A 93,416-nucleotide genomic window follows, 5' to 3' on the forward strand; every position below is an offset into this window, starting at 1 on the left:
TTGGTGATTCAACGCCTGCCCGAAGCGCCCGAGGGCGTTGAGATCGCGTCGGTCGATGTGGTGATCCGTCTGCGGAAAAAATAACTCAGGCCAAAAACTCCATCAGAATCTGTTCCGCCTGCGCGATGTGTGGCTCTGTAGGGCCGGTGCCATGACGGGCCAGAACCACAGGTTCCGCAGCGATGTCATCCAGGATTCGACGACTGACCAGGGGCATTCCGTCATAGCTGAGGTCCGAGGGCGAGGTGGCATAGCTGATCGCAACCCCCTCGTGATGCGCGGCAAGACTGCGTTGGATTTCCAGCGTTGCCGCCCGGTGTGCCACTGAAGGTCGCAATCCGATCTGCCGAAACAGTCCAAGCACGTGCTGTGATGAGAGGCCTTCGTTTGACAGGATCAGCGGATGGGCGGCCAGCTCGCTCAGCGAAACAGACGGCGCGCGCACCAATGGGTGGTCCGGGGCCATGATGGCGTTTGGCCTGCTGGGGAAAAGGGTCTGCTGTTGAAATCCGGCATCCATGCTCAGGCCGTAAGTCAGCGCCAAATCTATGCGCCCGTCGATCAGGTCGGTAATCAGCCCTTCGAACCCGTCTACCTTGTACGAAACGGTCAAATCCGGCAGTGCCATGCGCAGTGGGCGCAGCGCCTTGGCCAGCAAAAACGGGGCCAAATCCACGAAACACCCCAATCGTAACTGTGCCCTGGTTGCACTGACTTGATCCGCTTTCTCAAGCCGGGCCGCATTGGTCAGCAAGTTTTCCGCGTCTTCGATAAATCTGCGTCCTTGCGGGGTCAGCGCCAGCGCGGCCCCGCGTTTTCGCGAAAATAGCGGATGGCCAAGATGCGATTCGACGCGCGTCAGAGCGGTGGACAGCGCCGGTTGTGACACGTTCAGCTGCTGCGCGGCGGCAGACAAGCTGCCGAAGCGGCCGATAGCACAGACATATTCGTATTGGCGAAGTGAAATATATAACATGAAATTAAACCTACCTTAGAAAGATATTATTTGAACAGAGGGGTCATCCATGTGCAGATCGTCGTACCACCGGCACGGAGACAGACATGACGCACCCCTTGGTTACTCACGAAATGATCGACACCTATCAACGGGACGGCGTGGTCCTGATCAAAGGGCTATTTGCCGATCACGTTGAGGCCCTGCGCGAAGGTGTGGCAGCGAATATGGCGGATCCCGGACCTTATGCATCCGAGAACAAGAAAAAAGGCCAGACGGGTCGGTTTTTCGACGATTATTGCAATTGGTCGCGCATTGAACAATTTCAGACGGTAATTCACGAATCCCCGGCGGCAGAAGTCGCGGCAGATTTGATGCAGTCGGATACAGTGCAGATGTTCCACGACCACGTTTTGGTCAAAGAGCCCGGAACCTCGATGGCGACGCCGTGGCATCAGGATGGGCCCTATTACTTTGTTGAAGGGCAGCAAACGATCAGCTTTTGGTCGCCGCTTGATCCGGTCACGCAAGCCACACTGCGCTGTGTGGCAGGCTCGCACCGGTGGGAGAAAGAGGTCTTGCCGACTCGCTGGGTGTCGGAAGATGGGTTCTTTCCCGACGAAGGCCAGTACATCCCGGCCCCGGACCCGGATGCCGAAGGGATGCGGGTTGTCGAGTTTGAGATGGATCCGGGCGACGCGGTTGCTTTCAACTATCGCACGCTTCACGGTGCGCGAGGAAATCAATCCGACAGCCGCCGCCGCGCGTTTTCACTGCGTCTGGTTGGTGACGATGCGCGATATGTCGAGCGGCCAGGCCGGACATCGCCGCCGTTTCCGGGGCATGACATGGTTCCGGGCCAGCGCTTGCGCGAGGATTGGTTTCCGATGTTGCTGCGGCGGTGATCAGACACCGGATAGGTCATTGAGGCGGGTCAGAACCACTGGCCCGTTTCGATCAGCCCCAACTCAAGCAACTGATTTGACGACCATTCGAACGGAATCGAATTGCGCCAGCGGAATGTCGGAATGTCGAAAGTAGATCCTGCGTTGGTTTTCAAGGCTTTGGCAGCCCGGAACGAGCACACCGCAGCCGTTAGGTTGTGGTGCCACGGGCAGGAATACGTGTTGTATTCTTCGTCGTTGAACGTGTGATCCGGTCGCAATGACAATCCTTGCTTGGATTTGAATAGGGCGATCCGATCAATTCGGCGGCTTTGAGCGGGAACGTGTTCTTCGAACCGCCATCGCAAACCACCAGACATATCCAGCTGGCGCTCCTTCGGGTGCTTTATCGAATCCAGCCGCGCCTGGGCGAAATACCCGGTGCGATCCATCATCGCGTGTTCAGGTGCGACGCCGTTCGGGAATTCGTTCAGATCCTCGGCATAAAGATCGACAACATGGCTCAGCACCGAGTCGCGGCGTTCTTCGGTGTGAAACGCCAGCATTTCACCGATTGTGCGCGTCTCGCAAAAGGGAAAAAAGAGGTACTCGGCGTTGAAGCAGTAATACATCCACAAACTTGGCGCCGCCTGAATGATCCTGTTGATCGTCTCAAACACGACGGTGCGCGGGACGCAGCTGAGAGAGACGCGGTGAACTCGGTCCTCAAGCTCGGGGTCCAGCGCAAATTCCTGCGGCATGAACACGATCAGGGACTTGAAGCCCAGATTCAGATGATGACGGATGGTGCTATCAGTTTCGACGTCATCTTCGACAAAAACCAACGCGAGGGGTCCCTTTGCCAAAGCGGCCTTGCTCGTTTGCAGGAAAGAGTCGAGAGATTCGTATTGCATTGCCTGTCCGCTGCCGCCTTGCTGGAGTTTCGGGTCAAAATCGGGTAATCGCGTCGCCATTGCAAGCGGCGTTCGTAGGGTATAGACGACGCCGATCCCGCGAATGCAAAGGCCGTTTTCATGTCAGAACCCAAAAAGCTGTACATCAAGACCTATGGTTGCCAGATGAACGTATACGACAGCGAGCGTATGGCGGAAACACTGGGCGGTCAGGGCTACGTGGAAACCAAAAGCCCCGATGATGCGGATATGATCCTGCTGAACACCTGCCATATTCGGGAAAAAGCTGCGGAAAAAATCTATTCCGAGCTTGGCCGGTTTAAAGGTTTGAAGACCGAAAAGCCCGACCTCAAGATCGGTGTTGCTGGATGTGTTGCACAGGCAGAAGGCGAAGAGATTATGCGCCGCCAGCCGATTGTTGACCTTGTTGTCGGTCCGCAAAGCTATCACCGCCTGCCCGAGATGGAGGCGAAGACGCGCACCGGTGCCAAGGCGCTGGACACTGATTTCCCCGAAGAAGACAAGTTCGAGAAACTCAAAAACCGTCCCAAGGCGAAACGCGGACCGACCGCATTTCTGACGGTGCAGGAAGGCTGCGACAAGTTCTGTGCCTTCTGCGTAGTGCCGTATACGCGGGGGGCCGAAGTCAGCCGTCCCGCCGATCGTATCCTGCGCGAGGCGAACGATCTGGTCGAACGCGGGGTGCGCGAAATCACTCTGCTGGGGCAGAACGTCAACGCCTATCACGGCGCTGGTCCGAATGGTGACATGACGCTGGCCGGTCTGATCTGGGAGCTGAACAAGGTCGACGGGCTGGAGCGGATCCGGTTCACCACCTCACACCCCAACGACATGGCCGACGACCTGATCGAGGCGCACGGGACGTGCGACAAGCTGATGCCTTATCTGCATCTGCCGGTTCAGTCGGGTTCGGATCGCATCCTCAAGCGAATGAACCGCAGCCACACCGCCGAGAGCTATCTGCGCCTGATCGAGCGCATTCGCGCCGCGCGCCCGGATATCGTGATGTCCGGCGACTTCATCGTCGGCTTCCCTGAAGAGACCGAAGAGGATTTTCAGGCCACCATGGATTTGGTGGAAGAGGTCAAATACGGATATGCGTATTCGTTCAAATATTCGACCCGCCCCGGAACACCGGCGGCTGAGCGGTCTCAGGTTGATCCCAAGGCTGCGGATGACCGTCTGCAGCGGCTTCAGGGGTTGATTACCCGTCACCAGCGCGAGATTCAGGACGCGATGGTTGGTCGGGACGTGAAAGTTCTGTTTGAAAAACCGGGTCGTCTGCCAGGTCAGATGGTCGGAAAATCCGAGTATCTTCATTCGGTTCACGTATCTGACGCTGATGTTGCGGTGGGCGAATTGCGCGATGTCCGGATCATGTCATCGGGCGCAAATTCACTGGCGGGTGCGTTGCGCTAACGCGTCCGTTATTTGGATTTTGGAAACCATACGGATTTGTTAATTCCAAATTTACCCTTGATTTATTACTCGGAATTATGTTCCGAGAAAAATCAGGTTGCTTAGGGGTCGAGTGTTTTGTGCCTTTGGGAAACCTCATCTCTTGCCGACGGGATGGGCAGGTCGGTGAATGGAAAGGGTACGAGTGAAGACTTTGAAACGTTTTTCTGGGCGGCTGTTGAGATCCGCCCTTACAACCGCGATCGCTGTTTCGGTGCTTCCCGGCGTGACCGCTGCAGGCAATCTGGATCAAGGTCTCTCTGACCCTCCTGTCGTCAACCCAAAACGGTTCGGCAGTGACGTCAGCGCCTTTTATCTGGGTGCTACGGGCGCGTACGCTTTCGGGGGCGACGATCGATTTGGACTGACTGGACCCGGCGGAACCTCGGAAGTAGGCGACCTGGACCTGAGCGGTTCGTTGGGTGGCGTGCGTGCCGGGTGGCGCGGCGTTTTGCCTGCGCGCGGCGGGCGCGACTATGTTTACGGGTTTGAGCTTGGGTACGAGTTCGGCTCGCTTAGCGATGACGCCTCCAACCAGATCAACGGCCAGACGGTCACGGGCGGGTCCGAAATATCGGACGTGTTCTCGATTCGGCTGCGCAATGGCCTGACCAATAAAAGCGGTACAGTGTTGTATTTTGTGTCGGCTGGATATGTGAATGGCGACATCAACACAACAAGCAGACAGGCCGTCCAGGGGGGCTCTCAATTCTTCGAAAGTGGCGGCCGACGCAGCGGCTTTACCGCCAGCATCGGGGTCGAACATAACCTGACCGAACACTGGTCGATCACGGGTGAGTTCGAATACGTTCAGTTCAGCGCTGAAAACGTGGATTTCGGCAATGGAACCTCAACCAGATCGACACCGAAGTATCGTGGTCTGAAGCTGGGTTTGAACTATCGGTTCTGACACGCCGACTAAAACAGCGGCGCCAACGGGTACCGCGCACGGGCCGGGCGCATTGGCGGTTTTGCCATTTGGGCGGAAAAAATGAAACTGTGGCTTGCGCCCACCGAGACTTCCTGTCTACGCTCAAGGTGAAACGCCAAGACAGGAGAGCGGATTGGCCATCGGTGCCCTAAACCCACCGCAAGATGAAATGCCTCAGCGCGAAGCGTTTGTTGAGTTTCCAGACAACCGATTGTTAATAGACCTGTGCGGGGAATATGACCGCAATCTGACAGATATTGAGCAAAAGCTATCTGTTCAAATTGTGCGCCGCGGGAATCAGCTGGCCGTTATGGGTGACGAAGACGCCCAGAAGCAGGCCATCGAGGTTCTGCAGGCGCTGTACACACGCCTGGAAGGCGGACGTGACGTCGAAGCGGCCGATGTGGACCGCGAGTTGCGGATGGGTGGCTCGGAGACGGGAACCGGCAGCCGCGACGGTGATCAGCTTGAGATGTTCAGAGGCGGCACGGTCGAAATCAAGACGCGCAAGAAACTGGTCGAGCCGCGCACGGATGCGCAAAAGGCTTATGTCCAGTCGCTGTTCCAGAACGAACTGGCCTTTGGAATTGGCCCTGCCGGTACAGGTAAGACCTATCTTGCCGTGGCCGCTGGCGTGTCGATGTTTATCGGAGGCCATGTAGATCGGATCATTCTCAGCCGCCCTGCAGTCGAAGCTGGCGAAAAGCTGGGCTATCTGCCCGGCGACATGAAGGACAAGGTCGATCCTTACATGCAGCCGCTGTACGACGCATTGAATGACTTTCTTCCCGGAAAGCAGTTGGCCAAGCTGATCGAAGAAAAGCGAATCGAAATTGCGCCGCTGGCCTTCATGCGGGGGCGTACGCTGGCGAATGCGTTTGTTGTGCTGGACGAAGCTCAGAACGCCACGACCATGCAGATGAAAATGTTCCTGACGCGTCTGGGTGAAGGTAGCCGAATGGTGATCACTGGTGACCGCTCGCAGGTTGACCTGCCGCGCGGTGTTCAGTCAGGGTTGGCCGATGCCGAGCGTTTGTTGAATACGATACCAAACATCAGCTTCAATTACTTCACGTCCAAGGATGTTGTGCGCCACCCGCTTGTGGCCGCCATTATCGAAGCGTATGAGGCCGACTCGGGCCGCGAGAAAGCATAGTCGTTCCGGTTGCGGCCACAGGGCTTTGGACACGGTGAGATGAACCTGGAAGTGACGATCGAAGATGCGCGCTGGCAACAGCTTGAACCGTTGGCCGCGCGCGCGATAAAGGCAGTTTTGGACTTTTGCGATCTGGACGCCGAGCTGTGCGAAGTCAGCCTGCTGGCCTGCGATGATGCGCGAATTGCTGATCTGAACGCGGAATTTAGGGAAAAGCCCACTCCGACCAATGTGCTGAGTTGGCCAGCTGAAGATCTGGCCGCTGATGAAGCTGGGCAGAGACCTGCCCGACCCGCGCCAGACTTTACGGGCGAAATCGCGCTGGGCGACATTGCGATCTCTTTCGATACTTGCGCCCGCGAAGCAGCCGACGCCAACAAAACTATGGACGATCACGTCACGCATCTGATCATTCACGGAGTGTTGCACTTGCTGGGCTATGACCACATCCGTGACCCCGACGCCACTTTGATGGAAGAGGTCGAGGTCGAGATACTTGGCAAAATGGGTATAGATGACCCATATAGTATGTAATAGTGGCCGCATTGGCCGATCATTTGGAACAGGATTATGGGCGATACAGACGGCAGTTCTATGGCGGCGCAGAGCGCGCAACCGAAGGACAGCGGTGAAAATGCCAGCAAAAATGCTGGCTTCTTTTCTCGAATAGTGGACGCGTTCTCGCCGCAGAGCGACGAAGAGGTCAGCGCGACCAATGGACATGAGGTCGACATGGTTCAGCCTCGCGGCATGATCAATCTGCGGCGAATGCGGGTCGAAGATGTGGCTATTCCGACGGCGGAAATCGTGTCTGTGCCCTCGACAATCAGCAAGGATGAGCTGGCCCAGGTTTTCCGCGACAGCGGCCTGTCCCGGATCCCCGTCTACGAGGGAACGCTTGATACGCCTTTGGGGTTTGTGCACCTCAAGGATTTTGCGCTTACGCACGGATTTAATGGCACGGGTTCAGAGTTTGATCTGGTCTCGATGCTGCGCACTTTGCTGTTTGTGCCGCCGTCGATGCCTATTGGCGTGTTGTTGACGAAGATGCAGACCGAACGCCGCCATATGGCGCTGGTGATTGACGAATACGGCGGTGTTGATGGTCTGGTATCGATCGAGGATCTGATCGAACAGGTGGTCGGTGAGATTGCGGATGAGCACGATGCCGACGAAGGCCAGCTTTGGATACAGGAAAAGCCCGGCTACTATGTCGTGCAAGCCCGCGTCCCCTTGGAGGAATTTGAGGCCGAGATAGGGCGTTCTCTGACAAGTCACGAGGACGTGGACGAGGAAGAAATCGACACCTTGGGCGGATTGGTCTTCATGCTGTCTGGTCGCGTCCCAGCACGGGGCGAGGTCGTGTTGCATCCCGAAGGTCCCGAGTTCGAGGTGATTGACGCCGACCCGCGCCGGATCAAACGTCTGCGTGTCATGTTGCCGGATCGCGTTGAATGAACCCTGCACAGGGCTGGCCGTTTTGGTTGCGGTTAATATCCGCAGCTCTGCTGGGCGCGATCGCGGCGTTTGGGCTTGCTCCGTTCGGCATTTGGCCGGCAACAATGATCGCATTGGTCCTGCTGTCGCCTCTGTTTCTAACGACTGAGACGCGGGTGAAGGCGGCGTGGTTGGGCTGGGCCTTTGCGACCGGATATTTCGCGCATGCACTCAGTTGGATTGTCGAGCCGTTCCTTGTTGATGTCCAGCGTCACGGATGGATGGCGCCTTTTGCCCTGACATTCATGGCAGGCGGCCTCGCTCTGTTTTGGGGGCTTGCCTTTTGGCTGGTGCGGCGTCCCGACAGCGATGGCGTATCACAGGCCGTGTTTCTGGCGATTTCAATCTCACTGCTGGAATTTGCCCGAGGGTATGTCCTGACGGGGTTTCCCTGGGCGGGGCTGGCGCAGGTCTGGGTGAATACACAGGTCGCGCAGCTATTGTCTCTGTTCGGGCCATATGGGCTGGGCGCGGTGACTTTGCTGGCGACTTTGCCGCTCGGGGCCGCGCTGTCGCGGCGCGATGGCTATGTGGTTCCGTCAGTCCTGACCGTTGGAACCGCGTGTTTCGCATTGATTTATGCCATGTCGCGCCCGGTTGTTACGGACACTGACAATGTTGTCCGCCTCATTCAACCAAATGCACCCCAGCATCAGAAATGGGATCCGGATTACGCCCCGCTGTTTTTTGCCCGACAACTAGAGTTTACGGCGGCGGCCCCGCGACCGGATTTGATTGTCTGGCCGGAAACCTCGGTTCCTGCATGGCTGGGCAGTGCGCAGCCTTATCTGACCGCAATCGCCGATGCCGCGCAGGGGACGCCCGTATTTCTGGGTATTCAGAGAGGGGACGGCCCGCGCATTTACAATTCGATGATCTATCTGGATGAAGATGGCCGGCAGCAGGGGCTTTATGACAAGCATCATCTGGCGCCCTTTGGCGAATATGTCCCATTTGGTGACATCTTGGCTCAGTTCGGAATTTACGGAATGGCTGCCACCACCGGTAATGGCTTTAGCGCCGGACCGGGGGCTTCGCTGATGGACGCTGGCAAGCTGGGGAAAGCCTTGCCGCTTATTTGCTATGAGGCGGTTTTCACTCAGGACGTCTTGTCTGCACCGGGTCGTGCCGATTTTCTGCTGCAGATCACCAATGACGCTTGGTTCGGTACGCGCTCGGGACCTTACCAGCACCTGGCTCAGGCGCAAATGCGCGCCATCGAGCAAGGGTTGCCAATGATGCGGTCGGCAAATACCGGAGTGTCGGCGATGATTGACCCGCTGGGTCGGGTTACAGAAGCTTTGCCGTTGGGGCAGGCCGGTTTTGTCGATGCGACATTGCCCAACGGGCTGGCTCCGACAGTGTACGCCCGGCTGGGTGATGCACCGGTCTTCGTCGCGCTGTTGGCGCTCTATGCGCTGCTTTCACGCAACGCGAGAAGACAACAACGGTAATTTCGGATTGACGCTGTGTTTCATGGTGCGTATCCCCTTGCATGCTCATCACAACGGCTTCCTGGCGTGATGGGAAAACCTTAATGGAGCACTTTCATGTCCCGACAGAACTACACATTTACTTCGGAGTCCGTTTCCGAAGGGCATCCGGATAAGGTTTGTGACCGGATTTCTGATGCCGTGCTTGACGCATTTCTGAATGAAGAACCCGAAGCGCGCGTGGCGTGCGAAACCTTTGCTACGACTGACCGGGTCGTCATCGGTGGCGAAGTAGGTCTGTCTGATCAGGAAAAGCTGCACGACTACATGGGCCGCATCGACGAGATTGCGCGCGCCTGCATCAAAGACATCGGATACGAGCAGGACAAGTTCCACCACGAAACCGTCGAGGTAACGAACCTGCTGCACGAACAGTCCGCACATATCGCCCAAGGTGTTGATGCCGCCGCAGACAAGGACGAAGGTGCCGGTGACCAGGGCATCATGTTCGGTTATGCGACCACGGAAACGCCTGCGCTGATGCCGGCACCAATCCAGTATTCTCACGCGATCCTGCGCCGTCTTGCCGAAGTGCGCAAGAATGGCAGCGAGCCCGCGCTGGGTCCTGACGCAAAATCTCAATTGTCGGTCGTTTACCGTGACGGAAAGCCAGTCGGTGTCAGCTCGATCGTGTTGTCGACACAACACCTGGACGAAGCGTTGAGCTCGGCCGACATCCGCGCGATTGTCGAACCTTACATTCGTGAATCTCTGCCCGAAGGGTGGCTGAGCGACGAAACCGAGTGGCACGTGAACCCCACTGGCAAATTCGTGATCGGTGGCCCGGATGGTGACGCAGGTCTGACCGGGCGCAAGATCATCGTAGACACTTATGGTGGCGCAGCCCCGCACGGCGGCGGCGCGTTCTCGGGTAAGGACCCGACCAAGGTGGACCGTTCGGCCGCGTATGCCGCGCGTTACCTAGCCAAGAATGTTGTGGCCGCCGGAATGGCAGAACGCTGCACGATCCAGCTAAGCTATGCGATTGGTGTGTCCAAGCCGCTGTCTATCTATGCCGACACTCACGGCACTGGTGAAATCCCGGACGCAGAAATCGAAAAGGCTGTTGGTCAGGTCATGGATCTAACCCCGCGCGGTATCCGGCAGCACCTGCAGATGAACAAGCCTATCTATCAGCGCACGGCGGCTTACGGCCACTTTGGCCGCGAACCCGAGGCGGATGGCGGTTTTAGCTGGGAACGGACCGATCTGGCCGATGCGCTGAAAGCCACGGTCTGATCCGAATTATCAAAGCGCGCCGACAACGGCGCGCTTTTTTTGTTGGCCGGTGATTACTACGCCCCTCTTGAACCAACCTCGGCGTCGCAGTATGGCCACCGCCATGAGCACCGAGACTCCACAACGCCCGCGCAGAAACTTCTATGGCCGCTTCAAAGGGAAAACCCTGAAGCCCAGCCAAAAGACCTATCTGAACGAAGACCTTGATGCACTGTCACCGGGTGCGGTGGATTGGGAAACCAATCCCGAACGCCATCCGCTGGATCTGAACGCTCTGTTCGATGGCAGGGACGTCTGGCTTGAGGTCGGCTTTGGTGGGGGTGAGCATCTTGTGCACCAGGCTGCCAGCAACCCCGATATCGGCATTATTGGGGCCGAACCGTATATTAACGGCGTCGCGATGCTGTTGGGTAAGATTCGTCAAGCCGGGGTTGAAAATCTGGCGGTGCATCCGGGCGATGTGCGCGATCTGTTCGATGTTCTGCCCGAGGCCAGCATCTCTCGCGCCTTCCTACTGTATCCCGACCCATGGCCCAAGACACGGCACCACCGTCGCCGTTTCGTGACGCAGGAACATCTGGAGCCTTTGGCCCGTGCCCTGAAGCCGGGGTCTATTTTTCGCGTTGCTACGGACATTCCCGACTATGTGCGCCAGACATTGGAAGAGGTGCCGCGCGCCGGGTTCGAATGGCTGGCCGAGCGTCCTGCTGACTGGCGCGAGCCCTGGGATGACTGGATTTCCACCCGCTATGAACAGAAGGCCCTGCGTGAAGGCCGTACGCCACACTACCTGACCTTCCGCCGCAAAGACTGATTGCGGCTGGACCAACCGGCCCCAATTCGCTAATCCGCCTTGAACTGATAGCGAAAACAGGAGCCCCCATGTCCGGACACGGCACGCCCATCCCGATGACCTCGCATCCCTGCGGCCCGCTGACCGGAACCGCAGAGGTGCCCGGTGACAAATCTATTTCGCACCGGTCGCTGATCCTGGGTGCGATGGCCGTGGGCGAGACCCGGATCTCGGGTCTGTTGGAAGGTGAAGATGTTCTGGACACCGCCAAGGCCATGCGCGCCTTCGGGGCTGAGGTCACTGACCATGGCGGCGGCGAATGGACTGTGCATGGTGTAGGTGTCGGTGGCTTTGCCGAACCCGATCAGGTGATTGATTGCGGCAACTCGGGCACCGGTGTTCGCTTGATTATGGGCGCGATGGCGACCTGTCCGATTTCGGCGACTTTTACGGGCGACGCTAGCCTGAATAAACGCCCGATGGCGCGGGTCACAGATCCGCTGGCGCTGTTTGGAACGCAATCGGTGGGCCGTTCAGGGGGGCGCTTGCCGATGACTATCGTTGGCGCGGCTGACTCCACGCCGGTGCGCTACGAGGTACCCGTGCCTTCCGCCCAGGTAAAATCTGCGGTGCTGCTGGCTGGCCTCAATGCCCCCGGCAAAACTGTGGTGATCGAGAAAGAGGCCACACGGGACCATTCCGAGCGGATGCTGGCGGGCTTTGGTGCGGAAATCACCGTTGAGGACACCGATGAGGGCCGGGTTATCACTCTGACTGGTCGCCCCGAGTTGAAACCGCAGGTCATCGCCGTGCCACGCGACCCGTCCAGCGCGGCCTTTCCGGTCTGCGCGGCGCTGCTCACGCCTGGGTCGGACGTTTTGGTGCCGGGCATCGGCCTGAACCCCACCCGTGCGGGGTTGTTCACTACGCTGCGCGAGATGGGTGCAGACCTGACCTATGAGAATGAGCGCGAAGAGGGCGGCGAACCTGTCGCCGATCTGCGCGCAAAGTACTCGCCGGATATGAAGGGGATCGATGTTCCACCGGAACGCGCGGCCTCGATGATTGATGAATACCCGGTTTTGTCCGTGATTGCGGCAAATGCCACCGGTGTCACGATGATGGGCGGCGTAAAAGAACTGCGCGTAAAGGAAAGCGACCGGATCGACGCAATGGCCCAGGGCCTGCGCGCCAATGGTGTAACTGTCGAAGAAGGTGATGAATGGTGGTCGGTTGAAGGGCTGGGCATCGGCAACGTCCCCGGTGGCGGCACCTGCGAAAGCTTTCTGGACCACCGGATCGCCATGTCGTTCATGATTTTGGGGATGGGGGCCAAAAAGGGTGTAACCGTCGACGATGCGGGCCCGATCGCCACTTCGTTCCCGATTTTTGAACCTTTGATGGCCACGTTGGGTGCGAAACTGCAGCGAAATAATCGGTAGGTTTGATGTCGGATTCAAAGTTCACAATCGCCATTGACGGACCAGCTGCAGCGGGCAAGGGCACGATCTCAAAAGCGGTCGCGGCCCGGTTTGGGTTCGCGCATCTGGACACCGGGCTTTTGTACCGCGCGGTCGGCAGACGGACCTTGCAAGGACTGGAGCCGATTGCGGCAGCACAAGCATTGACCCCCGAAGAGTTGGAGCAGGGCGATTTGCGCAGGGCCGAGATTGCGCAAGCAGCCTCAAAAGTAGCTGTGATCCCCGAGGTTCGGGCTGCGTTGGTTGACTTCCAACGGGCGTTTGCGCGCCGCAGCGGGGGCGCTGTGCTGGATGGTCGCGACATCGGTACAGTGATTTGCCCCGAGGCCGAGGTGAAACTGTTCGTCACCGCCAGTCCCGAAGTTCGGGCCGAGCGTCGGTTCCTTGAGCTCAGCGCGAAGGGCAATGATATCTCGCGTGAACAGGTGCTGTCGGACGTAAAAGAGCGCGACGCGCGGGATACGGAACGTAGCACTGCGCCGATGAAGCCGGCAGAGGATGCAGTCCTGCTGGACACGTCAGATTTGAGCGTCGAAGCCGCGTTGGAAAAAGCTATCAAGGTCATTGAAGCAAAAAAGCCTGCACGGTCGTAACCGTGCAGGCCTTGGTCTTTTGTGGCCAGATTACAGTTCTCCGACCGCGATGCTTTTGATCTTGGACCACTGATTGTCAGCGGTTTCGGATGTGGCAGAGACATCTTCAAGGAACGCCGCGCGAGTATCTGCGTTCAGGAACAGATACAGCTTTCCGTCAGCCACCAAGTATTGATCCGGATCGCCGTCGAATTTTTTGCCGACAGAAACGCCGAACGAACAGAACCCGCCATGTTGTGGCAGGTAGGCCGCCGGGTTGGCCTCGAACGCTTCGAGATTGGCGGCGCTCGTGAAGTAATAGGATGCGCCGTCATAAGTGGCCGAGTGGGTGGCAAAGCCATCGACCGGGTTGCCGTCGTTAACGAGAGTCACCAGATCGACCCCATGCGCGGCAAGTGGCGCACCTGCGGCAGAAATACCGTTTGATACGTTGATCTCATCCGCAGCAAAGGCCGGGGCTGCGATCAGGGGCAATGTGGCGATCAGGGTGGTAAGAACGAGAGACTTCATTTGTATTTCCTTTCCGGTTCAGAGTCCGGCCAGCAGGTCCGCCAGCCGCTGACCAAAGCTAGGAACTAGGTTCTGAACGAGCTATCGCAGAAAGCCCTGAGTATCTTGCAGATCGTTCAAAGCTGTCGGTGCCTTCGAAATACTGTTCACCAAGCTTTGTTTGGTCAGGTCTGCGCCCCGACCCTATTGTCGATCCATAGCCTGCAGGAGCGATGCCATGATCCGACTAGCCTTATTGATGATTTTCCTTGCCGGAGGTGCATTGGCCCAAGAGACGGCTGAGCCGGAACCCCCAATGACGTATGAGCGGTTGGGAAAGATCATCTTTGCGCTCGATCCTGACGCGAAACCGTTTGGACCGGGGTTTGAGCTGAAGGTTGGGGACGTAACGGTGCTGGTTGTTACGGATATCAATGCGGATCGGATGCGGGCCATGGTCGCGATTGGCAGCGCCGAAGATTTGTCGCCCGCTGACCTTGAACGCGTGATGCAGGCGAATTTTGACAGTACGCTAGACGCGCGTTACGCGCTCGCGAATGGTATCTTGTGGGCTGCGTACATCCATCCGCTATCCCGGCTGGACAAGAACCAACTGATCTCGGGGCTGGCCCAGACAGTGAATATCGCCAAGACTTATGGCACCTTGTACACCGGTGGCGCGGCGGAATTCGGAGGGGGCGACAGCCAGGATTTGCAGCGCGATCTGATCGAAGAGCTTCTGAAAAAAGGTGAGGAAATCTGACACGCGCCCGGGAATTGCGTTTGCTCTGATTTCAAGTTGCCGCGCAGAAGCTGCGGTCCATCGGCGGCCCGGTCTGCCTTTAACACATCGCGGTTATGTGTACTGCCCGGGGCAGGGTGCCGTGACTGAGCGTCGCTTTGCCGAAAGAAGGAAAGTACATTCAAGACAGGGCGCGCTAGACCCTAGCTGGACGCAGGAAACCTGCTATGCTTTGCCCATGCCAGAAGGGAAGGCTGCCATACAATCCTCAAAAACAAAAAGGGGAAGCAGCCAAAAAATCCCTCAAGCCAACAGGGACAGAACAATATGAATAATCGTTTGCGTAAGATCACTATCGTGGGTGGTGGCACAGCGGGTTGGATGACCGCGCTGATACTGGACATGGTGTTTTCACGCACCTCGGCCCGCAAGGATCGCCCGCGCATCTGCCTGATCGAAAGCCCCAATATCGCCACCGTGGGTGTCGGTGAGGCCACGGTGCCGCGTATGCCGGTCACACTGCGCCAAGCGGGCATTTCCGAGCGGGATTTTTTTCGCGAGACCAATGCATCGTTCAAGCTGGGCGTGAAGTTCTGCAATTGGAACAAGGACGCAAAGGGCAACCGCATCGACTACGTGAACCCTTTTGCCCACGGTCAGTTGTTGGAAGGATTGGAAGCCGCCGAATACTTCTTGCGCTTTGGCAATGGTGATCGGGACTTTACGCAATCCATCTCGCCGCATGACGATCTGGCCCGCCTGTGCAAGGGCGGGCGACCGCTGGGTCAGCCCGAGTTCGAACAACGGTTTGGCTACGCATATCATCTGGACGCCGTGAAATTTGCGGGCATGCTGACCAAGGTCTGCACCAAGCGCGGGGTTGAGCACATTCAGGATGAGGTGCAGGCGGTTGAGCTGGATGAACAGGGCAATGTCAGCCATCTGATGTTAGAGCGTAAGGGCCGCCACGACATCGAGATGGTCATAGATTGCACCGGGTTCCGCGGTTTGATCATCAACAAAGCACTGGGTGAGCCGTTTATGGATTACTCGGATTACCTGCCCAACGACCGCGCCATGGCGTTGCAGATTGAACATCCCGACCCAGAGAAAATCGAAAGCGTCACCCGGTCTACCGCGCTGGGCGCCGGTTGGACATGGCGGGTGCCGCTCTACAACCGTGTGGGCACAGGCTATGTGTATTCATCGGCGCATCGCACGGATGATCAGGCGGCGGATGAATATCTCGAATGGTTGGGCGACAGCGGCAAAGGTTTGACACCACGCGTGATCCCGATGCGTATCGGGCGCGTGCGCAATGCCTGGGTCAAGAACTGCCTGGCAATCGGTCTGTCCGGCGGGTTCATTGAACCGTTGGAAAGTACCGCGATCCATATGGTTGATCATGCGGTGCGCTGGTTCGCAGAACATCTGCCTACACGCGATATCGAACCATCGCTGCGGGCAAGATATAACCGGCAAATGAACCAGATGTATGATGAGGTCCTAGATTTCATCTGTCTGCACTATCGCCTGGGCAACCGCACGGATGATCAATATTGGATCGATGCGCGCACAGAGATGAAGATACCGGATCGTTTGGCCGAAAACCTGGAATTGTGGCAGCACCGCCTGCCCATGGAGCACGATATCGAATTTGCCACACTGTTTAATTTCCGCGTTTATCAGACGGTTCTTTTGGGCAAGCAGGTCTATGACACCGGCTATGGGACTGGCATCCGTGATCGTCTGCGGCCGTTGAAGAAACCGATCTGGTTCCAGTGGTGGAAGGGCGCGAAGGTGGATCTTGCGCAGATCCTCAAGGCGATGCCGGATCACAAAACACTGCTGCGCGATATCCGAGGAGAGCTGGAGCAACCGCCAGCCTTTGGTATGGCGGCTGCGATGCAACCGACCGTCGCGATGCCGGGCGAACAACTTGCACCCGTGGCAATCCAGAACATGCCGAACCTTGCCGAAATCCAAAGCGGCAAGAAGGACCTGCAACTGTTCTAGAAGGTCCTAGCGCTCCGCGCAGCTTTGCGGTGGTGGCAGCATTGAACTGCGCTGCGCGAACCAAGGGCCTACTAGAGAAATGTAAAATGCCTGCGCTAAAGCGCGGGTCCTTCACGCAGCTTTTCCTGCTCGGACGGGGTGGGCGTGTGATTGAAGACAAAGGCCGTGCGGCAGGCTTCTTCTCCGCCCAGGTCTTCGATTTTCTTCCGCTGGTCGGCAAAGGCGCGGGCGTTGACCTCTTCGGGGTCGCAGATTTCGCGCAGGCGGCGTTCCCCTTCGACCAGCGCGGTCTGCACCCGCGGATCATTTACCCGATCCAGCGCGCGGCTGGTCTGTTCTTGAGGATCGGTTGACAGGTCGAACAATTGCGGGGGCTGTCCGACATAATAGACGTATTTCCATTCGCCCCATCGCACCATGAAACTGCCGGTTCTTGAGCCGCCATCGTGGTATTCGCTGAAACCAGTCCGGTCGGGGTCGTCCGGTGCTTTGGCCAAACTGATCAGAGACAAGCCGGGTTGACCCGCGTTGCCGTCGTCGGCTTCGACGCCGCAGACGTCCCGGGCAGTTGCAGCGATATCGGTCAGATTGGTACATGTGGTGACGCGTCGGCCGACCGGGATACCCGGGCCCGCCGCGATCATCGGAATTCCTGCACTGGCCTCATACATCACCTGTTTGGTCCAAAACCCCTGATCTCCCATCATGTCACCGTGGTCCGAGACATAGATCACGACCGTATTCTCGGCCTGACCACTGTCGGACAAGGCTTTCAGGATGCGCCCCACACAATCGTCCATCAATGAGGTCAGGCCATAATAAGCCGCCTTGGCTTCACGCATTTTCTGTTCGTCAAAATAGTCATCGTAGTTGAAGAACGCGGCGATGTTGCGCAGCTCTTCATGATCCGGCAGCCCTTTGCCATACCCGACTGGCAAATCCATCTGAGCTGGATCGTAAAGGTCGTACCATTCCTTGGGACAGGTCAGGGGATAGTGTGGGCTGACCAGCGACACAAATGCAGCCCAGGGTTTGTCCTGTCGCGTGGGATCGGCCAGCCAGGCCTCGGCTGCTGCGGTAATGTCCAGATCGTAATCGGTATAGGTGCTGGGCCCGACGCCCACATCACCCGCCAGCTCGGATGCCGAATCATAGTCTGGTGGGTTTTCGCGCAAAAGCCCAACGGCCCAGCCGACACCTCCGACCACGTGCATCGGCAGGATTTCCCGCGAGAAGCCATTGTCGTCTTCGTTGGACCTGAAATGCAGTTTTCCAACAGAGACGACCTCGCGCCCTGCATCGCGCAACTGCCGCATCCAGCTGCGCGGATGTCCGTCATAGGGTGTTGCGCTGTCCCAGTTTCCTGTCGTGTGAACCCAGTCTCCGGTCGCAAGCGCTGCCCGTGTGGGTACGCACATGGGTGAAGGCGTGTAGGCGGACTCAAACATCGTGCCGCGCGCGGCCAGTGCATCCAGATTGGGCGTTTTGACAATCGGATGGCCAGCGCATCCCATTGCGTCTTTGCGGTGTTCGTCTGAAATGATGACGAGAAAGTTCAGGTCTTGACGCATGAGATCCTCCGACTTTTTCAAAGCTTCGCAAGTGGCGCAGACTTTGCTGTTCGAAACACGACATTCTTCGCAGGAATCGGGAGTTGCGCCTAACGAGAGTGGTTGCACATGATTTATTCTAATGTAATAACATAGCAAAACTATCGAGCGAGCATGACGATATCCGTTGACACCCGACAGTCTAGGTACGTGCGCGCCGATGAACGGAGCGCACAATGACTGACCGCAGAAAGAACCGAAACCTGCGCAGCCGGATCAAACGCCGCCAGCGGACGGGATCGCCAATGCAGGCCTATGACGCGTTGCCTGCCGAATTGCGATTGTGGCTTGCCTCGGCTTGTTTGCCGTGGAGCCCGGCCTCGGCGCTGCGCATTTGGCATAAAGTAGGCGGCGCGCATAGTCCCGATGATGCCTATTCGCGATTGAATGCGATTGAGCAGTCCATGTTGCAACGGGACGGGCGCGTTTGGGACATGGCGCGCCGAGTGTGACGGCGGCCGATGCCCTGTATATCAAGGCTTTCCTCTTGCACATGTCGAGAATTCCGCTTATACGCGCGCTGTCAACACAAGGGCGGTCAACGTCCGGATGACGTTACTGAGCAGGGCCGGGTCACCTCGGCCCTTTGTGTTTGTTTGCTCAGGGACGCACCGGATCACGTCCGATGACACCATGAAACAAGACCGGCGGAGACAACCGCTCGGCCAGTAAAAACGTATGTAAAGGAAAACACTGCCAGATGGCTGATACAACCATGGAGGAATTCGAAGCCCTCCTGAACGAAAGCTTCGAAATGGACACGCCCGAAGAGGGTTCTGTTGTCAAAGGCAAGGTTCTGGCGATCGAAGCCGGCCAAGCCATCATCGACGTTGGCTACAAAATGGAAGGCCGCGTTGATCTGAAAGAATTCGCGAATCCCGGCGAAGCTCCTGAAATCGCTGTTGGTGACGAGGTAGAAGTCTACCTGCGCGCCGCAGAGAACGCCCGTGGCGAAGCCGTTATCTCGCGCGAGATGGCCCGCCGTGAAGAGGCATGGGACCGTCTGGAAAAAGCATATGCCGACGACCAGCGCGTCGAAGGTGCAATCTTTGGCCGCGTCAAGGGTGGCTTCACCGTCGATCTGGGTGGCGCAGTTGCGTTCCTGCCCGGTTCGCAGGTTGACGTCCGCCCCGTACGCGACGCTGGCCCGCTGATGGGTCTGAAGCAGCCGTTCCAGATTCTGAAAATGGACCGCCGCCGTGGCAACATCGTTGTTTCGCGCCGCGCTATCCTGGAAGAATCACGCGCCGAACAGCGTGCCGAAGTCATTGGCAACCTGACCGAAGGTCAGACCGTCGAAGGCGTGGTCAAGAACATCACCGAATACGGTGCGTTTGTTGACCTGGGCGGCGTTGATGGCCTGCTGCACGTCACCGACATGGCATGGCGCCGTGTGAACCACCCGTCCGAGATCCTGACGATCGGCGAAACCATCAAGGTTCAGGTCATCAAGATCAACAAAGAGACCCACCGCATCAGCTTGGGCATGAAGCAGCTGCAGGAAGATCCGTGGGATCTGGTTGCTGCCAAGTATCCGCTGAGCTCGGTCCATCAGGGTCGCGTCACCAACATCACCGACTACGGCGCGTTCGTCGAGCTGGAAGCCGGTGTCGAAGGTCTGGTGCACGTTTCCGAGATGTCCTGGACCAAGAAAAACGTCCACCCCGGCAAGATCGTTTCGACCAGCCAGGAAGTCGACGTTATGGTTCTGGAAATCGACGGTGCCAAGCGTCGCGTATCTCTGGGCCTGAAGCAGACCATGCGCAACCCGTGGGAAGTGTTTGCAGAAACACACCCCGAGGGCACCGAGGTCGAAGGCGAAGTCAAGAACATCACCGAATTCGGTCTGTTCATTGGCCTCGAAGGCGACATCGACGGCATGGTTCACCTGTCCGACCTGTCGTGGGACGAACGTGGCGAGGATGCGATCCAGAACTACCGCAAAGGCGACATGGTTTCGGCCGTTGTCTCGGAAGTTGACGTGGAAAAAGAGCGTATCTCGCTGTCGATCAAAGCCCTGGGTGGTGACAAGTTCGCAGAAGCCGTTGGCGGCGTGAAGCGCGGTTCGATCATCACTGTCGAAGTCACTGCGATCGAAGATGGCGGCATCGAGGTGGAATACGAAGGTATGAAGTCCTTCATCCGTCGTTCCGACCTGTCGCGTGACCGTGCAGAGCAGCGCCCCGAGCGTTTCTCGGTTAACGACAAGATCGACGTCCGCGTCACCAATGTCGACAGCAAGACTCGCCGTCTGGGTCTGTCGATCAAGGCACGTGAGATCGCCGAAGAGAAAGAGGCCGTGGAACAGTACGGTTCTTCCGACTCGGGCGCATCTCTGGGCGACATCCTGGGTGCAGCGCTGAAATCCGGCGACTAAGCTCAGGCTGGATTTTCAGCCGAATTTACGGCCCCGTGCAGACGCGCGGGGCCGTTTTTGTTGCGAATCAATATGTTCCAAATTTTGCGCTTATTGCGGCCGTCGTTCACGCTTTAAGAGCGGATTTTGCCTGAACAAGCAAAAAATCGCGCGACTTTGCTGTAAAATGAATGCTTTGCACACAGAGTTTACGTTCCCCCGATCACGGTTTTTTCCTATACTGTCCAGAAGTATAGACATGGTTAACCGGTCGCCTGGGAGGGTAACACTCATGATCCGTTCAGAACTGATTCAGAAAATCGCCGACGAAAACCCGCATCTCTATCAGCGTGATGTCGAGCGGATTGTGAATACCGTGTTCGAAGAAGTGACAGATGCCATGGCGCGTGGCGACCGTGTCGAACTGCGCGGCTTCGGTGCGTTCTCGGTCAAACAACGGGACGCGCGTGTTGGCCGCAATCCTCGTACGGGTGAAACCGTGCAGGTCGAAGAAAAATGTGTTCCATTCTTCAAAACTGGCAAGTTGCTAAGGGACCGATTGAACGGTAAAGCCTGACACCATGATGCGTTACCTTCGATATGCTTTCCTGGCGATCCTCGGGATCGTTCTTGTGTCAATCTCGCTGGCCAATCGCCAGATGGTCGAGTTGAAACTGATGCCGGATGCCCTGGCCGAGTTGCTGGGGCTCAATTTCTCAACGTCTTTGCCACTGTTCATCGTGGTGCTGGGCGGCGTCGTGGCCGGTTTGATCATCGGCTTCCTGTGGGAATGGCTGCGCGAGCATAAACACCGCCGCGATGCCTCGACCAAGACCGGAGAAGTGCGCAAGCTTGAGCGTGAGGTCAAGAAGCTCAAGAAAAAGCAGAACGAGGGCAAGGACGACGTTCTGGCTCTGCTGGACGAAGCCAGCTAAGGCACCTTTATGACGAACGTAGCTGTAAAAATCTGCGGGCTGACCGCACCTGATCACGTGCGCGTAGCAGCTGATGCTGGCGCGCGATATGTCGGGTTTGTCTTCTTCCACAAATCGCCACGGCATCTGGGCATTGATGAAGCCGCGTCACTGGCACAGCTGGTGCCGGCAGGCGTGGCCAAGGTTGCCCTAACCGTTAATGCGACGGACGAGGAACTGGACCGCGTCGTCGCAAGCGTGCCCTTGGACATGTTGCAATTGCACGGCAAAGAAACACCGCAGCGTGTTTCTGAGGTTCGCGACAGGTTTGGGTTGCCGGTGATGAAAGCAATCGGCATCGCCGAGGCCGAGGATCTGAGCGCAATTGACCTGTATTCCGACGTTGCAGATCAGTTGCTGATCGACGCGAAACCTCCGCGTACATCCGAACTGCCGGGCGGGAATGGGTTGGCCTTTGATTGGCGCCTGCTGGCCGGCCGGAAATACTGGCAAAAGCCATGGATGCTGGCCGGGGGACTGACGCCAGATAACGTTGCCGAGGCGATCCGGATGACCGGTGCAAAACAGGTTGATGTGTCTTCGGGTGTCGAAAGCGCGCCGGGAGTTAAAGACTCCATTAAGATTTCTGAATTCGTGTCCGCCGCCCATTGATCTGCTTGCTGACCTCCCCCGTATATAACGTCGGGGAGGAGCAATGATGCTTGCAGCGATTGGCGGGGTTACCCTGAACCATTGGTACAACGCGCCAGAGTTCTTTTGGCGCGCGGGGCAAGCGTTGAAGCAGGCGCGTGGTGACCCATTGTGCGTTCATGCGCAGTTGTTCCCGCACGGTGGGCTCTACTTTTCGCTCAGCGTTTGGCAAGACGCCGAGGCCATGCTGACATTTGCCCATTCGGGACCACACAGGCGGGTTCTTGAGGCATCGGACCGGTTGTCCATCACGCATGAGTTCCATCATTTCTCATGCATCGCGGTGCCGACCGAAGAACAGGCCCTGCGGATCTGGAAGCATCGCTACAGACCCGCGAAATGATACGTTTTGCCATGGCAAAACCTGGCAGCACCTCCTATGAACAACGGGTACGACGAGGGAGACACCCATGGCCAACGATCTATTCAATTCCTTCATGTCCGGTCCCGACGAACAGGGCCGGTTTGGCATCTTCGGCGGACGGTTTGTCAGCGAAACGCTGATGCCGCTGATCCTGTCGCTTGAAGAGGAATATGAGAAGGCCAAGGATGATCCGACCTTCTGGGCCGAGATGGACGATCTGTGGGCGAACTATGTGGGTCGCCCCTCGCCGCTGTATTACGCGGAACGCCTGACCGAGCATCTGGGCGGCGCGAAAATCTATCTGAAACGCGACGAACTGAACCACACGGGCGCGCATAAAATCAACAACGTGTTGGGCCAGATCATTCTGGCGCGGCGCATGGGTAAAACCCGGATCATCGCGGAAACCGGTGCGGGGCAGCACGGCGTGGCGACAGCTACCGTCTGCGCCAAATTCGGCCTGAAATGCATCGTTTACATGGGCGCACACGACGTTCAGCGTCAGGCGCCCAACGTGTTCCGTATGCGTTTGCTGGGTGCCGAAGTGATTCCGGTGACCTCGGGCCGTGGCACGCTTAAGGACGCGATGAACGACGCGCTACGTGATTGGGTGACCAATGTGCGCGACACGTTCTACTGCATCGGCACTGTGGCGGGCCCGCACCCGTATCCGGCGATGGTGCGTGATTTCCAGTCGATCATCGGCAAGGAAGCTAAGGAACAGATGCAAAAGGCCGAAGGCCGTTTGCCCGATACGCTTATCGCCGCCATCGGCGGTGGGTCGAATGCGATGGGCCTGTTTTATCCGTTCCTTGACGACAAGAGCGTCAACATCATCGGTGTTGAGGCGGGCGGTAAAGGCGTGAATGAAAAGATGGAACATTGCGCCTCGCTGACCGGTGGTCGTCCGGGTGTGCTGCACGGAAACCGTACCTACCTGCTGCAGGATGATGACGGCCAGATCCTCGAAGGCTATTCGATCTCGGCCGGTCTGGATTACCCTGGTATTGGCCCCGAGCATTCTTGGCTGAATGATATCGGTCGCGCGAACTATGTCTCGATCACCGATAAAGAGGCGCTGGAAGCGTTCCAGCTGTGCTGTGCAACCGAAGGTATCATCCCCGCGTTGGAGCCCAGCCACGCGTTGGCGCATGTCATGAAGATCGCGCCGGAACTGCCCAAGGATCACCTGATCTGCATGAATATGTGTGGTCGCGGCGACAAGGACGTTCAGACGGTCGCCAAATACCTGAACTTTGATATGTCCGACACCGAAGGCCGTTCGGCCGGATAACGCGCGCCCGGGGCTTTGCGCCCCGGGTGTTTCATGTCACGCTGCATGGCTTGCAGAACGCGTCCAGTTCCGAAAGACTCGATCAAAAGTACGATGCCGCAGCCCCCGGCTGGGCGGATAAGATGCGTCTGCTGGGCTATTTTGATGCCTATCTGGGGTTTCTATCGATCGGTTCAGCGGATGATCTAGGCCGGAACGGGCTGGATGTGGGGTGCGGGACAGGTGCTTTTGCCGAGGCACGGGCGGTCATTCAGCCCGAAGGTAAGGTCACACTGCTCGAGCCGTCCGGGAAAATGCTGAAACAGGCCGAGGGTGCGCTGGCCCTAAGGGGCGTTACAACCCATACCGCGCGATCCCGGTTGGAGGATTTTCCACCAGCCCAGCCTTTTGATTGCGTTCTGGCAGCCCATGTCCTTGAGCATTGCGATAACCCTACCGATGCCCTGCGCCACATGCGCAGGCAGGCCGCGCCTGCGGCAAAGCTGTGGTTGGTCGTCAGTAAACCACACTGGTGCAACGCGATTATTTGGCTTCAATGGCGTCACCGGTCGTACAGACCGCAACAGGTGGCCAAGATGCTTAAGGAGGCGGGGTGGGTGTTGGAGGCGGAGCACAGTTTTCCAACTGGTCCGCCCTCGCGCACATCGCGCGGCTATCTGGCCCGCGCCGTGTAAACATCAATCCGGTGTTGGCGACATGGATTGATCAGCTCTGATGCAAAACCGTTTCGAACCCCTCGAACTGAGGTGGTCCCATCAGAGCCGACTGCGTCTTGCCGTTGCCTGCATTCTTGTGCGCATCGCGGAATTGTTCGGATTTGGTCCAGGCCTCGAAATCGCTGCGATTGTCCCAAATCACGTGGCTGGAATACAGCCGATACCCGTCGCCTTCGGGGCCTTTCAGAAGGCGGAACTCCTGAAATCCTTGCAGTTCTTTCAACCGGCTTTCGCGGTCTTTCCAAACGGATTCGAAATCGGCTTCGCTGCCCAAACGGACTTTGAAGCGGTTCATGGCGATAAAGCTCATAGCCTACCTCGTTTTTTGACGGTTTCGCGCTTGCTAAACAAAGTGTCGGCTGGCGGGTTTCTTTGATGTCTTTTTACCCCTGAGGTCAATCAGGTTCGACGGCATTTTCACGTAAAATTCCAATAGGGACGATGTCCAATGCCCGCTGATGCGTGGCCTCCAGATCAACCTTGGGCGCGCAGCCCTCGTCATGGGCCTGCAGGAACCGCCCGGCACACAGGCACCAGTTGTCACCGGGCTTGAGACCGGGAAAATCGAACTCGGGGCGCGGTGTGCTCAGGTCATTGCCGACATACTTGGAATAGGCCAGAAACTCGGCCGTCATGACCGCGCAGACCGTGTGACTGCCCTGATCTTCGGCGCAGGTGTTACAGGCCCCGTCCCGAAAAAAACCGGTCTGTGGATCGCGGGAGCAGGGGGCAAGGACGCCCCCCAGAACGTTTATGCTGTCCAGTTTTTGCATGGGCACACCTTACAGGCTTTGGGCGATTGTGCGGAACATTTCTATGTTTGTTTCGTTGACGCCATCGTCACGGAAACTGCGATCAGCCCCGGTTGAAACGATAACAACACCACGCGGTTGGTCGAAATAGATGTACTGACCATAAACGCCACGGGCCAGAAACTCGCCTTCATGCGCGCCGACGGGGATCCACCACTGGTAGCCATACCCGATCTCTCCGGCTTCGGTCGGGGCGCTCGGAAAAACGGATTCCGCAATCCATTCGGCGGGCACGATCTGCTGGCCATTATGCTCGCCGTTTTGCAGGATCATCTGTCCAAACCGGGCAAAGTCGCGAGTAGTGAAGTTCAACCCGCCCAAGACGAAAGCCACGCCAGCACCGTCGGTGACATAGTAGCCGTCGCGTTCAAGGCCCAGAGGTTCAATGATCTTTTCGGTCAGCAAGTCAGCCACAGACCGATCCGTCGCACCGCGAACAACCATGCCGATAACGTGTGTGTCGATCGAGACATATTGCCATGTCTCGCCGGGCTCGACGAAGGTTTCGTTCAGCGAGGCGGCAAAGTCATCCAGCTCTCCACCCAGGGCGACGACGCGACCCATTCGGTTGATGTCGGAGTTGTAGTCCAGATAGTCCTCGTCGAAGGTCACACCGCTGGCCATGTTCAGAACATTGCGGATCGTTGCGCCGTCATAAGCGGTGCCCTGCAGTTTCGGGGCGTATTTGACCACGGGATCGTCCAGCGAGTCGATGGCGCCTTCGGCCATCAGGATGCCGAACAGGGCGGACAGATAGCTTTTGGCGACCGACCAGGATATCCGGCGATCCTCGGGGGCGGTCCCCAAATAGTATTCTTCGAACCTGATCTGCCCGTCCTGCATCACCAGCAAAGAGGTTACAGCCCGGTCTTCGACCCATTTGTCCGTGCCCTCGGGCAGGTCAAAACCGGGGCCGTAGGGCAGTTCGAATGTCGCACCTTCCCCCCTTGGCAGGTCGACAGTCAGGAAGGCGTCATCCATGTGAGAGAAGTTGTGAATGATCTTTTCTTCGGAAAACAAAGAGTTCACTGCCATCAGGCGCTGAATCTCTTCACGCTTCCAAACGCCAACGACCACCGCTGCCAGCACCAACATCAAAACGATGCGCAGCACCCATTTCATCAGGGTTCGCATATGTTACCTCCCGCTTTTGGTGTGCATTGGAGCGCGGACTGGCGCACTTCGCAATTGAGACGTAGCGGCAACATCGTTGGCCTTACTTGAACTTGTCCATCAGTTTTTGCATGGCGGACCTGGTGTCCGCCACGGGTTCAGGCGTAGCTGCAGCGACCGATTTCGAGGAGGCCGCAGCGGTTTTTGATGACCGTGGCGGTGCGGTGCGCAATGCGACCGCGTTCATGAATCTGCCACCATCGCCATCTGCCAAATGACCGGCACCGTCGGAAACCCCCCGCAAGACGTCTTCCAGCCAATCCGAATCTGCCTTGGCAAAGTCACTCAGGACATAAGGCGAGACCAGTTCCTTACGGCCCGGATGCCCAATGCCCAGACGAACTCGATCATAGGCCGGGCTGATATGGTCATGGATCGACCGCAGACCGTTATGCCCGGCGTGACCTCCACCTGCTTTCGCACGCACCTTACCGGGCGCAAGATCCAGCTCGTCGTGAAAAACGGTCACATCGGTTGAGTCCAGCTTGTAAAAACGCATAGCCTCACCCACGGATTGACCCGAGCGGTTCATGAAGGTTTGTGGCTTGATCAGCAGCACCTTTTCCGAACCTAGTCGCCCTTCGGCGATTTCTGCCTGGAACTTTGATTTCCACGGGCGGAAACCGTGATCGTCGGCAATCCTGTCCAGTGCCATAAAGCCGATATTGTGCCGGTTCCGGGCATATTTCTGCCCTGGATTGCCCAGTCCGACAAAAAGTTTCATGGTTCTGCTCCGCGCGTCATTATACGACTTGTTTCCTCATGCCTCGAATTGGATCGGAATTCCAGTGAGACTTCGTCTGCCATTGCCTGTCGCTAACAGCAGCAAGTGAGGCGCGCCTGGCCAGTAGGGGCCGTGATTTCAACCTGCCTGAGCGAATGACGGAGCCGGCGGCAAGCAAGTGCGAAAATCCGCATTCGACAAAAAAACGGGGCTCCAAAGGAACCCCGTTTCAAATTCAAGGTACTGAAACCTGAACTTATTCTTCGGCTTCCTGACCGACGACTTCAACTTCGTCTACGGCCACTTCGCCCTCTTCACCCTCTTCGTCATCATCCGTTACCAGACCGGTCGGTGCCGAGATGTTCGCGATCACGAAGTCACGGTCGATGGTCGGCTTGGTGCCTTCGGGCAGGTCGACCGACGAAATGGTGGCAACGTCGTTGATGTTCATGCCGGTCACGTCAACAGTGATCTTCTCAGGAATATCACCTGCGGTGCACAGCAGTTCGACTTCCGGACGGACAACAGTCAAAACGCCGCCCTTCTTGATGCCGGGCGCTTCTTCCTCGTTGATGAACTCAACCGGGATGAACAGCGCGATCTTGGTGGTGCGACGCAGGCGCATCAGGTCCAGGTGGGTCGGAAGGTCTTTGACGACGTCACGCTGAACGTCGCGGCAGATGACGCGGACGTCTTCCTGGCCTTCAACCTTCAGGTTCCACAAGGTCGACTTGAACCGGCCAGCTTTCAGGCGCTTGAACAGTTCGTTGAACGGGATCTGAATCGGCAGCGGTTCTTTGTCGCCACCAAATACGATGCCCGGAACCATGCCGTCGCGGCGTGCCTGACGAGCGGCGCCCTTGCCTGTCCCCGTCCGTTCCAGAGCTACGAGATCAGGAATCTCTCCAGCCATGATAATTCTCCAATGTTAGGGCGGGCATCCTCCAAGGCTGTATGCCCGCGTGAAGCCGCGTCCTTAGCTTGATTCATCAGGTTTGGAAAGGGGTTTTTAGCGGTCTTCATGCTTTGCGAGGCTCTGCCTCGCGCTCCGGGATATTTGAGGCCAGATGATGATCGGCTCCCTTGCTTCATCTGGCAGAAAATATCCCGGGGGAACCGCAGCTTGCTGCGGTGGGGCAGAGCCCCTTTTAACATGGCTTGCTGAAAGGTTTTGCGAGATCAGGCTTGCCATCGGCCGCCGAAACCCTCGGGGATCAGCAGGTTGTGACGACCCAGACCGCTCACATCCCGCTCGCCGCACAGGGCCATCGTGGTATCCAGCTCTTTGTGGATGATATTCAGCGCAGTCGTGACACCTTGTTGGCCCATCGCACCCAACCCATAGACAAAAGCGCGACCGATGTAAGTGCCCTTGGCCCCTAGTGCCAGCGCTTTGAGAACATCCTGCCCGGACCGGATGCCACTGTCCAGATGGACTTCAACGTCATCACCAACTGCGTCCATGATTTCAGGCAAAACGCGGATCGAACTGAGCGCCCCGTCCAACTGTCGCCCGCCGTGGTTTGAAACAACGATGGCATCTGCGCCCAGCTTAGCCGCCATCTTCGCGTCTTCGGCATCCAGAATGCCTTTCAGGATCACCTTGCCGCCCCATTGTTCCATCAGCTTTTCGACCTTTTTCCAATCGAGGCTGGGGTCGAATTGCTCGGCCGTCCACGCGCCCAGCGATGAGGCATCAGAAACGCCTTCGGCATGACCAACGATATTGCCAAATTCGCGCCGATGTGCGCCCAGCATTTCTATCCCCCAAGCCCATTTGGTCATGAGGTTTGCGATTGTCTTGGCTGTCAGTTTCGGAGGCGCGGACAAGCCATTTTTCAGATCTTTGTGGCGCTGCCCCAGAATTTGCAGGTCCAGGGTGATGACCAATGCGGAACATTTGGCATCCTTGGCGCGCTGGATCAGGCGACCGACGTAATCCTGATCCTTCATTGCATAAAGCTGGAACCAAAAGGGTTTGCTTGTATGCCCTGCGACATCCTCGATCGAGTTGATCGACATGGTCGACAGGGTGAAGGGCACGCCGAATTCCTCAGCAGCCTTTGCGGCCTTCATCTCACCGTCCGCGTGCTGCATGCCCGTCAGGCCCACTGGGGCCAGAGCCACCGGCATCGCAACATCCTGCCCGATCATCTGCGATGCGGTCGAGCGCCCGTCCATGTCCACGGCGACCCGCTGGCGCAGCCTGATATCTTCGAAATCTGAGCTGTTGTCGCGGAAGGTCTGTTCGGTCCAGCTGCCGCTTTCGGCATAGTCGAAAAACATGCGCGGCACGCGGCGTTCGTAGATACGTTTCAGGTCGTCGATATTGGTAATAACGGGCATTTGTTTCGGCCTTCGCGGAATTGGTTCTTTTTGTTTACCAACCATTTGAGGCCGTCGCAACGTCGGGACTTTGCGATGCGACGCCACGAATTCCGGGCAAGAAAAAAACGCGGCCGGACAGGGCCGACCACGTTGAAATTTGATCAGGCCTCGCTCAGGCCGAGTGGGCGCCGTCAGCCAGAGATTTCACGAAATCCAAAACTTCGCCGGTGGGCTTGCCCGCAGCGATCTGGCTGACGATAGCGGAGCCAACCACTGCACCATCAGCAACAGTTGCGATTGCCTGTGATTTTTCAGGTGTATTGATCCCGAACCCGACGATCACTGGTAAATCGGTTGCGGATTTGATGCGGGCGACCTCGGGGCCAACATTTGTGGCTTGGGCTTCGGCCGCACCGGTAATGCCGGTGATTGACACGTAATACACAAAACCCGAAGTGTTCTGCAGAACGCGGGGCAGGCGTTTGTCATCGGTGGTTGGCGTGGCCAGACGAATGAAGTTCAATCCAGCAGCCTGCGCAGGCAAGCACAGTTCTTCGTCTTCCTCGGGCGGCAGGTCGACGACGATCAGACCGTCAATTCCGACCTCTTTGGCATCTGCAAGGAACTTATCGACGCCGCGGCTGTAGATCGGATTGTAGTAGCCCATCAGCACAATCGGAGTGGTGTCGTCGGTCTCGCGGAAAGCTCGGGCCAGATCCAAAGTCCGCTGCAAAGTCATGCCGCTGTCCAGTGCGCGTTGACCGGCGGCTTGGATCGTCGGGCCGTCTGCCATCGGATCGGTAAAGGGCAGACCCAGTTCGATGACATCGACACCTGCGCCGGGCAGGCCCTTTACGATTTCAAGCGAAGTTTCGAAATCCGGGTCACCGGCCATGATGTAGGCGACGAACGCCTTCTTTCCCTGTTCTTTCAGAGCGGCGAACTTGGCGTCGATACGGGTCATAAGCTGTCCTTGCAATCAGGTTCAGGCCTGATGTGCAGAAACTTTGAGGGGAAATCAATCCCGCCGGGGCAGATTGCTTCAGAACGCGTAATGATACCGCAGCAAAACGGAGTTGACGCCCGGGTTATCGTCCTGTGTGCTTGCGTTCGATTTGTGAGTAATTGCCAGGGACACGCTGTTGCCGTTGTTCAATGTGTAACCGAGGCCCAGCAAGCTACGAATCTGGAATTCACCACCCAGATCGTTGAGTGTGTCACCTTCTGAAAAATACCCAGGCATAACGCTTCCTTCGACGAACCAACGGTCGGCAAAGGTGTATGTCCCGATCAGGCCAATCCCGATATGTACGTCGGCGGCGGTATCTATGGTCAGGGCACCACCCCATGTGGCGGAAAAACGCGTGGCCTCGTGAAAGGGACGGTGATGGTATTCGAGCGAGATTACGGCTTCATCGTCAGAAAGGCTGTCAGAAAAATCCGAGAACCCGGCGCCAAAGACAACGGATTGAGCGTGCGCCGCTTGGGCAGCTAAAAACAGCGCAACGGTAGCAGTTAAATACTTCATATCTCATATTCACTATTTGTTTGTTCACAAAGTCTTACATGGTGAGCTTAGTGTGTTGGTTTCAATCCGGGCAAGATCACGAATGCGCAACTGGGTCGTGATGTTGTAATTCGGATCAGCGGCGCCTTTTGCAGTCCGGCTTGCGCATTGCCTCGGACCTGCATAGAAGCAGCGCTCGAATGGTATGCAGGAGGCCGTCATGGGCTTTAAAATGGGAATCGTGGGTCTGCCGAATGTGGGTAAGTCGACCCTCTTCAACGCGCTGACCAAGACCGCAGCTGCTCAGGCGGCGAATTTCCCGTTCTGCACAATCGAACCCAATGTGGGTGATGTTGCCGTGCCCGATGATCGGCTCGACAAGTTGGCGGCGATCGCAAGCTCGAAACAGATCATTCCCACGCGGATGACCTTTGTTGATATCGCTGGTCTGGTGAAGGGCGCCTCGAAAGGTGAGGGGCTGGGCAACCAGTTTCTGGCCAACATCCGTGAAACCGACGCCATTGCCCACGTGCTGCGCTGTTTCGAAGATGGCGATGTGACCCACGTGGACGGCCGCGTCGATCCCGTGGCGGATGCCGATACCATCGAGACCGAGTTGATGTTGGCCGATCTGGAAAGCATCGAAAAGCGCCGCGCCAATCTGGTGCGCAAGCTGAAAGGCAATGACAAAGAGGCGCAGCAGCAGGAACGTTTGCTGGCCGAAGCGCAAGCGATGCTGGAAAACGGCAAACCCGCGCGTCTGGTCGAAGTCTCTGACGAAGACGCCAAAGCATGGACGATGCTGCAGCTGCTGACCACGAAACCGGTTCTCTATGTCTGCAACGTGTCCGAGGAAGAAGCCGCCGAGGGTAACGAATATTCCGCCCGCGTGGCTGAAATGGCCGCCGCTCAAGGCAATTCCCACGTCATCATCAGCGCCAAGATCGAAGAAGAGATTAGCCTGCTGGAAGAAGACGAGGCGCAGATGTTCCTGGAGGAAATGGGTCTGGAAGAGCCCGGTCTCGACCGACTGATCCGCGCGGGTTACGACCTGCTCAAGCTGGAAACCTATTTCACAGTCGGCCCGAAAGAGGCCCGCGCCTGGACCATACGCACTGGCACCGCGGCGCCACAGGCCGCTGGTGTGATCCATGGCGATTTTGAAAAAGGTTTCATTCGCGCTGAGACGATCGCCTATGACGACTATATCGCCGCCAATGGCGAACAGGGCGCGAAAGAGGCGGGCAAGATGCGGGCCGAGGGTAAGGGCTACGTCGTCAAAGACGGCGATGTGATGCACTTTTTGTTCAATACCTGAGCGCCGATTGACCCTGCGTGAAGCGGACCATTCAGATGCGTCGAGCATCGCTGCGATCTCGATTGAAGTCTGGATCGGCACCTATCTCAAACGCGGGGTTAGCGGTTTTTTCGCGGATTACACGCTGACCGAGTTCACGCCAGCGCGTATCGCTGCCCTGATCAGCGATCCGGAAGAGTTCATCCTGGTGTCGAATAATTTACAGGGGATCGACGGGTTCATTCGCGTCTCTCCGGTCTGTGACGCCCCTGTCGCGGGGTGGTCGGGTATGGAAATTTCGACGTTCTATGTTCAGCCGCGTCATCACGGCAAAGGGATCGGCACGCGCCTGCTTGCGGCAGCGCTGACGCATTGCCGAGAGCAACGGGCCGATTCCGTCTGGTTGACCACGAATGCAGAAAACGATCCGGCCATCGCCTTCTATCTGGCAAATGGGTTTGTACAGATTGGCGAAACCGAGTTCCGGATCGCAGATCAGGGTTATCTCAACAATGTCTATGCCTTGTCTTTGACCTGAACGCATCGCTTTCCCCCAACGTAAAAGCCGCTAATCTGGGTTTCTGGCCTCACCTTGGGATACCGAAACATGATCGAAATTCGCGACCTGCAATTGCTTAGCGCTTTGGCGCGGCATCGTCATTTTGCCAAGGCGGCCGAAGAATGCGGGATTTCTCAGCCAGCGTTTTCCATGCGCATTCGGAATCTCGAGGACCGGCTGGGTGTCTCAATCGTGCGCCGCGCCAACAGGTTTCAGGGTCTGACTGAAGAAGGCGAGATGATCGTCCAGCGAGCGCGGCGCATTCTGGATGAGACAAAGGCGCTGGAACAGCAGGTTCTGGCCTCAAAGGGTGAGATTACCGGGACACTCAAACTTGGCGTGATCCCAACCGCGATTGCCTTTACCGGACGGCTAATCAAGCGGCTGCATCAGGCGCATCCGCGCGTTGTCACACGGATCGAAACCATGTCGGCCTCGGCCATTCAGCACCGGTTGGACGAGGGTAGTCTGGATGCGGGTATCACCTATGGCGACAGCATTGGCACCGACCTGCGGCAGGTTCAGCCGCTATACGAAGAGACTTACGTGCTGTTGATCCCGTCACATATGACCGCAGAAATCGGGCCGATCCCATGGACACAGGTCGCCGAGTTTCCACTCAGCCTGCTTGAGCCGCAGATGCAGAACCGTCGCATTCTGGACCGCATCTTTGCTGAGCAGGGCCTCCACCCCCAAGTGGTCGCTGAAACCAGCGGCTTTACAGCCTCAATGGTCATGGCGCGTGAAGGGCTGGCAGCCACCGTTGTCCCCCGCGTTCTGGTTCGGGCGCTGGGTGAACTTAAGGGTACGAAAGTGCTGCCTCTGGTCGATCCTGTTGTAAGTAAACCGATTTGTCTGGCCACCTTAAGCCGAGACCCGGAATTGCCAACGGTTGGGGCTTTGCGCGCTGTGGTGACGTCTTTGCGGTGATAAGGTGTCGTTATCGTGCGATAGCGATAAGCGATTTGACGATATACTATTCTGATGAGACACGGAGCCTTAATCGGAGGGCATCATGGCACCATTAGATACCAAGCCATCAGGCGCACCCAAGGGCGTCTGGAAGTCAGGTAAAGGCAAAGGGCGGCATACGCCCAAAGGCCGTCAGTTCACGGATGAGGCGCAGGCCGAGATTGCGCGCCTACTGGGCGACCGCCCGCGTCGTCGCGATCTGTTGATCGAATTCCTGCATTTGATCCAGGATGAGCACGGCCATATCAGCGCCGACCATATCGCCGCGCTGGCGGTTGAGATGCGGATCGGTCAGGCCGAGATCTACGAGACCGCGACGTTTTATGCCCATTTCGACGTAGTGAAAGAAGGCGAGGTGCCGCCGCCTGCGTTGACGATCCGTGTCTGCGACTCTCTCTCCTGCGAAATGGCCGGTGCCCAGCAGTTGCAAAAGGCCCTGGAAGATGGCTTGGACGCATCCGAAGTGCGTGTAGTGCGCGCGCCCTGCATGGGGCGTTGCGATACGGCCCCGGTGCTTGAGATTGGTCACAACCACATCGACCATGCGACCCCTGAAAAGGTGCAGGCCGCAATTGCCGCTGGTGATACTCACGCCCATCTGCCCGATTACGAAACCTTAGCCGCCTATGAGGCAAACGGTGGCTACGCCAAGCTGAAAGAGCTGCGCGAGAGCGGCGACTGGGAGAAAGTACAAGAAGACGTTTTGTCCTCAGGCCTGCGCGGTTTGGGTGGTGCTGGCTTCCCGTCCGGCAAGAAATGGGGCTTTGTACGCATGAACGAAGGCACCCGCTATCTGGCCGTGAACGGTGACGAGGGCGAACCCGGTACCTTCAAAGACCGTTATTATCTAGAGCGTGCGCCGCATGTTTTCCTTGAGGGTATGCTGATCGCTGCTTGGGCGGTCGAGGCAGAGACGTGCTTCATCTACATGCGTGACGAATACCCGGCGGTGCTGGAAATCCTCGCCCGCGAGATTGCCGCGTTGGAAGAGGCCGGGATCGTCGAAAAGGGTTACATTGACCTGCGCCGGGGTGCTGGTGCTTACATCTGCGGTGAAGAATCCGCGATGATCGAGTCGATCGAGGGTAAGAAGGGCCTGCCGCGCCACCGTCCTCCGTTTGTGGCGCAGGTTGGGGTCTTTAATCGTCCGACCTTGGTGCACAATGTCGAGACGCTGTATTGGGTCTCGAAGATCTGCCGCGAAGGGCCGCAGATTCTGAACTCTGTCGAAAAAAATGGTCGCAAGGGCCTGCGCAGCTATTCAATCTCGGGGCGGGTGACCAAGCCGGGTGTTTACCTGCTGCCTGCGGGTTCGACCATATTGGACGTGATTGAAGCCGCTGGCGGCATGATCGAAGGTCAGATCTTCAAAGCGTATCAGCCGGGTGGTCCATCCTCGGGTCTGCTGCCTGCGTCGATGGACGATATCCCATTGGATTTTGACACGCTGCAGCCACATGGCACCTTTATCGGATCCGCCGCTGTGGTGGTTCTGTCCGATCAGGACACCGCACGCGATGCAGCGCTGAACATGCTGCGCTTCTTCGAAGATGAAAGCTGTGGGCAGTGCACGCCTTGCCGGGCGGGCTGCGAAAAGGCTGTGAAGCTGATGCAGGCTGACAAGTGGGATCAGGATCTTCTGGAAGATCTGTGCCAGGTCATGGGCGATGCCTCGATCTGCGGTCTGGGGCAGGCGGCCCCGAACCCGATCCGTCTGGTCATGAAACACTTCGCTGACGAAATCTGAGGGAGACAGAGCCATGCTTGATGCAAGCCCAACCAAGACCGTCACCTTCAACCTGAACGGCGATGATGTCACCGTGCCCGAGGGCTGGACCATCTGGGAAGCCGCCAAGGGGCAGGGGTTCACGATCCCGCACTTATGTCACAAGCCTCAACCCGGCTATAAACCGGATGGCAACTGTCGCGCCTGTATGGTCGAGGTGGAGGGCGAGCGCACTCTGGTCGCCTCGTGCATCCGTCCGGCTGCGGACGGAATGGTGGTAATAACCGATAGCGACCGGGCCGAGAAATCGCGCGCCATGGTCATGGAATTGCTGGTCGCCGACCAACCCGAAGAGGCGCACGATAAATCTAGCCACTTCTGGGAGATGGCCAAGCTGAACGATGTCAGCGACAGTCGCTTCCCGGCGAAAGAGGCCGAGAAGATCCCTCTGCTGGATGACAGCCACGTTGCGATGCGCGTCAATCTGGACGCTTGCATCAACTGCAACCTCTGTGTCCGTGCTTGTCGCGACGTGCAGGTGAATGACGTGATCGGCATGGCCGGTCGCGGACACACCGCGCAGGTGGTGTTTGACCAGAACGACCCGATGGGGGATTCGACCTGTGTCGCCTGTGGTGAATGTGTTCAAGCCTGCCCGACCGGTGCGTTGATGCCAGCCACTGTGTTGGACGAAAAGCAGCAGGGCGACAGCAAAGACTACGATTCCGAGACCGAAAGCGTCTGCCCGTTCTGCGGCGTCGGCTGCAAAGTCTCGCTGAAGGTCAAGGACGGCAAGGTCAAGTATGTCGAGGGCATCAACGGCCCGGCCAACGAAGGCCGCTTATGCGTCAAAGGCCGCTTTGGTTTCGACTATATCCACCACCCACACCGCCTGACCAAACCGCTGATCCGGCGTGAGGATGCGCCTGCAAAAGGGTTGAATGTCGATCCGGGCAATCTGGGCACTCATTTCCGCGAGGCGACTTGGGAAGAGGCAATGGATCTGGCGGCCACCAAGCTGAAGGCGCTGCGTGATGAAGATCCGCGCAACGTTGCTGGCTTTGGTTCGGCCAAATGCACCAACGAAGAAGCTTATCTTTTCCAGAAGTTCATTCGTCAGGGCTTCAAGCACAACAACGTCGACCACTGCACCCGTCTGTGCCATGCCTCGTCCGTGGCGGCGCTGATCGAGAACGTGGGCTCAGGCGCGGTGACGGCCACCTTTAACGAGGTCGAGAACTCGGATGTGGTTATCATCATCGGGGCCAACCCAATCGAAAACCACCCCGTGGCGGCAACCTACTTCAAGCAGTTCACCAAGCGCGGTGGCAAGCTGATCGTGATGGACCCGCGCGGCGTCGGTATGCGCAAGTTCGCAGACGAAATGCTGCAGTTCCGCCCCGGTGCCGATGTTTCGATGCTCAACGCGATCATGAACGTGATCGTCGAAGAGGAACTGTACGACAGCCAGTACATCCACCGCTGGACCGAGAACTGGGAAGCCGAAAAAGAGCATCTGCGCGCCTTCACGCCCGAGGCAATGGCGCCCATTTGTGGCATTGAGCCAGAACAGCTGCGCCGTGTCGCGCGTACCTTCGCGCAGGCCAAGGCTGGTCTGATCTTCTGGGGTATGGGCGTCAGTCAGCACATTCACGGCACCGATAACTCGCGATGCCTGATCTCGCTGGCATTGATGACCGGCAATGTTGGTAAACCCGGCGCGGGTCTGCACCCGCTGCGTGGCCAGAACAACGTGCAGGGCGCGTCTGACGCGGGTCTGATCCCGATGTTCCTGCCAGATTATCAGTCGGTTATGGATGACGGCATTCGGGCCAAATTCAACAACGTCTGGAACTCGGACGACTTCTCTAACGAGAAGGGCCTGACCGTCACCGAGATCATTGATCAGGCCTACGCGGGTAACATCAAGGGCATGTATATTCAGGGTGAAAACCCGGCTATGTCCGACCCTGATGTTGGTCACGCACGGGAAGCTTTGGCAAAGTTGGAGCTGATGATCGTGCAGGATATCTTCCTGACCGAGACGGCGAACTATGCCGACATCATCCTGCCCGCCTCGGCGCTGTATGAAAAGAACGGCACCGTGTCGAACACCAACCGTCAGGTTCAGCGTGTGCGTCCGGCTGTGGCACCTCCGGGTGAGGCGCGTGAGGACTGGAATATCACCGTTGAGCTGGCGCAGCGCATCGGGTTGAACTGGGATTACACCGATGTAAGCCAGGTGTTTGATGAGATGAAGCTGACCATGGCGTCACTCGACAACATCACCTGGGAGCGGCTTGAGACCGAGACGATCACCTATCCGTCGCTCAGTGAAACCGATCCGGGACAGGCGATCGTGTTCGGTGATGGCTTCCCGCGGACAGACGGACGGGCCAAGTTCACCCCGGCCAGTGTCATTCCGCCGGATGAAGCGCCGGATGAAGAATACCCGATGATTGCAACAACCGGCCGTCAGCTGGAACACTGGCACACCGGGTCGATGACTCGCCGGTCCAACGTTCTGGATGCGGTGGAACCGGAAGCAAACTGTTCGATGAACCCGCGCCAGCTGAAACTGATGGGGATCGAGCCGGGCGAAATGATCCGTCTCACCACGCGGCGCGGCTCGATCGAAATCATGGTTCGCGCCGACCGGGCGATCGCCGAAGATATGGTGTTCATTCCGTTCGCCTATGTCGAGGCGGCGGCGAATATCCTAACCAACTCGGCCATCGACCCTTACGGCAAGATCCCCGAGTTCAAGTTCTCGGCCATTCGCGTCGAAAAGATCGAAGACGCCATCGCGGCCGAGTGAATCCGTCACATACAGTCTTGGAAAGGCGGCCCATTGGGTCGCCTTTTTCTTTCCTTGACAGCAGCTTACCTGCGGCCAACCCTGTCACCGTTCTTGGTGGAGGAGTTTTACATGGCGCGCCGCTTCGTCGATCTGTCAGTTCCGTTGGAAACCGGCATCGTGTCGGACCCGCCGATCATGTTACCCGAAATCGAATATCTGGCCCATGACCAGACCGCCGAACAAGTCATGTCCTTTTTTCCGGGCCTGCAGAAAGATGACCTGCCCGGCGGTGAGGGCTGGGCCATCGAACGTCTTCAGATCGCCACGCACAATGGCACCCATCTGGACGCGCCTTACCATCACCATTCGACCATGAACAATGGTGAGAGGGCGATCACCATCGACGAGGTGCCGCTGGAATGGTGCATGAACCCCGGCGTGAAACTGGATTTTCGCCATTTCGACGATGGTTATGTGGCGACCGCCGCCGATGTCGAAGCCGAGTTGAAACGGATTGGTCACGAATTGCAGCCGTTGGATATCGTAGTCGTGAATACCTCGGCTGGCACGCGTTATGGGCATCCGGACTATCTGGCCAAAGGATGCGGCATAGGGCGCGAGGCAACGCTGTATCTGACCAAACGCGGGGTGCGCGTGACAGGAACTGACGCCTGGAGCTGGGACGCTCCGTTTCCCTTGACCGCTCAGGAGTATGCGGAGACCCAAGATGCATCGATTATCTGGGAAGGGCACCGTGCCTCGATGGAGGTTGGCTATTGTCACATGGAAAAACTGACGAACCTTGAAACTTTGCCACCCACCGGTTTCGAAATTTCCTGTTTCCCGTTCAAGATCAAAGGGGCTTCAGCTGGATTCATCCGCGCTGTCGCTATTTTTGAAACGCAAGAAGGAGCACCTGATGCAACCGTCGCCTGAAACGCTGGCCGGACATGACGGACCCTATGATGCCCCGCTTGTTTTCCGCGGGTTCAAGGCGCGCCCCGAGTGGATTGATTATAACGGTCACATGAACGTGGGCTATTACGGCGTCGCCTTCGACAATGCGCTGGAGCTGTTGATGGTGGATCATCTTGGGCTGGGTGAGGCGCAGGTAAATGCGATGGGGCAGGGACCTTACATTTTGCAATCCCACATGAATTTCCTACGCGAAGTACTGGAAGGTGAGGCCTTCAGCATCCGGTTTCGGATGCTGGACGCAGATCACAAACGCGGCCACTATTTCGCACAGATGGTGTCTGAAAAAGACGGTGCTATCTGCGCCACTCAGGAAGCTTTGTTCATGAATGTCAGCCATACGACCGGCCGGTCGGTTCCCTATCCGGACTGGGCCGTCGCGCGTCTTCAGAGCATGGTGAGGGATCATGCGGCGATCGACCCGGCCCCAGAGGTCGGACACCCGATCGGCATCCGCAGAAAGTGAACTGAGGCCTGCTTAGTAGTCGCGCGAAAAAAAGACCCCAACACCAGTCTCACCCCGTCCATCTACAGTGCCTTTCACGGTGAAACTGTCGGTAACGTCCAGGTTCAGGTTCACCTCGGTGTCGCCTTCTGTGTTGACGGTGAAATCGGTGTAGAGGTTGTCGCTCAGATACGCTCCGGCGCCGAGCCGGCCCGCGCCACCTTCGGACACGCCGATGTCCACGGTGTCGACGCCCGTAGACTCGCGAAGGCCTTTGGTCGCGTCTCCGCCAGCGCCGCTGAGTTGCGCCAGCGAGGCCGCCATCTGAGCGATTACGAACGGTGACAACTCTGAGAAGCGATTACCGAACAACAGCATTGCCAGCGCTTCCTCCGCCGGGCGCTCGGGGTCGGAAAAGACGTTGACCTCGGGCGAATCCAGTGGCCCGGCGATCTCGATCGTTGCGGTACCATCAGAAGTGCTGGTTGAGGATTCGAATTCGATATAGGGCGTCAGGTCCCCTTGCAGCGTCACAATGCCCTTGGTCAGGGCCAGCCTGCGCCCCAGAATGTCAAAGTTACCACGAATCAGTTCGATCTGGCCCGATGGGATCACCGAGGACGTGGTGCCGCCGATGTTTATTCTTCCACCCAGCTCTGCGTTGACACCACGCCCGCGAACAAACACGGCCTTGGGCGCCAAAAGACTGACATTCAGGGCGATACGAGAATCGCTTTTATTGCCGTCTTCACTTTGGACGAGGCCCGCGCGTTCACGGGTCACATAGCCTGACCCGCTTTCATTCACGTGAACGATGTCTGGGATAGGGGCCGCCCCCACGGCACCTGATGCGGCCGCTAGGTTGATATTGGTTTCGCCAAACGTGACCTGTCCAGCGATCGAGCTGTTACCCGCCAGCGCCCCGGTCATCGCAATTTGCCCGTTCAGCGTGGTTTCATACAGCAACTGATCGGTCAGTACGAGGCTGTTAAGGGCGGTCGAGATATTGGCATTGAATGGTGGTGAAAGGTCTACAGGCCCGCTGACGGTAAAATTGCCGCCTGCCCGTGGTCCGCCACTTAGGGAAATCGTGGCGCGGCTATTCGCAAGTTGGACCGATCCGCTGATGCCAGTGATCGTTTGTCCCGCGCCGGGAATTGCCAGCGACGTACCGGAAGTGGTGATCGAACCGGACAGGGATTCCAGTGCGGGTTTGCCCGACAGGGTAAGGTCATAGCGAGCGCTGCCGTCGATCTTGTTGGGCGTGATAAAGATATTGGCAATGCCAAGATTGACGCCGCCAACGGCTTTCATGTCCGCTTCTCCGGTGCTTTCGTCGAAGGTACCAGAGACTTTGCCGCTAATCTCCGCAGGCCCGTCGGCTTGGGCGTCGATTGTCCAGACACCCTTGTTGCGCTTAGCGCTGCCATTGGCGGCCACTGTACCCGGAAACTCAGGTACAAAACGCTCGATCCGGTTGAACTTGGCGTCAAAATCCAGATCCGCCGACCCGTCGCTGTCCACCGTCCCGGCTAGCTTGGCGTATGAGCTGTCGGGGCCATTCAGGTTGACCGTACCTTCCACGCCCTTGGATGTCGGGGCAACGTTTCCATCCAACGTCAGTGGACCGGACATCGTGTTCAACACCCGCGCCAGATCGTCCAGTTTGACCGAGAAATCCAGCCCGCCCGCTTGACGGTCCAGCTTACCCGAAGCCGTTGCGGTGATGGCCGTGCCGTTCAGGCGGAACGTTTCAATGCTAAGGCCATCTTCCCCATTCTGGGCATCTACGGACAGGGTCGTCTGGCCCTGAATCAGTTTGTCCACGGCCTCAATGCCGGTTTGGATGTTGTTGGCATCGAGGTTGCCCTGAACATCGAATGCCCGGGTGGACAGGGTACCGTTGCCTTGCACGTTTGCTGCGACCGAACCGGCAAGATCACGCCCGGCCAACCCGGAAAACAGGGACAGGTCCGGCACATTCAATTGCGCTTGGCCATCTGCCGACAGATCTCCGGTGGGATCGTCTACAACCGCTTGTACTTGCGCAGTGAGGGCGCGCCCATTCACCGAGGCGCTGCGGATGTCGATACTGTCTGCGGTTCTGGCGCCGTCCCATTCGATCTCGGTTCTGCCGGTCAGCAGAGGGTCGATATCGGCCATACCAGTCTTGATGTTCTGACCTATCACGCTGGCCGTGCCGTCAAATTCCAGCGTTTGTGCCGTGCCTGTACCGTTCACCGTCGCCTGTAGGGAACCGCCAAGGTCGCGTTTTACCAAGCCAGAGAAGACCGACAAATCCGATGCGTTGACCCGGGCCTGCCCATCAATGGTCAGGTTGCCGTCGGGCGTCGTCACAACACCGCTGGCCACGGCTTTGGCGGCCTTACTGTCCAGATTGAATTCACGGATAGTTATGCCGTCTGTGCCGCGGCTTGCGTCCAGAGTGATCGTGGTCTCTCCGGTGATAACCGGGTCGATATCGTCACGGCCAGTAGACAAGTCGCGGCCCTGAACCATGACTTTGCCGTCAAAGCTGCGTTCCAGCGGTGAACCTTTTCCGGTCACACTGGCCGAGACCTGCCCGCCAAGATCCAGCTTGGCAAGGTCCGAAAAGCGCGACAGGTCTGTTGCGTCCAGCTTGGCCGTCCCGTCGACCGTCAAGCCGCTGGTCAGACCTGAGATCAGCGCGTCCAGTGCCAGAGTGTAGTTAGAGCCCACAAGCTCGAACCCAGACAGATTCAAGGACTGGTCGCTGCTATAGTCGAATTGGCTATCAAGCGTGATGCGCTCGCCCAAGGCCGTGGTCAGCGCGTCATCGGCCATGTCTATTCCGCCGACCGCGATTTGTACGTCGCCATCGACAGTCAGAACCTCGCCCTGATCCAGGGTGCCTTGCGCGGTGATCCGGGCATCACCCAGCTTGGCCTGAGGGGACGCGAATTCGTTGGCCGTCAGACTCAGATCCCAAAGATTGCCGTTCTGGCGGTCAAACAGGGCCGAAATCTGTGCCGCCTTGAGCGATGTGTCGCCTCCTGCCACCGGCAGAACGACGGCTTCCCCATCTGGCGGGGTGATGCGCCCTTGCAGGGCGGCCAGTTGCAATGTGCTGCCTTCGCCCAGCTGCAATTCACCCTTCAGGTCCAGCGCCTGCGTGGTGAGTTCCAAATCCGAAATATCCAACGCGCCTTCGGGCTTGGTCTGGCCATCGACATAAAGCCGCGATTTTGGGCCAAAGAAGGGATCAACATCCGGCCCCAGGAAAGGGGTCAGATCGCCGTTCAGATCAGCGGTGAACGCAATACCCTCCGCTGCGCCGCCCTCGGCCGCCTGAAGTTTGACCTGTCCGGTGACGCGCATCTGGTTGTCGCTGCTCAGCCCGATATCAGCGGTAAAGTCCGTCAGAGGACCCGCGCCCTTGGCCGTCAGGCCGATCGGCGGGCTGTCAGGGATTTTCAGCGCAGTTGAAATCAGACCGCCAGAGGCCTCGTTCACTTGTAAGTCCAGATTGATCTCACTTGTTGAGTTCTGGAAACCTGCGGCCAGCTTGATCTCATCACCTGCCCGATCCAGCCGGATCACATCCAGATTGGTGTCCAGCGCCCCATCTGCCAGCGACAGGTTGCCTGTCACGCTCAGATCAGCGGCGACACCGATCAATGGCTCACCAAGAGACAGTTCATCCACTCGAATTTCACCGATTTCGACGGAAACTGGCAGTTCGGGCAGTTGAAAAGGTTGCGTTTCCGCCGAAGCAGGTGGTTCTTCCTTGGTCGTTGTGCCCGGTGCACGAGCAATATCGATTTCCTGCGCGGTCAGAGAGTTGACCGAAAATCGGCCGCGGATCAGTGCCAAACGGTTCCAGTCAAGTTCGGCGTCCTTGATGGTCAGCCAAACACCTTCATCATCGGCAACTGTGATCTCTTCAATCGTCGCGCGCGCGCTCAGCGCGCCTTGCAGGCCCTTTACGGTCACGTTTTGGTCGTCGCCAGAGAGCGTATCCTGCAGGAAGTTTTCCAACATGCTGCCGCCTTCCTCCTGCGCGGCAAGTGGCAAAGGGGCAGACAGCATCAGCCCCGAAAACAATAACGGATATGCGCGACGTCCAATCAAAATGCTTGTCCGATCCCGATGTAAAACTGCAATCCGTCGCCGGTGTCACCCTGCACTGGAACGGCCAGATCCAGCCGCAACGGACCAAATCCGCCCAGATCATACCGAACCCCAAGCCCGGCACCTGCGTGATATTCTGCGCCGCTGCCGATGAATGAGGACGTGTCCACCGTACCGTAGTCATAAAACCCGACCAGAGATATGGCTTCGGTGACTTTCCCGCGCACCTCGGCAGAAAGACCAAGGAACGATTTGCCGCCTGCAATACCAGTGCCGACAGGGATGCCAAGACTCTCGTAAGGTTGGCCCCGAACCGTTCCGGCGCCGCCCGAGAAGAACAGGAAGTCTGGTGTTACACCGTCCGGCGACGGCCCGAGCACTGATCCCAGTTGTACGCGACCGGCCAAAACCAGCCGTCCACCGGTTCCGAGGCTGGTATAGCCACGCCCGTCAAAAAACATGCGTATGCCGCTTTCGGTTTCGGACAGACCAGCAAAGGGCGTGATCTGCGCGTCCAGATAAAAGCCGCGCGTTGCGCTGACCTTACTGTCGCGCTCGTCCCATTCCGAACGCAAGGGAAGGATGAAATATCGGAACCTGCGGTCATCGCCATAGGCGTCGTCCGCGCTGGACCACTGAAACCCGGCTGAGGCTTCGGCATATAGCCGATCAGAGAACGTGCGCCGGGCACCGTAGGCCAGCGACGCAACGGTGACGTTGTAGTTTTCTGTGTTGCGCCGTTCCAGAAGCGCGTTCCAGAAAGTGTTGTCATCGGGGCCAAGCCGGTCGGGCTGATCCAGACGCAAGCCGATCCGGCCGTCGATATCCTCGGCACCGCCGATATTACGGACTGCTGCCTCGAACCGCAGGCGTTCGGCACGCCGGAATACGTTGCGATGCGTCCAGGTCGCGGTCACGTCTACCCCGTCGCGCGACGCGATCTCGGCGCCAAAGGTCAGTCGGCGCTTGGGTAAATCTTCAAACGTCGCGTCGAAATCCAATGTGCCGTCCGGGTTCGGAGTGTCCCTCTCTTCAATCGAAACAACGTTGAAGGTCCCGGTGCGCCGTAACCGTGTGCCGACCTTCTGGATTTTCTCGGGCGAGTATACCTCGCCTGCCGGAAATCCGGCGATCTTTTCGATTGACCGGTGGCGCACATCGGTGTCGCCCTTGATGATCATTTTGCCAAATCTCAGGCGCGGGCCGGGGGTAAGGTCGATCTCGGCATCCAGCTTGGCCTCGGCATGGCGGGCAATGACTTTCTGGCCTTCGACTTCGGCCTTGGCATGACCCGCGTTGCGCCAACCCTGCACCCCGGCGGACGCAGCTTGTTGGATCGCGCCGGTGGTCGCGAGTTTGCCGACCGCAAACTCCTCGGGCAGAACTGTTTCGGGCGTAATCGGTTGTACGATGGCTTCGCCAAAGGTGAACTTGGGGCCGGTGTTGACCGTGATTACCGCGCTATTGATCTGCGCCGGTACGCTGAGCGAGCTGATCTCAGCTGCTTCTTTTCCGTCCAGTTTGATGCTTACGACTGGGCTGAAATACCCTTCGTCATAAAGAATTTGGACGAGAGTGCGATAATCCGAAAGCGCCGCCGACAAGATCTCAAGCGGCGTGTCCAGCCCGCGAGATTCAGCCGTCGTAACTGAGGAGGTTTCCTCCATCCGCTCGACAAGCTCTTTTGAAGCACCCGGAGCTGTTAAGGTGGTTTCCAGCGCGGCCAATGCGGTCGGCAGGGTCATTGCAATCGCGCCGAGAAGGCATCTCTTCAAAAAGGCGCGCGGCCTGCTCCCCGGCATCTGATAGCTCCAACTGCCCCAACTCGAAATCACATTTGCCGTTTTTTGCAAAGCAACGGCTGATTACATTCATGTTAGAGCATCAGAGTCCTTGCAGGAAAAGACTAAATCCAGCGTCGCCTGAATTTTGCGACCTGTGTGATTGATCGGTCTCGGGATCAGGAACCTGCGTTGCGAAACCAGCGGATGATTGCTTCTCGGTCCTCGGGCTCCATGTAGGTGACGTTTGCGGGGGGCATCGCATGGCTGACCCCCGCCTGCAGATAGATTTGCTGGGCGTTGCGGGCAATGTCGCCTTCAGTTTCCAGCAATACGCCCTTTGGCGCCCACAAAATGCCCTCCCACACCGGTTCGCGTGCGTGGCACATCGAACAGCGTCCAAGAACGACGTCATGGGCCTCTTCAAAGCCATCGGCGGCAGCATATTTCTGTTCAAACGGTGTCAGTGGCTGTGCTTCGGCCTCTTCCAGAGGTTTGTACATAGGGGCAGTAGACAACCACATGATTGCGATGAACAGCAACGCAGTGACCAGCCATGTCCAGGTTGGATCGCCTGCCCGAGCGTGGCGCGTGTTGAAGTAGTGTCGGATGGTCACGCCCATCAGGAAGACCAGAGCCGCGATGATCCAGTTGTATTCTGTCGCAAAGGCCAGCGGGTAGTGGTTCGACAACATAAGGAACACCACCGGCAATGTCAGGTAGTTGTTATGCGTCGAGCGCAGCTTGGCGATTTTGCCGTACTTTGGGTCAGGTGTACGGCCGTTCTTCAGATCGTCTACCACGATGCGTTGGTTCGGCATGATGATGAAAAACACGTTGGCTGTCATGATCGTGGCCGTGAATGCCCCCAGATGCAGCATCATCGCACGACCGGTAAATACCTGATTATAGCCCCATCCCATAACAACCAGCAGCACAAACAACAGCACCATCAGCAGGGTAGGACGTTCACCCAAACCCGATTTGCATAGGAAATCATAGATCAGCCAACCGACAGTCAGCGAGGCGGCCGAAATCAGAATGCCTTGCCACAGCGCCAGATCGGCTTTTTGTGCGTCGATCAGATAAAGCTCTCCGCCCACCCAGTACACGATCATCAGCAACCCGGCCCCGCTGAGCCAGGTCGCGTAGCTTTCCCATTTGAACCAAACCAGGTGTTCCGGCATCCGTTCGGGCGCAACTAGGTATTTCTGAATGTGGTAAAAGCCGCCGCCATGTACTTGCCATTCCTCGCCATCCGCCGGGCCGGGGATGTCGCGGTTCAGACCAAGGTCCAGTGCGATGAAATAAAATGAGGATCCGATCCAGGCAATGGCGGTAATAACGTGCAGCCAGCGCACGGCAAAAGCCATCCAGTCCCAGAACACGGCGAAGTCGTACATGAGAAAGCTCTCCGATTGGTTGCCGTCACACTAGGCAAAGGGCACTTTCTTCGGTATTCCCTGATATTGTCAAACTGTATCAAAAAAAACGAAAAGATGTCCTATCTAGACAACATCCGTACCTTTGTCAGGGTTTATGACCTTGGCAGCATGTCCGCTGCTGGGCGAGACCTGCGAATCTCGCCTGCGGTGACGTCGGCGCGGATATCTCAGCTTGAAGATCATCTGGGCGTGCGCCTGTTTCAAAGAACGACGCGCAACCTCAGCCCGACAGAGCAGGGGCGGGCATTCTATCCCGGTGCTGTGGCCGTTCTGGATGCGGTGGACGATGCCGAAGCGCAGGTCGTCCATCTGACCGAGGCCCCGCGGGGATCGTTGTTTGTGGCTGCTCCACTAGGGGTGGGGCGCAGGGTTTTGGCACCGCATGTGCCCGATTTTCTTGCGGAATATCCCGAGATCGACGTGCGCCTGCGGTTGACCGACAGATCCGTTGATCTGACGACCGAAGGTTTGGATCTAGCCTTTTTCATCGGCCAACCTGAAGACAGTACCCTGCGTATTCGAAAGATCGCTGACTGCCAGCGCGTGCTTTGTGCCGCTCCGGCCTATGTTGAACGCAGGGGCATGCCAGCAACGGGCGCGGACCTGGTGTCGCAGCGCCATGAATGCCTGAATCTGAGGTTTCCCGGCGCGACCGAGTTTCAGTGGCAATTGGAAACGCCTGACGGTCCCAAGCGGTTCGCAGTCTCTGGCCGGTTCGAATGTGACGACGGTGACGTGCTGACTGACTGGGCGCTGTCGGGGCAGGGGATCGCGATGAAACCGGTTTTTGAAGTGGCCGAACACCTCAGTTCGGGGCGTCTGGTCCCCGTAGCGGTCGAAACGCCGCCGGTATCTGTTCAAATGGCCTGCCTATACACACATCGCCGCCATCAGGACCCCAAGGCGCGTTTGTTCATGGATTTCATGATTGCGCGGATCGGCAAGGTCGTGCGTGGGTCGGAATCTGCTGACACATAGAGCTGCCGCTTAACGGCAACCCCATCCCGTGGTTCAACTGCCCCGGTAGGTCGAATAGCCGTAAGGGGACAGCAGCAGAGGTACATGGTAATGTGCCTCGGCATCAGACATGCCAAACCGGAGCGGCACCTGATCCAGAAACAGCGGGTCATCAGCTGCCTGGCCCGATGCGCGCAGATAGTCTCCTGCGAAGAAAACCAGCTCGTAAGTACCAGTTTTGTAAGAGTCTTGTGGCAAGATTGGGCTGTCAGTGCGCCCGTCCGAATTGGTCTCCATCTCGGCGATTTTGCGATGCGAGTTTCCCGACACCCGATAGAGTGCGATTTTCAATCCTTCAGCCGGGCAGCCGCGTGCAGTGTCCAGAACATGGGTCGTCAGATAGCCAGCCACGGGTCTCTCCTTTGATTTGTCTTTTGCTTTGTCACAGTCTGACGCAAAGTTTGAAACAGTGGAAATGCCGAAAGAACCGGAAACAGCGTTCGGATTGATTTGATAATCATCGGTGTGTTTCTGGGGTAAGGCTATTCAAAAGATCAAGAATGGAAGATGCCATGCAGCCCTCTCGCTATCCTCGTGACATGATCGGATATGGTGCCAACCCGCCAGATGCAAAATGGCCGGGCGGCGCGAAGCTGGCCGTTCAGATCGTACTGAACTACGAAGAGGGCGGTGAAAATTGCGTGCTGCACGGCGATGCCACGTCCGAGGCGTTCTTGTCTGAAATCGTGGGGGCCGCCCAATGGCCGGACCAGCGCCATTGGAACATGGAGTCGATCTATGAGTACGGCTCTCGCGCTGGTTTCTGGCGACTGCACCGGTTGATGCAGGACTTGCCGATCACAGTCTATGGAGTTGCAACAGCCCTGGCCCGCTCGCCGGATCAGACGGCAGCGATGAAGGCCGCCGGGTGGGAGATTGCCAGTCATGGCTTGAAATGGGTCGAGCACAAAGACATGCCCGCAGATGAGGAGCGTGCACAAATCGCCGAGGCTATCCGTCTTCACACCGAGGTCGTCGGAGAACGCCCGCGCGGTTGGTACACAGGGCGCTGTTCCGAGAATACTGTTCAGTTGGTGGCAGAAGAGGGCGGATTTGCCTATGTGGCCGATACATATGCGGACGACCTGCCATATTGGGTGCAAGCGGGTGGGCGGGATCAGCTGATCGTGCCCTATACACTGGATTGTAACGATATGCGCTTTGCCACACCGCAGGGCTTCAACTCGGGCGACCAGTTCTATTCCTACCTCAAGGACAGCTTTGATGCGCTATACGCCGAGGGCGAGGGCGGAGCGCCCAAGATGCTGTCGATCGGCTTGCACTGCCGCCTGATCGGACGACCTGGCCGGGTGATGGCGTTGAAACGTTTCCTGGAATACGCGCGCGGCTTTTCCGATGTCTGGTTTGCGACACGGTTGCAGATCGCCGAACACTGGGCGGAACACCATCCGGCGGTGCCGCATCCGAAGCCTGCTCAGATGGAACGGGACGCGTTTGTCGCGACGTATGGCGGCATCTTCGAGCATTCCGCCTGGATTGCCGAACGGGCGTATGAGCTGGAATTGGGACCGGCCAATGACACGGCAGGTGGGCTGCACAATGCACTGACCCGCATGTTCCGCTCCGCCTCTGCGGACGAAAGGATGGGTGTCCTGACCGCGCACCCGGATCTGGCCGGAAAATTGGCGCAGGCAAAACGGCTGACGCAAGAAAGCACGTCCGAGCAGGCTTCGGCAGGGTTGGATGCTCTGACAGATGATGAGCGTGCGATGTTCACGGGCTTGAACCAGAAATACACCGAGAAGTTCGGTTTTCCGTTTATCATCGCCGTGCGTGATCACGACAAAACGTCTATCCTTCAGGCGTTTCAACGGCGGATTGATCAGGATAAGGACACCGAATTCGCAGAGGCTTGCCGTCAGGTCGAGCGGATCGCCGAATTCCGGTTGCAGGACATTTTACCCTCATGAGCGCGCAAGTCAGAACTGCGCCATTGACGGCCAAGGCATTTGCCCCGTTTGGTGATGTCATCGAAGTGACCGGTGATCCGGACAAGATCATCAATCAGGGGCAATGTGGTCGCTACCATGATCTGGCGCGACTGGATTTCACAGACGGGCGCGCCGGTATCAGCCTTTTCAACGCCAATCCGCGATCCTTGCCCTATCAACTGGATATGGTTGAGCGTCACCCCGAGGGCAGTCAGGCATTCATACCGATGACACACCAGCCCTTTCTGGTTGTCGTGGCCCCGGATGAGGGCGGGCGGCCCGGACATCCGCGGGCATTTGTGACCAAGCCCGGACAGGGTGTGAACTATTTTCGCGGCACATGGCATGGGGTGCTGACCCCATTGCACGGGCCCGGCTTATTCGCTGTGATTGATCGGATTGGTGGGGGGGCTAATCTGGAGGAGTTTTGGTTTGACACCTCGTTTGAGATCATAGGCGGATAGGGCTATCCCGCCCGGTCAATGCGCATCAAAGATGCTTGTGAACCGTTTGGCCAAGCAGCGCGCGGGCAAGCCCGCCCGCTGCGCCCGCGCAAATTCAGCCATCTGTCATAAGGCGGGCAACATCCAACATGCGTGCCGAAAATCCCCATTCATTGTCATACCAGCCGAAAACACGGACCTGATGTTCGCCGACCATGCGTGTTTCGGGTCCCGCTATAACCAGCGACTCTGGGCGTGTACGCAGGTCTGACGAGACCAGAGGGGAATCGGTCCAGCCCAGCACAGGCGATGTCTGGACGGCCGCGCGCAGTTCGGCTTCGAACAACCCAGGCGACATTCCGCGATCCAGCGTCAACACCAGATCAATGGCGGATACACTGGCTGTCGGGACCCGAACAGCAGCGCCCGAGATGCGGCCGGCCAAATGCGGCATGACTTCGTCTATCAGATGAGTGGCGCTTGACGTGGTCGGCACCATAGACAGCGCGCCCGCGCGCGAACGGGCCAAATCGCCGCGTGGCGCGTCCACCATAGGCTGGCTGTTCGTATAGCAGTGAATTGTTGTCATATGGGCTGACGCAATCCCGCCAATCTGGTCCAGCACTTTGACCAAGGGCGCAAGCCCGTTGGTTGTGCAAGACGCGTTGGACACGATGCGAGCATTGCCCAACTGATCTTCGTTGGCGCCCAGAACAATAGTGATTTCGGTCGCGGGCGAGGGGCCAGAGATCAGCACCTTGCGAGCCCCGGCGGTCAGGCCCTGACTGGCCACATCCGAGGTACGAGCAACGCCAGTGCAATCCATCAGAACGTCGACACCGGATAGATCGACATGTGCCAGATTGGGGCTGTGTGTCATTGGGATTTTGCGCCCATCGACGACGATCGCCGCGTCGCCCTGTTCTACTGCTCCGGCGAAGGGGCCAAAGGTGCTGTCATATTTGAACAGGTAGGCGCAGGTCTCAAGCGGGGCGATGTCGTTGATCAGAACCAGCTCAATATCTGTATCCTGCGGCAAAGCCAGCAGCTGCCGCAGGATTGTGCGGCCAATACGGCCGAATCCGTTGATTGCAAGTTTCATGCGCAAGCTATGGCAGCGCGCTGCCAATAGCTCAATGCCCGTTGTGACCTATGGTCAGTTGCAGCTGACCTGCGAAAAGAACTGACCCGAAATGTTCTGGTACATGCTGGCCACGATCGGTCTGCACCCAGTCGCTTGCTGAAAGGCGGCTATGGCCTGAATGGTGCGCAAGCGCGGCGGTGGGCCAAAGGGGTTCAGGTTGTTGTTGTCGCGCGTCGCACGGTACACGACCGGAGCGTCCGAGACCTGTGTCACCGCCCAGGTACGGCTCATGACAGAAACCTGTTTTGTTTCTTCCTTCGCGGCGACAGGTGTTGCATCAAATGCCGTCAAACCAATTGCAGCTGCCAGTGCCAGCATCGTTACACGCAGTACCATTGAACAATCTCCAGTGCTAAAAACTGCTGTTATTTCACCAGATTCACAGGCTTCTGTGAACCCCTGACCGAAATAAAGCGTTTAAAAGCCTAGCGTTTGGACAGTGTCAACGGCATGTGCCGGTTCACATCCTTGTAAAGCAGATAGCGAAAGCGCCCCGGCCCACCCGCATAGCAGGCCTGCGGGCAGAAGGCGCGCAACCACATGTAATCGCCGGCCTCTACCTCGACCCAATCCTGGTTGAGCCGATAGACCGCCTTGCCTTCCAGCACGTACAAACCGTGTTCCATGACATGGGTTTCGGCAAAGGGAATCACGCCGCCGGGTTCGAAATTGACGATATTGACATGCATGTCATGACGCAGATCCTGCGGATCTGTGAAGCGGGTTGTGGACCAGCGCCCCTCGGTGCCGGGCATCTCGACGGGCGATACATCACGTTCGTTGGTGATGATCGGATCTGGTGCGGGCAGGCCGGGAACGGCTTCATAGGCTTTGCGAACCCAGTGGAATCGGGCGGTTTTTTCGGCGCGGTTGCGCAAGGTCCAATCTGATCCGGGCGGGATATAGGCGTATCCGCCGGTTTCGAGAACATGAATAGTGCCACCTAATGTCAGGGTCACCTCGCCTTCGACCACAAAGAGAACACCCTGCGCCTTGGCGTCTGTTTCTGGGTGGTCGCTGCCGCCACCGGGCTGGACCTCCATGATGTATTGCGAAAACGTCTCGGCAAATCCGCTGAGGGGGCGGGACAGGACCCAAAGCCGGGTGCCTTCCCAGAACGGCAGGTTGCTGGTTACGATGTCGCGCATGGTGCCTTTAGGGATAACCGCATAGGCGTCGGTAAACATGGCGCGGTCGGTCAACAGTTGGTCTTGTCCGGGGTGTCCGCCTGTGGGCGCGTAATAGGTGGGCTGTGCCATTTCATGCCTCTGGTTCGTGTTTGAGGCACTATGAGGCGATTGGCGCGGCGGTCCTAGCACCCGAGTCGCGATAGGTTTGTTCGGTATTATTTGAAGGTCGGCCAGAGGGGCTTGGCCCCCGTTCCCCGGCGGTATAGTCTTGTGACCAAACTTATTTCAGCAAGGCGAGAAGATCATGAAAGCCTGGATTTCACCCTTTTTTGCAGCAGCCGTTGTGATCGGCGCGATTTCACTGGCACAGGCCAAGCCACTTTCGAGAATCATCGCTGAAATGGGGTTGAGCCCCGAGGACTACAGTGTCGTCAACGCCACGACCAATGCGATGTTGGCAGATGGAACGCCTCAGGTCGGAACCGAACGCAACTGGTCGAACGACGACACCGGATCAAAAGGCACTGTCCGAGTGCGCGAGGTCCGGGACAATTGCGTGCATCTCCAGCATTTCATCGTGCCCGCCGGGGCCGAACAATCACGCGAAGTCAGAACCCGCAACTGCCGGGACGCCGGCGGGAACTGGGTTCTGACGCCCTGATTTCGACTCAGTAGCCGCGTGTGCGGTCGACTTCGTGCAGTAAGGGCTTCCCTGCGGACAACCGTTGGAAATTCTCGGCAACGTCGGCCAATGCTTCACCTAAGTGCCAGCCAGAAACATGCGGAGTGATTGTGACGCCCGGGTGTGCCCAGAGCGGACTGTCTGACGGTAAGGGTTCTGTACTGGTTACGTCCAGAACGGCGTGGCCGGGCGTTCCACGGTCCAAGGCTTCGATCAGCGCATTTTCGTCAATCAGATCACCACGCCCTGCGTTCAACAGCTGACTGCCGGGCTTCATGGCTGCCAGCATCTGCACATCGAACAAGCCGAGTGTTTGCGGCGTGGAAGGCAGAATGGCGCAAACGTGGTCGCATTGGCCTAGCAACCTCGGCAGCGCATCCTCGCCATGCAGGCAGGTCACGCCCTCGATCTCTTTCGGGGATCGGCTCCATCCCATGACCTGAAAACCGATGGCGCGCAGCATTCTGGCGCTGCGGGCGCCGATATGGCCCAGGCCCAGAACGCCCACTATGGTGTCCGGCGTGAATACCGGCGCTTTGGGTACCCATTCTGCCTTGCGCTGGGCGGCTTCGTGAAAGGTCATGTTCCGTTGGTGGTGAAGGACATAGGCGACGAACCACTCGGCAATACCTTGCGCCGGCGCATCGGGCTTGAGTCGTGCGATACGGACGTGATCGGGCAGGCTCGGGTTGCCAACAATCGTTTCAACGCCCGCGCCCAGTTTCTGGACCAGTTGCAGGTTCGGCAGCCGTTTGGGGTGGTCGTTGTTCAGGCCGACAACAGCGACCATGCTGATTTCGCTTGCATCTCCAATCGTTTCCCGGGTGCGCACATCCGCACCGGGATTTATGTTTCGGATCGTTTTGGCGATGTCATCATCGCTTATCCAGTCGGTTAGACCGGTTTCGATCAGTAGCGCCATGAATCACCCTCGCAATTTCATTTTGATTGAGTTGACGTTCCGTCACACAGCTAGACATTCTATCGGCAGCTAAGTCATTCTCTGTTCAAAGGTAAAGCCCGCTCTTTGGGCCTGAGGAGGAAAGCTCATGAACATGTCATTCGGTCTGCGCGAAGAAAATCGCGCGCTGCTGCAACGTGTGGCAGATATGATCCGGGATGAGATCATGCCGCTGGAAGAAGAATACCAGGCCGAAATCGATAAGGGCGACCGCTGGCAATACACCGAACGTCAGGCGGAAATCCTGGAAGGGCTGAAAACCAAGGCCAAGGCTGCCGGATTATGGAACTTCTGGCTGACCGACAGCGACAAGGGCTTTGGTTTGACCACGGTCGAGTATGCTTACTTCGCCGAAGAGATGGGCAAAACGCCCCTTGGGGCCGAAGTATTCAACTGCTCAGCCCCCGACACCGGCAATATGGAAGTGTTCGAGCGCTACGGCACGGACCAGATGAAAGAGCAGTGGCTGAAACCCCTGCTGAACGGCGATATCCGGTCAGCGTATTTGATGACGGAGCCGGATGTGGCGTCATCGGATGCCACGAACGTGTCGATGTCCTGTGTGCGGGATGGGGATGATTTTGTTCTGAACGGAGAAAAATGGTGGTCATCGGGGGCGGGTGATCCACGGTGCAAGGTCTATATCGTCATGGTCAAGACAGCAGGCGACGAGCAACCCAAACACAAGCGGCAGTCGATGATTGTTGTGCCTGCCGATGCGCCAGGGATCGAGGTTCTGCGCCCAATGCAGGTTTACGGCCACGATGATGCCCCGCACGGCCACATGCATATCCGCTTTACCAACGTCCGGGTGCCAGCTGAGAGCATCCTGTTGGGCGAAGGCCGCGGGTTCGAGATCGCGCAAGGCCGTCTCGGGCCCGGTCGTATCCACCATTGTATGCGCGCAATTGGGCAGGCTGAATCGGCGCTGGAACAGATGTGCAAACGGTCGCTGCAGCGCGAAGCCTTCGGCAAGAAACTGGCGCAACTCGGGGCCAATTTCGATATCATTGCCGAATGCCGGATGGAGATTGAAATGGCGCGTTTGCTGTGCCTGAAGGCTGCTTGGTACATGGATCAGGGCGATGCCCGTGCGGCAGCACCCTGGATCAGCCAGATCAAGGTCGTGGCCCCGCGTGTCGCACTCAAAGTCATCGATGAGGCCGTTCAGATGTTCGGCGGGCAGGGGGTCAGTCAGGATACGCCGCTGGCGACGGCCTGGACCCATGTGCGTACATTGCGGTTGGCCGATGGGCCTGATGCGGTACACCGCCGTCAGGTGGCGCGGGCCGAATTGAAGAAGCATACCCAGGAAAAAGTCTGAGGTTCTAGGTGGTGTTGAAACCGGATCTAAAGGAACAAGCCTATTTCCACGTTCGGGCTGACGGAGCTTTTGTCGGCAATGATCCCGCACGCGGGCCGTGGTCTGCGGATCATTGTCATGCGGGCCCGGTCGCAGGGCTGATCGTTCGTGCCGCCGAAACAGAGGTTGGGCCGCAAAAGATGCTGACACGGCTGACCGTGGACTTACTGCGCCCTCTGCCGCTGACAGGTCTGCGTGTGGCGGCGGAGACTACGCGCCATACCAAAACGCTGGCCACAACCCGCGTCACGGTGCACGATCTGGACGATACGCTGTGCGCTACGGCCACCACGATGCATATGGTGCGTCGCGATTTGGGGTCGGTTCCGAACATCACGTTGCCGACGCCCGAACTCGACGATGCGGTGACCGGCCCGTTTCCGATTGGCGAAACGCGCCATGACCTGCCGGGGTTCGCAAACCATTCGGACATTCTCTACCCCAAGGGTGGCAACCAGAAAGCCGGTCCAAAAACAATCTGGATGCTCACCCCGAAGCTGTTGGAGGGCGAGGCACAATCGCCGATTCAGGCGCTATGCCCGCTGGCGGATTGTGGCAACGGGATCTCGTGGAATGCACCGACGTCCGAGATGGGGTTCATGAACACCGATCTGACGGTCCAGATTCATCGTGAACCTAAATCGGACTGGTTGGCCTCGCAGTCCGTATCTCATTGGCAACCTTCAGGAATAGGGATGTCGCAATCGGTTCTGTTCGACACCGAAGGCCCGGTCGGTACAGCGTTGCAGACACTGGTTTTGTTCCCGCCGAAGTGACTGGTTTGGCCAGTTCCCGCACGGGTCTGCCGAAACACGTTGCCGGGCACGGGCCAAGCCCCTATCTTTCGCCTATGCGATGGCTCATAACCCTTGTCTCCTGTTGCCTGCCGGTTCCGGCATTGGCCCACCCGCATGTCTTTATCGACACCGGGCTGGAATTTATTGTGGATGATAGCGGCCAGTTGACCCATGTCAGGGTAACTTGGGCGTATGACGAGCTTTTCTCTTTGTTTCAGTTGGAGGACATGAAACTGGATCAGGATTCTGATGGCATTCTGACCGAGAGCGAAGAAAAGTTTCTGTCCGGCTTTGATGCCCAGTGGGTCGAAGGATATAATGGCGATCTCGTGGTGTTCGCCGATGGCGCGCCGGTCGATTTGTCGGGGCCGATGGAGGCCAAAGCGACCACCGAGGATGGCCGTATCGTGACAACCCACCTGCGCGCGGTGGAAGGCGGTGGAGTGCCGGCAACCGAGGTCGTCGCCAAAGCATATGATGAATCCTATTACACGGCTTATGAAGTGACCCGCCCGGTGTCAGTATCTGGTCCCACCTCTTGTCAGATCAGCCGGATTGACGCGGATATTGACGGGCAACTGGCGCAGATGCAGGCGTTCCTGCAGACCCTGGATGCCGACTACGACCTTGAAGAAAACGATATCCCGCTGGTCGGGGAAAACTTTGCGACCGAGATCCGCCTTTCATGTCCAAGTACCTGATTATTCCTGTCGCCATCTCCATTGGTTTGCTGCTGTGGTTCTGGGGCAGCGGCGGCTTTGACCACTTGGCCGCATGGGCTGCGGGTGAGCAGCGCGAGTTCCAAAATCAGATCGCACGTTCCCTACGCGCAGCCCGCGCGGAACAGCCCGAGGCTGTAGCGACGCTGCTGACGGTCTGTTTTGCCTACGGCTTTTTTCACGCCATCGGCCCCGGTCACGGTAAGGTTTTGATTGGTGGCTATGGGTTGGGACGCAACGTGGCGTTCCTGCGTTTGTCTGCAATCAGCTTGTTGTCCAGCCTGGGGCAGGCAGTCACTGCGGTTGTTCTGGTCTATGCCGGGGTACTGGTGTTCCAGATGTCCCGGGCAAGCCTTGTCGATACCACCGAACGGGTTATGGCTCCGATCAGCTATGGTGCTATCGCGGCGATTGGATTGTGGCTGATCTTTCGATCCATTCGCAGTTTCGCGCGACGTCATCGCAGCGAAAAAGCCCATCATCATGAGCACAAGCACGACCATCATCACCCGCACGACGAGGACCACAAACATCACGACCATGACCATGGCTTCTGCGCAGATTGCGGGCATCGCCACGGTCCCACCGCCGACGAAGTGGCCCAAGTTGGCAGCCTGCGCGAAGCCGCGGTACTGATCGCTGGGATTGCCGCACGTCCCTGTACCGGAGCGCTGTTTGTGCTGATCCTGACCTGGCAGATGGGCATCGCAATGGTTGGCATTGCCGGTGCTTTCGCCATGGCGTTGGGGACAGCGACTGTCACAACGCTTGTCGGTTGGACCTCATTTGGTTTGCGCGGAGGGCTGCTGGCCTCAGCCTCGGCGACGCGATTTGCCTCGGTTCTGGCTCCGACGATTGAACTGGTGGCAGGGCTGCTGATCGCCGTGATTGCAAGCGGTCTGCTGTTGCGCGCGATTTAACCGAACACGGACTCCGGGTACCTGACCCGCGCCAGATACAGCCCTTGCGGCGGACATACCTGCCCGCAAGCGGCGCGGTCGGTGGCCTCCAACGCATCCCGTACATCTTCGGGCGACCATGTTCCGGCACCAACACGTTCAAGCGTTCCAACAAAGCTGCGCACTTGATTGTGCAGGAAAGACCGGGCGCGAACGTGAAAATGAACCTCTGGTCCGGAAAAGCCTTCAACCTGTTCGACCCGCAGCTCATCCAAGGTTTTGACCGGGCTTGCAGCCTGACAAATCGAAGACCGGAACGTGGTAAAATCATGCCGCCCGATCAGCATGTCCGCGCCCGCCTGCATCGCGTCTACGTCCAGTTGATGGTTGATCCGCCAGACCTGCCCAGCGTCATGCGTAGCAGGTGCGCGGCGCATCAGGATGCGGAACAGGTATTGCCGTTCGAGCGCTGAAAACCGCGCATGCCAGTCATCGTCTACCCGTGCTGCTTTAACGATGGCAACAGGCTGCGGTTTAAGGTGATAGTTCAGCGCCTCAGACAGGCGGAACGGATCCCAGTCCTTGATCAGATCACAATGCGCAACCTGTCCCAGCGCGTGCACACCCGCATCTGTACGCCCGGCCGCGGCAATGGTGTGATCGCCGGGTTGAATACATGACAAGGCCTGTTCGATTGCCCCTTGAACAGACGGCAATTCCTTTTGCCGCTGCCATCCGGCAAACGGCTCCCCCTGGTATTCGACTTTCAGCGCGTATCTAGGCATGGGCTGCTGGTAACGCGCTGTGTCGCAACGGGCAAGAGTGGGAAAGCGCTGGTATGTCCGACAGCCGCTACCTATCTTGGGAAAAACGAAAAAAGCGGGGCGACGGTTTGGTCATCTCATCTCTGGCAGACAGTCTGACGCGCGGCGTCGAATCCGTGGGTGACCGCGTGTCTGAGGCATTGTTTGAGCCGGTGATCCGACTGGGTGTCACCGGGCTGGCGCGTTCAGGAAAGACAGTATTCATCACGTCTCTGGTCGCGAACTTGCTGGACCGAGGGCGGATGCCGGGCCTCGTGGCGCAGCAAGAAGGGCGGATCAACGCGGCTTACCTGCAGCCGCAACCAGACGACACCGTGCCCCGGTTCGACTACGAAAATCACCTGGCGGCGCTGACCGGGCCTCAGCCGCACTGGCCCGAAAGTACGCGCGCAGTGTCAGAACTGCGTTTGTCGTTCAAAGCCCGTCCCGCGGGGCTTTTGTCAGGGTTGCAGGGACCACGCACTATCCATCTGGATATCGTAGATTACCCCGGCGAATGGCTGCTGGATCTTGCGTTGCTGGACAAAACCTATGAGGTCTGGTCGCAGGAAACACTGGAGCGCATCGCCAATCGCAATGAGGCGACGACCTTTCTGGCGCAGGCAAAGGCGGTTGACCCTTCTGACAGCCACGACGAACCAAAGGCCCAATCACTGGCCAAAGAATTCGCCTCTTATCTAAACGCTGCGCGCGAGGCAGGGTTTTATGATTGCACGCCAGGGCGGTTCTTGCTGCCGGGCGATCTGGCAGGCTCGCCGGTGCTAACATTTGCACCCTTGCCGGTCGAGGGTCACGGCCCGCGACGCAGTCTGCACCGCGAGATGGCCCGGCGATACGAGGCCTATAAATCTCAGGTCGTGAAACCGTTTTTCCGCGATCATTTTTCCCGGATCGACCGTCAGGTGGTTTTGGTGGACGCGCTGGGCGCGATCCATAACGGGCCACAGGCGGTCGAGGATATGCGTCGCGCGATGGCGGATATCCTGTCGGCGTTTCGGCCCGGACGAAATGCGTGGCTTAGCCAGTTGTTGCTCGGCAAACGGGTCGAGCGCATCCTGTTTGCGGCCACCAAGGCGGACCATTTGCACCATCTTCAACACCACCGCCTGACCAATATCATGGAGGCCTTGACCCGCGAGGCGCGCGATCGTGCCAGCTTCGCCGGGGCCGAGACGGCGGCGCTGTCGCTGGCCTCGTTAAGGGCAACGACCGAGGAAATCCGCACCCATAACGGGGCCGAACTGCCCTGCGTGCGAGGTACCTTGCTGGACAGCGGCAAGCAGGCCGCTTTCTATCCCGGTGATCTGCCCGAAGACCCGACGCATTTGCTAGGCGCGGCGCGCAACGGGTCCGAAGGCTGGCTGGGCGAGGATTATGAGTTCATGGCATTCGCGCCGGCACACCTGACACTGCGGCCCGGGGATGGCCCGCCACACATACGGCTGGACCGCGCAGCCCAGTTCCTGATCGGAGACCGGCTGTGAATGTCATTCTTCGCCCCGCCCGCAGCACGGATGCCGGTGCCACCGGAGAGATTTTGCATGGCTTCGCCCGTGAAAACGATTGGATGCCGGAACTGCACTCGCAGGCGGAAACCATCGCGTTTTGTGGCCGTATGATTGAATTGGATTGGGTGACCGTGGCCGAAACCGGTGACGGTGTGATCGGGTTTTTGGCGCTCAACGGTGCCGAAATCCACTCACTGTACCTGGCGCCTGGCGCACGGGGGCAAGGGATCGGTCGGCAATTTCTTGAGCTTGCCAAGTCCCGCCGATCCGAATTGTCATTGTTTGCGTTTCAGGCAAACCATCCAGCGCGCCGGTTCTATGAATGCAACGGCTTTGCTGAGGTTGCACGCAGCAGCGGCGCTGACAATGACGAGAACCTTCCCGACATAAAGTATGTCTGGAACAGTGAAGGAGCAGCCAATGGCTAAGGGGCCGGTTCTGATTGATCTGGAGGGCGATGAACCCGCGGCTGATGTGTCGCAAGCACCTCCGGTCCCGGATATCGCACAGCCTCAGGGTCAGGCGATGCAAGGTGCGGCGCGTTTGGCGGCGCGCAAACCTTCGGCCCTGTCGCGGTGGTTCTGGGGTTTGGCGCTTGCCGCGCTTGGGGCTGTTGTTTCAGTGGCGGCTTGGGACTTTGTGAATTCCCTGATTCTCCGCGCGCCGATCATAGGATGGGTGATTACGGGTTTGTTTGCAGCGCTGGTGCTGGTCGCATTGATCATCGCTGTGCGCGAGCTGGCCGCAATGGGGCGGTTGTCCCGTGTGGACGGGATGCGGCGTGCGGCAGATACTGCCTTGGCCGAAGATGATCTGGCGCAGGCACGCGCAGTCACGAACCGATTGATCTCGTTCTACAAAGGGCGCGAAGAAACCCGTTGGGGGCGCGATCGGCTGTCCGAACGGATCGACGAACAATTTGACGCGTCTGGTCTGCTGACCCTGGCCGAGGACGAGCTGCTGGCCCCGCTGGATGTCGCTGCCAGTCGCGAAGTCGAGGCTGCCGCGCGTCAGGTTGCAACGGTGACGGCGTTGGTGCCTTTGGCGCTTGCGGATGTTGCAACAGCGCTGGCCGCTTCGTTGCGGATGATCCGGCGCATCGCTGAAATCTATGGCGGGCGCGCAGGATTTTTGGGCAGTTGGCGACTGACGCGGGCCGTGTTCGTGCACCTTGTGGCCACCGGGGCCGTGGCCGTCGGGGACGACCTGCTGGAACCTGTGCTTGGGGGATCTATCCTTAGCAAACTGTCGCGCCGGTTTGGCGAGGGGCTTGTCAACGGCGCGCTAAGTGCGCGGGTCGGGGTCGCCGCGATGGAGGTCTGCCGTCCGCTGCCCTTCTCGGATCGGCACAAGCCATCAACCCGCAGCATCATCAAACGTGCTCTGGCTGGCCTGTTTTCCAAAACTTGACCTGACGCAAGGTACAGTGGTTGGCTGTCGTGCATAACAGTGTCAGAGCCAGCCATGACCGATCACGGACACAGCCAACAAGAGATTGCAGAACGCATCAACGCGCCACCAGGTCGCGGTGTTTTGCGGGATGTGGTCTATGGTGGGATCGATGGGTCCGTGACTACCTTTGCCATTGTGGCGGGTGTAGCTGGGGCGGGCCTGTCACCCTTTATTATCGTTGCGCTGGGACTGGCCAATGTACTGGCGGACGGGTTTTCCATGGCGGCGGGTAATTACTCGGGCACCAAGGCCGAGCTGGACAATATCCTCCGCATCCGGTCCATCGAAGAACGTCACATCAGGCTGTACCCGGAAGGCGAGCGAGATGAAGTACATGCGATCTTGTCGCAAAAGGGTTTGTCGGGGCGCGTTTTGGATGAGGCGACGGATGCCATCACAGCCAACCGCGACAATTGGATAAATCTGATGATCGAGGGTGAATACGGATTGGGCAGCGTCGATCCGAACCCGTTCAAAGCCGCGATGGCAACGTTTTTGGCGTTTCTTGTGGCCGGCATGGTCCCGCTGCTGCCGTTTCTGCTGTCGTTCGATCGGGCCTTTCATCTCTCGATTATCATGACCATGGCGGTCTTTTTTGTCATCGGAGCTTTAAAAAGCAGATGGTCACTGGCTCCGTGGTGGCGGTCAGGTCTAGAGACTTTTGCGATCGGCGGCGCGGCCGCACTGATGGCGTATTTTGTTGGCTCGTTGTTCCATCCCTAGTGATAAGAAGTACCGCTGGGCGCGCGGTGTAGATTGTCAGTATTTCAAAGTCGTTGATGGACCCGGTTCTGATCCTGCGATGGCTACATACTGTCGACGCCTGTTTCTCATCTGGTTCGATTGCCGCTGTGTTGGTCATCATCTGGTTGATGGTTGCCGGACTGTCCCTTGGCTGGGGATAAGGTGTTCTGAACTGCGTAGCCCGCAAAAACACGGTTTTTCGGACTGTTGCGCAAATCGACACCCGGCTAGGTTGACGGCACATTTGCCCGGAGGCCTCTGTTGGAATCGCTGCTCGTACTCGTTGGATTGATCGTTCTGGCCGTCCCGGTGGCCATCCTTGTTCTGTTGGTATCCCAGGTTCGACTGCGCCGCCGGGTGGAGCAGCTTGAACAGCAGATCCGCACACTTGGTGGCGACCTGCCAGCGCCAGAAATAGTACCTGAATCGATGCAAGCGAGGGATAAAAAGAGCTCTCCGTGGCCGGCAATCAAAACAGTACCACCCGAGGTCGAAACGAAAGAAGGCACCTCAGCACCTGAGCCACAAAAGATACCCCTTCCCGAAACGATGAAGGACGATCGAATCGCCGCACTGAGCGCTTGGCTGCGCGAGAACTGGTTCTATGCGGTATCCGCCCTGTCTTTGGCGCTGGCTGGTGTTTTTCTGGTCCAATACGGGGTCGAAAGCGGGTTGTTGTCGCCAACGATGCGCGTCATTGCGGCCCTGATGTTCGGCGCGACGCTGATCGGCGCGGGTGAGGTGATCCGCCGGAAGTATGGCGATGACGAGTCTTCAGCCACAGCTTACCTGCCATCGGTCTTTTCTGGGGCCGGGCTGGTGACGCTGTTCGGTGGCTTGCTGGCTGCAAGGCAGTTGTACGATCTGCTTGGTCCCGAAGCGGCCTTGATTGCCATGATTGCTGTTGCGCTTTTGGGGCTTGTTTTGGGCTGGTTCCACGGCCCCTTGCTGGCGGCCGTCGGTTTGATTGGTGCGTTTGCGTCACCCTTCGTGGTGGGCGGGACCTCGACCGATCCCGGCTGGTTGTACGGCTATTTCTTTGTGATCGCCGTCCTTGGGTTGGGTATCGACACCGTGCGGCGCTGGGCGTGGATATCCGTTCTGACGCTAGTCGGGGCTTATTCCGCGTGCCTGCTGCTGATGCTTTCGGCACCCGCGACCGAGCCGGGGTATCTTGTCGGCGTAACTGCATTGGCGATCATCGCGATCGCGATCCCCGTGCGGCGGATCTGGCCGGAACACGAGGGGCGCATGATCAGCGAAATCGTTACGATCCAAAAAGGCCTCCAGTGGCCAGAGTTTCCGACACGCCTTGCCTTTGGCGCGGTGAGCGTCAGCGTAGTAATCCTGGCGATACACTGGCCAGACTCAGCGGCCGAATTTTGGCTGGGAATCATGCTGTTGGCAGGCCTGACGCTGGGTTTGCTGACCTGGGCAAGCCAGGCGCGGGCCCTGCAAGACCTGACCATACTGCCAGCCGCTGGTCTAACTTGGTTCGTACTGATCCAAGGGTGGGACAACGGCTCTGTCGCGCGCCGCTTCGCTGAAACCTATGCCGAAACCGCCGAGGCGGATTTCCCGTGGGCGGTTACCCTGTTGGTGGCACTGGGTGCATTGATCTCAGGCCTTTCAGCTTGGCGATCGTATCGCGCAACCGAGTACCGGGCTGTATGGGCGGGCGGTGCCGCAGTATTTGCACCGGTGTTGGCAATCGCGCTGGAGCTTGGATGGCATCCCGCTGAAGTTATCGGAGCCTATCCGTGGGCGCTGCATGCGGTTGCATTGGCGGTGATGATGGTTGTTCTGGCCGGGCGTTTCGCGCGCGTCGACGGCGAAAACCGGCTGCGAGCGGCTTTGGTAACCTTGTCGGCTTTGTCTTGCCTGACCTTTGCCTGCGTGATTGTCCTAAGTTCGGCTGCCCTGACAATTGCTTTTGTGGCCGTGATCGTGGCCGCGGCGGTGCTGGATCGGCGCTTTGATCTTCCACCTATGGGTTGGTTCATCTGGGCTGGCGTCTTCACTGTCACGCTCCGGCTTGTACTGAATCCCGGTCTGGATTGGGCAAACTCGGCACCGGTCGCAGAAATGGCGCTTGTCTATGCCACAGCTGCTGTTGGGTTTCTGGCGGCCTGGGCCATCCTGCGCCCATTGAACCGTCCGGTCATCGCGCTGCTTCTGGAAAGCGCCGCCTGGGCGACCGCTGGTATCTTGCTGTCCTTGCTGTTGCTGCGCTGGCTCGAAGGGTTTGGCAACGGCGGTGCCCATGACAGCCACTGGGGGCTGGGGCTTTTGTCCTTGATCTGGCTGCTGCTGGCCTGCGCGCAGGTGCGGCGATTCGAACTGGGCGGAAAACTGAATTATGCGCGCTACGGGCTGGCGTTGTTCTTTGCGGCACATGGTGTTGTTCGCTTGGCGCAGGCGCTGACTGAGGCGAACCCATTGCTGAATGCCCAAGCTGATCCGGTTCTTGGGGTGCCAATATTGAATACTCTCGCCGTGGCTTACCTGTTGCCCGCCATTGTTTTGGCCCTGTCGGCTGCTTGGCTTCCAGCACTGCATCCGCGATGGAAGCAGGGGTGCTTCGGTCTGGCGGCGGCATTAGGTGCGATCTGGCTGGGCCTGGCCATTCGCCATGTCTGGCAGGGGGCCAGCGGTATGTATGAAGGCAACGGCGTGACCCAACCTGAACTTTATTCTTACACCATGGCCCTACTGCTGATCGGTGCGGGGCTGTTTTATCAGTCACTCGCCCGTCGGTCGGACATGATGCGCAAAGCCGGGTTGGTCGTCATTGGGCTTGCCGTGGCCAAGGTGTTCCTGGTCGATATCGCTGGTTTGGGTGGCCTTATCCGGGTGTTCTCACTGCTGGCGCTGGGCCTCGCGCTGGCCGGTTTGGCGTGGCTGAACCGGTGGGCCATGCTGCGCCATTCGCCGCATGGGGCGGAACCTCTGGACCATTAGGCGCGGGCGTCCTATAAGCCCGGCATGTATGACCGGATGGCCATCATTATTCGAATTATATCCCCGGCGCTCTGATTTCGCGAGACGCCGGGCAAAGGTGCTTGAGAATTCGCACTGACCGCTTCGATCCACACACGACAAGATCATCCTGAGGACGCCCCAAATGTGCGCCGACACGACCCAAACACCTGACTACAAAGACACGCTGAACCTGCCAAAAACCGATTTCCCCATGCGCGCTGGTCTGCCCAAGCGCGAACCCGCATGGCTGGATCGTTGGGAAGAGATCGGCGTGTATGATCGCCTGCGCGAAAAAGAAGGCCGCACGCCCTTTACCCTGCATGACGGCCCCCCCTACGCCAACGGTCACCTGCATATCGGCCACGCGCTGAACAAGACCATCAAGGACATGATTGTACGCAGCCATCAGATGATGGGTCATGACGCGCGTTATGTGCCGGGATGGGACTGCCACGGCCTGCCGATCGAATGGAAGATCGAAGAACAATATCGCAAGAAGGGCAAGAACAAGGACGAAGTGAACATCGTCGATTTCCGTCAGGAATGTCGCAAGTTCGCCGAAGGCTGGATCGACGTCCAGCGCGAAGAATTCAAGCGCCTTGGTATCACCGGCAACTGGCCCGATCCCTACATCACGATGGACTATCACGCCGAGGCTGTGATTGCCGACGAGTTCATGAAGTTCCTGATGAACGGCACGCTGTATCAGGGCTCAAAACCCGTGATGTGGTCGCCCATCGAAAAAACCGCTCTGGCCGAGGCCGAGGTCGAGTACCACGACAAGGAAAGCTTCACCATCTGGGTGAAATTCAAAGTCGTAAATGCGGGCGATCTTGATGACGCTTTTGTCGTGATCTGGACCACGACGCCATGGACCATGCCGTCGAACAAGGCGGTCGTGTTTGGCAAGGATATCTCCTACGGCCTGTACGAAGTCACCGGCGCACCCGACGAATGCTGGGCCAGTGTCGGGGACAAGTTCCTGCTGGCGGACAATCTGGCCGCCGATGTGCTAGGCCGCGCGCGCCTGAACGACGATCAGTGGACTCGCGTGCGTGACGTAACCACCGATGAATTGGCAGGCGTCCAGTTGGCCCACCCGCTGGCCGGAGCCGAAGGTGGCAATGGCGAATGGGACGACATCCGCGACTTCCGCGCGGCTGAGTTCGTGACCGATACCGAAGGAACCGGCTTCGTCCACTGTGCACCCTCGCATGGTATGGAGGAATTCGAGCTCTACCGTGATCTGGGTATGCTCGAGCAGGTCATCACCTATAACGTGATGGACGATGGCTCGTTCCGCGCTGATCTGCCGTTCTTCGGTGGCAAGTACATCCTGTCCCGCAAGGGTGGCGAGGGTGACGCGAACAAAGCCGTCATCGACAAACTGGTCGAGGTCGGCGGGCTGCTGGCCCGTGGCAAGATCAAGCACAGCTATCCGCATTCCTGGCGCTCAAAGGCTCCGATCATCTATCGCAACACGCCGCAGTGGTTCGCGTCCGTTGACCGTAAGCTGGATGACGGCATGGGTGAGATGGGCGATACCATCCGCGAACGCGCACTGCGTTCGATCGACGAGCTGGTGAAGTGGACGCCTCAGACCGGTCGCAACCGCCTGTACTCGATGATCGAAGCGCGCCCGGACTGGGTTCTGTCCCGCCAGCGCGCTTGGGGCGTACCGCTGACGTGCTTTACCAAGAAGGGCGCTCTGCCAACCGATGCGGATTACCTGCTGCGTAATGAAGAGCTCAACGCCCGCATCAAGGCGGCGTTCGAGAAAGACGGTGCGGATATCTGGTACACCGACGGGTTCAAAGAACAGGTGCTAGATGGCATCGCCAACCCGGATGACTACGATCAGGTATTTGACGTTCTGGACGTGTGGTTCGACTCTGGTTCGACACATGCTTTTGTCCTGCGTGACCGTGAAGACGGAACCGAGGACGGCATCGCGGACGTTTACATGGAGGGCACCGACCAGCACCGCGGATGGTTCCATTCGTCGATGCTGCAGGCTTGCGGCACCAAGGGGCGTGCGCCGTATCGCAACGTTGTAACCCATGGCTTCACGCTGGATGCCAAGGGCAACAAGATGTCCAAATCGCTGGGCAACACCATCGTGCCGGAAAAGGTGATCGAGCAATATGGTGCCGATATCCTGCGCCTGTGGGTGGCTCAGACCGACTACACCGCCGACCAGCGGATCGGGCCGGAGATTCTGAAAGGCACCGCCGACAGCTATCGCCGCCTGCGCAACACCATGCGGTTCATGCTGGGCTCGCTGGCCGACTTCACCGAAGCGGATCGCGTCGCGCCTGAAGATATGCCGCGTCTGGAACGCTGGGTTCTCAGCCGTCTGGCCGATCTGGATGAGCAGGTGCGCAAAGGCTACGCGTCTTTCGACTTCCAGGGCGTGTTCAGTGCCGTATTCACCTTTGCCACCGTCGACCTGTCATCGTTCTATTTCGACGTCCGTAAGGATGCGCTATACTGTGACGGCGACACCCTGCGCCGCCGCTCGGCCAGAACCGTTCTGGATATCCTGTTCCACCGCCTCACCACTTGGCTGGCCCCGGTTCTGGTCTTCACCATGGAAGAGGTCTGGTTGGAGCGTTTCCCAGGCGATGACAGCTCGGTCCATCTGGTGGATTTCCCGGATACACCCGCCGATTGGCGCAACGCTGAACTAGAGGCCGGTATGTCTAAAATCCGTCGCGTGCGTCGTGCCGTGACCGCTGCGTTGGAAATCCAGCGTCAGGACAAGGTCATCGGGTCCAGCCTTGAGGCCGCGCCGATCGTGCATGTCGAAGACAGTGACACCCGCGACCTGCTTGCAACCTTTGACGTGGACGACATGTGCATCACGTCTGGCCTGACCGTTTCGGGCGACCCGGCCCCTGCCGAGGCATTCCGCGTGCCCGAAATCGAAGGGGTAGGTGTTGTCTTCGAAAAAGCAGCTGGCGAGAAATGCCAACGATGCTGGAAAATCCTGCCGGACGTCGGTCGGCATTCCCACGCGGGTGTGTGTGGGCGGTGCGACGAAGCGCTGGGCTGAACAATTGAACCCCCGGCGTCACCCGTCGGGGGTTTTTCTTTCATCGCTTGCGCCGGCCCCGGCGATCTGAAACGCTGTGTTCATGCCGATGATTTCCGTTGATACGCAGTTTGGCCGCCTTGGCATTGAAGAAACAGATGGCGCCATCACACGCCTTGTGTGGGATGGGCAGGACGACGGGCCGGACACACCCCTGTTGCAGGAAGCCGCCGCGCAGTTGACCGCGTACAACGAGGGGCGTCTCGAACGGTTCGATCTGCCGTATCGTGTTGCCGGTTCAGACTTTCAGCGTAAGGTCTGCGATCTGATGTATGCCATTCCGCTGGGCGAGACCCGAACGTACGGGGACATCGCGAAGGAGCTTGGGCAGCCACCGCAACCGGTGGGTCAGGCCTGCGGCGCGAACCCCATTCCGGTGATCATACCTTGCCACCGGGTACTGTCTGCCAAGGGTCTTGGCGGTTTCTCGGGCGATGGTGGGGTTGAGACCAAAGTGGCCCTTCTGCGCCATGAACGCGCGGCGGGCCTGCTGATCTGAGGCGCGAAAACCAGTTGCAATCCCAGAGTTCGCGGCCCAACCTATATCAGTTACTGAATTTGAAGGACCGTATTGCATGACCGCCCATACAGACCCGGCCGCTCGCAAAAAGGCCATCATAGACCGCCTGATGTCGCTGGAAGAGCAGGAACTGGCAACTGCGCAGGCGCATTACGACGCATTTCTCAAGGACTCGCAGCTGGACGACCGCGAAGGGCATGACAAGGATGACATCGCCGCCTCACGCGAGAATGCAGATCTGGCGGCGGCGTTCGATGCACCCGTTCATGCGCATCACGCCAAGATTGATGTGATCGAGAACACGGATTTCAGCCTGACGGACCGGGTTCAGCCGGGCGCTGTTGTCAAGTTCAACAACCGCCGTTTCGTGGTCTGTGTCTCAACGACCCGCTTTGAGGTCGACGGTAAGACCTATATGGGCATCTCAACCCAAAGCCCGATCTACCTGACAATGACCGGTCTGCAAGAGGGTGACGTGTTCACCCATAACGGCACCGAGTTCGAGGTTGAGGAAATCCTGTAACGTTCAGTTGTTGCGCAGCGGGACAAGTTGCTGCGCAATGCCAGCTGAAACCAGGTAGAGGCTTGTAATTACCAACCCCCAATGCGCCCAGCTTTCGGGGTGGAAGTCTACCCAAGCTGCCCAACCGGCGAAAAATGTCCAGGCGAACGCGATCGGCAGTGATACATTACGCCAGCGTTCCGTCCGCACCGGGTGAATGAACTTAAACGGTAGGAACATCGCCAGCGACAACAGTGAAACCAGCAGCAGGATCACCCAGAAATTGGGCTCCAGCGCGAAGATCACGATGACGAACATGTTCCAGCAACCCGGAAACCCAGAGAACGAGTTGTCCTTGGTCTTCATCCGCGTGTCCGCGAAATACATGGCGCTGGCAAAGGTGATCACGATGATCGCAAACCAGCCTGTCCAACCGTCCATCAGCCCCGATTTGAACAGCGCAAAGGCCGGAATGAACACGTAGGTCAGATAGTCGATGATCAGGTCCAGAAGAACACCGTCAAATTCCGGTGCGTTCTTTTTGACATGGTAGTGGCGCGCAAGCGGGCCGTCGATTCCGTCCACGATGAACGAGATCACAAGCCACAGATACATAAGGCTCCACTTTTCCTCGACCGCGGCCAGCATGGCCAACATTGCAAAGACGGCACCGGTCGCGGTGAACAGATGTACGGAAAGGGCTTTGAGTTTTATTGTCATTTGTGTCTCTTGGACGATGTGCGCTGCAGATGCAAACTAAAAGCCGGGCACAAGTAATAACCCAAACGTCGTCGTAAGGCCCCGGGATCAGGCCTTGGGGTGCGCGCGGTTGTAGACTTCCATTAGTCGGGCCGTATCTACGGCCGTATAGGCCTGCGTGGTGGACAGTGAGGCATGGCCCAACAATTCCTGAATGGCGCGCAGATCACCCCCAGCGGACAAAAGATGGGTGGCAAAACTGTGCCTTAAAGCGTGCGGCGTGGCGGTTGCGGGCAGGCCAAGCTGCATGCGCGCCTTGGCCATCACGCCCTGAATTGCGCGCGGATTGAGCGCACCACCACGCACCCCGCGGAACAAAGCCTTTTCCTGGGACTGCGGATGCGGGCAGAGCTTCAGGTAACGGTCAACGGCGGTGCGGGCGGCCGGAATCACCGGAACGATGCGTTCTTTTCCGCCCTTTCCGACGATACGCAAGCTACCCGGCAAAGGCGCGTCGCTTCCTGTCAGGGACAGCGCCTCAGATATGCGCAAACCGCAGCCATAGAGCAATGTGACGACAGCAACATCGCGCGCCGAGATCCAGTCGTTTGACGACTGAAGTTCGACCGTGTCGATCATCGCGCGGGCCGCGTCTTCGGCCAGTGGGCGGGGGAGTTTTTGGGTAAACTTTGGCGCGCGTGTGGACAGAACAGCGGTGGGTTCGAACCCTTCGCGTTCAGCCAGCCATCGATAAAAGCTCTTGACCGCCGACAGCTTGCGCGCCAGGGATCGCGCACCAACACCTGCGCTGCGCTGATCGGCCATCCAGGCGCGCATGTCGGCCACGGTGATCCGGGCCAGCGCTGCCAATCCCTGCTGTCCACTGTGGTGTAGTGTCATGAAAGACAGGAAGTCGGTAATATCACTACGATAGGCGGCCTGGGTGTTTTCCGATCGCCCCGCTAGCGCGCTCAGGCTGTCCAGCCAGTACTGTAACTCGTCGCGGCAGGCGGGTGAGATTAGGCTCACGACAACCAGTGGCGCATCGAGCGTTCGAAGACGCCAGCAAAAAACGACAAAAGATCAGTGCCCAACTGTGGCGAGAAATGATTGCGGTCCCTTGCGCTCATCACGATCATGCCCGGCAACCGGCCCTCACCCAGATCCAACCGCAGGCAAGCTTCGGACCGCAGGTGATCTGCGTTGGGTCCAAAAATCCTGTGCGTCGGGTGGAGGATCTCGCGCAGAACCACGTCGCGGGCGGGGCCGCCGCGGTCGAAGGTCAGGTAATTGTCCACGAAGCCGGGTTCGACCACGGATAGAACTCCGCCCAGAGTGTCGATGGCGGGGTCTTCCTGCGTGGCTGTGGATTCCAGAATCAGCTTGATGCGATCAACGCGCAGGATTTCGACCACATCCGAGCCGAGCGTGCGCAGGAAATCTTCGAACTCGGCCGGTTCCAACATGCGGATAACGGCGCGATGCACCTGATTTGTGCCCGCAAGGTTTTCATATGCTGCGGCGATGACGGACCGGTGCGTGTCTTCCAGCCTGTCCAGCCGTTCTTCGAGCCGCTGCATGGCAATGCCGCGCAGGTCGATGACGTTGTCCCCGCGCGCCTGTTCGTTGGCCGTTACAAGTGCCTGCATCAGGTCCTTGTCGTCCAGCACGGCGTCTGGTTTGGCCAGAATCGCGGCGCGCAAGTTGTCCTGGAGTTTGGTGTTACTGCTCATGTCCCGCTCGGTCTTTTTTTGTTGAGGGGCTTATAACATGAGTTATGGCGGTTTCCTTGGAAAAAATGCATTGGCCGTGCATTTCATTCCCACTGTGACCTACGGCTCCCGCCTGCGAAACCTTGATCAAAGATCAAGGCTTGGCAGTTGGGCCGGGCGCGGCACCTGACGGTGCCGCGCGGTCGCGCAAAGGGTCAGAGGATTTTCTGACCTGTCTTGGCCCAGTCGGCCAGGAAGGTTTCCAGACCTTTGTCTGTCAACGGGTGATCGGCCAGTTTCTTGATCACGGCAGGCGGTGCAGTGATCACGTCAGCACCGATGCGGGCGCTGTCGGTCACGTGGTTCACGGTGCGGATCGAAGCGGCCAGAATTTCGGTTTCAAAACCGTAATTGTCATAGACCTGACGGATGTCGGCGATCAGATCCATGCCATCAAGGTTGATGTCATCCAGGCGACCGATGAAGGGCGAGATGAAGGTTGCGCCCGCCTTTGCGGCCAAAAGCGCCTGGTTGGTCGAGAAGCAGAGTGTGACGTTGACCATCTGGCCTTCGTCGCTGAGCGTCTTGCAGGTTTTCAGACCGGCCCATGTCAGCGGAACTTTCACGGCGATATTCGGAGCGATCTTGGCCAGCTTGCGGCCCTCGGCGATCATGTCGTCAGCTTCGGTTGCGACAACTTCGGCTGAAACCGGTCCGTCCACCAGATCACAGATTTCCTTGGTTACTTCCAGAATGTCACGACCTGATTTCAGGATCAGCGAGGGGTTGGTGGTCACGCCGTCCACCATGCCCAGATCGTTCAGTTCGGCAATGGCGTCGATCTCGGCTGTGTCTACGAAGAATTTCATGCGGGCAGTCCTTTGATGGGTTGGCCTTGGTCGCGGATGGCTTTACCTCAAAGAGACCCATGCTGGAACCCCCGAGCCCAAGGATATGCGTTGAGCACTCAGGAGTATTTCGACCACGGAGAGCTGGTTGCGGTTCTGACCGCACAGCCGCTGGACCGGACGCTGGATTACAAGGCGCCCGAGGGGGGCTGTTTTCTGGGGGCGTTCGTAGAGGTCCCACTGGGGCCTCGTAAAGTACTGGGTGTCGTCTGGGGGCCGGGACAGGGCGGGTTCGACCTGAACAAGGCGCGATCCGTGATCCGGGTGCTTGAGGTCGCGCCGATGCGCGAAGAAATGCGGCTGTTTCTGGGGAAGGTTGCCGATTACACCCTGACACCGATGTCCGCGATGTTGCGGCTGGCAACCCGAGCGCCGGGTTTGGGTGATCCGCCGTCGATGCGTAAGGTTTATCGGTTGGGTAATGGCGAGCCGGACCGGATGACCGACGCACGCACCCGTGTGCTGGAGGTACTCCGCAACTATGGCGGGCTGGCGTTCACCCTGAAAGAACTCGCCGAACAGGCCGGAGTGACGTCTTCGGTCGTCAAAGGGTTGGTCAAGCAGGGCGCTGTACGGGAAGAAGATAGCCCGCGCGATTTGCCCTATCCGCATCTGGATCCGGATTTGCCGGGCAAAGCTTTGACCGACGATCAGGCGGCGGCGGTTGAGAAGTTGCAGAAGGGCCAGCGGTCCGGGGAATATGGAACCACGCTGCTTAAGGGCGTGACGGGTTCGGGCAAGACCGAAGTGTATTTGGAGGCTGTTGCTGAGGCGCTGCGGATGGGCCGACAAGCCTTGGTTCTGCTGCCCGAGATCGCTCTGACAGCGGAATTCCTGACACGAGTTGAGGCGCGATTCGGTGCACGCCCAGCCGAATGGCATTCCGGCGCGACCATGACCGAACGCCGCCGGGTCTGGCGGATGGTCGGGCAGGGGGATGCGCAAATGGTGATTGGTGCGCGGTCAGCTTTGTTCCTGCCGTTTCGCAACCTTGGCTTGGTGGTGGTCGATGAGGAACACGACACCTCGTACAAACAAGAGGACGGCGTGCATTACAGCGCGCGGGACATGGCGGTGCTGCGGTCCGCCATTTGTGGCGGGCGGGTGATATTGGCCAGCGCAACGCCTTCGCTGGAAAGCTGGGCGAACGCCGAGGCGGGAAAATACGACCGGGTTGATCTGACCTCTCGGTTTGGGGCGGCGGTGTTGCCCGAGATGAAGCCCATCGACATGCGGGCCGAACAGTTGCAACCGGGTACGTGGATTTCTCCGTCTTTGCGGCAGGCGGTGATGCAGCGGATCGAGAAGGGTGAGCAATCGCTGCTGTTCATCAACCGCCGTGGGTATGCGCCGGTGACCCTGTGCCGCGCTTGCGGGGAACAGATTGCCTGCGATCATTGCGACGCCCGAATGGTCGAGCACCGGTTTCTGAAACGGCTGATGTGTCACCAATGCGGTGAGACCAAGCCGATGCCCGAGGAATGTCCCTCATGCGGGGTCGAGGGCAAGTTGGCCCCGGTCGGCCCGGGGATCGAGCGGCTGGCCGAAGAGGCCGAGGCGACGTTTCCCGACGCCAAGATCGCGATGCTGAGTTCCGATTTGTTTGGCTCGGCCCGCGCCCTGAAAGCCAAGATCGAAGAGATTGCCGAGGGCGATGCCGATATCGTCATCGGTACGCAGCTGGTTGCCAAAGGGCACAACTTTCCCAATCTGACTTTGGTTGGGGTAATCGATGCCGACCTCAGTCTGCACGGGGCAGACCTGCGCGCCGCTGAGCGGACATTCCAGTTGATGCGGCAAGTCGCGGGTCGGGCAGGCCGGGCGGACAAGCCAGGGCAGGCCCTGTTGCAGACATTCCAGCCCGAGCATCCCGTAATCCGCGCTATTCTTTCAGGTGACGAAGAAGGATTTTGGAAGGCCGAGGCCGCAGGACGACAGGCGGCGGGTGTGCCACCATACGGCCGTATGGCAGGGATCGTCCTGTCTGGACCTGAGGTTGGGCCAGTTTTTGATATCGGAAATGCAATGGCCCGCAACGATGCGCCGCTGCGCGATATCGGGGCACAAGTCTTTGGCCCGGCTCCGGCGCCTATTGCGCGGATTCGCGGCAGACACCGCGTGCGATTGCTGGTCAAGGCACCCAAGGGTGCCCCGATTCAGGACGCGATTGCCCGCTGGATCGCGCCCTTGCGCCTTAAGGGCGACCTGCGTTTGACCGTGGATATCGACCCGCAGAGTTTCTACTGACCTCTGCATCAGCGCAGACCGATTGTGCGCCTGCTGCTTCGCCCTCGCCAAAATCTGAAAATGGGCGTAGAGGAGTCCCATGTTGAAACCGATGCCCCTGTCCGAGGCGCAGAGCCTTCCGTTCTGGCGCCGCCCTGTGACGCTCTTGTTCGTCATGGCGCTGACGATGCCGATTGCCTTCAACGCTTGGAGCGCGCTGTTGAACAATTTCGTCATCGAGGTGGCGAATTTTGACGGGGCCGACATTGGGTTACTGCACACTGTGCGGGAGATCCCTGGATTTCTTGCTGTTGGCGTGATCGCGGTGATCATTTTCGTGCGCGAGCAGGTATTGGCGATGATCTCGCTGATGATGCTGGGCGTGGCAACTGCGTTGACAGCATGGTTTCCCAGCCTTGGTGGGTTGCTGTTTGTCACCCTCTTCAGTTCGATCGGGTTTCACTATTACGAAACAGTAAATCAGTCGCTGCAGTTGCAATGGCTGCCCAAGGACCGCGCGCCACAGGTATTGGGCTGGCTTGTTGCCATGGGGTCAGCCGCGACGGCAGTAGTCTATGGCCTGATCGTTCTGACCTGGGACCGGTTTGATCTATCCTACAACATTGTATTCATGGCCGCTGGTGGTGTGACCGCCCTGCTGGCGGTGTTCTGTCTGTTCGCCTTTCCGCAGTTTGACTCGCCAACTCCACAGACTAAAAAACTGATCCTGCGTCGTCGCTACTGGCTGTATTACGCACTACAGTTCATGGCCGGCGCGCGGCGGCAGATCTTTGTTGTCTTCGCGGGCTTCATGATGGTCGAGAAGTTTGGGTTTGAAGTGCACGAGCTGACCAGCCTTTATCTGATCAATCTGGTGATCAATATGGCGGCGGCTCCGATGCTGGGTAAGGCTGTATCGTTGTTCGGTGAGCGCCGCACGCTGATCTTCGAATACACCGGCTTGGCGATCGTTTTTGCGGCCTATGGCGGTATCTACTGGTTCGGTTGGGGCGTGGTGCTGGCTGCAACCCTATATGTGATCGACCATGTTCTTTTCGCATTAGCGCTTGCCCTGAAGACCTACTTTCAGAAAATCGCCGATCCTGCGGATATTGCACCGACTGCGGCCGTTGCGTTCACGATCAACCATATCGCCGCTGTGTTCCTTCCTGCGCTTCTGGGCCTGCTGTGGGTCATCTCGCCCGGTGCAGTCTTTGCACTGGCCGCTGCGATGGCGATGATCTCGTTGGGTTTGTCCTTGCTGATCCCGCGGCACCCGGAACCGGGAAATGAAACGATCTTGTCGAAATACGCGCCGGCACCTGCCGAGTAAGCGCCAATGCTTGACCTTGGCGAGCCATCGCCATAGGCGCTGTGTCAATCGATACAGGAGGCCCCCATGCCCACATTCACTGCGCTGACTACACTGACCGGTAAAAAAGCTGCCGAAGGGCTGGGCGAAGCGATGGAGCGTCTGGATCCGGAACCAACCGGCGTTGGTGTATTCGAGGTCGAGGATGGCTCAGGCCTTTGGGAAGTTGGTGGGTATTTCACGGAAACTCCGGACGAAACCGCTCTGGCCGTTCTAGCCGTCGCGTTTGAGGCCAAGCCTTTTGTTGTGTCAGAACTGCCCGATACGGATTGGGTGGCCCATGTGCGCCGGGAACTGGCTCCGGTCGAGGCCGGACGGTTCTTTGTCTATGGCAGCCATGACGCTGACAAGCTGCCCGAGGGACGTATCCCACTACTGATCGAGGCCGCAATGGCCTTTGGCACCGGCCACCACGGCACCACGTTGGGATGCCTAAAGGCGCTGGACCATCTTCTGAGCCAAGGGTTCACAGCGACCAAAGTGGCCGATATTGGCTGTGGCACTGCCGTGCTGGCCATGGCGGCAGCGCGGGTCTGGGAAGGTGAGATCATCGCCAGTGATATCGACGAAGTGGCCGTTGATGTCGCCGAAGCCAACCTGAAGGCCAATGGCATGGCAGGCAAGGTCCGCTGCGTGGAAGCGGCGGGCTTTGACCATCCCGATCTGGGCGCATTCGCACCCTACGATCTGATTTTCGCAAATATCCTTAAGGGGCCACTGGTTGCTCTGGCCCCCGAAATCGCAGCGAATCTGCGCGTCGGTGGGTACGCAATTCTGTCCGGAATCCTTAACGAACAAGCCGATGACGTGGTCTCCGTTTATCTACAAAACGGGTTCAATTTAGAGGAAAATGACCAAATTGGTGAGTGGACGACGCTAATATTAAGCAAACAGGGCTAAATCTGGGCCATTTGCTGGAGCTTTCTAGAGTTTTGCCTCGATTTTGTCGCATTCTGTTTCTACCGTCTTAACCTGGAATCGGGGGGCGGTTTGGAGGCTGCCATGACGGGAAAACAACTGGAATTTGATCAGCGCGTGAATCGCCTGAGTAAGAAGCACGCAAAACTAAGCCGTGGCTATCGCGCGACGATGCGCAAGGACGGGTTGGTTGTGATGAAACCGCAGAGGGTGAAGTCAGCTTTACCCCTTAAGGTTCTACTGATGTGTCTGCTTGGGTTGTTTGCATTCAAGACCTTCTTGCTCACCAGCCTTGGGCCTTCGGGTTATCAATACAGGGTTGACGCATTGAACGAAGGCACCTCGGTCGAACAAGCCGGTGCCTGGGTGATGCAAATTGACCCGGTATCGCTGATGCTTTCGGAACAGCTGGCACGGCTGCTGCCCTGACATCAGGCCAATGAATCAGAAACTCCGCGCATTCTGCATGCGCGGAGTTCTGCTTTGCCCCCGAGGGAGGGAAGGGGCATATGAGTGGGTGTGTTAAATCTTAACTACGACCATCGGCCACGACGTCAATATCGCCACGGCACAGTCCGATATCTTCCAGCTCGCGATCTGTCAGACCGCTCAGCGTGTTACGCGTCACGCGGGCGTCATTCCATTCGACAACGGCGTTCACGACCGATGCGAAATATGCGCCGATACGGCCGACGAGGCCGAATGAGCCGGTGGTGGTGCGGGTGGTGTCCAGTGCAGCCATATCCTGTTTCCTTCTGTTTTAAGTTTACGTTTTGATCGTTCGATCTGAGCGGCATCTAGTGCCGCCAAATCGGCTGTGCAAGTGCGGAAATTGCAACTGTCCTATGCGTTTTTTGCAAAGCTCTAGATTCATTAGAACCCCTTAATTTATTGGCCATTTTTGCTTCATGAAACGTGTCGATTTCAGACTTTTGACTGTCGCAAACTGGCCGTTTTGTCGCCTGTGAAACAGGTCTGTCGTTTTTGCGCTCTCTGTCAATTCGCTTGGAAAATGTTCACGCTTCGTGCTAATCCGTAAAAAAGATCACAAAAACTCGAGCAGGCCGAGGCGAAATATGCGGATTTTGGGCATTGATCCGGGGCTTAGGACCCTGGGATGGGGCGTCATCGAATCGCATGGCAGCCGCCTGAGCCACGTCGCCAACGGACTGTGCAAGTCTGACGGGGACGATTTGGGCGAGCGTTTGCTGTCTCTGTACAATCAAATCGTCGAAGTCATTGCAGAACATCAGCCCGATCAGGCGGCCATCGAACAGACCTTCGTCAACAAGGATGGGGCTGGTACGCTGAAGCTGGGTCAGGCGCGTGGTGTGGCGTTGCTAACGCTGGCGCAAGCAGGGCTGCCCGTGGGTGAATACGCGCCCAACCGGGTTAAGAAAACGGTTGTGGGCGTTGGGCATGCCGAGAAAGAGCAGGTTCTTCATATGGTCAAACTGCAACTGCCGGGCTGTAAGCCCAAAGGGGCGGATGCCGCGGATGCGCTGGCGATTGCCATCTGTCATTCATATTACGGCGCAGCGCCGCAGGCGCGCGTGAAAGAGGTGCGGGCATGATCGGGAAACTAACCGGACGATTGGACTATCGCGCAGCGGATCACGTGTTGATCGACGTGCGTGGGGTCGGATACCTCGTTTACTGCTCGGACCGGACTATGGCCGCGCTGCCTGGTGTTGGCGAGGCTGTCTCGATTTATACCGATATGGTGGTGCGCGAGGACCTGATGCAGCTTTTTGGGTTTTTGTCCCTTGTCGAAAAGGAATGGCATCGCCTGCTGTGTTCGGTTCAGGGCGTTGGGGCCAAGGTCTCGCTCGCCATTCTGTCCGCGTTGGGTCCGGATGGGGTCAGCCGGGCCATTGCGCTTGGGGATTGGGGTGCCGTCAAAGCGGCGAAAGGCGTGGGCCCAAAGACGGCGCAGCGGATCGTGCTGGATCTAAAAGACAAAGCGCCGGGTGTGATGGCGATGGGCGGGACCGTGACCGAAGCGATGGACGGCCCCGGATTGGAAGTCGTAGAGCTGTCTGAACCGGCACCTGCGACCAAGCGGGCGACCAAACCTGCCTCGGGGTCTGCCGCAGCTTCGGCGGGGGCACTGTCAGCCCTTGGCAATTTAGGGTACGGACCATCCGAGGCGGCCTCGGCCGTGGCCGAAGCGGCCGCCAGCCTGCCGGATGCAGGCGAGGCTGAATTGATCCGGGCGGCGCTCAAGTTGCTGGCTCCGAAAGGGTAACTGAATGGTAGACGCCGATCCCACATTGCGCCCCGATCCCTTGCCCGAGGATAACGACCGCGCCCTGCGCCCGCAGGGGCTGGACGAATTCATCGGTCAGGCCGAGGCGCGGGCCAATCTGCGCATCTTTATCCAATCCGCGCGTATGCGAAGCGAGGCGATGGATCACACGCTGTTTCATGGCCCTCCGGGTCTGGGTAAAACGACGCTGGCGCAAATCATGGCGCGTGAGTTGGGGGTGAATTTCCGCATGACCTCGGGGCCGGTTCTGGCCAAAGCAGGTGATCTGGCGGCGATCCTGACCAATCTGGAATCCCGCGATGTGCTGTTCATCGACGAAATCCACCGTCTGAACCCGGCCGTCGAAGAGGTTCTGTATCCGGCGATGGAGGATTTCGAGCTGGATCTGGTAATCGGCGAAGGCCCGGCGGCTCGGACTGTGCGGATTGAGCTGCAGCCGTTTACTTTGGTCGGCGCAACCACGCGGATGGGCTTGCTGACCACCCCATTGCGCGACCGCTTTGGCATTCCGACGCGGTTGCAGTTCTACACAGTGGACGAGTTGCACGAAATCGTTACGCGCAACGCCCGCAAACTGGGCGCGCCTGCTGATGACGCGGGCGCCAGAGAGATTGCGCGTCGATCACGCGGGACCCCGCGGATCGCGGGGCGATTGCTGCGACGGGTCGTGGATTTCGCCATCGTCGAAGGTGACGGGCGCATCACCCTCGATCTGGCAGATGGCGCGCTGACGCGGTTGGGTGTGGATAATCTGGGCTTGGATGGTGCCGACCGGCGATACCTCAAGCTGATCGCTGAGAACTATGCCGGTGGCCCGGTCGGGATTGAGACTCTGTCGGCTGCGTTGTCGGAAAGTCGCGATTCGCTGGAGGACGTGATCGAGCCCTATTTGTTGCAGCAAGGTCTGATCCAGCGCACGCCACGTGGTCGGATGTTGGCGCAGAAGGCTTGGACGCATCTGGGAATGGCGGCACCAAAGGGCCAGAGCGATCTGTTTGGTTGAAGCTGAGGCCTATAGATTTTATGCCTTCAGCGAGAGTACTTTCGAAAAGATGAAGGATTGGGCGTGACCCCCGAAGACATTCAGTCGTTGTTCACCCGTGAAAGCGGAGAGTTCCTGTTTGCGCGTTGGGGTCGGCCCATCGTGCCTATCGTCTTTGGGGTCGAGGAGGAAACTCTGACCACCATCAAGGGCGCATTCGAGGCCGTGGTCAGCTTGGCCGATCATAAGATGGCCGAAACGGATCCGGAACTTGGTGCGAACTGCATGGTTTTCTTTTTCCGCGACTGGAAGGAACTGCTGGAAGTTCCCGATCTGGATCGGCTGGTTCCCGATCTTGCGCCGTTAGTCGACCGACTGATCGCGGCGGATGCAAATCAATACCGGGTGTTCCGCTTTGAGGAAGACGGTGCGATCCGGGCCGCGTTTGTTTTCCTGCGAATGGACGAAGAGCTGTCCAAGGTTCCGGCTGAGACACTGGCACTTAGTCAGGTAGTGCAGACTATCCTGTTGTGGTCCGACACCGCGTTTCGAACGCAGTCGCCGCTTGCGGTCGCGGGCGAGGCGACGATCCTGCGCCCGGACATAGCCGGGTTGATCCGCGCAGCATACGATCCGGTTTTGCCGGGAGCTTCGCAGGATCCGGCGCACGCTTTACGACTGTTCGCGCGGTTGCAGGCGTAGTCTTAGGACCGATAGAGGCTATCTACGATTTGGAGTCGTTTCGGTGTTGAAAGGCAGTCAATAGGTCGCTTCCCGCGTCGTAAAAGGCATCACTACCCACCAAATCCGTCACCCCGTATCTGTCCAGCTCTGACCGCACGTGGGGGTCGACCAGTAGGAAAACCATCTTGATGTTCTTTGCCTGAAGGATCTTTAGAACATTGCGCAGCGTATAGCCTGCCGTGAAATCTACGTCATCAATGGCTGAAGCCTCGATACAGAACCAACGTACTTCGGTGTCGGGGTTTCGAGTGATTGCGGTGATCTCATCCGATAGCCGCTGTGCATTCGCGTAGTACAGGCTGTGAGAAAAGCGATAAATCACCAGACCCGGTTCGAATTGGTTCGGCCTGGCTATGGATTTTGAGTGCCAGCCGCCGTCTTTGTATTTGACGATAACCGAGTTCTTGGGGCGGTACCCACGGCGGGTATGGTCGATCAATGACAGCACCATCGCAAAGATGATGCCTTGTTCGACCCCAACGATAACGACAACTGCAGCCGTGGCGACAGCAATCCAGAATTCGGACCGAGCTTGGCGGTAGATTGCAATTAGGCCTTTCAGGTCGATAAGTTTCACACCGATCAGAAACACGACGGCAGACAGCGCCGCATTGGGCAAGTAGGCCAGTGGGCCCGTCAGGAAGAGGATGACCACCAAGACAATCAAGACGGTCGTCAGTTGTGCCACCTGACTGCGGCCACCGGCGCTGGCCACCATCTCGGTTTTTGTCGGGCTGCCATTTACAACGAATGTGCCCGTGAAGGCTGCCCCAAGATTGGCCAGACCCAGCCCGACAAGGTCAGTGTTCTCGCTGAACTTCTCTTCGTAGCGTGCGGCATAAGCTCGCGAGGTTGCGGCGCTTTGGGCCAAGATCACAACGAAGATGGACAGTGCGGTTGGCAGCAATTGTTTGAACAGGGTCCAGCTCCAATCCACGTTCGGGACAGAGAGCGCAGGCAAGCCGCTGGGAACCGTGCCCAGTACTGCGATGCCGGACGCCGAAAATTGAAAGGCCCAGCTGCATAGTATCACCCCGAGTATGGCAAACAGCGGGCCGGGCAGTTTGGGGGATAGACGGCGGCATCCGACAACGATCAGCAGAACTACTGCTGAAACCGCCAATGTGGGCCAGCTTGTCTGACCAATGCTCTGAAAGACTGCCTGTAGCTTGGCAATGGTCCCGTGACCGTCGCTTTCGATCCCCAAAAGCCCCGGGATTTCACCGGTTGCGACCTGAATGCCCACGCCTGTCAGGAACCCGACAAGAACTGTCCGGGATAGGAAATCAGCCAAAAACCCCAAGCTGATGAGGCGTGCGGCAATCAACAAAACTGCGGCCATCAGCGCCAACAGGGACGCCAGCGCCAGATACTCGGACGAACCCGAGACTGCCATGCCAGCCAGGGCCGAGGCCGTAATCGCCGCCGTGGCAGAATCCGCACCCACCACAAGATGGCGGGACGAACCGAACAGCGCGAACAGCGCCATTGGGACAAGGATGGTGTACAACCCAGTCACAACCGGCGTGCCTGCGATTTTGGTATAGCCCATGACCTCGGGGATCGCGAGGCAGGCAAAAGTCAGCCCTGCCAAAATTTCCGCAGGCAAGGTCGCGCGGTTGAATGGCAAGACGCCCTGAAGGACTGGAAGAAAGAGCATCCTCTCTTCTTTTGGTCCTTTAGCCATTGAAACTCCTGTCGGATTCACTTGGTATGTATGAAAGCCTAGAGGGCAAATCTTCGAATTTCGATAGCGGACTTGGGAAGGTGGGAACTTTGTTCCCACAAGGGATTGCAGGAACCGCAGCAACCATGCATCTGTTTCAAAGCAGGATTTGCCCCGCGCGTTACATATTTGAGAGACCGGACCTGATATCATGGCCAATGAAGCTGATGCGCCCCACAAGCATATCTTTCCGATCCGGGTTTACTATGAAGACACCGATATGGGCGGGGTCGTATACCACGCGAATTACCTTAAGTTTATCGAACGCGCGCGATCTGACTATGTGCGCCGTCTGGGCAATGACCAGAACGCGATGCGCGATGGCGGGATCGTCTGGGTCGTGCGCCGGATCGAGGCGGATTACGTCGCGCCCGCGAAGTTCGATGATGAGCTGATCATTGAAACATGGCTGTCGTCAATCTCTGGTGTGCGGCTGACCATGGGCCAGTTGGTCAAGAGGGGGGAGACCGAGATCTTCCGCGCCTCGGTGACTGCTGTTTGCATGAATGCGCAGGGCAAGCCGGTCCGCCTTCCGGCAGAGATTCGCGCATTGATGTAACAATTTGTCGGTCTGGGGTGGTTATGTTGGCTTTTCGTAACCAACTGCGATAGCGTTTGGAAAAACAAGGCCAAACGAACGGCCGTCAGGCAAAAAAACAAAGAGCAGGTTCATGGAAGCTGAAACGCTGGCGCTGGCGCAGGAGATCGATTTCTCCATGTGGGGGCTGTATGCCCGCGCGACCTTTGTCGTCAAACTGGTGATGTTGATGCTGATCGCTGCATCCATCTGGTCTTGGGCGATTATCATTCAGAAATTGATCAACTATCGCGCGGCCCGCCGAGAGGCGCAGGTGTTTGACGAGGCCTTTTGGTCCGGCAACCCGCTGGATGAGCTGTTCGAACATATCGGATCGCAGCCCGACGGCAGTTCCGAGAAGATTTTTGCCGCTGGCATGATCGAATGGCGCAGGTCGCACCGAACGGATGGCGGGCTGATCGCGGGGGCCACTGCGCGGATTGACCGTTCGATGGATGTCGCGATCGCCAAAGAGTCCGAGACACTGCAAAAAGGTTTGCCCATCTTGGCGACGGTGGGATCGACCGCGCCGTTCATTGGCCTGTTCGGGACCGTTTGGGGCATCATGAACGCGTTTATTGAGATTGCCGAGCAGCAAAACACCAACCTGGCCGTTGTGGCACCCGGCATTGCCGAAGCGCTTTTGGCCACGGGCCTGGGTCTGTTGGCTGCGATTCCGGCGGTAATTTTCTACAACAAGCTCAGTTCAGACAGTGACCGGATCGTGGGTGGCTACGAGGCTTTTGCCGACGAGTTCGCCACCATCCTGTCGCGTCAGTTGGACAGCTAAGATGGGTGCGGCGGTTCAGCAGAACGGAGGCGGGAACGGGCGCAGACGGGGCCGTCGTCGCGGGCGGGCGCAGCCGATGGCCGAGATCAACGTGACGCCTTTTGTAGACGTCATGTTGGTGTTGCTGATTATCTTTATGGTTGCGGCACCGCTGCTAACCGTTGGCGTGCCGGTGGACTTACCCAAGACGGCGGCAAGCGCATTGCCGGGCGATAACGAAGAACCGCTGACAGTCACGATGACTGCAGAAGGGCGCGTTCAGATTCAAACCACCGATGTTGCCCGCGAAGAGTTGATTGGCAAGCTGCGCGCCATTGCGGCAGAACGCAGCAGTGACCGGGTGTTCCTGCGCGCGGATGGTGCGATCCCTTATGCGCAGGTTATGCAGGTTATGGGTGCGCTGAATGCAGGTGGGTTTTCCAATGTGGGGCTGGTGACCGACACCGGCGGCCCTGCGCTGGACGATGGTGGAGAGTGAGGCCGCGCGGTGGATACCGGCACCAAGATCTCGGCAATTGCCCATGTCAGTTTGATTTCGTGGGCTCTGTTTGGCGGCACCTTTCGGTCCGAACCATTGCCTATGCCTGTTCAGGATATCTCGGTGATCTCGGCTGAACAGTTCGCAGCATTGACGGCCCAGAGTGAGGCGCCTGAGCTGCCTACGCCAACTGCCCTGCAACAGCCCGATGCGCCCGAGGAAGAAATCCCCACCCCTGAACCGGTGGAGCAGGAACCTCCGACACCTGAAGTGTCTGAGCCAAATGAACCAGAGCCAGAGCTGGAACCGGAACCGCTGGCCCCCCCACCCGAACCGGTCGTGATCGAACAGCCCCCCGAATTGGCCCCCCCAGAACCCGAGGCCGTCGTTTTGCCCACCCCGCCAGGGCCCGAGGCACAGCCGCAGCCTGCGGATAAAGTAGCGCCTGAACCTGTCGCGCCGCCGCCGCCCGAGGCCACGCCAGATGATATTGAATCCCCGGCTGTATCGCTGGACGAGGGAGCTGAAACTCAGCAAGAACAGCAGGATCAAACGGCACCCGAAGAGGCCACGGATGAAATCGTGACCGAGGCGGAAGAAGCCAAGGAATATGCGCCGCGCAGCTCTCCGCGCCCGCTGGTGCGACCGAACCGGCCGACGCCGCCGGCGCAGCCCGAAGCGGCCGAGACCGAAGAACCGACCGAACCAGAGCCCGCGCCAAGTGATGAAACCGCGATCAACGACGCACTGGCCGAGGCGCTAGGGCAGAGTAGCGAACCGTCTGGTCCACCCCTGACTGCGGGTGAGAAGGATGCTATGCGACTAGCTGTGTCGAAGTGCTGGAACGTTGGTTCCCTGTCCACGGACGCACTGCAAACGGTCGTTGTGGTCGGGTTCTCGCTGACACCGGATGGCAAGGTGCTCGGCGGTACACTGCAAATGATCGACAGTTCCGGCGGGACTGACGCGTCTGCAAGACAAGCCTACGAGGCCGCCCGGCGAGCGATTTTGCGCTGCGGGGCCAAAGGATACACCCTGCCTACTGACAAATACGATCAATGGCGGGATATTGAGATTACATTCAATCCCGAGAGGATGCGGATCAAATGATGAGATTTCTGACCAGCCTTTTGCTTGGCCTGACAGTTTTGGCAGCGCCAGTGTATGCGCAAAGCGGACCCCTGCGTCTTGAGCTGGATCAGGGGATTATCGAACCCTTACCTTTTGCGGTGCCAAATTTCGTGCCCGACGGGCCAGCAGCCACACAATACGCAAACGACTTATCGCGCGTCGTAGCGGCGGATCTGACCGGAACCGGGCTGTTCCGTGAAATTTCTTCAGACGCATTCATCAGCCGGGTCAGCAGTTTCGAAGCCCCTGTGCAATTTGCCGATTGGAAGGCCATCAATGCCGAGGCCTTGGTGACAGGTGCTGTCAACGTCTCGGGCAAACGCCTGACTGTGCGATTTCGCGTTTGGGACGTGTTCTCGGGTCAGGAATTGGGCAATGGTCTGCAGTTTTCCGGCACTACAGATGGCTGGCGGCGCATGGCACACAAAGTGGCCGATCAGGTTTATGCCCGAGTGACCGGCGAGAGCGGTTACTTTGACAGCCGCGTCGCGTTTGTGTCCGAAAGCGGCCCAAAGAACCAGCGTCTGAAGCGTCTGGCAATCATGGACTACGACGGCGCGAACGTTCAGTACCTAACCGACAGCGCTGCGATTGTTCTGGCGCCACGCTTTTCGCCCTCGGGCGATCGGCTGTTGTACACCAGCTATGAAACCGGTCAGCCGCGCATTTATGTTTTGGACGTTGATCGCGTCAAACGGACCGAATTGAAGACACAAGACGGCACCATGAGCTTTTCGCCGCGCTTTTCGCCGGATGGCCGCTCCATCGTCTATTCGCTGATTCAGGGCGGCAACACGGACCTTTGGAAAATGGATCTGGCCTCGGGCCAAAGCGTGCGGCTGACGAACACACCTGCCATTGAGACCGCGCCCAGCTATTCCCCGGACGGGTCGCAGATTGTGTTCGAAAGCGACCGCTCTGGCACACCTCAACTGTACATCATGCCCGCAAATGGCGGCGAGGCCACCCGCATCAGCTTTAAACAGGGGCGTTATGGTACACCGGTCTGGTCGCCGCGTGGTGACCTGATCGCCTTTACCAAACAGAACAAGGGTCGGTTCCATATCGGCGTCATGCGGACAGACGGCAGCGAGGAACGCTTGCTGACCTCGTCCTTCCTGGATGAGGGGCCAACATGGTCGCCGAACGGGCGTGTCATCATGTTCACCCGTGAATCGCAGGGTGCAAGCGGACGGGCGACACTGTATTCGGTGGATATCTCGGGTCGGAATCTGCGCCCGGTGCGTACACCGGATGGCGGCAGCGATCCATCCTGGGGGCCACTACAGAAGTGATCGGGGCAGGGGGTTGGAAAAGTTCACAAAATTCCTGCACTGTGATAACAGAGACAGCAATAAAGCAATAAAACGACGAGGCACCTGAAATGAATGTATTGAGCAAAGTCATAGCATTGGGCGTGCTAAGTGTACTGGCCGCCTGTACCAATAACGATCCTTCAGCACTGGGCGGTGGCGCGGGCGGTAACGGTTCGATCCTGCCGGGTTCGCCCAGCGACCCCCAGTCACCGGCCTATTTCCAGCAAACTGTTGGTGACCGCGTGTTGTTTGAAGTCGATCAGTCGACCCTGACCGGGCAGGCACAGACGATATTGCAAGGACAGGCAGACTGGCTACTGGCCAATACGGATTTCGTCGCCACGATCGAGGGTCACGCGGACGAACAGGGTACTCGCGAGTATAACTTGGCCCTGGGCGCACGTCGCGCGAATGCGGCGCGTGAATACCTGATTTCACGTGGGGTTGCAGGCAACCGATTGACGACCGTCAGTTTCGGCAAGGAACGCCCGATCGAGATTTGCAGCACCGAGGAATGCTATTCCAAAAACCGTCGTTCGGTGACGGTCCTGACCGGTTCAACTTTGGGGTAAGATGATGCGAATTGCAGGATGGGTTCTGGCTGCGGTCGTGGCGACTGCGGGCGTGGCAAGTGCACAGGATCAGCAAACCCTGGCGGATATCCGTCAGGAGCTAACGGTGCTGCACGTCGAGGTTCAGCGCCTCAAGCGCGAGTTTTCAACCACCGGATCTCCGGCACCCAATCTGGCTGGCAGTTCCGTTTTGGAGCGTGTTGACGCCATTGAGGCTGAATTGCAGCGCCTGACCCGCCAGACCGAGCAGTTGAACCAGCGTGTGCAAAACATCGTCACCGACGGAACCAACCGGATCGGAGATATGGAATTCAGGTTGTGCGAATTGGAAACGGGCTGCGAAATCTCGGGCGAGCCGACAAGCACGCTGGGTGGCGATTCCGACGTCACAGCTGCAGCCCCCGCAACACCGGCAGCGCCAACGTCGGTGGAACAAGGTGAACTTGCAGTGGGTGAGCGCGCGGACTTTGATGCCGCATCACAGGCGCTGGCAGATGGCAACTATCAGGCCGCAGCGGAGCAATTCGCCACATTCGAAACCTCGTATCCCGGCAGTCCGCTGGCCCCCGAAGCCAACCTGAAACGAGGGCGGGCGCTTGTTGGGATCGGTGACACGCGTGAGGCCGCGCGGGCCTTTCTGGCCAGCTTTACCGGCGATTCCGAAGGTGCATTCGCACCCGAGGCGCTGTTTGAGTTGGGCTCGGCGCTGGGGCGTCTGGGTCAGACCGATCAGGCTTGCATCACTCTGGGCGAGGTGGGCGTGCGCTTCCCGTCTTCGGCCTCGGCCACCAATGCCACACAGGAAATGGCAAGCCTGGGCTGTTCTTGACCGAAAACGCTGAAGAACTGCGGGCCGAGATTCGGGCGCGTTTACCCAAGACCCTTCCTTCGCGTCTGGGTGTGGCTGTCTCTGGCGGGGGCGATTCTGTCGCTCTGCTTTTGCTGTTGAATGATATTGCCCAAAACGAGCAGGTTAGGCTGTTCGCAGCGACCGTTGACCACTGTTTGCGCCCCGTGTCCGCAGTCGAAGCGCAGGAAGTAAGCGAGCTTGCCGCGCGTATGGGTATCACGCATCAAACGTTGAAATGGACAGGGTGGGCCGGTCAGGGGAACCTTCAGGATCAGGCCAGACAGGCGCGTTATCGGCTGTTGACCGAATGGGCCACACGCAATGCGATCAGCGCGATTGCGTTAGGCCACACCTCGGATGATCAGGCCGAAACCTTCCTGATGCGACTGGGCCGCGCAGCTGGTGTTACGGGTCTGTCGGGCATGCCGGTTGAACGGATTTTGGATGGCGTGACGATGTTGCGGCCGATGTTGGGTGTCACTAGGCAAGCATTGCGTGGCTATCTGTCTGGTGAGGGAGTTGGCTGGATCGAAGATCCCTCGAATCAGGACCTCCGGTTTGACCGGATCAAGGCACGGCAGGCCTTGTCTGACCTCAAGGATTTGGGGATCACGGCCAGTTCTTTGACCCGAGTCGCAGAAAACCTTGCGCAGGCGCGTGAGGCATTGGAGCGTTTTACGCAGGAATCCGCCCGAAAGATCGCCCTCGTGGAAACCGGTGATGTTTGCTTGGATCGCGCCGCCTTTCAGTCTTTGCCAAAGGAAATCCAGCGTCGGCTTGTGATCGGCTGCATCGCGTGGATTGCCGGAGCGGGGTATCCACCACGCCAAACGTCGGTGGATCAGGCTGTGAAGGCTGTTGAAGAGGGTACCGGTACGTCGATCCATGGCTGTTTGTTTGTCCCAAAGGTCAATAAAACGTGGGTTTGCAGAGAGCTAAACGCAGTTCAGGGCGAATTCGCGCGCCCCGGCGAGCTGTGGGACAAACGTTGGATTCTATCAGGACCTTCGACTGCTGGTATGCAAATCCGCCCGTTAGGCGAGCAGGGCCTGCCTCGGGTTCCAGATTGGCGGGATTTGGGTAAACCGCGTCAGGTCTTGTTGGCCTCACCCGCTGTTTGGCTTGCGGATGAACTGGTGTCAGCGCCAACTGCCGGGTTCTTAAACGGATGGACGGCTGAATTGGCCCCGGGAACGCCCGAGTTTCATTCTTCTTTTTTATCGCATTGAACCTCCTTGAATCATCTCTATTTTATAGAGCAACCCGGCAGACCCCCATCTGCCGAAATCTTTTGGGAGACTTTCCTTGGGCAACGCTCGTAACATCGCCTTCTGGGTCGTTCTGTTTTTGCTGATCCTTGCACTGTTCAATTTGTTCAGCGGACCAGGCGGGACACTTCAGAGCAATGAAAGAACTTATTCTGATTTCGTAACGGCCGTTCAAGCCGACGAAGTCAAGAATGTGACTCTGGATGGCGAACAGATTCGCTATACCACGCAAAGCGGTGCCAGCTATGTCACCATCAAACCCGGCGATGCCGAGGTCACCAAACTGCTGATCGACGAGAACATTCCGGTTCGCGCCGAGAAACAGCAGCAATCAGGTTTCCAGTCGTTCCTGATCACGCTGCTGCCGTTCCTGCTGCTCATTGGTGTCTGGGTCTATTTCATGAACCGGATGCAAGGTGGCGGCAAAGGCGGCGCGATGGGCTTTGGTAAATCCAAAGCCAAGATGCTGACCGAAAAGCATGGCCGCGTGACCTTTGACGATGTTGCCGGCATCGACGAGGCCAAGGAAGAGCTGGAAGAGATCGTGGAATTCCTGCGTAACCCGCAGAAGTTCAGCCGCCTCGGCGGTAAGATCCCGAAAGGCGCGCTGCTGGTTGGCCCTCCGGGCACCGGTAAAACGCTGCTGGCGCGTGCGATTGCGGGTGAGGCGGGTGTGCCGTTCTTCACAATCTCAGGTTCTGACTTTGTTGAGATGTTTGTTGGTGTCGGTGCATCCCGTGTGCGTGACATGTTCGAACAGGCCAAAAAGAATGCGCCCTGCATCGTGTTCATCGACGAAATCGACGCCGTCGGACGCCATCGTGGCGCCGGTTATGGCGGCGGGAACGACGAACGCGAGCAGACGCTCAACCAGTTGCTGGTTGAGATGGACGGGTTCGAAGCCAATGAGGGTGTGATCATTCTGGCGGCCACCAACCGTAAGGACGTTCTGGACCCTGCGCTGCTACGCCCCGGTCGTTTTGACCGCAACGTGACCGTCGGCAACCCTGACATCAAAGGCCGTGAGAAGATCCTGGGCGTGCACGCGCGCAAGACGCCTCTGGGCCCCGATGTCGACCTGCGCATCATCGCGCGTGGTACTCCGGGCTTCTCGGGCGCTGATCTGGCGAACCTCGTGAACGAGGCCGCACTGATGGCGGCGCGCGTTGGCCGTCGCTTTGTCACCATGGAAGACTTCGAGAACGCCAAAGACAAAGTGATGATGGGGGCCGAGCGCCGCTCGATGGTGCTGACGCAAGACCAGAAGGAAAAGACCGCCTATCACGAATCTGGTCACGCTGTCGTCGGTTTGTCGCTGCCGCTGTGCGATCCGGTCTACAAGGCGACCATTATTCCGCGCGGTGGCGCATTGGGTATGGTGGTGTCACTGCCGGAAATGGACCGTCTGAACTATCACCGCGACGAATGTGAGCAAAAGCTGGCCATGACCATGGCAGGCAAAGCCGCCGAGGTGATCAAATACGGTGAAGACCACGTCTCAAACGGTCCCGCCGGTGACATCATGCAGGCCAGCCAGTTGGCGCGTGCCATGGTGATGCGCTGGGGTATGTCTGACAAAGTCGGCAACATTGATTATGCCGAGGCGCATGATGGCTATTCGGGCAACACTGCTGGCTTCTCGGTTTCAGCACATACCAAAGAGCTGATCGAGGAAGAGGTGAAACGCCTGATCCAGCAGGGTTATGAGCGCGCGCACAAGATCCTGTCCGACAAGAACGAGGAATGGGAACGTCTGGCGCAAGGTTTGCTGGAATACGAAACCCTGACCGGGGATGAGATCAAGCGTGTCATGAATGGCGAATCGCCGACCGATGGTGATGACGAGGGTGACAAGCCGGATGAAGGCAGCGCGCCCAGCGTAACGGCCATTCCCAAGACCAAGGTCAAAAAGACCCCGCCCGACGGTGGGATGGAGCCGGAACCTTCGGCATAAAGAAATCAGACCCGGGCCAAGTCCCGGGTCTTTTCTTTTCAGCTTTTCAAATGGACTGGTTTGACTTTTAGTACGATTTTGACGGCCCGCAGCCGAAGGGAATTTCAAATGCCGGTATTGCGAGAAACAGAATTCACGGGTCAAGTTGTTTGGCTGGGGCATGTGCCCGCGGGTGGCTCGATCCGGGCCAAGGCGGTCGATGTTTTGGATCTGGATTTCTCAGGGGACAAAGGCGAGCGGCACGAGGGTCTCAACCGGACCTCATGTGTCAGGGTCAAGAATCTGTATCCGCAAGGCACCGAAATCCGAAACGTGCGCCAATTGTCTGTTCTATCCGCCGAGGAAATGGACGCCACAGCCAAAGAGATGGGGCTGGATCGGCTGGATCCTTCGTTTCTGGGCGTCAGCATCTTGTTGCGCGGCATTCCGGACTTTACACATCTTCCGCCATCCTCGCGTTTGCAAGGCCGCGACGGTGTCACGATAACCGTGGATATGGAAAACCGCCCCTGCGTCATTCCCGGTCGTGAGATCGAAGCCGATCAACCCGGGTACGGGGCGTCCTTCAAGCCCGCAGCACAGGGCCGAAGGGGTGTGACTGCGTGGGTGGAACGACCCGGACAGCTGCGGTTGGGGGACCAGATGAGCCTGTTCGTGCCAGATCAGCGGGCGTGGGCGCCCTAAACGTCAAGCGTTTTCGATTTGAAACCGGTGAAATGACGCTACGCCGTTTCATGGCTTGAATATGTCGGAATCTCTATCCATCGGGATTGTACACAACGGTATGGATTGACCAGCACCGGCCCAGCTGCGCCGGTTTGCAGGGAATTCAACCGGGGGTTTTGCCCAATGAGCTATAAATCGGACATTGAAATTGCGCGCGAGGCGCAGAAGAAGCCTATTCAGG

91 protein-coding genes and 1 riboswitch (1 of these 92 running past the window's edge) are annotated in these 93,416 nt (G+C 58.2%); of the genes, 64 read left to right on the forward strand and 27 right to left on the reverse strand.

The window, feature by feature from the left end:
• Positions 1-84, forward strand: partial view of an iron response transcriptional regulator IrrA gene (irrA, locus tag AC2FD9_RS19595; RefSeq protein ID WP_058273233.1) — the 3' end only. Its footprint begins 333 nt before the window's first position; the window shows 84 of its 417 coding nt (coding positions 334-417); its start codon lies off the left edge, out of view; its stop codon occupies positions 82-84.
• Position 85: 1 nt separating this feature from the next.
• On the opposite strand, the gene AC2FD9_RS19600 is transcribed toward irrA, so the two are convergent.
• Positions 86-976 carry a LysR family transcriptional regulator gene (locus tag AC2FD9_RS19600; RefSeq protein WP_496838488.1) on the reverse strand — a complete coding sequence of 297 codons (891 nt, stop codon included), beginning with the start codon at positions 974-976 and terminating at the stop codon, positions 86-88.
• An 86-nt stretch (positions 977-1,062) separates the two neighbouring features.
• Here AC2FD9_RS19600 and AC2FD9_RS19605 point away from each other — a divergent pair, with 86 nt between their 5' ends.
• Positions 1,063-1,860 (forward strand): phytanoyl-CoA dioxygenase family protein, encoded by a 798-nt coding sequence (locus tag AC2FD9_RS19605; protein ID WP_496706838.1) that lies wholly within the window; start codon positions 1,063-1,065, stop codon positions 1,858-1,860.
• Positions 1,861-1,889: 29 nt separating this feature from the next.
• On the opposite strand, the gene AC2FD9_RS19610 is transcribed toward AC2FD9_RS19605, so the two are convergent.
• A complete protein-coding gene (locus AC2FD9_RS19610) occupies positions 1,890-2,813 on the reverse strand; it encodes a hypothetical protein (RefSeq protein WP_496838490.1) in 924 nt (307 codons plus the stop codon).
• 60 nt (positions 2,814-2,873) lie between these two features.
• Between AC2FD9_RS19610 and miaB the strand changes: the two genes are divergently transcribed.
• From miaB to cmk, 10 genes are all read left to right on the forward strand, one after another.
• Positions 2,874-4,193: a tRNA (N6-isopentenyl adenosine(37)-C2)-methylthiotransferase MiaB gene (miaB, locus tag AC2FD9_RS19615; RefSeq protein WP_282120722.1), complete on the forward strand. Its 1,320-nt coding sequence runs from the start codon at positions 2,874-2,876 to the stop codon at positions 4,191-4,193.
• A gap of 193 nt (positions 4,194-4,386) precedes the next feature.
• Positions 4,387-5,142: an outer membrane protein gene (locus AC2FD9_RS19620; RefSeq protein WP_496838492.1), complete on the forward strand. Its 756-nt coding sequence runs from the start codon at positions 4,387-4,389 to the stop codon at positions 5,140-5,142.
• A 154-nt stretch (positions 5,143-5,296) separates the two neighbouring features.
• On the forward strand, positions 5,297-6,319 hold the full coding sequence (locus AC2FD9_RS19625) for a PhoH family protein (protein ID WP_058273235.1): 1,023 nt from the start codon (positions 5,297-5,299) through the stop codon (positions 6,317-6,319).
• 39 nt (positions 6,320-6,358) lie between these two features.
• Positions 6,359-6,853 (forward strand): rRNA maturation RNase YbeY, encoded by a 495-nt coding sequence (ybeY, locus tag AC2FD9_RS19630; protein ID WP_282120721.1) that lies wholly within the window; start codon positions 6,359-6,361, stop codon positions 6,851-6,853.
• A gap of 36 nt (positions 6,854-6,889) precedes the next feature.
• The gene (locus tag AC2FD9_RS19635) at positions 6,890-7,777 is read left to right on the forward strand and encodes a hemolysin family protein (RefSeq protein WP_108860955.1); all 888 of its coding nucleotides are present in this window, start codon (positions 6,890-6,892) and stop codon (positions 7,775-7,777) included.
• A complete protein-coding gene (gene lnt, locus AC2FD9_RS19640) occupies positions 7,774-9,270 on the forward strand; it encodes an apolipoprotein N-acyltransferase (protein WP_496838495.1) in 1,497 nt (498 codons plus the stop codon). The genes AC2FD9_RS19635 and lnt overlap by 4 nt, the downstream gene beginning before the upstream one ends.
• Positions 9,271-9,312: 42 nt before the next feature.
• Positions 9,313-9,361, forward strand: a riboswitch (SAM-SAH riboswitch).
• Positions 9,362-9,366: 5 nt separating this feature from the next.
• Positions 9,367-10,548, forward strand: a complete 1,182-nt coding sequence (metK, locus tag AC2FD9_RS19645; protein ID WP_496838260.1) for a methionine adenosyltransferase — start codon at positions 9,367-9,369, stop codon at positions 10,546-10,548.
• A 103-nt stretch (positions 10,549-10,651) separates the two neighbouring features.
• The gene (trmB, locus tag AC2FD9_RS19650; RefSeq protein WP_496838498.1) at positions 10,652-11,362 is read left to right on the forward strand and encodes a tRNA (guanine(46)-N(7))-methyltransferase TrmB; all 711 of its coding nucleotides are present in this window, start codon (positions 10,652-10,654) and stop codon (positions 11,360-11,362) included.
• Positions 11,363-11,430: 68 nt separating this feature from the next.
• Positions 11,431-12,783 (forward strand): 3-phosphoshikimate 1-carboxyvinyltransferase, encoded by a 1,353-nt coding sequence (gene aroA, locus AC2FD9_RS19655; RefSeq protein ID WP_282170746.1) that lies wholly within the window; start codon positions 11,431-11,433, stop codon positions 12,781-12,783.
• A 5-nt stretch (positions 12,784-12,788) separates the two neighbouring features.
• Positions 12,789-13,415 carry a (d)CMP kinase gene (gene cmk / locus AC2FD9_RS19660; RefSeq protein WP_496838499.1) on the forward strand — a complete coding sequence of 209 codons (627 nt, stop codon included), beginning with the start codon at positions 12,789-12,791 and terminating at the stop codon, positions 13,413-13,415.
• 30 nt (positions 13,416-13,445) lie between these two features.
• Here cmk and AC2FD9_RS19665 read toward each other — a convergent pair whose 3' ends face one another.
• Positions 13,446-13,925 carry a YHS domain-containing (seleno)protein gene (locus AC2FD9_RS19665; RefSeq protein WP_496838501.1) on the reverse strand — a complete coding sequence of 160 codons (480 nt, stop codon included), beginning with the start codon at positions 13,923-13,925 and terminating at the stop codon, positions 13,446-13,448.
• A 217-nt stretch (positions 13,926-14,142) separates the two neighbouring features.
• Here AC2FD9_RS19665 and AC2FD9_RS19670 point away from each other — a divergent pair, with 217 nt between their 5' ends.
• Positions 14,143-14,667 carry a hypothetical protein gene (locus AC2FD9_RS19670; RefSeq protein WP_282170749.1) on the forward strand — a complete coding sequence of 175 codons (525 nt, stop codon included), beginning with the start codon at positions 14,143-14,145 and terminating at the stop codon, positions 14,665-14,667.
• Between the two features lie 306 nt (positions 14,668-14,973).
• The gene (locus tag AC2FD9_RS19675) at positions 14,974-16,662 is read left to right on the forward strand and encodes a tryptophan halogenase family protein (protein ID WP_282170750.1); all 1,689 of its coding nucleotides are present in this window, start codon (positions 14,974-14,976) and stop codon (positions 16,660-16,662) included.
• A gap of 95 nt (positions 16,663-16,757) precedes the next feature.
• Here the strand turns inward: AC2FD9_RS19675 and AC2FD9_RS19680 are convergent, their stop codons facing one another.
• The gene (locus tag AC2FD9_RS19680; RefSeq protein ID WP_496838504.1) at positions 16,758-18,233 is read right to left on the reverse strand and encodes a sulfatase family protein; all 1,476 of its coding nucleotides are present in this window, start codon (positions 18,231-18,233) and stop codon (positions 16,758-16,760) included.
• 215 nt (positions 18,234-18,448) lie between these two features.
• Between AC2FD9_RS19680 and AC2FD9_RS19685 the strand changes: the two genes are divergently transcribed.
• From AC2FD9_RS19685 to AC2FD9_RS19720, 8 genes are all read left to right on the forward strand, one after another.
• Positions 18,449-18,724 (forward strand): DUF6525 family protein, encoded by a 276-nt coding sequence (locus AC2FD9_RS19685; RefSeq protein WP_222424420.1) that lies wholly within the window; start codon positions 18,449-18,451, stop codon positions 18,722-18,724.
• 248 nt (positions 18,725-18,972) lie between these two features.
• The gene (rpsA, locus tag AC2FD9_RS19690) at positions 18,973-20,649 is read left to right on the forward strand and encodes a 30S ribosomal protein S1 (protein ID WP_058279471.1); all 1,677 of its coding nucleotides are present in this window, start codon (positions 18,973-18,975) and stop codon (positions 20,647-20,649) included.
• A 271-nt stretch (positions 20,650-20,920) separates the two neighbouring features.
• Positions 20,921-21,205 carry an integration host factor subunit beta gene (gene ihfB, locus AC2FD9_RS19695; protein WP_037310872.1) on the forward strand — a complete coding sequence of 95 codons (285 nt, stop codon included), beginning with the start codon at positions 20,921-20,923 and terminating at the stop codon, positions 21,203-21,205.
• Between the two features lie 7 nt (positions 21,206-21,212).
• Positions 21,213-21,563, forward strand: coding sequence for a lipopolysaccharide assembly protein LapA domain-containing protein (locus AC2FD9_RS19700; protein WP_058279540.1), 351 nt, complete (start codon positions 21,213-21,215; stop codon positions 21,561-21,563).
• 9 nt (positions 21,564-21,572) lie between these two features.
• Positions 21,573-22,214 carry a phosphoribosylanthranilate isomerase gene (locus AC2FD9_RS19705; RefSeq protein WP_496757585.1) on the forward strand — a complete coding sequence of 214 codons (642 nt, stop codon included), beginning with the start codon at positions 21,573-21,575 and terminating at the stop codon, positions 22,212-22,214.
• Between the two features lie 46 nt (positions 22,215-22,260).
• Positions 22,261-22,596 (forward strand): hypothetical protein, encoded by a 336-nt coding sequence (locus AC2FD9_RS19710; RefSeq protein WP_496699705.1) that lies wholly within the window; start codon positions 22,261-22,263, stop codon positions 22,594-22,596.
• Between the two features lie 67 nt (positions 22,597-22,663).
• The gene (gene trpB / locus AC2FD9_RS19715) at positions 22,664-23,911 is read left to right on the forward strand and encodes a tryptophan synthase subunit beta (protein ID WP_282120708.1); all 1,248 of its coding nucleotides are present in this window, start codon (positions 22,664-22,666) and stop codon (positions 23,909-23,911) included.
• A gap of 26 nt (positions 23,912-23,937) precedes the next feature.
• Positions 23,938-24,585, forward strand: a complete 648-nt coding sequence (locus AC2FD9_RS19720; protein ID WP_496838507.1) for a class I SAM-dependent methyltransferase — start codon at positions 23,938-23,940, stop codon at positions 24,583-24,585.
• A 31-nt stretch (positions 24,586-24,616) separates the two neighbouring features.
• On the opposite strand, the gene hmuQ is transcribed toward AC2FD9_RS19720, so the two are convergent.
• The 8 genes from hmuQ to AC2FD9_RS19760 all read right to left on the reverse strand — a co-directional run bounded on the left by hmuQ (position 24,617) and on the right by AC2FD9_RS19760 (position 31,192).
• The gene (gene hmuQ, locus AC2FD9_RS19725) at positions 24,617-24,937 is read right to left on the reverse strand and encodes a heme-degrading protein HmuQ (protein ID WP_282120706.1); all 321 of its coding nucleotides are present in this window, start codon (positions 24,935-24,937) and stop codon (positions 24,617-24,619) included.
• A gap of 85 nt (positions 24,938-25,022) precedes the next feature.
• Entirely contained in the window at positions 25,023-25,400 is a 378-nt protein-coding gene (locus AC2FD9_RS19730) for a DUF2237 family protein (protein ID WP_109312566.1), read from the reverse strand.
• 9 nt (positions 25,401-25,409) lie between these two features.
• A complete protein-coding gene (locus AC2FD9_RS19735; RefSeq protein ID WP_282120704.1) occupies positions 25,410-26,573 on the reverse strand; it encodes a serine hydrolase domain-containing protein in 1,164 nt (387 codons plus the stop codon).
• Positions 26,574-26,655: 82 nt separating this feature from the next.
• Positions 26,656-27,336 (reverse strand): aminoacyl-tRNA hydrolase, encoded by a 681-nt coding sequence (gene pth / locus AC2FD9_RS19740; RefSeq protein ID WP_496838510.1) that lies wholly within the window; start codon positions 27,334-27,336, stop codon positions 26,656-26,658.
• Positions 27,337-27,592: 256 nt separating this feature from the next.
• A complete protein-coding gene (locus AC2FD9_RS19745; protein WP_058279479.1) occupies positions 27,593-28,249 on the reverse strand; it encodes a 50S ribosomal protein L25/general stress protein Ctc in 657 nt (218 codons plus the stop codon).
• Between the two features lie 266 nt (positions 28,250-28,515).
• The gene (locus tag AC2FD9_RS19750) at positions 28,516-29,682 is read right to left on the reverse strand and encodes an alpha-hydroxy acid oxidase (RefSeq protein ID WP_496838511.1); all 1,167 of its coding nucleotides are present in this window, start codon (positions 29,680-29,682) and stop codon (positions 28,516-28,518) included.
• Between the two features lie 154 nt (positions 29,683-29,836).
• Positions 29,837-30,628 (reverse strand): tryptophan synthase subunit alpha, encoded by a 792-nt coding sequence (trpA, locus tag AC2FD9_RS19755; RefSeq protein WP_058279481.1) that lies wholly within the window; start codon positions 30,626-30,628, stop codon positions 29,837-29,839.
• Between the two features lie 78 nt (positions 30,629-30,706).
• Positions 30,707-31,192, reverse strand: coding sequence for an acyloxyacyl hydrolase (locus AC2FD9_RS19760; RefSeq protein ID WP_496699701.1), 486 nt, complete (start codon positions 31,190-31,192; stop codon positions 30,707-30,709).
• A 199-nt stretch (positions 31,193-31,391) separates the two neighbouring features.
• Here AC2FD9_RS19760 and ychF point away from each other — a divergent pair, with 199 nt between their 5' ends.
• The 7 genes from ychF to AC2FD9_RS19795 all read left to right on the forward strand — a co-directional run bounded on the left by ychF (position 31,392) and on the right by AC2FD9_RS19795 (position 39,966).
• Entirely contained in the window at positions 31,392-32,489 is a 1,098-nt protein-coding gene (gene ychF / locus AC2FD9_RS19765; RefSeq protein ID WP_496838514.1) for a redox-regulated ATPase YchF, read from the forward strand.
• Positions 32,490-32,496: 7 nt separating this feature from the next.
• Positions 32,497-33,006, forward strand: coding sequence for a GNAT family N-acetyltransferase (locus AC2FD9_RS19770; protein WP_496838515.1), 510 nt, complete (start codon positions 32,497-32,499; stop codon positions 33,004-33,006).
• A 69-nt stretch (positions 33,007-33,075) separates the two neighbouring features.
• Positions 33,076-33,957, forward strand: a complete 882-nt coding sequence (locus AC2FD9_RS19775; protein WP_496838516.1) for a LysR family transcriptional regulator — start codon at positions 33,076-33,078, stop codon at positions 33,955-33,957.
• An 85-nt stretch (positions 33,958-34,042) separates the two neighbouring features.
• Complete coding sequence (locus AC2FD9_RS19780) at positions 34,043-35,746, forward strand: NAD(P)H-dependent oxidoreductase subunit E (protein WP_496838518.1); 1,704 nt, start codon at positions 34,043-34,045, stop codon at positions 35,744-35,746.
• Between the two features lie 13 nt (positions 35,747-35,759).
• Entirely contained in the window at positions 35,760-38,543 is a 2,784-nt protein-coding gene (gene fdhF / locus AC2FD9_RS19785) for a formate dehydrogenase subunit alpha (RefSeq protein ID WP_496838520.1), read from the forward strand.
• A gap of 111 nt (positions 38,544-38,654) precedes the next feature.
• Positions 38,655-39,461 carry a cyclase family protein gene (locus AC2FD9_RS19790; RefSeq protein WP_496838522.1) on the forward strand — a complete coding sequence of 269 codons (807 nt, stop codon included), beginning with the start codon at positions 38,655-38,657 and terminating at the stop codon, positions 39,459-39,461.
• A complete protein-coding gene (locus tag AC2FD9_RS19795; protein WP_496838523.1) occupies positions 39,445-39,966 on the forward strand; it encodes a thioesterase family protein in 522 nt (173 codons plus the stop codon). Before AC2FD9_RS19790 ends, AC2FD9_RS19795 begins: the two co-directional genes overlap by 17 nt.
• A 12-nt stretch (positions 39,967-39,978) precedes the next feature.
• On the opposite strand, the gene AC2FD9_RS19800 is transcribed toward AC2FD9_RS19795, so the two are convergent.
• The 3 genes from AC2FD9_RS19800 to AC2FD9_RS19810 form a co-directional block, all read right to left on the reverse strand.
• Entirely contained in the window at positions 39,979-44,058 is a 4,080-nt protein-coding gene (locus tag AC2FD9_RS19800) for a translocation/assembly module TamB domain-containing protein (protein ID WP_496838524.1), read from the reverse strand.
• Complete coding sequence (locus AC2FD9_RS19805; RefSeq protein ID WP_282120693.1) at positions 44,055-45,803, reverse strand: autotransporter assembly complex protein TamA; 1,749 nt, start codon at positions 45,801-45,803, stop codon at positions 44,055-44,057. Before AC2FD9_RS19805 ends, AC2FD9_RS19800 begins: the two co-directional genes overlap by 4 nt.
• Before the next feature lie 215 nt (positions 45,804-46,018).
• A complete protein-coding gene (locus AC2FD9_RS19810; RefSeq protein WP_113791601.1) occupies positions 46,019-47,242 on the reverse strand; it encodes a urate hydroxylase PuuD in 1,224 nt (407 codons plus the stop codon).
• Positions 47,243-47,338: 96 nt separating this feature from the next.
• On the opposite strand from AC2FD9_RS19810, the gene AC2FD9_RS19815 reads away from it, so the two are divergent.
• A complete protein-coding gene (locus AC2FD9_RS19815; protein WP_058273241.1) occupies positions 47,339-48,262 on the forward strand; it encodes a LysR family transcriptional regulator in 924 nt (307 codons plus the stop codon).
• Positions 48,263-48,295: 33 nt separating this feature from the next.
• On the opposite strand, the gene uraH is transcribed toward AC2FD9_RS19815, so the two are convergent.
• Positions 48,296-48,652: a hydroxyisourate hydrolase gene (gene uraH, locus AC2FD9_RS19820; protein ID WP_496838526.1), complete on the reverse strand. Its 357-nt coding sequence runs from the start codon at positions 48,650-48,652 to the stop codon at positions 48,296-48,298.
• A gap of 161 nt (positions 48,653-48,813) precedes the next feature.
• On the opposite strand from uraH, the gene puuE reads away from it, so the two are divergent.
• Both puuE and AC2FD9_RS19830 read left to right on the forward strand, forming a co-directional pair.
• Positions 48,814-50,232: an allantoinase PuuE gene (puuE, locus tag AC2FD9_RS19825; RefSeq protein WP_496838564.1), complete on the forward strand. Its 1,419-nt coding sequence runs from the start codon at positions 48,814-48,816 to the stop codon at positions 50,230-50,232.
• Entirely contained in the window at positions 50,229-50,717 is a 489-nt protein-coding gene (locus AC2FD9_RS19830) for an ureidoglycolate lyase (RefSeq protein WP_496838291.1), read from the forward strand. Before puuE ends, AC2FD9_RS19830 begins: the two co-directional genes overlap by 4 nt.
• A gap of 94 nt (positions 50,718-50,811) precedes the next feature.
• Here AC2FD9_RS19830 and AC2FD9_RS19835 read toward each other — a convergent pair whose 3' ends face one another.
• The 3 genes from AC2FD9_RS19835 to AC2FD9_RS19845 all read right to left on the reverse strand — a co-directional run bounded on the left by AC2FD9_RS19835 (position 50,812) and on the right by AC2FD9_RS19845 (position 53,099).
• Complete coding sequence (locus tag AC2FD9_RS19835; protein ID WP_496838293.1) at positions 50,812-51,798, reverse strand: type I glyceraldehyde-3-phosphate dehydrogenase; 987 nt, start codon at positions 51,796-51,798, stop codon at positions 50,812-50,814.
• A gap of 54 nt (positions 51,799-51,852) precedes the next feature.
• Positions 51,853-52,176 carry a hypothetical protein gene (locus tag AC2FD9_RS19840; RefSeq protein ID WP_058273193.1) on the reverse strand — a complete coding sequence of 108 codons (324 nt, stop codon included), beginning with the start codon at positions 52,174-52,176 and terminating at the stop codon, positions 51,853-51,855.
• A gap of 89 nt (positions 52,177-52,265) precedes the next feature.
• Positions 52,266-53,099: a bifunctional allantoicase/(S)-ureidoglycine aminohydrolase gene (locus AC2FD9_RS19845; RefSeq protein ID WP_496838295.1), complete on the reverse strand. Its 834-nt coding sequence runs from the start codon at positions 53,097-53,099 to the stop codon at positions 52,266-52,268.
• A 175-nt stretch (positions 53,100-53,274) separates the two neighbouring features.
• Here AC2FD9_RS19845 and AC2FD9_RS19850 point away from each other — a divergent pair, with 175 nt between their 5' ends.
• On the forward strand, positions 53,275-53,631 hold the full coding sequence (locus AC2FD9_RS19850; protein WP_058273195.1) for a hypothetical protein: 357 nt from the start codon (positions 53,275-53,277) through the stop codon (positions 53,629-53,631).
• A gap of 7 nt (positions 53,632-53,638) precedes the next feature.
• Here AC2FD9_RS19850 and AC2FD9_RS19855 read toward each other — a convergent pair whose 3' ends face one another.
• Complete coding sequence (locus tag AC2FD9_RS19855; RefSeq protein WP_496838529.1) at positions 53,639-54,574, reverse strand: 2-hydroxyacid dehydrogenase; 936 nt, start codon at positions 54,572-54,574, stop codon at positions 53,639-53,641.
• 127 nt (positions 54,575-54,701) lie between these two features.
• Between AC2FD9_RS19855 and AC2FD9_RS19860 the strand changes: the two genes are divergently transcribed.
• From AC2FD9_RS19860 to AC2FD9_RS19875, 4 genes are all read left to right on the forward strand, one after another.
• Positions 54,702-55,937: an acyl-CoA dehydrogenase family protein gene (locus AC2FD9_RS19860; RefSeq protein ID WP_496722371.1), complete on the forward strand. Its 1,236-nt coding sequence runs from the start codon at positions 54,702-54,704 to the stop codon at positions 55,935-55,937.
• A gap of 11 nt (positions 55,938-55,948) precedes the next feature.
• Positions 55,949-56,752, forward strand: a complete 804-nt coding sequence (locus tag AC2FD9_RS19865) for a thioesterase family protein (protein WP_282170776.1) — start codon at positions 55,949-55,951, stop codon at positions 56,750-56,752.
• Positions 56,753-56,826: 74 nt separating this feature from the next.
• Positions 56,827-57,474 carry a DUF1007 family protein gene (locus AC2FD9_RS19870; RefSeq protein WP_496838531.1) on the forward strand — a complete coding sequence of 216 codons (648 nt, stop codon included), beginning with the start codon at positions 56,827-56,829 and terminating at the stop codon, positions 57,472-57,474.
• Positions 57,459-58,412 (forward strand): nickel/cobalt transporter, encoded by a 954-nt coding sequence (locus tag AC2FD9_RS19875; RefSeq protein WP_282170778.1) that lies wholly within the window; start codon positions 57,459-57,461, stop codon positions 58,410-58,412. The genes AC2FD9_RS19870 and AC2FD9_RS19875 overlap by 16 nt, the downstream gene beginning before the upstream one ends.
• Here the strand turns inward: AC2FD9_RS19875 and truA are convergent.
• Positions 58,409-59,176 (reverse strand): tRNA pseudouridine(38-40) synthase TruA, encoded by a 768-nt coding sequence (gene truA, locus AC2FD9_RS19880; RefSeq protein ID WP_282170779.1) that lies wholly within the window; start codon positions 59,174-59,176, stop codon positions 58,409-58,411. The genes AC2FD9_RS19875 and truA overlap by 4 nt on opposite strands.
• A 107-nt stretch (positions 59,177-59,283) precedes the next feature.
• On the opposite strand from truA, the gene AC2FD9_RS19885 reads away from it, so the two are divergent.
• The 9 genes from AC2FD9_RS19885 to AC2FD9_RS19925 all read left to right on the forward strand — a co-directional run bounded on the left by AC2FD9_RS19885 (position 59,284) and on the right by AC2FD9_RS19925 (position 70,038).
• Positions 59,284-60,699 carry a YcjX family GTP-binding protein gene (locus AC2FD9_RS19885; protein ID WP_496699754.1) on the forward strand — a complete coding sequence of 472 codons (1,416 nt, stop codon included), beginning with the start codon at positions 59,284-59,286 and terminating at the stop codon, positions 60,697-60,699.
• On the forward strand, positions 60,696-61,151 hold the full coding sequence (locus tag AC2FD9_RS19890; RefSeq protein ID WP_496699684.1) for a GNAT family N-acetyltransferase: 456 nt from the start codon (positions 60,696-60,698) through the stop codon (positions 61,149-61,151). Before AC2FD9_RS19885 ends, AC2FD9_RS19890 begins: the two co-directional genes overlap by 4 nt.
• The gene (locus tag AC2FD9_RS19895; protein ID WP_496699683.1) at positions 61,144-62,133 is read left to right on the forward strand and encodes a YcjF family protein; all 990 of its coding nucleotides are present in this window, start codon (positions 61,144-61,146) and stop codon (positions 62,131-62,133) included. The genes AC2FD9_RS19890 and AC2FD9_RS19895 overlap by 8 nt, the downstream gene beginning before the upstream one ends.
• A 54-nt stretch (positions 62,134-62,187) precedes the next feature.
• The gene (locus AC2FD9_RS19900) at positions 62,188-62,898 is read left to right on the forward strand and encodes a VIT1/CCC1 transporter family protein (RefSeq protein ID WP_472724252.1); all 711 of its coding nucleotides are present in this window, start codon (positions 62,188-62,190) and stop codon (positions 62,896-62,898) included.
• A gap of 56 nt (positions 62,899-62,954) precedes the next feature.
• On the forward strand, positions 62,955-63,080 hold the full coding sequence (locus AC2FD9_RS19905) for a hypothetical protein (RefSeq protein WP_496838533.1): 126 nt from the start codon (positions 62,955-62,957) through the stop codon (positions 63,078-63,080).
• A 100-nt stretch (positions 63,081-63,180) separates the two neighbouring features.
• The gene (locus AC2FD9_RS19910) at positions 63,181-65,880 is read left to right on the forward strand and encodes a DUF2339 domain-containing protein (protein WP_496838535.1); all 2,700 of its coding nucleotides are present in this window, start codon (positions 63,181-63,183) and stop codon (positions 65,878-65,880) included.
• Between the two features lie 163 nt (positions 65,881-66,043).
• Positions 66,044-68,956 carry an isoleucine--tRNA ligase gene (ileS, locus tag AC2FD9_RS19915; protein WP_496838536.1) on the forward strand — a complete coding sequence of 971 codons (2,913 nt, stop codon included), beginning with the start codon at positions 66,044-66,046 and terminating at the stop codon, positions 68,954-68,956.
• Between the two features lie 82 nt (positions 68,957-69,038).
• Complete coding sequence (locus AC2FD9_RS19920; protein WP_496699679.1) at positions 69,039-69,494, forward strand: methylated-DNA--[protein]-cysteine S-methyltransferase; 456 nt, start codon at positions 69,039-69,041, stop codon at positions 69,492-69,494.
• A 76-nt stretch (positions 69,495-69,570) separates the two neighbouring features.
• Positions 69,571-70,038 (forward strand): hypothetical protein, encoded by a 468-nt coding sequence (locus tag AC2FD9_RS19925; protein ID WP_058273207.1) that lies wholly within the window; start codon positions 69,571-69,573, stop codon positions 70,036-70,038.
• Between the two features lie 3 nt (positions 70,039-70,041).
• Here AC2FD9_RS19925 and AC2FD9_RS19930 read toward each other — a convergent pair whose 3' ends face one another.
• The 4 genes from AC2FD9_RS19930 to fsa form a co-directional block, all read right to left on the reverse strand.
• Positions 70,042-70,737 (reverse strand): CDP-alcohol phosphatidyltransferase family protein, encoded by a 696-nt coding sequence (locus tag AC2FD9_RS19930; RefSeq protein ID WP_496838539.1) that lies wholly within the window; start codon positions 70,735-70,737, stop codon positions 70,042-70,044.
• 87 nt (positions 70,738-70,824) lie between these two features.
• Complete coding sequence (locus AC2FD9_RS19935) at positions 70,825-71,745, reverse strand: tyrosine recombinase XerC (RefSeq protein WP_496838540.1); 921 nt, start codon at positions 71,743-71,745, stop codon at positions 70,825-70,827.
• Entirely contained in the window at positions 71,742-72,449 is a 708-nt protein-coding gene (locus AC2FD9_RS19940; protein WP_058273210.1) for a DUF484 family protein, read from the reverse strand. Before AC2FD9_RS19940 ends, AC2FD9_RS19935 begins: the two co-directional genes overlap by 4 nt.
• Before the next feature lie 194 nt (positions 72,450-72,643).
• Positions 72,644-73,297, reverse strand: coding sequence for a fructose-6-phosphate aldolase (fsa, locus tag AC2FD9_RS19945; RefSeq protein WP_050603155.1), 654 nt, complete (start codon positions 73,295-73,297; stop codon positions 72,644-72,646).
• A gap of 90 nt (positions 73,298-73,387) precedes the next feature.
• On the opposite strand from fsa, the gene AC2FD9_RS19950 reads away from it, so the two are divergent.
• From AC2FD9_RS19950 to AC2FD9_RS19965, 4 genes are all read left to right on the forward strand, one after another.
• Positions 73,388-75,583, forward strand: coding sequence for a primosomal protein N' (locus tag AC2FD9_RS19950; protein WP_496838542.1), 2,196 nt, complete (start codon positions 73,388-73,390; stop codon positions 75,581-75,583).
• Positions 75,584-75,662: 79 nt separating this feature from the next.
• Positions 75,663-76,895, forward strand: coding sequence for an MFS transporter (locus AC2FD9_RS19955; RefSeq protein ID WP_282170787.1), 1,233 nt, complete (start codon positions 75,663-75,665; stop codon positions 76,893-76,895).
• 66 nt (positions 76,896-76,961) lie between these two features.
• The gene (locus tag AC2FD9_RS19960) at positions 76,962-77,834 is read left to right on the forward strand and encodes a 50S ribosomal protein L11 methyltransferase (protein ID WP_496699676.1); all 873 of its coding nucleotides are present in this window, start codon (positions 76,962-76,964) and stop codon (positions 77,832-77,834) included.
• A gap of 102 nt (positions 77,835-77,936) precedes the next feature.
• Positions 77,937-78,281 (forward strand): hypothetical protein, encoded by a 345-nt coding sequence (locus AC2FD9_RS19965; protein ID WP_109312601.1) that lies wholly within the window; start codon positions 77,937-77,939, stop codon positions 78,279-78,281.
• Positions 78,282-78,381: 100 nt separating this feature from the next.
• Here AC2FD9_RS19965 and AC2FD9_RS19970 read toward each other — a convergent pair whose 3' ends face one another.
• Entirely contained in the window at positions 78,382-78,594 is a 213-nt protein-coding gene (locus AC2FD9_RS19970) for a DUF1127 domain-containing protein (protein ID WP_282152580.1), read from the reverse strand.
• Between the two features lie 334 nt (positions 78,595-78,928).
• On the opposite strand from AC2FD9_RS19970, the gene ruvC reads away from it, so the two are divergent.
• The 4 genes from ruvC to AC2FD9_RS19990 all read left to right on the forward strand — a co-directional run bounded on the left by ruvC (position 78,929) and on the right by AC2FD9_RS19990 (position 81,805).
• Positions 78,929-79,426: a crossover junction endodeoxyribonuclease RuvC gene (ruvC, locus tag AC2FD9_RS19975; protein ID WP_058273216.1), complete on the forward strand. Its 498-nt coding sequence runs from the start codon at positions 78,929-78,931 to the stop codon at positions 79,424-79,426.
• Positions 79,423-80,100, forward strand: a complete 678-nt coding sequence (gene ruvA / locus AC2FD9_RS19980; protein ID WP_282170789.1) for a Holliday junction branch migration protein RuvA — start codon at positions 79,423-79,425, stop codon at positions 80,098-80,100. Before ruvC ends, ruvA begins: the two co-directional genes overlap by 4 nt.
• A gap of 4 nt (positions 80,101-80,104) precedes the next feature.
• Entirely contained in the window at positions 80,105-81,124 is a 1,020-nt protein-coding gene (ruvB, locus tag AC2FD9_RS19985; RefSeq protein WP_109312604.1) for a Holliday junction branch migration DNA helicase RuvB, read from the forward strand.
• Between the two features lie 63 nt (positions 81,125-81,187).
• Entirely contained in the window at positions 81,188-81,805 is a 618-nt protein-coding gene (locus AC2FD9_RS19990) for a hypothetical protein (protein WP_496838546.1), read from the forward strand.
• A gap of 22 nt (positions 81,806-81,827) precedes the next feature.
• Here the strand turns inward: AC2FD9_RS19990 and AC2FD9_RS19995 are convergent, their stop codons facing one another.
• Positions 81,828-83,534, reverse strand: a complete 1,707-nt coding sequence (locus AC2FD9_RS19995; RefSeq protein ID WP_496838548.1) for a SulP family inorganic anion transporter — start codon at positions 83,532-83,534, stop codon at positions 81,828-81,830.
• 190 nt (positions 83,535-83,724) lie between these two features.
• Between AC2FD9_RS19995 and ybgC the strand changes: the two genes are divergently transcribed.
• The 10 genes from ybgC (at position 83,725) to AC2FD9_RS20045 (ending at position 93,193) form a co-directional block, all read left to right on the forward strand.
• The gene (gene ybgC, locus AC2FD9_RS20000) at positions 83,725-84,132 is read left to right on the forward strand and encodes a tol-pal system-associated acyl-CoA thioesterase (RefSeq protein WP_496838550.1); all 408 of its coding nucleotides are present in this window, start codon (positions 83,725-83,727) and stop codon (positions 84,130-84,132) included.
• Between the two features lie 112 nt (positions 84,133-84,244).
• Positions 84,245-84,940: a protein TolQ gene (gene tolQ / locus AC2FD9_RS20005; RefSeq protein WP_058273221.1), complete on the forward strand. Its 696-nt coding sequence runs from the start codon at positions 84,245-84,247 to the stop codon at positions 84,938-84,940.
• A 1-nt stretch (position 84,941) separates the two neighbouring features.
• Positions 84,942-85,418, forward strand: coding sequence for a protein TolR (gene tolR / locus AC2FD9_RS20010; protein ID WP_109312607.1), 477 nt, complete (start codon positions 84,942-84,944; stop codon positions 85,416-85,418).
• Between the two features lie 9 nt (positions 85,419-85,427).
• On the forward strand, positions 85,428-86,528 hold the full coding sequence (gene tolA, locus AC2FD9_RS20015) for a cell envelope integrity protein TolA (RefSeq protein ID WP_496838553.1): 1,101 nt from the start codon (positions 85,428-85,430) through the stop codon (positions 86,526-86,528).
• Positions 86,525-87,844, forward strand: a complete 1,320-nt coding sequence (gene tolB, locus AC2FD9_RS20020; protein ID WP_496838554.1) for a Tol-Pal system beta propeller repeat protein TolB — start codon at positions 86,525-86,527, stop codon at positions 87,842-87,844. Before tolA ends, tolB begins: the two co-directional genes overlap by 4 nt.
• Before the next feature lie 89 nt (positions 87,845-87,933).
• On the forward strand, positions 87,934-88,437 hold the full coding sequence (gene pal / locus AC2FD9_RS20025; RefSeq protein WP_108861019.1) for a peptidoglycan-associated lipoprotein Pal: 504 nt from the start codon (positions 87,934-87,936) through the stop codon (positions 88,435-88,437).
• 4 nt (positions 88,438-88,441) lie between these two features.
• Entirely contained in the window at positions 88,442-89,266 is an 825-nt protein-coding gene (ybgF, locus tag AC2FD9_RS20030) for a tol-pal system protein YbgF (protein WP_496838556.1), read from the forward strand.
• Positions 89,263-90,516 (forward strand): tRNA lysidine(34) synthetase TilS, encoded by a 1,254-nt coding sequence (gene tilS / locus AC2FD9_RS20035; RefSeq protein WP_496838558.1) that lies wholly within the window; start codon positions 89,263-89,265, stop codon positions 90,514-90,516. The genes ybgF and tilS overlap by 4 nt, the downstream gene beginning before the upstream one ends.
• A 76-nt stretch (positions 90,517-90,592) precedes the next feature.
• Positions 90,593-92,509 (forward strand): ATP-dependent zinc metalloprotease FtsH, encoded by a 1,917-nt coding sequence (ftsH, locus tag AC2FD9_RS20040; protein WP_058273226.1) that lies wholly within the window; start codon positions 90,593-90,595, stop codon positions 92,507-92,509.
• Between the two features lie 108 nt (positions 92,510-92,617).
• Positions 92,618-93,193: an MOSC domain-containing protein gene (locus tag AC2FD9_RS20045; protein WP_496838561.1), complete on the forward strand. Its 576-nt coding sequence runs from the start codon at positions 92,618-92,620 to the stop codon at positions 93,191-93,193.
• Positions 93,194-93,416 lie beyond the last annotated feature (223 nt).

The sequence above is a fragment of the Ruegeria sp. YTSC230 genome (genome assembly GCF_059609665.1).

What these genes read in the sequence shown, in the direction of transcription:
- AC2FD9_RS19600 (WP_496838488.1), bottom strand. Translation starts at nt 976, where the DNA reads ATGTTATATATTTCACTTCGCCAATACGAATATGTCTGTGCTATCGGC.
- AC2FD9_RS19605 (WP_496706838.1), top strand. Translation starts at nt 1,063, where the DNA reads ATGACGCACCCCTTGGTTACTCACGAAATGATCGACACCTATCAACGG.
- AC2FD9_RS19610 (WP_496838490.1), bottom strand. Translation starts at nt 2,813, where the DNA reads ATGGCGACGCGATTACCCGATTTTGACCCGAAACTCCAGCAAGGCGGC.
- miaB (WP_282120722.1), top strand. Translation starts at nt 2,874, where the DNA reads ATGTCAGAACCCAAAAAGCTGTACATCAAGACCTATGGTTGCCAGATG.
- ybeY (WP_282120721.1), top strand. Translation starts at nt 6,359, where the DNA reads ATGAACCTGGAAGTGACGATCGAAGATGCGCGCTGGCAACAGCTTGAA.
- AC2FD9_RS19635 (WP_108860955.1), top strand. Translation starts at nt 6,890, where the DNA reads ATGGGCGATACAGACGGCAGTTCTATGGCGGCGCAGAGCGCGCAACCG.
- lnt (WP_496838495.1), top strand. Translation starts at nt 7,774, where the DNA reads ATGAACCCTGCACAGGGCTGGCCGTTTTGGTTGCGGTTAATATCCGCA.
- metK (WP_496838260.1), top strand. Translation starts at nt 9,367, where the DNA reads ATGTCCCGACAGAACTACACATTTACTTCGGAGTCCGTTTCCGAAGGG.
- trmB (WP_496838498.1), top strand. Translation starts at nt 10,652, where the DNA reads ATGAGCACCGAGACTCCACAACGCCCGCGCAGAAACTTCTATGGCCGC.
- aroA (WP_282170746.1), top strand. Translation starts at nt 11,431, where the DNA reads ATGTCCGGACACGGCACGCCCATCCCGATGACCTCGCATCCCTGCGGC.
- cmk (WP_496838499.1), top strand. Translation starts at nt 12,789, where the DNA reads ATGTCGGATTCAAAGTTCACAATCGCCATTGACGGACCAGCTGCAGCG.
- AC2FD9_RS19665 (WP_496838501.1), bottom strand. Translation starts at nt 13,925, where the DNA reads ATGAAGTCTCTCGTTCTTACCACCCTGATCGCCACATTGCCCCTGATC.
- AC2FD9_RS19670 (WP_282170749.1), top strand. Translation starts at nt 14,143, where the DNA reads ATGATCCGACTAGCCTTATTGATGATTTTCCTTGCCGGAGGTGCATTG.
- AC2FD9_RS19675 (WP_282170750.1), top strand. Translation starts at nt 14,974, where the DNA reads ATGAATAATCGTTTGCGTAAGATCACTATCGTGGGTGGTGGCACAGCG.
- AC2FD9_RS19680 (WP_496838504.1), bottom strand. Translation starts at nt 18,233, where the DNA reads ATGCGTCAAGACCTGAACTTTCTCGTCATCATTTCAGACGAACACCGC.
- AC2FD9_RS19685 (WP_222424420.1), top strand. Translation starts at nt 18,449, where the DNA reads ATGACTGACCGCAGAAAGAACCGAAACCTGCGCAGCCGGATCAAACGC.
- rpsA (WP_058279471.1), top strand. Translation starts at nt 18,973, where the DNA reads ATGGCTGATACAACCATGGAGGAATTCGAAGCCCTCCTGAACGAAAGC.
- ihfB (WP_037310872.1), top strand. Translation starts at nt 20,921, where the DNA reads ATGATCCGTTCAGAACTGATTCAGAAAATCGCCGACGAAAACCCGCAT.
- AC2FD9_RS19700 (WP_058279540.1), top strand. Translation starts at nt 21,213, where the DNA reads ATGCGTTACCTTCGATATGCTTTCCTGGCGATCCTCGGGATCGTTCTT.
- AC2FD9_RS19705 (WP_496757585.1), top strand. Translation starts at nt 21,573, where the DNA reads ATGACGAACGTAGCTGTAAAAATCTGCGGGCTGACCGCACCTGATCAC.
- AC2FD9_RS19710 (WP_496699705.1), top strand. Translation starts at nt 22,261, where the DNA reads ATGCTTGCAGCGATTGGCGGGGTTACCCTGAACCATTGGTACAACGCG.
- trpB (WP_282120708.1), top strand. Translation starts at nt 22,664, where the DNA reads ATGGCCAACGATCTATTCAATTCCTTCATGTCCGGTCCCGACGAACAG.
- hmuQ (WP_282120706.1), bottom strand. Translation starts at nt 24,937, where the DNA reads ATGAGCTTTATCGCCATGAACCGCTTCAAAGTCCGTTTGGGCAGCGAA.
- AC2FD9_RS19730 (WP_109312566.1), bottom strand. Translation starts at nt 25,400, where the DNA reads ATGCAAAAACTGGACAGCATAAACGTTCTGGGGGGCGTCCTTGCCCCC.
- AC2FD9_RS19735 (WP_282120704.1), bottom strand. Translation starts at nt 26,573, where the DNA reads ATGCGAACCCTGATGAAATGGGTGCTGCGCATCGTTTTGATGTTGGTG.
- pth (WP_496838510.1), bottom strand. Translation starts at nt 27,336, where the DNA reads ATGAAACTTTTTGTCGGACTGGGCAATCCAGGGCAGAAATATGCCCGG.
- AC2FD9_RS19745 (WP_058279479.1), bottom strand. Translation starts at nt 28,249, where the DNA reads ATGGCTGGAGAGATTCCTGATCTCGTAGCTCTGGAACGGACGGGGACA.
- AC2FD9_RS19750 (WP_496838511.1), bottom strand. Translation starts at nt 29,682, where the DNA reads ATGCCCGTTATTACCAATATCGACGACCTGAAACGTATCTACGAACGC.
- trpA (WP_058279481.1), bottom strand. Translation starts at nt 30,628, where the DNA reads ATGACCCGTATCGACGCCAAGTTCGCCGCTCTGAAAGAACAGGGAAAG.
- AC2FD9_RS19760 (WP_496699701.1), bottom strand. Translation starts at nt 31,192, where the DNA reads ATGAAGTATTTAACTGCTACCGTTGCGCTGTTTTTAGCTGCCCAAGCG.
- ychF (WP_496838514.1), top strand. Translation starts at nt 31,392, where the DNA reads ATGGGCTTTAAAATGGGAATCGTGGGTCTGCCGAATGTGGGTAAGTCG.
- AC2FD9_RS19775 (WP_496838516.1), top strand. Translation starts at nt 33,076, where the DNA reads ATGATCGAAATTCGCGACCTGCAATTGCTTAGCGCTTTGGCGCGGCAT.
- AC2FD9_RS19780 (WP_496838518.1), top strand. Translation starts at nt 34,043, where the DNA reads ATGGCACCATTAGATACCAAGCCATCAGGCGCACCCAAGGGCGTCTGG.
- fdhF (WP_496838520.1), top strand. Translation starts at nt 35,760, where the DNA reads ATGCTTGATGCAAGCCCAACCAAGACCGTCACCTTCAACCTGAACGGC.
- AC2FD9_RS19790 (WP_496838522.1), top strand. Translation starts at nt 38,655, where the DNA reads ATGGCGCGCCGCTTCGTCGATCTGTCAGTTCCGTTGGAAACCGGCATC.
- AC2FD9_RS19795 (WP_496838523.1), top strand. Translation starts at nt 39,445, where the DNA reads ATGCAACCGTCGCCTGAAACGCTGGCCGGACATGACGGACCCTATGAT.
- AC2FD9_RS19805 (WP_282120693.1), bottom strand. Translation starts at nt 45,803, where the DNA reads ATGACCCTGCCGACCGCATTGGCCGCGCTGGAAACCACCTTAACAGCT.
- AC2FD9_RS19810 (WP_113791601.1), bottom strand. Translation starts at nt 47,242, where the DNA reads ATGTACGACTTCGCCGTGTTCTGGGACTGGATGGCTTTTGCCGTGCGC.
- AC2FD9_RS19815 (WP_058273241.1), top strand. Translation starts at nt 47,339, where the DNA reads ATGTCCTATCTAGACAACATCCGTACCTTTGTCAGGGTTTATGACCTT.
- puuE (WP_496838564.1), top strand. Translation starts at nt 48,814, where the DNA reads ATGCAGCCCTCTCGCTATCCTCGTGACATGATCGGATATGGTGCCAAC.
- AC2FD9_RS19830 (WP_496838291.1), top strand. Translation starts at nt 50,229, where the DNA reads ATGAGCGCGCAAGTCAGAACTGCGCCATTGACGGCCAAGGCATTTGCC.
- AC2FD9_RS19835 (WP_496838293.1), bottom strand. Translation starts at nt 51,798, where the DNA reads ATGAAACTTGCAATCAACGGATTCGGCCGTATTGGCCGCACAATCCTG.
- AC2FD9_RS19840 (WP_058273193.1), bottom strand. Translation starts at nt 52,176, where the DNA reads ATGGTACTGCGTGTAACGATGCTGGCACTGGCAGCTGCAATTGGTTTG.
- AC2FD9_RS19845 (WP_496838295.1), bottom strand. Translation starts at nt 53,099, where the DNA reads ATGGCACAGCCCACCTATTACGCGCCCACAGGCGGACACCCCGGACAA.
- AC2FD9_RS19850 (WP_058273195.1), top strand. Translation starts at nt 53,275, where the DNA reads ATGAAAGCCTGGATTTCACCCTTTTTTGCAGCAGCCGTTGTGATCGGC.
- AC2FD9_RS19855 (WP_496838529.1), bottom strand. Translation starts at nt 54,574, where the DNA reads ATGGCGCTACTGATCGAAACCGGTCTAACCGACTGGATAAGCGATGAT.
- AC2FD9_RS19860 (WP_496722371.1), top strand. Translation starts at nt 54,702, where the DNA reads ATGAACATGTCATTCGGTCTGCGCGAAGAAAATCGCGCGCTGCTGCAA.
- AC2FD9_RS19870 (WP_496838531.1), top strand. Translation starts at nt 56,827, where the DNA reads ATGCGATGGCTCATAACCCTTGTCTCCTGTTGCCTGCCGGTTCCGGCA.
- AC2FD9_RS19875 (WP_282170778.1), top strand. Translation starts at nt 57,459, where the DNA reads ATGTCCAAGTACCTGATTATTCCTGTCGCCATCTCCATTGGTTTGCTG.
- truA (WP_282170779.1), bottom strand. Translation starts at nt 59,176, where the DNA reads ATGCCTAGATACGCGCTGAAAGTCGAATACCAGGGGGAGCCGTTTGCC.
- AC2FD9_RS19895 (WP_496699683.1), top strand. Translation starts at nt 61,144, where the DNA reads ATGGCTAAGGGGCCGGTTCTGATTGATCTGGAGGGCGATGAACCCGCG.
- AC2FD9_RS19900 (WP_472724252.1), top strand. Translation starts at nt 62,188, where the DNA reads ATGACCGATCACGGACACAGCCAACAAGAGATTGCAGAACGCATCAAC.
- AC2FD9_RS19905 (WP_496838533.1), top strand. Translation starts at nt 62,955, where the DNA reads ATGGACCCGGTTCTGATCCTGCGATGGCTACATACTGTCGACGCCTGT.
- ileS (WP_496838536.1), top strand. Translation starts at nt 66,044, where the DNA reads ATGTGCGCCGACACGACCCAAACACCTGACTACAAAGACACGCTGAAC.
- AC2FD9_RS19920 (WP_496699679.1), top strand. Translation starts at nt 69,039, where the DNA reads ATGCCGATGATTTCCGTTGATACGCAGTTTGGCCGCCTTGGCATTGAA.
- AC2FD9_RS19925 (WP_058273207.1), top strand. Translation starts at nt 69,571, where the DNA reads ATGACCGCCCATACAGACCCGGCCGCTCGCAAAAAGGCCATCATAGAC.
- AC2FD9_RS19930 (WP_496838539.1), bottom strand. Translation starts at nt 70,737, where the DNA reads ATGACAATAAAACTCAAAGCCCTTTCCGTACATCTGTTCACCGCGACC.
- AC2FD9_RS19940 (WP_058273210.1), bottom strand. Translation starts at nt 72,449, where the DNA reads ATGAGCAGTAACACCAAACTCCAGGACAACTTGCGCGCCGCGATTCTG.
- fsa (WP_050603155.1), bottom strand. Translation starts at nt 73,297, where the DNA reads ATGAAATTCTTCGTAGACACAGCCGAGATCGACGCCATTGCCGAACTG.
- AC2FD9_RS19955 (WP_282170787.1), top strand. Translation starts at nt 75,663, where the DNA reads ATGTTGAAACCGATGCCCCTGTCCGAGGCGCAGAGCCTTCCGTTCTGG.
- AC2FD9_RS19960 (WP_496699676.1), top strand. Translation starts at nt 76,962, where the DNA reads ATGCCCACATTCACTGCGCTGACTACACTGACCGGTAAAAAAGCTGCC.
- AC2FD9_RS19965 (WP_109312601.1), top strand. Translation starts at nt 77,937, where the DNA reads ATGACGGGAAAACAACTGGAATTTGATCAGCGCGTGAATCGCCTGAGT.
- AC2FD9_RS19970 (WP_282152580.1), bottom strand. Translation starts at nt 78,594, where the DNA reads ATGGCTGCACTGGACACCACCCGCACCACCACCGGCTCATTCGGCCTC.
- ruvC (WP_058273216.1), top strand. Translation starts at nt 78,929, where the DNA reads ATGCGGATTTTGGGCATTGATCCGGGGCTTAGGACCCTGGGATGGGGC.
- ruvA (WP_282170789.1), top strand. Translation starts at nt 79,423, where the DNA reads ATGATCGGGAAACTAACCGGACGATTGGACTATCGCGCAGCGGATCAC.
- ruvB (WP_109312604.1), top strand. Translation starts at nt 80,105, where the DNA reads ATGGTAGACGCCGATCCCACATTGCGCCCCGATCCCTTGCCCGAGGAT.
- AC2FD9_RS19995 (WP_496838548.1), bottom strand. Translation starts at nt 83,534, where the DNA reads ATGGCTAAAGGACCAAAAGAAGAGAGGATGCTCTTTCTTCCAGTCCTT.
- ybgC (WP_496838550.1), top strand. Translation starts at nt 83,725, where the DNA reads ATGGCCAATGAAGCTGATGCGCCCCACAAGCATATCTTTCCGATCCGG.
- tolQ (WP_058273221.1), top strand. Translation starts at nt 84,245, where the DNA reads ATGGAAGCTGAAACGCTGGCGCTGGCGCAGGAGATCGATTTCTCCATG.
- tolR (WP_109312607.1), top strand. Translation starts at nt 84,942, where the DNA reads ATGGGTGCGGCGGTTCAGCAGAACGGAGGCGGGAACGGGCGCAGACGG.
- tolB (WP_496838554.1), top strand. Translation starts at nt 86,525, where the DNA reads ATGATGAGATTTCTGACCAGCCTTTTGCTTGGCCTGACAGTTTTGGCA.
- pal (WP_108861019.1), top strand. Translation starts at nt 87,934, where the DNA reads ATGAATGTATTGAGCAAAGTCATAGCATTGGGCGTGCTAAGTGTACTG.
- ybgF (WP_496838556.1), top strand. Translation starts at nt 88,442, where the DNA reads ATGCGAATTGCAGGATGGGTTCTGGCTGCGGTCGTGGCGACTGCGGGC.
- AC2FD9_RS20045 (WP_496838561.1), top strand. Translation starts at nt 92,618, where the DNA reads ATGCCGGTATTGCGAGAAACAGAATTCACGGGTCAAGTTGTTTGGCTG.